The organism is Staphylococcus gallinarum, assembly GCF_000875895.1.
Classification (GTDB): Bacteria; Bacillota; Bacilli; order Staphylococcales; family Staphylococcaceae; genus Staphylococcus; species Staphylococcus gallinarum.
In genome coordinates, this window is record NZ_JXCF01000007.1 from 516,956 (window position 1) to 632,298 (window position 115,343).

The following is a 115,343-nucleotide window of genomic DNA, read 5'->3' on the forward strand; positions in this document are numbered from 1 at the left end:
GAGTCCATCTCTTACGTCTGGCAAAGCACGCTCTTGAATGATGTATTTACTATATCTACCAAATCGATCTCCAATAACATCTTCAAGTGATAAATCTTGGATTATTTCACTCAATTTACTTCCTCCTCATTAGGATTTTCCTGTTCTAAAATTTGAATTTCATTATTATCTAATATACTTTGATCTTCTTGAAGTCCAAATTCAACATGCTTTTCAATCCATTCACGACGTGGCGCAACTTTATCACCCATCAACGTTGTCACACGTTTAGATGAACGTAATTCATCGTCCACTTGCACTCTGATCAAAGTTCTTGTTTCAGGATTCATTGTTGTTTCCCAAAGTTGATCGGCATTCATTTCACCAAGACCTTTGTATCGTTGTAACATAAATCCTTTACCAAGTTTCTTTTGTAGCTTTTCTAATTCTTCATCCGTCCATGCATATTCAACTTTCTTCGAAGCGCCTTTACCTTTTTCCAATTTATATAATGGAGGTAATGCAATAAATACTCTCCCCGCTTCAACTAACGGTTTCATATATTTAAAGAAGAAAGTAAGTAATAATACCTGAATATGCGCACCATCTGTATCGGCATCAGTCATAATAATAACGCGATTGTAATTGCTATCCTCAATCTTAAATTCATTTCCTACACCTGCGCCTATGGTATGAATGATCGTATTAATCTCTTCATTTTTGAAAATATCTTCCAGTCTAGCTTTTTCTGTATTTATCACTTTACCTCTTAATGGTAAGATAGCTTGGTATTTTCGATCTCTACCTAATTTTGCAGATCCACCAGCAGAATCACCCTCAACTAAATACAGTTCTTTTTTCTCAGTATTTTTACTTTGGGCCGGCGTTAGTTTCCCAGATAACAACGTGTCTTTACGTTTATTTTTCTTTCCTGAACGTGCATCTTCTCTTGCTTTACGTGCAGCTTCACGAGCTTGTTGTGCCTTAACAGCCTTCTTAACTAACGCTTTAGAAAGTTGCCCTTTTTCCTCAAGGTAGTATGGTAGTTTTTCTGCCACAACTGAATCAACGGCACTTCTAGCTTCATTTGTACCTAATTTAGACTTTGTTTGTCCTTCGAATTGGAGCAGTTCTTCAGGTATTCGAATTGAAATAATTGCTGTTAAACCTTCTCGAATGTCATTACCATCTAAATTCTTATCCTTTGCTTTCAATTCATTAATTCGACGTGCATATTCATTAAACACACGTGTCATTGCAGTCTTGAAACCAACTTCATGTGTACCTCCGTCTTTAGTACGCACATTATTAACAAAGCTCAATATACTCTCTGAATATTGATCGTTGTATTGAAACGCAACTTCAACTTCAATATTATTTGCTGTACCACTAAATAATGCCACGTCATGTAATATTTCTTTTCCCTCATTAACGTATGCAACAAATTCTTTAATACCTTCTTCATAGTGATAAACATCTTCACGTTCTTTACCAGCGCGTAAATCTTTAAGTTGTATTTTTAAATTCTTAAGTAAAAATGCTGATTCCTGTAAACGTTCACTTAATGTTTCGTAATTAAATGACGTTGATGTTTTAAATATCTCTCCGTCGGGTTTAAAGGTTACTTTCGTACCTGTTTTTTTAGTCTTGCCCTTTTTCACTAATCCTGATGCGGGTATACCACCATTTTTAAAACTTTGTTGATAGATCATACCATCTCGATGAATTTCAACCTCTAACCATTCACTCAATGCATTTACTACTGACGCACCTACACCATGTAAACCACCAGAAGTTTTGTATCCACCTTGTCCAAATTTACCACCTGCATGAAGTACAGTGAAGATAACTTCAACAGTTGGTTTACCTGATGCGTGAATTCCTGTTGGCATACCTCGTCCATTATCCTCAATTGTAATACTCTCATCTTTGTTTATTGTAACTGCGATTTCATTTCCAAAACCGTTTAATACTTCATCGACGGAATTATCGACAACTTCATACACCAAATGATGTAAACCACGTTTATCGGTAGAACCAATATACATCCCAGGTCTTTTTCTAACGGCCTCTAATCCCTCAAGAACCTGTATGGAATCATCCGAGTAATTATTTTGTTTATTCATTGCCAATCGTTTCGCCCTCCTACAAACGTACGTTCGTTATTAAAACTATACAATAGTTATTTTTATATAAATCTAGATAAAATGCAAGCACCAAATGAATATTTAAATGTTTATTCATTTCTTTTTAATTTTTATTCGTCTAAAGGTCCTCTTATGTGATAAAATGTTTTTAATGTCATTAAAGGATGTGTAATTGAATATGATGATAATAATCATGTTAATACTAAGTTACCTTATTGGTGCTTTTCCAAGTGGCTATGTAATAGGGAAATTATTTTTCAAAAAAGATATTAGACAATTTGGTAGTGGTAACACTGGCGCGACAAATAGCTTTAGAGTATTAGGAAAGCCAGCTGGATTTTTAGTTACTTTCTTAGATATTTTCAAAGGATTTATTGTCGTTTTCTTTCCTTTATGGTTACCTGTACACGCAGATGGTGCAATTAGCACATTCTTCACAAACGGTCTAATTGTTGGAGCATTTGCAATTCTAGGCCATGTTTATCCGGTATACTTAGGATTTAAAGGTGGCAAAGCAGTAGCTACAAGTGCTGGTGTGATACTTGGTATCAATCCTGTCTTATTATTAATATTAGCAGCAATTTTCTTTGGAATCTTGTATTTAACAAAGTATGTATCGCTATCAAGTATCATTGCATCAATTTGTTGTGTCATTGGCGCGCTAGTCATTAGAGACTACATCTTGTTTGTGGTTAGTATCGGCGTTGGAGTATTACTTATAATCAGACACCGTTCAAATATTGTTAGAATATTTAAAGGCGAAGAACCTAAGATTAAATGGATGTAACTATTACAAAAACCACGTTACAATTAAAAAGGGAATAAATTTTTATCAGAGCTGAAGGTATAATTATCTTCAGTTTTTTTATTATATTAACCCTTATGTCTTAACATCTTTTTCTACATTATTCTATTATACTATTTATATAGGTCATTAGCATGATTTTTAGTAAAATTAGCTAAAACAAAGCGTTTATTAGAAAATTAATCGAAAAATTATGTTATACTGCTTTTAACATTATCCAAATTGGGTAATGAATATAATACTAATTTAAAAATTAGTAACTAATTGTCATAAGTGAACCACTTGTGAACCGAAAGGAGACTTTAATTATGGGTATAGAACTTTCAGACAATGCTGTATCTTGGTTTAAAGAAGAACTAGATTTACCAGAAGATGATAAAGTCTTACAATTCTTCGTTCGTTATGGTGGAGAATTCCAGTTGAAACAAGGATTTAGTCCTGCATTTAGTGTTGATCGTAAAAATGACTTAGAGATTGGATATGAAAATAATTACCAAGGTTTAAATGTCGTAATTGCAGAAAAAGACTTATGGTATTTCCAAGATGACAATTTATTCATCGATGTGAATGATGGCATTGATGAAATCTCATATTCTAAACAATAAGTAATGATGATATTTGAGTTGAATTCTAAATCATGTTGATGTTAAGTTGAGTTCAACAATATTTATAATCTACTTTCATTGAGTTCAAACGTCATTGCAACACTCATTCAAGTATACATTTTAATGCAAATTATTTTGCAATTTATATAAAAGATGGTCGCTCATATTATGATGAACGGCCATCTTTTAAATTATTATATTATGTTGGTCATGTTCGCTGTTTAATTCAAATCAAATCTCAAGTGATTCTCCCGCTTTATTTCGGCCTTCTATACTTTGATATGTATTATGCCAATCTGGGAATGCTTTATCTAAACGGACTGGTTTAAAATCTGACTTTGTAATACACGTCAATACAGTTGATCCCGTCGTTGCTAATTCCCCTGCTTCATTATATATTTCATACCGATACTTTGAACGCAATCTTGTATATTTTTCAACCCAGGTTTTGATTTTCACCTTTTCAGGATAAGTAATTGACTTAATATACTTGATTTCAATATCTGTAACAGGAGAGATTACACCTGAATCTTCCATTTCTTTATAACTAAACCCTAACTTACTAATATAATCCGTACGCGCAACTTCAAACCATGTCGGATAATTCCCATGATAAATCACACCCATTTGATCCGTTTCTTGGTAGCGTGATTCTATTTCAGTTATACTATAAATCATTTCTCGATATCCTCTTTTCAATTGTTCATATATGACAATGGTAACATAAACAAGCTGTACTAGCATATTGCTAATACAGCTTGATACAAATCATTTTCACTCACTAATTATTCATTATTGAGCTAATTTATTTCTCAATACTAATTGTAAGATACCACCGTTACGGTAATAATCTAATTCTACATTTGAATCGAAACGAGCAATTGCTTCGAATTCAATTACTTTGCCATTTTCTTTCTTAGCTTGAACTTTAACTAAGTCATGTGGTTTTACATCTTCGTTAACATCAACTGAAATAATTTCAGTACCATCAATACCTAAACTATCTGCAGATTCGCCTTCTTGGAATTGTAAAGGTAATACACCCATCATTACTAAGTTAGAACGGTGAATTCTTTCATAACTTTGTGCAATTACTGTTTTAACACCTAATAAATTAGTACCTTTTGCTGCCCAGTCACGTGAAGAACCCATACCGTAGTCATTACCTGCTAATACAACTAATCCAGTACCATCTTCACGGTATTTCATTGCTGCATCAAAGATAGACATTTGTTCACCAGTTGGCCAATATGTTGTATATCCACCTTCTGTACCTGGTGCTAATTGGTTTTTAATTCGAATGTTTGCAAAAGTACCACGTACCATTACTTCATGGTTACCACGACGAGAACCATAAGAGTTAAATTCACGAATTGGTACATTATGCTCTAATAAATATTTACCTGCCGGCGTATCTTTACCGATAGCACCTGCTGGAGAAATATGGTCAGTTGTTACTGAATCACCAAATTTACCCATTACACGTAATTGATTTAATGGTTCAATTTTACCTGGCTCTTTTGATAAGTTTTGGAAGAATGATGGATTTTGAATATATGTTGATTCAGGATCAAAGTCATATAATGGTTTATCAGTAACATCAATTTCATTCCACATTTCGTTATTGTTATAAACCGTTTCATATTCTTCTTTAAATAAAGCTGGAGTAACAACACTATCTACAGTGTCAGCAACCTCTTTAATTGTTGGCCAGATATCATTAAGATATACATCTTCTCCATCTTTACCTTTACCAAGTGGTTCATTTTGTAAATCAATATCTACTGTACCAGCTAACGCATAGGCAACAACTAATTGTGGAGATGCTAAATAGTTAGCTTTTACTAATGGATGGATACGTCCTTCAAAGTTACGGTTACCAGAAAGTACTGAAGTAACAAGTAAATCTTCGTCAGCAATTGCTTTTTCAATTTCTTCAAGCAATGGACCAGAGTTACCGATACATGTTGTACAACCATAACCTACTAAATTGAAACCTAATTCATCTAAGTATGTTTGTAAACCAGCATCTCTTAAATAACCTGTTACAACCTTAGAACCTGGCGCCAATGAAGTTTTTACATATTCAGGTACTTTTAAGCCTTTTTCGATTGCTTTCTTGGCAACGAGACCTGCACCTAACATAACGTAAGGGTTTGATGTATTCGTACACGATGTGATTGCAGCAATCGCAATGTCACCTGTTTTCATTTCTGAAGTCGAACCATCTTTAAAGTTAATAGTTGCTTTCTTATCAAATTCACTTTCATCGAATCCATGACCTTGGTTACCAGCTGGAGCAGTAACTGATTTTTCGAATTCTTTCTTCATGTCGCTTAAGAAAATTAAATCTTGTGGACGTTTAGGACCTGATAATGAAGCTTCAACAGTTGATAAATCTAATTCAACTACATCTGTATATTCAGGTTCATCTTTATCTACAGTAAAGAACATACTATTTTCTTCTAAATATTTTTTAACTAAATCGATTTGATCGTCTGCACGACCTGTTAATCTTAAATATTTTAATGCTTCCTCATCAACTGGGAAGAAACCACAAGTCGCACCATACTCAGGTGCCATATTTGCAATTGTTGCACGGTCAGCTAAAGGTAAATGTTGTACCCCTGGTCCGAAGAATTCAACAAATTTACCAACTACACCTTTTTTACGTAATTCTTGAGTAACACGTAATGCTAAGTCAGTTGCAGTTGAACCTTGTGGTAATGCATTTGAAAGTCTAACCCCAACTACTTCTGGAATTGGGAAATATGATGGTTGACCAAGCATACCTGCTTCGGCTTCAATACCACCTACACCCCATCCTAATACGCCTAGACCGTTAATCATTGTCGTATGTGAGTCAGTACCCACTAATGTGTCTGGGAATGTAACTGTTTCGCCATCAACTTCACGAGCATGTACAACATTTGCCAAGTACTCTAAGTTAACTTGGTGTACGATACCTGTTGCTGGTGGTACGGCGCTATAGTTATTAAACGCTTTCGTAGCCCAATTTAAGAATTGGTAACGTTCATAGTTACGTTCAAATTCTAATTTCATATTTCGTTCTAATGCATCTGGGTTGGCATAACTATCTACTTGTACTGAGTGGTCGATAACTAAATCAACTGGTACTTCTGGATTAATTTTGTTTAAATCTCCACCTACGTCATTCATCGCTTTACGTAATGAAGCCAAGTCAACAACAGCAGGAACACCTGTGAAGTCTTGTAAGATAACACGAGATGGCTTAAATGGAACTTCACCATCAGCACCTTCTGTAAATTCAGATAATGCTTTAATGTGTTCATCTGTAATAACAAATCCGTCTTCTTGTCTCAATACTGATTCTAATAATACTCTAATTGAATATGGCAATTTCGATACTTTAGTAAAACCTTGTTCTTCTAAAGTGTTCAAATCATAATACGTGTACGTTTTACCATTAAGGTCAAACGTCTTTTTAGCTTGTTGCTTAATATTTGAAGCCATATAAATCCCCCCTGAAAGTTTTTATTAATATATGCCGTTACTTAAATTGTATAATTATATGTAATTTAAAACAACTGGATAAAGTTAGAAAACCTCATAATTTAGTTTTGAATTTTCAATCAGTATGTATAAGTTATGCTTATGTTAAAACGTTGGTGTAATAAGTTATTTTTATCAATTGAGAATCATTATCATTTTTCTTCAGAAGCTTTGTCCTTGTTTAATTTTATTAGTATGTATATTAAAAATTAAAATCCCCCATTTAAAAGGTTATAAATGCGTAACAATTAATGCCCGCTATTTATAACCTTTTAAAATGAGGGAAAATTAAATTAATATAAATTATTGTTCAGATTTTTCTTGTTCTCTAATAGAGCTACGACGATGTATAATATCGTCTTCAAAATCATCTTGTTGATGTTGAACATATTCTTGAAGACGGTGTTTATTAGGTGTCAACGTCAATCCTAAGAATTTACGTTCTTTATTTGCATCCTTATAGAATGAAATCATCATCATAATTACTACAAAGGAGAATGGCAAGGCACTTATAATAGCAGCACTTTGAATTGCGTTTAATGCTTTAGCACCGTCGCCACCACCAGCGAATAGTAGTACAAATGCAATAAGTGATTGTGCAATTCCCCAAGTCACTTTTACAACATTAGAAGGCTCTAACGAACCATAAGTTGTTTGCATACCTAGTACAAATGTTGCTGAATCGGCTGATGTGATAAAGAATGATGCTATTAATACTAATGCAATAATAGATAATACCATTCCCAATGGAATATGATTAAACACACCAAACAATTGTGTTTCAGCAGTCATCTTGAATAATTCAGGGTGTTTCTTACCAGTTTCAATACCTAATACCCCAAACACACTGAACCAAACAAAACTTACTAATGCTGGCACTAATAATACACCAGCAATAAATTCTCTTATTGAACGTCCTTTTGATACACGTGCTATGAATATACCTACGAATGGGCTCCAGCTTAACCACCAACCCCAATAGTAAAGTGTCCAGCTAGACATCCATTCACGTTTTTGTGGATTTTGTGCAGCTGTATCAAATGTATTTAATAAGAATGAATTCAATAAGCTACCTGTTGAACTTGTCATCATATTCAAAATAAGTACAGTTGGTCCTATAATTAATACAGCAATCATTAAGATTGCACCTAACGAAATATTTAAATTACTTAAATATTGAATACCTTTACTTAGTCCTGACCAAGCACTCATTATAAATAAAATTGTTACAACAACAATAATAATCGCTTGAACCCAAACATTATTTGGAATTCCAAATAAGTAGTTAAGTCCACCATTGATTTGTAGTGCACCCATTCCTAAAGATACGGCAACACCGACAACCGTTGCAAATACGGCTAATACATCAATGATTGTCCCAATTGGACCTTCTACTTTGTTCCCTAATAAAGGACGCAATGTTCTTGAAATAAGTCCTGCCTCACCTTTTCTAAACTGAGCATATGCTAAGGCTAAGGCAACTACACCATAAATAGCCCATGCATGGAATCCCCAGTGGAAGAATGTAGAACGCAATGCTTCAGTGTAAGCTGCTGTTGTTTTTGGATCTGCATTTGGTGGTGATGCAAAGTCTGCCATAGGTTCAGCAGCACCATAGAATACAAGACCAATTCCCATCCCAGCACTGAATAACATCGCAAACCAAGATACAGTGTTGAATTCTGGTTTATCATTTGGCTTTCCTAATTTCAATTTCCCGATTGGGCTGAAAATTAAGAAGATACAAAAGAAGACGATAAACGTTGTAAGAATTAAGTAGTACCAACCAAGTTTTTCAGTTATCCATAGTTTAATATTGTTCGTAATTGTATCAAACTGTTCTGGTAAAATCGCACCAATAAGTACAACAATTGCGACAATTATAGCACTATAGATAAAAACCGGAGAAATCTTCCTACCATTTGCATGTTTTTCAGAAGAATTCATAAATAATTACTCCCTTTCTAGTCATATTTAATTGCAAAAACTAATGTAGAATTTTAAACAACATAATAAATCCACATTAGTTTCATCATTTATTAGAATAACAAACACATGTATTATTATCAAATTCAACTAAAAAAAGTATGTTCTATTTTAAATTTATCTTGTATAATAATTTTTATGTTTTAAAAAATAAGTGAGGTTAATAAAATGTTAAAAGAATTTAAAGAGTTTGCTTTAAAAGGAAATGTACTAGATTTAGCAGTTGCCGTAGTTATGGGGGCAGCATTCAATAAAATCGTTACCGCTTTAGTTACATACATTATTATGCCATTAATTGGTTTGATCTTTGGTACAGTTGATTTTGCTAAAAGTTGGTCATTCATGGGTATTAAATACGGTATGTTCGTTCAATCTATCATCGACTTCATTATTATTGCTTTTGCTTTATTCATTTTCGTGAAAATTGCAAACACATTGATGAGAAAAGAAGAAGAGGAAGAAATCGAAGAAAACACAGTATTGCTTACTGAAATCCGTGATTTATTACGTGAAAAAAATTAATTTATATTTTGCTACTACATAGACTTCTTATAAATGTGAAACTTATGTACAAGTCTAGAGCAATGTTTCTAGCAAACACCCCAGTAAATGCTAAGGCGCATTTACTGGGGTGTTTTATTTATAAAATAAGCAAACCATTGGTGAGCATTACAAAAGGTTCGCCACGTTTCAATATTAATTTAATTTTATGATAATTATTATTGTTGTTTAAATTTTGTAATACTTTGATAATTGTCTGATTGCACTTCTAATATGAGTGGAATACGTTGCTTCAATTCACTAACATGCGAAATAATTCCAACCATACGCCCCGTTGATTTCAAACTCATTAAAGTATCAAGTGCTGTTTCTAATGTTTCTTGATCCAAAGTACCAAAACCTTCATCTACAAACATTGATTCTAACGTAATACCACCGGATTCTTCTTGAACAACTTCACTTAATCCAAGCGCTAGTGCTAATGATGCCTGGAATGTTTCTCCACCAGATAATGAAGTTATGTGTCTAGTTTGATTTGAATACGTATCAAACACTTCAATTTCTAAACCACTATAACCTTTCGATACTTGTTGCCTTCTGGATAGTCGATAACGTTGGCCTGTCATTAGTGATAGACGCTGATTTGCTTGCGCTAAAATTCTTTCCAAATAATGAATGAGTACATAATTCTCTAAAGTTAATTTCAAATTATTTTGCCCAGATAATATTTCAGATAGTTGGAATATTTCTTGTTGCTCTTTTAATTCTTCTTCTAATTGGTTTATAATCTTTTCAATTTCATTGATTTTCTGTGCATTAAATTCCATTTTATATTCATGTTTACTCAATTCACTTGCAACCAAATCAAACTTTTGCTGCTCATTTTCATATTGTTCACGAAGACGATCTATATCTTGCAATTCTTTATCACGAGTCAAAGAGCTAAACTCTGCAATTGCTAATTCTAAAGTTTGTTTAGCTTTATTATATTGTTCAATTTCAACCTCTAATTGTTCTTTTTCAGGTATTTTGGATATCTTTTCTTGCACTTCATTGAACGTTGAAAAACCTAACTTTGCCATTTCTTCATTGATTTTGTTATCTAATGTATTAATCTCATCATTTAATTCATTCACACTTTGTTGCATGTAGGATTTATTATTAGTTTCTAATGTTAAATTCGTCTTGTCTTGTTGGATACTTGATTCTAAATCTTTAACACGCACATCATGTGCATTTACACTATCTAAATTTTCTTTATAGATTGTTACAAAATCTTCCACATTATTATATTGTGTCGTTACTTCGAAATCATTAATTGCAATTTCATGTGTTTCAACTTGATGTTTAATGGATTTTTGCTCTAATTCTAAATGATGCAAACGTTCTTGTGCTTTTGATAGTTGCTCTTGAAGTTGTTCAATTTGTTTATTTTCTTCTACTAATGCAACTTTATCTTGTTGTTTTACAAACAATTCTTGCTCTAAAGATTTATAATCCGTATCCTCTAATACAGCTTTATCATATTTGCTCAATTGCTCCTCTATGGCATTTAAATCACTTTCTAACTTTATTCGTAATTCAATTTGTTGTGATTTTTCTTGCTCAATATCAGCTAACCTCTGATGTCTGTTTGTTAATTCATCAAAATCAATATGTTGCTCTAGACTGTCTACCTCTTTACCACAAACCGGACACGTATCACCAGATTGAACGGCAGCTTGAATAGTCGCAATAAGCTCTTGTTTATTATTTAAATCTAAATTCGTTTTGTCGATTTGTTGTAATGCTTGTTCCAGTTCTTTAATTTCACTTTGTTTTTCCATCAATTGTTGCGCATAACTTTCTTTTTTAGCAACTAATCTATCGTATTCTAATTTATGCATTTCATTATTCTTTAATTCCTTTATTTTCATATTAAGTTCAAATATTGATGTAGATATAGTATCTACCTTTGCATAATTCGGTTTACGATGATTCAATTGTTCAATTAAAGTTGCAACTTCTTCTTGTTTAAGTTGATGTTGTTCAATTTTGCGTTCCAGTGCCACTGTCGTTTCCGTTAACTGAGTATATGCTTGTTGGTATTTGTCTTTCTTTTCATAAAACAAACTACATTTTTCTAAAAATTTTCTTTTACTATCTATTTCAGGTTGACCTTTCTTATAATTAGATAAATCGTCTTGTTGTTTATCTAAACGGTCTTGTATTTTAGCAATCAACATTGATTTATCATCGATATTTTTAAATAATTGTTCTTTTTTACTATGTTGTTTTTCTTGTGATTCAATTAAATTAACTAGTGGCTTTACTTCATTTAAATCATTTAATAATTGTGTTTTTTCCGAAATATCTTGTTGCCTCTGCTTAAGATTTTCTAATTCTTGTTGTTTTTGATCTAACATAGCTAGATCTTTTTCTAATTTTAAATTTAACTCTAAATTGTCCTTAATTGTACGAACTGCTGATTCCTGCTTAGCTTTATTCTCTATAAGTCCTTGTTGTATTGACTGGCCTTTTTCAGTAAATTCAGGAAGCGCTTCAAGTACTCTATTTGTTTGTCTTGAGCTAATTAATTTATATTGATTCAATAGATCGTCTTCAAATGCATTAATATCTTGCCAATTATTTTCCAAACTATTATATCGTTTCTCAATTAAAGTTCGAACTTCTGAGACCTCATCTATCAATCTTTTTTGAATTTGTTCAAAGCGTTCACTGTTAAAAAGTGTCCTTAAAATTGATTGCTTTTCTTTACTTCTAGAAAGTAAGAATCGCTTAAATTCACCTTGAGGTAAAATAAATAACTGTCTAAACTGTTCAGCATTCACACCTAACAATTCTTTAATAAAATTATTCCCTTGGATAATCTTACTTTCTCTCAATGAATATACATCATCTTCTAACTGATAGACAGCTAATTGACCAAGGGTTTTATTTTTATTACCTTCTTTGACAAATGCGCCTTGTCTCACTATTTTAAACTTTGCTTCCTTCAATTTAAATTCAAATTCTACAGACATGGGTGACTTACCATCTGCAAAGTGACTTCTTAAATCGCCTTCTTGTCTATCATTTGTTGATGCCTCACCAAATAAAGCATATACCATAGCATCAAAGATCATTGTCTTACCGGAACCAGTCTTTCCACTAATTAAAAACAATTGATTGTTACGAACATTATCAAAATCAATGGTTTCTTGCAAAAAAGGACCGAAATTATTTAATTTTAATGTCAATGGTCTCATTTTGTCGAACCCCCTTCAAGCATGTCATTTAATACTGCTTCAAGTTTAGTATTTTGTGTTTCAGTTAATCCTTCATCAGTTATATATTCATAAAATCGAGAGATGATTTCCTCATCATTTAACTTTTGTATCTCTTCATTTCTTTCATAAAGCGGCGTATTGAAGTCAAACGTTTCATTCGTTAATGCTAAAGTGTTAGGGTAAACCTGTTTTAAATGCATCATCGGATCATTTACATGAGACATGTGCTTTAATTTAAAATGTAAATAATTATCTTTATTATTAACATTTAACCTTTCTTGTATAGCATCTTCATAATCACCACTTACTACTTCTAACTTTCTTAATGGCTGCATTTTTATAAATTGTTCCTTTACAATTGCACCGTCAATAATTTCAAGACACTTATAACCTTTAGGTTGATTCACCTCTGAAAATGAATATTGTAATAATGAACCGCTATAACTTATATAATCCGATTCAATACTAAAAGGATGATGTAAATGTCCTAACAACACTCTATCAAATTGCTTAAAGCTATCAGCCTCAACAGATTCAACCGTTCCAATAGTTAAAGGACGTTCTGACTCAGAACGTAAACCACCTTGAACTGTTAAATGACCAATTAAAATATTTAGTTTCTCTTTATTTAGTGATTGATTTATGTAGGATAATGATTTTGCTAAGCATTGTTGATGAGTTTCCAGACTATCTTCATCAAAGAATTGCTGCACTTCGTTAACTGTTGCAAATGGCAAAGTATAAAAATCAACATTAGCTATAGTAATTGGTTTATTGATATCATCTAAACTTGTTCGTATAAATAAATTTGATTTTTCAAACCAAGTTGACCCATAATGCAAACGTTCTTTACTATCATGATTACCACTTATCATAATAACTGCGATCCCCATATCCAAATTAAGTCGTCTAATCGTATGTTCCAATAGCAATATCGCTTCTTTATTCGGATAGCTTGTATCATATAAATCGCCCGCTATAACGATGACATCAGGTTGCTGCTGCTCCATTTCATCGATAAATTGCTCTAATATATATGCTTGATCCTCTAATAATGATTTGCCATTGATTATTCTGCCAAGATGCCAGTCAGCAGTATGTATAATCTTCATATTTACACCCCTTATAAGAACGTTTGTTCGTATATATCATAATATATTTTGAAAGCTATCGCAAGTCTATAAAAAAACCGTTTATCCACGAGATAAACGGCATACGAACTATTGAATTAGTGTTTGTTTAACTTTCCTATATTTATATAACATCGCTAAGCGCCATGGAACTATCATACAAAAAGCTAATAAGAAAAACATACCTGCAATTTCACCTGGATCAATCTTATTACTAATAAATATCTTAATTAATGTACGAACCAATAACAATGATATAAGTATAATTGGGAAAGCCTTAGAACGTTTCATATATATTTCACTACCATGTGTTTCAAATCTAGAAGTCCACATCAATATCGTAGAAAATACTACGCCCAACACAATACATTCAATAATTTCTAATCCTGTCAGTCTAAAATAGGGCACTACATACATTAATGCTCCTGTAGCCATAAAAAATGGCGGTAATATAATTTTCTTTTCATTTACTGGAAATTGTTGAGCTTTCATTCTGATTATAATCACAGCAATTCCCATCAAAAATGCAAATAAAATAGAAAAGATTAAATATAACACGTTGACACCTTCTTTAAGTTTATACAAGATGATTTATTACTTGGTCAGTATATCATTAAATTTTGATTTTATCAGTTGTTTTATCTCAATTCAAAATTCTGTCATATTCCAAATAGTTTAAAATACCCATTAATTTTCTATATAAATAACTTAAGACTCATTTTCAGCACGAAAAAAACAAACCAAATGCATTTTATAAGCACTTGGTTTGCAATAAGTGTAAGTCCATTCAGACTTAAATCGCTTTTATCTACAATGCTTGTTTATTGTCACAAGCAGAGTATGCGTTATTCAATGTAAATCTTAAATAATTCATATCATGAATTTGCATAGCATTGTGATATTTCTTGAATGCTTGCTCATCAGGAAAGTTAATGTGCACATTGGCAAGACGGTCTAATACTTCCTTATCTTCCATTTCATAGGCATCTTTCACTTATTACTACCTCCCTTATGTTTAAACATTATAGCAAAAAGATTTTCTGAATCAAAATATTTTCTGAATATTTAAAAAACATTTCCAAATTGGCATACAATAATTTCAAACTATTCCTATAGATTATTGTTTGAAGATGATAAATGCATTAAAAACGTTTCAAATGATAAACGTGATAACATTTCAGATTTTCCATAAAACAATTTGTTTATAACATATTAAAATGATTGTGCTTATTGTTGTTACATTTATACTTTCTGTCATAAGTACATAATATATAGCTTTTATTAAGTATTCATTTATAAGTCAATTAATGATAAATGTGAACTATGTACAACCTATCTATACATTTAGGACATGAAGATATACTGACAACAGCGAACATCTACGGACATTTATACCTAAACAGTGAAATTGAAGTTTCTGCATTATTAGATAACGAATAAAGAGAAAATTATTCAGAATAAAAATAAAACCTGCCACAACCCTGCCACGGACAAAAAAAGGGCTGATAACTACTTTGAGTAAGTAGCTGTCAGCCCTTTAATGACGCGCTATTTCTTTTTCTTCATAGCGTCTTCTTGATTTTTATTCATCATTGTCATCATTTGATTTATTTTCTTTTGAGATGGTTTTTGACCCATTTGCATCATCATCATACGTAGCATTTCTTCATTAATTGGTGGGTTCTTTTTAAGATAATCCATCATATATTTTCTTGCAAGGAAAAATCCACCCACTAAACCAAGTATAAGTGCTAACACGATTAATAAAATTGCTAACCAAGTTACCATTGTTTCACCCACTTTCCTATCCTAATGCATTTTACTAAAATTAGTACTCTATTTCAAGAGAACCTGAATTTTATAATTGCCCTAACCTAAAGTATTATATCAATTACAGAATCAATTTGTAAACATGGGATAAGCATCTCTAATAACTAAAAAGTGGTATGGGACAATAGCTCCCATACCACTTAGTGTTAACTGTCAAATTTAGTAATTATTAAAGTGATTGAACTTGGTTAAGAACATTTTCTTTAGTGAAGCCATATTTTTCAACTACTAAATCTCCAGGGGCACTTGCACCAAAGCCATCAATACCAATGACTTTACCTTCAGTACCTACATATTTATGCCAACCAAGAGAAGAGCCCATTTCAATTGCAACACGTTTAGTGATTGCTGCTGGTAATACTGACTCTTTATATTCAGCTGATTGTTGATCAAATGCATTCCAGTTTGGCATAGAAACAACACGTACACCTTTACCTTGTGCTTCTAAATCTTTAGCAGCTTCGATAGCTAAGTTTACTTCTGAACCAGTTGCTAATAATAAATATTCTGCGTCTTTGTCAGACTCAAATACTACATAACCACCTTTACGTACACCTTCTTCAACTGTTTCTTTAGGAAGGTCCATAGCAGTAAGGTTTTGACGAGTCAATACTAATGAAGTTGGTGTGCCTTCTGATTCTAATGCTACTTCCCAAGCAACACGTGTTTCATTACCATCAGCTGGACGAATCACGTTCATGTTAGGAATCGCACGTAAACCTGCTAATTGTTCAATTGGTTCATGTGTTGGACCATCTTCACCTACAGCAATTGAATCATGTGTAAAGATGAATGTTGAATTTAAGCCCATGATTGATGATAATCTTAATGCTGGTTTCAAGTAGTCACTAAATACGAAGAACGTTGCACCGTATGGATGTAATCCACCATGCGCTGCCATACCATTAACTGCAGCACCCATTGCAAATTCACGTACACCGAACCAAATATTTTTACCTTCTGGTGTTTCTTTGTTAAAGTCACTTGCATCTTTAACATTAGATTTGTTTGAACCAGCTAAATCGGCTGAACCACCAAAGAATGAAGGTACTGATTTACTAATTGCTTGAATAACTTCACCAGAATCAGCACGTGACGCACCACTGTGTCCAGCTTCAAATTCAGGTAACGCTTCTTTGTAGTCCACTGGTAACTTACCACTAATAGCTAATTTGAATTCTTCAGCTAATTCTGGATATTTAGAAGTATAGTCTTCAACTAGTTTTTCCCAAGCTTCTTCTTTTTCGTTTGCACGTTTTAACATACTTTGTTGGAATATTTCATAAACTTCTTGAGGTACGTTGAAACGTTGTTCTGGGTCTAAGCCATATTGTTCGAAAGTTAATTTTCTTTCATCTTCACCTAAAGGTGCACCGTGCACACCATGTGTTGCTTGTTTATTAGGTGAACCATAACCAATAATTGTTTTTATTTCAATAATAGTAGGAACATCTTGTGCTTTAGCTTCTTCGATAGCTTTATCAATTGCATCGATGTCATTGCCTTCTTTAACTAAGATATGTTTCCAACCATATGCTTCAAATCTACCTTTAACATCTTCAGAGAAAGCCTTGTTTAAATCTCCATCTAATGAGATATCATTTGAATCATATAATACTATTAATTTATCTAATTGATTGTGACCTGCTAATGAAGCAGCTTCATGTGAAATACCTTCCATTAAATCTCCATCTGAAGCAAGTACATAAGTATAATGATCAACAACTTTAGCATCTTCTTTATTAAACTTACCTGCTAGATGTTTCTCAGCCATTGCAAAACCTACTGACATTGCAAACCCTTGTCCAAGTGGGCCAGTTGTTACTTCTACACCATCAGTATGTCTATATTCTGGATGACCTGGTGTTTTTGAACCCCATTGTCTAAATTGTTTTAATTCTTCCAATTCTAAACTACCAGAAACATGTAATAAACTATAAAGTAAAGCTGAGCCATGACCGGCTGATAATACAAATCGATCTCTGTCAAAGAAATCTTTTGATTGGGGATTAAAGTTTAAATGACGAGTCCAAAGCGTATATGCCATTGGTGCTGCGCCCATTGGTAAACCTGGGTGACCTGAGTTTGCTTGTTCAACTGCGTCGATACTCAAAGCTCTAATTGTATCTATCGCTAATTGATCTTTTTGATTATTCATCTTAAAATGACTTCCTTTCTTCTAGCTAGTTTAATTCTTATTATACATGATTTAACAGAAAATTAACAAAAAATTGAATTGCTATTTGTCTTGATTATTTTTTGAATCTAAAATATTTTTTACTTTTTCTGGAGTAACGTCATTACCTTCAGGGTCAATTACTCGTGTGCTTTCTAATTGTTGTTTAAATTTCTCTCTAAATGAGTCTAAGTATGCTTTTCTTAGCTTGGATTGTTCTTTAGCTTCGGCTTGAGTTAAGCCTTCTGTCTTTTTCTTCTTTGCAAGCTCATTAATTCTATCCAAGTCTACGCCATCAATGTTTCCCATAATAAACCTCCGTTATCATTAATATAAAAGAATATAACAAAAAAATAAGCGAAACTAAATAGTTTCGCTTATTTTATCCCATTTATTCTATTAACTTGTTCATCCCAAATAAATTGATTAGTTTACGGCAGCTATAAGTGGTGTAACTTGATGTTCGCTTTGTTCGCTGTCTCGATGATCACTTTGTGCTTTTTCTTTATCTTGATTAATATTTTCAGTAACATTATGATCAGTCATTTCGTACGTTTGTTCTGTCCCATCACTATGATGTGCCGTTAATATAAATATAGTACATAATAACATTGTAGCAACTAATACCATTAGATACGTCTTAACTTGCGATTTATATAATTTAATCATAATTTCCACTCCTAGAACATTCGTTTGTATTAACAATTTATCAGAACATCTGTTCTTAGTCAATAGCAAAACGAACAAACGTTTGTAAAAATTGTTAGCCCATGCTATAATGTAACTAAATTAAAGCTAGGGAGTGCCTAAATTATGAGAGAATTAACGAAACGACAAAATGAAATTTTTGAATATATCAAGCAAACTGTTCAATCAAAAGGCTATCCTCCAAGTGTTAGAGAGATTGGTGAAGCTGTAGGCCTTGCTTCTAGTTCTACAGTGCATGGACACCTATCACGACTTGAAGAAAAGGGCTATATTAAGCGAGACCCAACGAAGCCAAGAGCAATTGAAATAGTAAGTGAATCTATTGGCGAACCTGTGAACATGGAAGAAACAATTCATGTTCCCGTTATAGGTAAAGTTACAGCAGGTATTCCAATAACTGCTGTAGAAAATGTCGAAGAATATTTTCCACTTCCAGAGCATTTTACTTCTACTCATAATAGTGATATCTTCATTTTAAATGTCGTTGGAGATAGTATGATTGAAGCAGGTATATTAGATGGAGACAAAGTAATTGTTCGTAGCCAAACTATTGCAGAAAACGGTGATATTATCGTTGCTATGACCGAAGAAAATGAAGCAACTGTCAAACGTTTCTATAAAGAAAAAGCGCGTTATCGTTTACAACCTGAGAACAGTTCTATGGATCCAATATATTTAGAACAAGTTTCTGTGTTAGGTAAAGTGGTCGGTCTTTTCCGTGAAATGTAGATAGATATAACTTTTATTGGTTACAGTTATATATCAATAAAAATAAGAGGTTAAGCATAATGCTTAACCTCTTATTTTTCGTCTTTTTTCTCTAAGACTTCTTTAATTTTTTCTAGTATATCATCTGTTTTATCTGTTTTTTTTGTTGTCATAACTAACTCATCCTCTACAAGTTAAAGGATACCCTTTAAACAAGAAAATCAAACATTACCCTGTATAATTTTCTGTCCAATATGGTTGTCTATTATTATTAAATTCAACACCTACGCCAAGTGTATTGAAGTCTCGTTTCAGAATATTTTTCCGATGACCGAGTGAATTCATTAGTCCTTGATGCGCATTTATACTGCTCGTTTGGCCATATGCTAAGTTTTCTCCTGCTGCACTAAAATCATGTCCATCTGCTTCTAATCGATCAAATGGTGAATTACCTTCCAAGTCAGTATGATCAAAATAATTCTTATTAGCCATATCTTCACTATGCTTTCTCGCTGTATCAGAAATGCTTTCAGAATATTTTAGTGTCGGCAGTTCATGTTGTACTCTTTCAGCATTTACCAAATCAAAATTTTGTAGTTCAAAGCTGTGTGCTAATTCATCTGACGGCGCTCCATATTGTTGCTGCAATCGTGATTCCATTCTCTCACTCACTTGCAATATGGCAGTTAAATTATTATCACTATGTTTATCATAAAAAGCTGTTGTATATATTTGATCATCATGGAAAGTATCATACTCGTCATCTTTAATTTCATAATTTGTATGACCTTTTCTAATTTCAGTTATCGGCGTTCCTAATCTATCACGAACAGTAGATTTTGGTGTTCCATATTTTATTTTGCTTTTTGATGAGATTACGTTTTGATTGCTATACAATCCGTTTACTTTATTATCAATATAACTTACCATTACAAACGATCTATAGTCATCAGAATAGTAAGTGTACCATTTTGTACCATATTCATTAGTGGTTATACGTTTGGGTTTCCCTAACTTTTCAGTAACAGTAGACTTATCCATATTCATTTGAATATTATTTACTGCAAAAGCTTGTTTGCTAGGTACTTTTAATGGCTTATTTGATGTCGTTGTTCCTGAAGTCCAACTGGCTACTTTAGACTTAAATTGTTGTTCAAATCCAACGACCGGCTTAAATTCTTTAACAGGTATCACTAATACAATTAATAATATAACAACGATATATCCTATTAATTTTCTAATTTTTTACACCTACTATAGTTTAGTCGCGATCTCCATTGAAAATTGAATTACGTACGATTACATAATCTACTTTTCTTAATGAATTAATATCTTTACCACCTGCATAAGAGATTGAACTTTGTAAGTCTTGTTGCATTTCTATAAGTGTATCGAGTAATGCACCTTTATGTTCAACAAACATTTTCTTACCTTCAACGTTTTTATGTTCACCTTTTTGGAATTCAGATGCACTACCAAAATATTCTTTATACAACTTGCCATCTAACTCAACCGTTTCACCTGGTGATTCTTCATGTGCAGCAAATAATGAACCTATCATTACCATTGAAGCACCAAATCTCATTGATTTTGCAATATCTCCATGAGTTCTAATACCACCATCTGCTATGATTGGTTTTCTAGCTGCTTTACTGCATTGATTTAAAGCTGCAAGTTGCCATCCGCCAGTACCAAATCCAGTTTTGATTTTAGTTATACATACTCTACCTGGACCAATACCAACTTTAGTAGCATCTGCTCCTGCATTCTCTAATTCACGAACACCTTCTGGCGTACCAACGTTACCAGCAATTACAAATGACTGAGGAATATGTGCTTTAATATGTTTTATCATTTTAATCACTGATTCTGAGTGACCGTGTGCAATATCGATTGTAATATATTCAGGAATAATTTCTTCGCTAGCTAATTGCTTTACAAAATCAAATTCGCCGGCTTTTACACCAACAGAAATTGATGCAAATAGTTGCTGTTCATGCATTCTTTTAATAAATGGAATACGTGCAGCTTCATCAAAACGATGCATAATATAGAAATAATCATTTTTAGCAAACCATTCTGCTAATGATTCATTCATGACTGTTTGCATATTTGCAGGTACAACAGGTAATTTAAAACTTCTTGGACCAAATTCAATCGTTGTGTCACATTCTGAACGACTTTCTACAATACATTTATTTGGTATAAGTTGGATATCTTCATAATCGAATATTTTCATAATAAAACAAACCCCTAACATTTTTTATATAACACTTGTATATTGGTAAGATTTTTATAACTATTCCATTCTATTACAACGTAAAATCTATTACATTTTACTTAATTCCCGAACAATAACTATTTATTCATCTTTACCATTAGATAATATACAATGTTTTATACTAAATGTAAATGGACTATAGTCGGAGTTTGAAAATTACCAACTTGATTTCTTCACACCAGGTATTTGACCTTTATATGCATGCTCTCTAAATGCAATACGAGACATCTCAAATTTTCTATAAACGCCTCTTGGTCGACCTGTCACTTTACAACGTCTTGTTAAACGCGTCGGTGAACTATCTCTGGGTAATTTACGCAATGCTTCATAGTCACCTTTCGCTTTCAACTCTTTTCTTAACTCAAAATATTTATTTACAAGTTCTTCTCGCTTTTGCTCTTTTACTATTTTAGATTTTTTTGCCATTTTATCTCTACCTTTCTCTTTAAATCGTAATCATTACGTTTTATATCGTAACATATTCTTTTATTTACGCAAATCATTTATTTTATTTTTGTTGAAAAAATTATCTTTAAAGTTAGAGATATGACATCATATCGTATATCTTCTATAATTAATGTAGTCCTTTATAACAACATTAAATTTGAAATCGTCATAAATGTATGCTAGAATTTTAAAACGTAACAATTCCTATTAAGAAAGAGGTGTTTATTTTGCGCGTAAATATTACTTTAGCTTGTACAGAATGTGGAGATCGTAACTATATCACCACTAAAAACAAACGTACGAATCCAGAGCGTATTGAACTTAAAAAATACAGCCCAAGATTAAATAAATATACTGTACACCGCGAAACTAAATAACATTCTGTTGTTAAAATTACTTTTTTAAATACGACAAATTAAAAAAGAAGTCACACATGTTAAACATGCGTGACTTCTTTTTAGTTTATATAGTAACAAACTAGTCTGCCACTTCTAAATCAACATCATTAATATCAATACCTAACGCATTCGCTACACCTTTACCATACTCTGTATCAGCTTTGTAGCAATGACGGATGTGACGGTGTTGAACTTCTAATGTTGTACCCTGCATCTCATTGGCAGTATTTTCAAAAATGCGTTGTTGTTGCTCTTTTGATTGTAATCTAAACAATCTACCTGGTTGTTCGAAGTAATTATCATCATCTTCGCGATAATTATATTCATAAGCTTCACCTTCGACTTCTAGGCCAGGTTTTTTAAATTCAGGTTGATCCTCAAAACTTCCATCACTATTAGGATAATAGTGTGTTCCTCCACCTTGGTTATTATCTAAGATACGCATTTGACCATCTCGGCTGAATGGGCAAATATTTTCAACTCCAACACCTTTTGGTTGGTTTACTGGTATTTGCCAGTGATTGACGCCAAGTCTATAACGTTGAGCATCACCATAAGAGAATATACGACCTTGTAACATTTTATCTGGAGAAAAATCTATACCAGGAACAATATTTGTCGGTGCAAATGCTGCTTGTTCTACATCTTGGAAGTAATTATCTGGGTTACGATTTAACTCAAACTCACCAACTTCTATAAGTGGATAATCACCTTTATACCATACTTTTGTTAAATCAAAAGGATTGTCTTTATGATTTTTCGCTTGTTCTTCAGTCATTACTTGAATATACATTTTCCATTTTGGGAAGTTTTTGTTTTCAATTGCTTCAAACAAGTCACGTTGAGATGATTCTCTATCATCAGCAATGATTTTCGCCGCTTCATCTGGTTGTAAGTTTTCAATACCTTGTTGCGTTCTATGGTGGAATTTAACCCACACACGTTCTCCTTTATCATTATACATTGAATACGTATGTGAACCGAAACCATGCATATGTCTATAGCCGTTTGGAATACCACGGTCAGTCATTAAAATTGTTACTTGATGTAACGCTTCAGGTAATGATGTCCAGAAATCCCAGTTATTTTGCGCACTACGCATATTTGTTCTTGGATCTCTTTTTACAGCATGATTTAAGCTCGCAAATAATTTAGGATCTCTAAAGAAGAATACCGGAGTATTGTTACCTACTAAGTCCCAGTTACCTTCATCTGTGTAAAATTTTAACGCAAATCCTCGAATATCTCTTTCAGCATCCGCTGCGCCACGTTCCCCTGCAACAGTTGAAAAACGCGCGAACATCTCTGTTTGCTTGCCTACTTCTGAAAAAATACTAGCAGATGTATATTGCGTAATATCATTTGTTACTGTAAAAGTACCAAACGCACCAGAACCTTTAGCATGCATTCGTCGTTCCGGAATTACTTCTCTGTCAAAATGAGCCATTTGTTCTAAAAAATACCAATCTTGCATCAACAATGGTCCTCGAGGTCCAGCAGTCATACTATTTTCTCTATCTGAAACCGGTGCACCAAAAAGACTAGTTAAATTTCTTTTATTGCTCATAATGTTTCCCCCTCACAAATAGTAAATAATAATTATTATTATCTAGCACTAATTTTAAAGTATACACATACGAAAAGCAATTATGTTACTTCTTATAATATGAAATATTTCTGAATATTTAAAATTTTATTGCTCCAACTCTCAAAAAATGCATTGATTGTAGTCATTAAAAGCATTAAAATGTAAGGTATATAAATTTTTATAGATTATAGGAGATTTTAATATGGGACAAAACAATATGAAACGTGGTCTCAACTCTCGACATATTTCAATGATTGCAATAGGTGGTGCGATTGGCACTGGACTCTTTGTCGCTACAGGTAATGTTGTATCACAAGCTGGTCCAGGCGGCGCGATTCTAGCTTATTTAATCATTGGTATCATGCTATATTTCTTAATGTCTTCAATCGGAGAACTAGCTACATTTTATCCTGTATCAGGATCATTTAGTTCTTACGCTACACGATTTGTAGACAGTTCCCTCGGCTTTACAATGGGATGGTTATATTGGGTGATGTGGGTATTAGTAACGAGTGTTGACATCATTATTGCATCAAGCGTATTAGATTATTGGGAAGTATTTCACTTTTTCAGCCCTGTTACTTGGAGTATTTTGTTTCTTTGTTTACTATTTGTACTGAATATTTTTACAGTAAAAGCATTTGGTGAAACAGAATTTTGGTTATCTTTAATTAAAGTACTTACAATTATCATCTTTATAGTAATAGGTGTACTAACAATATTTGGCATTTTAGGTGGTAAATATTATGGGTTTGAACATTATACAACAGGTGAAGCGCCATTTGTCGGTGGCATTTCAGGTTTCTTAGCCGTGTTACTCATCGCTGGTTTTTCAGTTGGTGGTACTGAGATGGTAGCTGTAACTGCAGGTGAATCATCGAATCCGCATAAGTCAATGCCAAAAGCTATTAGACAAGTATTCTGGAGAATATTGCTATTTTACGTTTTATCTATTGCTGTTATTGCCGCAATTATTCCTTACAGTGATCCTCTACTATTAAACAAACATGAATCTGTGACTCAAAGTCCATTCACAATAGTATTTGATCGTGTAGGTATTGCTTTTGCTGCATCTGTGATCAATGCAGTTATCCTAACATCGTTACTGTCTGCTGCAAATTCTGGAATATATACAACAAGTCGTATGTTATTTTCAATGGCAGAAGATAAACAAGCACCGAAGTTTTTTGCAAAATTAAACAAAACGACGAAACTACCTATTATTTCTATTTGTACAACATTTGTAATCGTGTTAGTAGTAATTGTATTAGCGCAATTTAAATCAGATATTGTCTTCTCACTGCTCAATATTATCGGTTCATTAGTTATCGTAATATGGGCATCAAGTATTGTCGCTCAAATCAGATTACGTTCTGCAATAAAAAAACAAAACAAACGTGCAGAAGATGTATTACCATATAAAGCAGCGTTATATCCATTAGGACCAATCATTGTAATAATTGCATTGCTATTCCTATTTTTCGGAAATTCCTTTGGCGCTTTAATGGCAGGCGATTATGGCTCTGTTATACGAAACATTGCACCAATCATTATTCTAGCAATTGTTTATTTATCACATAAAGTAATTAGAAAAACAAAAATAGTGAAACTAGAAGACGTTGAATTAAATACAACTAAAGAACATTAATTGTATTTGTCAATTCAACAAATAACTGTAAAATGTAATAGCGATGAAGCCATCTATTAGTATAGGCAGCTTCATCGCTATTTTTAGTATTCTTAATATTTATTTACTAATACAAAATTCAATGCAATTTTATTAAAGAAAAACCATAATATATTACTTTCAAACTATTTTAGAAAAAACAAAATGCGTTTTCGTATGACCGAAATATTGTAGTTTATCTATAAAAGCTTCTACATCTTTCATTGTCTTAAAATGTGCCTTAAATAAAAAGCAACTTTCCCCTGATATTCTGTAACAGAATTCAACATTTGATTGATCAGAAATATACTTCTTAAAATCACTATATAAATTATTCTTAATAATAATATCTATAAAAACATCGATTTCGAATCCAAGTAAAGTATAGTTAATGTCGATAGTATATTTATTAATGATACCTAAGTCTTTCAATTTAATAATTCGTTCTCGTACTGAAGGTGTTGATAAATTAACATCATTACTTATTTTATTCAACGAAGTTTTACTATCATTTTTCAAAATTTGTATTATTTTTACATTTGTTAAGTCCATAGTGAAATCTCCTTAATTTTTATGGATATTATTAATATATACAATAAATAAGTCATACAATCAATAAATATAATAATATAAAATAAGCCTATCAAATCAAGGGGGCTTAAAATGACTATTATAAAAGAATCTAATTTTGGTGATACACCTTTTCAAAAGCTACTAGGACATAATTTATCACTATTGAATCAATGGAATAACCTTAGTAATACTTTGTCAGGTAGTGAACAGCTATCACAAAATTTAAAAGAAGAATTAAGAAAGATGTTAGCACAAAATCATGGTTGCAACTATTGCAAATCAAAAGGAAAACCCAATCTCCAGTTTTCTGATCAAAAATCACTTATATGCATTGGATTTACAGATGTTTATATAAAATCAGGAACCAATATACCAAAACAAGTAATCAAAGTATTACAAAGTACATTAACAGACAAAGAAATTAGTGAACTAATTGCATTTATTACTTTTACAACTTGCCAACAACATTTTGGTGCTATCATGCAGTTAGAAGCATAATAGCTTTCACCACTCCCAAAACTATACTTGATTTTTATATCAGAGTAACTGTTGAAAAATCACTACTACATTTATATTTTTTAGTCGACTAACTATAAATTCAATGTTAAATCTTTAAATTATCAATGCTTACCACATAAGAGTTGAATATTTTCAGTGCTTAAAAAGTATAGTATAATATAATTAACAATATTGGTTATATTGAGGTGAAAACTATGATTGGGCAAACAAATTTATTTGATGATATTTTAGAAACTGAAGAGCGTTTCGTTATTGTTGTGCAATCACTTGAAGAAAAGAATAATCAATTGCTTAAACGAACTTTAAGAGAGTATGGTAGCTTAGAACATTCACAAATGGAAAGTCTTTTTGAACATCTTAAAGATGTCTTTTTAGAAGAATCGTTTGAGGATAATCAATCTGCATTCTCTATCACAGTATATACAAATTTAGATTATGCTGCGGATAATGTGTATGCACATGTTAAAAGGCATAGAGGCAAACACGAGTGGACACATACAGCAAAATAATTCTTTCACTTCAGAAATTATCTATCAGAGTTAACTTACTCTGATAGTTTTTTATATTTGCATTTGCTGCTATCTTAGTATCATCAATAAATATTGAGTTATCAGCTGTGTTCAGAAATTAATAAAAAGTGACTTGATCAATCCATTTGTAGAGTAAACTGAGGCATGTTTTAATTTTTATAGATAAGCTGCTATATTAATTTAATTTAGTGGAATTTATTAAATTATAAGTAAGTGTCTTATTTTTTGTAGTAATAACATATATATGAACTTCGAATTGTTTGCGAGACGCCTAAGGGTGTAGGATGAGTGTCGAGACCAAGGCTCGACCCATCCCCCTAGGAAAGCGAGCAATATTGATATAAATTACAAGCCCATCAAAGACCAAAAATCTTTGATGGGCTTAGTGCTAGGTATTTATGTCATAGACACTTTTGTATTATATATATCAATCTAATCAAGAATCAAGCAATGCTTTTAAAGCGTGAGGAATACCATCCTCGCCATTACTTAAAGTAATTTCGTCAGCAACTGCTTTAACTGCTTCATTAGCATTACCCATTGCTACTGCATGCCCGACGACGTTAAGCATTGATATATCATTTGAGCTATCACCAAATGCAATAACTTCAGACAAGTCAATATTGAGCTTTTCACAAAATGCAGCTAATGCATTTCCTTTGGAAACATCTCTAGCCATAAATTCTAAAAAGTACGGCTTACTCGTTGTTACGTCTACTTCCTCATTAAAATGACCAGCTAATTCAATGTTTAAACTTGTAATATTCGGAACATAATCTACACCCATTACTTTAGGTACATCAGCTTGAATATATGCTTTGATATCATCGACCCGTTTCATCGGCAAACCTGTCAATTCAGACTCTATATTCATATATTCGTGGTCACCTTCATATATAATAAATCCTTCATGATATGTTAAAACAAACAATTTGTGTTCTCTACAGAAATCAACAATTGCATCAAAATCTGCCTTAGTTACACTCTTACTCACTTCAACATGTTCATCTTTAACAGCAATTGTCTTACCACCATTATAGCTTATTACATAACTATCATATTGATCTAACTTGAGTTGCTTTGCAACAGGTAGCATCCCTTCTGTAGGACGTCCTGAAGCCAAGACAACATGATATCCTTGCTGCTGAATGTCAATTAAATAACGTTCAGTTTCTGGACTAACCTCATTATCTGGATTCATTAAAGTGTCATCCATGTCCATAACAATCATCTTATATTTACTCATGTTTGTATCTCCTTTCAACACCTTAACATTATACTACAATAATTTAACGGCGTTGGTACAGAATTTTCGACACAACTCCACTTTCATTAATTGTCACTAACTCCGATCGACAATCCATAAATGTTCCTTTAAGTTCTCTAACGAGTTCACCACTCCGTTCTGGGGCAACTAATGTTAATACGGTTGGACCTGCACCACTGATTACAGTCGCATAGGCGTTATGTTGTTTCGCAATCGCTTTAATTTCTTTAAACTCAGGTATTAAATGTTGTCTGAATGGTTCATGAAAACCATCTTGTTCCATCATTTTTCCTGCCAACTCATAGTTATGTTGTATCAATGCACTAATCATTGTGTTACTAATCGCACTATTTTGAACTGCCTTTTTATGTGAAAATGTTTCCGGTAATGTATTTCTTGAATCATCTGTACGTAGTTCATAAGATGGAATCGTAATAATGATATCCACACGTGGTGGATCAATATATGATACATCTGTCACCTTTGTCTCAGGATTAAAGTAACCTAATACCAAGCCTCCGTAGATTGTTGGTGCCACATTATCAGGATGACCTTCGATTTCAGTAGCTAATTGTAGTAATTCATATTTTGATAATTCAATATCACCAAAATAATTAGCAATATATAATGCGCCAACTAATGCTGATGCAGAACTCCCTAAACCTCTTGCTAAAGGGATTTCACTTCGCATTTCTATATCTAAACCAGGTAATTTAACATCATATTTGCGTGCAACTCTTTGAGCAATTTGATAAATATAATGTCTATTGTCTGTTGGCAAATCTTCTACATTTGGTCCGACGTGATTAAACGTCCACACATCGCTGTCGTTCTTCTTTACATCTAAATATAAAAATTTATTTAATGCCATACCTATAGAATCAAAACCGACACCTAAATTAGCTGTAGATGCCGGTATTTTCAAATGCAACATGTCACTCATGTTAGAGCGCTCCTTTGATATAATCTAAGATGCTTTCTCTATCGTTAGGCAACGGTTTGATTGGATTATCCAATAATGAAATTGCAGTGTCTGGATCTTTCAGACCATTACCAGTTAATACAGCAACCACCTTTTTACCTTGTGGTAACTTGCCAGCACGGTGTAATTTTATCAAACCTGCTATAGAGGCATTACTTGCCGGTTCACTAAAGACACCTTCTTTACTTGCCATCAATTGATATGCTTCTAAAATTTCTTCGTCTGTTACGCTATCAATTAGACCATCTGATTCACTTAAAGCATTATTAGCTTTGTCCCAGCTTGCTGGGTTACCAATTCTAATAGCCGTAGCTACTGTATCTGGATTCTTAACCACTTTGTTCTGTACAATTGGTGATGCACCTTCAGCTTGGAATCCAAACATATGAGGTAATTGTGTTTGATTTTTATCGTGATACTCTTTGAACCCTTTCCAATATGCTGTAATATTACCTGCATTACCAACAGGAATGGACAAGATATCAGGAGCTTCTCCTCCTAATTGTTGAATGACTTCAAAGGCGCTTGTTTTTTGACCTTCGATTCTATATGGATTTACAGAGTTTACTAAGGCAATTTCACCGTTTTCCGCTACTTCCTTAACAATCTCTAATGCTTCATCAAAGTTACCTTCGATAGAAACAATTTCAGCACCATACATCACGGCTTGAGATAATTTACCAAGCGCAATTTTACCTTCAGGTATTACGACAATTGCCTTCAACCCTGCACGAGCAGCATATGCTGCAGCAGATGCAGAAGTATTACCTGTCGACGCACAGATAACAATTTTCTTACCTTCTTCTTTAGCTTTGGCCATCGCCATTACCATACCTCTGTCTTTAAAAGAGCCCGTTGGATTAGCTCCTTCGTATTTTACATGTAATTCAATGCCTAACATTTCAGATAAATTTTCACAATAAATTAAAGGTGTATGTCCTTCATTTAAAGTTAATTGTGGTGTATTTTCATTTACAGGTAAAAACGCTTCAAATTCCTTCACTAAACCTTGCCATTTTTCCATTTCTATTAAACCCCTTCTACTGGATAAATTTTATTTACAACATATCCTGCCTCTGTAATTGCCGATTCAGGAGACTCATCTAAGCCTACTACAATCAAACCAACCGTTCTGGCATCTCTTTCAGTAACGGCTAATGATTTATGGAAAGGTAACTCCGCTTTAATTAAAGCTTCAACCTTACTCGGTTCCTCACCATCTGTCTGAATGACAACATAATAACTTTCTTTTTCTTTAAATGATACTGTATCATCGCTATCCATTAATTCTTTCGTTTGTTCCGTCTTCAATTCAAAATGTGGTGGTAATGTATGCAGATTGGACTCAAAATGCAAGGTAACGTTAAGCAAGTCACTCACAACTGCACTTCCAGTTGCTAAACTACCAGCTCCCTTACCATAAAACATCGTCTCTCCAACAGCATCACCAATAACATAAATTGCGTTGAATTCATCTTCAACTGCAGATAATTGGTGTGCAGTACTAATAAGTGTTGGTGCTACTGAAGCATTAACTTTACCTTGCTCATAAGTACCTTTACCAATTAATTTAATCTTATAACCTAGTGCTTCTGCTGCCTTAATATCAGCAAGTTCAACATCGCTAATACCGTGTCTATCAACATCTGATAAATTAATCACTTGGTTAAAAGTTAAATAAGAAGTAATGACTACCTTTCTTGCGGCATCTACACCTTCCACGTCATCTGTAGGATCTGCTTCGGCAAACCCTAATCTTTGCGCTTCATCCAACGCATCTTCAAACGATGTATTCTCACGCGTCATCTTACTTAAAATAAAGTTAGATGTTCCATTTAAAATACCCATAAATTTAGTTATATTATTTGCATTCAAACCATTATTAATCGCATTAACGATTGGAATACCGCCTGCAACACTTGCTTCATATTTTAATGCTACGTCATTTTCTTGTGCTAAATCTTCTAACACATTTAAATGCACAGCTAATAAGTCTTTATTGGCAGTAATAACATGCTTTTTCTGACTTAATGCACGTTTTAACCAATCTACTGTCGGTTCAACGCCACCCATAACCTCAACGATAATGTCTATAGAGTCATCATTTAAAATTTCATCTACATCTTCTGTTAGATGATAATTCGATACGTTAATGGGTCTCGATCTAGATTTATCACGAACTAAGATATGTCTAATGTTGATATCTTTGTCCATTGTTTCTTTAATTTGTTCTCTATTTTCTTCAATTATTTTCACTACACCTGAACCTACAGTACCTAAACCGAGCAGGGCTACATTTAATTCCTTCATCATTTCATTCCTCCGATTGTTCATTCAAAAAATACAATTGTACAGTTGAAAAATACTAGAATATGGTATAGTATAAATTCATTCATTATTTTTGTAAAGGTTGAAAATAAAAACCGTATATCTATACTATCACTCTCGTGATAAAAACTAAACAAAATTTTCTGATTTTTTAGAAAGGTTGTAGCTCATTATGAAAGTAGCGAAATTTGGAGGAAGTTCTGTTTCAAATGCAGAACAAATAAAGAAAGTATTAAATATAGTAAACTCTGACTCAGACAGAAAGATTATCGTCGTTTCAGCACCCGGAAAAAGACATGCAGACGATGTAAAAACAACGGATTTACTAATTCGACTTTACGAAAAGGTTATTGCCGGATTAGATTATCAAGCAAAGAAAGAAGAAATTATTCAGCGTTATGCTGATATTATTTTAGAACTTGAAATGACAGATTCACTGTTATCAACAATTGATGAAACTTTAGAAACATATATTGCCACATTAAAGGAAAAACCTGCTCGTTTATTAGATGCGTTACTTTCATGTGGTGAGAACTTTAATGCCCAACTCATAGCTGAATATAACAATAGCCAAGGTATACCAACACGTTATGTATCACCTGGTGAAGCGGGTATTACTGTCACAGATTTACCTCAGAATGCTCAAATTTTAGATCAATCTTATGAAGCACTCTATAGCCTTAGAGAATACGATGAAAAATTAATTGTTCCAGGTTTCTTTGGTATTTCTCGTCAAGGTTATGTTGTGACCTTCCCACGTGGTGGATCTGATATCACTGGTGCAATCGTTGCTCGTGGTGTTCGTGCTGACTTATATGAAAACTTCACAGATGTTTCAGGTATTTTTAGAGCTAATCCAACAATAGTAAAAAATCCAGAAGTGATTGATGAGATTACTTACCGTGAAATGCGTGAATTATCTTATGCAGGATTTGGTGTGTTCCACGATGAAGCATTACAACCATTACACAAAGACCGCATACCAGTGGTAATTAAAAACACAAATCGTCCAGATGATACAGGTACTTATATTCGTCATGACCGAGAAATCAATTCTTCAAATATAGTCAGTGGCATTAGTTGTGACAAAGACTTTACAGTGTTGAATATTAAGAAATATTTAATGAACAGACAAATCGGTTTTACTCGAAAAATATTAGGCGTACTTGAAGATTATGGAATTTCATTTGACCACATGCCTTCTGGAATTGATAGTATTAGTATTATTATGCGCTCAAAAGAGATACAAAACAGAGAAGAACAAGTATTAAATGATATTAGAGAAAAATGTGATGTCGATGAATTAAACGTCGAACACAATCTTGCAATTCTTATGATTGTTGGCGAAGGCATGCACCGTATTGTAGGTACTGCCAATACAATTACACATGCACTTGCTGAAGCAAATATAAACTTAAAAATGATGAACCAAGGTGCTTCTGAAATTTCAATTATGTTTGGAATCGATGTTGCTGATGCTGAAAAAGCAGTTAAGTCAACATATGAGTATTGCTATAATGGCGAATATCTAAAGGTATAAAAAACAAACCCACAAATCACTTTGTTCAACTGTTACGTTGACCTACTTGTGATTTGTGGGTTTTACATTGCTGATTTCTCTGAAATTAGAGCTTGGTTGATACGTTCATCACCAACTACTAATCTCAACATTACAAATTGATAATAGCTTAAAGAATCTATCACACTTTTATAGTTAGGAATTTGTTGGTAATCTATTGGATCCAATAATTCATACATTAAGACAATTTCCGGTTTAATGTAATCGACATCCCATTTAATCGAATGGAAGTAGATATTTTTTTCAGGTAGCCTAATATTATGATTCCATCTAAACATCCATTCGTCATTTTCAACATCATATACAATCACAGTCATAATTAAATCATCTGCTTTATAAATGTTGGCATGCGTTACCTCTGCAAATTCTATTTCAGTATAATTCGTTGTCGATGTATGGTCATCATATAACTTAACAGTATAAGTTTCTGGGATATGCTTTAACACTTCTGCCAAATACTTTCTTTCAACACTGATATCTACCTTACAGCATAGGTTGAATTCATCTCTCATAAAAAGCTGCTTTGCAACTTCTCCGTTATATTTAATTAAATTGCCAACTTTACTATTTATTTGGCTTACCAATGCTTTTACGTGTTTGTCCAAACAGGCACCTCCTCTTGAAGTAAGCGTTTCCATTGAAATACATTATATAATTTGTCTAGTTATTTTTCAATGCATTCTACTTCAAATATAATAAACTCATATATTTTTTTAAAATTGACCAATTTTTATATAGCGATGCCCAGGCGTATGATCTAAAAATTGTGGTCTATTAATAACAAAACTATACTCACTATTTTGCTTAAGTACACGTTGTAATTCAGCAATTTCTGTTATATCTTGATATAAATCTTCTTCATAAATATAAGGAACACGTAGAAAGTAATAATTAATTTTATATTTTGAATAAGAATCAATAACATCTGTTCCTGTAATGATATGAAAAGCACTATTAACAGTACCATTCGGTAATATAATATTAAAATCCGTATATTTAGATACATATTTGATAATATCAGTTGAATAAGTAATAACTGATATTTTTTTATTAGAAAAATATAATTGGTCTATTATTTTAAATGATACGGGATGATTATCAAACGCAATTATATCGTTATGATTTATACGTTCAACTAGTTCGTTTAGATAGCTTTTCAATGCACTCAAAAAATAATCCCCCAAAATTAATAATTTCACACATACTTTATTATATCTATTTATACAACTTTGTGTAAACTAAACGCTTATTAAAATTCAGTACTATTTATCCAGAAATGCGTTGAACCTCTCATTAAATATATTTTTGTACTATATGTTACATTCCCTTTTAATTATTGCATATTTTAGCAACTGCTAAAAAACATTATTCTACTACTTAAACATCGAACTAGGTCTACCAAAAATAATATATGCTACTAAAACTATAAACTATATGTTTCTATTCATTGCATAAACCAAACGCTGCTATGCGAAACTACTTAAATCCAATTACAAATCATATAAAATCATGTAATAATAGTTAAAATACTATAAAAAGTCATTCATTTTATAAATTCTCCATTAAATTATCGTTTAATTTAAGTTAAATCCATGAATACCATTGATAAACAACTGTTAATACGAATATAATCTATATATAGCTACAGTTTAACAGGTCGAATTTGTACAACAGTGTATAAAAGAGTAAAATAAACTGTAATTTCAAATATTAATAAAGATTAGGATGATAATCATGCTACTAACATTCATTTTACTTGTAATTGTTATTTTGCTCATTATTGTGATGATTATAAATCAAAAAAATATGCAACAAAAATTAGAAACTGAAAAGTATTCTAAAGAACAATTAGTAACTAAAATTAGTTCTGTTACTCGTGAAAATACTCAGTTAAAAAATCAAATGTTGCACTTTGATGGTAATAATGATTCGAACCATCACGGCTTAAGAAAGGCAAAACAAAACTTGAAAGATATTCTTGAACAATACAAAACAGCCGGTACTATCAAAGCCTATGATATTATCGCCACTGGTAATCTTGCCGTTAAACACCCTTTATTCGAATATGCGAGAGCATTTGATTATATCGTGATCACTGACAAAGGCGTGTTCAACATTAATGTGAAAAACTGGAAACAAAAAACGTTTTATCACTTTGATATTGATTCTGAAACAGAGATTTCAACTAATAATGAATCCTCAGTACATCAAACTGTGGGACGCTATATTGCACAACAATATCATAGTCAATTTAACACGACACGTACAGGTTCATACACTTTTATAGAACGTGTAAAAAATAATTCTGTAATTTACGACTTTTATAGTTATGATCCTTTTGAACAAACTGCAAAGAATACAAAGGAATTAGAAGCTAGAATTGCAGAGAGATTAAATCATCATATTAAAAACATTGGTTTAGTTTACTTTACAGATGGAAGTGTAAATATTATAGATGGACCTAATGTAAGAGAAGATTATACTGAAACAGTTTCATCTAAATCTTCATTAAAAGACGTCATCGGTGATACACTTAGCAATGCAAGCGAGTCCATTACTAAAGAGCAATATGACAAATTAGTCGAACGTTTTCATTAATTAATATAAAAACGAGTTATAATCACAACAGTTTAAAGTTGTTGTTTTATAACTCGTTTTTTTGTGTTTCATTTAAAATAATTAATACATATTTCAGTACACCTTGTCTATTCAAAGGAAATTTATGATGACGTTTCAAAATGATGCTATGTTTTTTCCACTAAGTAGATAATCTAACTCCAAATATTTAATTTATCTTGTTTAGCTTGATGTTCAGCTTGCTTAAAAACATTTCTATATTTGCCATTAGGCGAAAAATATTTTTCACGAGCCAAGCCTTTTTTCACTAATTCTTCATTAAACATTGTCTTTTTATCTAACCAAACATAGGCTAATTTTCGTCCGTATTGGTCTTCTGGCTCTTTATCATATTCTAAATAGACATCCTTGTTCGTTAAGTGCTTCTTTGAATAATCCGAAGCTTCTTTACCATATGGTTGGACCGGTGTATTTGGTTTAACTGTTTCCGGTGTATCTATTCCAATTAGTCGAATTTTAATATTCTGTTCTTGCTCATTACTACCTACCAATGTATCTCCATCTACTACTCGATCGACATGTACTTTTTCAGTTTTACTTGGACCAGAAGTTGTGTCTGAACCACTATTTTGAAATGGACCACTGTGATTAATAAATTGGAAAAATAAAACACCGATAACAATGACTATCGCAATAATACCGGTTAATGCTTTTGTTGATTTCATAGTTGCACCCACTTCTTAAACTTTGTCCAAATCATCATATATAATTTATTCAATAGCGTCAAGAATCATTTTTATTATCTAAGGTGACTTTTAGAAATTCACCCCACTTGAAAGGAAATATTTCACAATTATATTAACAAAGTTATTTATTTAATTTAACTCAATGTCTATAACATGCTATAATACCCATGTTAGGAGTGAACGTATTTGAGTATGTTTAAAGAAAATATGATTTCTACAATCGCCATCATTGTAGCGATAATCATCGGACTTGTCTTACAATTTCAATTTGACTTACCTCCACTTGTTGCGGCTGTATTAGCAATTTTTATGGGCATTTTTGTAGGGTTTATTATCGTAATTATTCAAGGCATTGTGAATAAACGCAATAAAAAGTAAATACACAACTATAAAACATAACACGAGTCTAGGACGTAAATTCTAGAAATAAAGCATTCAGATGATTTAATTCATCTGAGTGCTTCTTTTTTAATTTAAAATAATATATTGCTCACTTCCCTAGCGAGCTAGTTCGATCTCGGTCTCTTCACGCATCATACTCCCTCATGTGTCTCGTAAAAATACGTCGCATCCATATGGCCATTTGTAAATTATTTAATACATCTTAAGAAGTGAATTTAACATGGGCGATTATGTATATAATCATTAACATGACACAAGCAAACATAAACTAGGGTAATCTTCAGTGATTATGACCACAAACGCTATATCTAGATATATTGATGATCTCATTGAGACAATCCTTGAAGATGAATTCGATTCATATTCACTGTATGATAGCTTTATTCATTCATTGCTTTATAATATTTAAAAATTCTCCCCAAATAATACCTAAACTGCACCCAAATCGTTCAATAAAATAAAAGTGGGTGCAAAAAAAGCAACCCTAATATTCATAAAGAATAACAGGATTGCTTATATACCTAGTGTTATACCCCTTTGTCTAGCACCTAGTATTGTTTAATATATTGTTCTCTTTCCCATTCAGATACTTGTGTTCTGTAGTAATCCCACTCGATAGATTTAGAATTAATAAATTGGTTATAAATGTGATTACCTAAAGCATCTTTAATTGGTTGATTTTCTTTCATTGCTTTAATTGCAGTGTATAATGTTGATGGTAAATCTTGAATACCTACTGCTTCACGTTCCTCACGATTCATTTCGTAGATATTTTGGTTAACTGGTTCTGGTACTTCTAATTTGTTTTCAATACCATCTAAACCAGCTTTTAAGATTGCAGCTAAAGCTAAGTATGGGTTCGCAGCTGGGTCAACTGAGCGTACTTCAACACGTGTAGATAAACCACGAGAAGATGGTACACGGATTAATGGTGAACGGTTTTTACCACTCCATGCAATGTAACATGGTGCTTCATAACCTGGCACTAAACGCTTATAAGAGTTAACTAATGGGTTACATACGCCAGTGAAACCACGTGCATTTTTAAGGATACCTGCAACAAAGTGGAATGCATCTTTTGTCATTTGCATATCACCATTAGGATCGTAGAATGCATTTTCTTTACCTTTAAATAAAGATACGTTAAAGTGCATACCGCTACCGTTTACACCAAATAATGGTTTTGGCATGAATGTTGCATGTAAGTTATGTTGGCGAGCAATTGTTTTTACAACAAGTTTAAATGTTTGGATATTATCACATGCTGTAATTGCATCAGCATATTTAAAGTCAATTTCATGTTGTCCTGGAGCAACTTCATGGTGACTTGCTTCGATATCAAAGCCCATGTCTTCTAATTCTAATACGATATCACGACGACAGTTCTCACCTAAATCAGTAGGTGCAAGGTCGAAGTATCCACCATCATCATTTAATTCTAATGTTGGTTCACCTTTTTCATCTAATTTGAATAAGAAGAATTCTGGTTCTGGCCCTAAATTAATATCTGTAAAGCCTAATTCTTCCATGTCTTTTAATACACGTTTCAAGTTAGCACGTGGGTCACCTTCGAATGGTGTACCGTCTGTTTTATATACATCACAAATTAGTCGAGCTACTTTACCTTGACCTGCAGTCCATGGGAAGATTACCCAAGTGTCTAAGTCAGGATATAAATACATATCTGATTCTTCGATACGTACGAAACCTTCGATTGAAGATCCGTCAAACATCATCTCGTTATCTAATACTTTTTCTAATTGACTAACAGGTACTTCAACGTTTTTGATTACACCTAAAATATCTGTGAATTGTAAACGTAAGTATCTTACATTTTCTTCCTTGGCAAACTTATGAATGTCTTCTTTAGTAAATGAACGTTTTGGCATTGTTAATGTCCTCCAGTAAAATTATTTGATAAAACGTGATAAATCCCCACGGTTTATCGGAATTGCTTCTCGTTGTGGTTTCTGTGTAGCATCAACTATCATTTGTTTTCTAGTTTCTTGTTCTTCATCAGAAAGGTGTGCTTGATCATCATGAATAATTTGTTTGATCCCTTTAATATTGAAGCCTTTTTCTATAAGACTTTTAATTTCAAGCAATCGTTCCAAATCATTCAATGAAAATAATCGCTTATTTCCTTCCGTACGTTGCGGTTTAATCAGTTCATGTGTTTCATAATAACGAATTTGTCTTGCGGTTAACTCGCTCAACTTCGTAACAACACTCATAGAGAAGACAGGCATATTACGTCGTAAAGTATCATTTGACTTCAATCCAATCACCTCTATTTTTGAACTTGTTATTAATTTAGCACAATTATCAGACAAATACAAAGATATGTCAGGTTTTCTTACATGATGTGCTAAACCCCGAAATGAATGGGTTTATGTACATCCATTAATCTATTGTTAATCATTTTTCCGAATATTCTTTAAAATTATTTTGGATTTTTTAAATACAACACTAAAAAAAACGCTAAATGATTTCTTTCAATGAATCATTTAACGTCTTGTATGATTAATATAATTTAAATTAATTGATTAGCTTTTAATGATTGTGCAGCTCGTGTAACTGCTAATTTAACATGTTCATATGTTAATCCACCTTGAACATAGGCTTCGTATGGCGGTCTGATTGGTCCGTCTGCAGATAATTCAATAGAAGATCCTTGTATAAAGGTCCCCGCAGCCATAATTACATCATCTTCATAGCCAGGCATATAAGCAGGTTCAGGACTAAAGTGTGCATTGATTGGAGATGCGTGTTGGATGCTTTGGCAAAACTGTATCATTTGTTCTTTTGTATCAAATTCGACAGTTTGAATTAAATCTGTTCTAGGTTCGTGAAAGGCAGGTTTTGTACGCATATTTAACTTTTCTAGTAATAAACTAGTAAACAATGCGCCTTTTAAACTTTGACTCACTACATGAGGTGCTAAAAAGAAACCTTGATACATTTCTTGTAATGAATACAGCGAAGCGCCTGCCTCTTTACCTATACCTGGAGCAGTTAAACGATAGCCACAACGCTCAATTAAATCCTTTCGACCAGCAATATAACCACCGATTTTAGCAAGTCCACCACCTGGATTTTTAATTAAAGAACCCGCTATTAAATCTGCACCACATTCAATTGGTTCCTTTAATTCTACAAACTCACCATAGCAGTTATCTACAAATATAATAATATCAGGATGCGCGGATTTAATGGCTGAAATTGCACGTTCTATTGTAGCTAGATTAATGGATGGTCTTTGATCATATCCCTTAGAACGTTGGATAGCAACAACTTTAGTGTTCGGCTTAATTGCATGTAATACATGATCAATATCAATTTCATTTCCCTTTAAATCAACTTTGTTATAACTTACTCCATGCTCTTGTAAGCTTTCGATGCCATTGCCATTGATGCCAATGACTTCTAATAAAGTGTCATATGGATTACCGGTAATATATAATAACTCATCTCCATATTTCAATGTACTTTGTAAGGCCAAAGTAATGGCATGGGTACCGGAAATGATTTGAGGTCTTACCAAAGCGTCTTCGGCTTTAAAAGCATGTGCATAAATTTCTTCTAAATGATCTCTACCTATATCATCATATCCATAGCCAGTTGTGCCTTGCAAGTCACTTTCAGATGCTTTGACCGCATGAAAGGCATCTAAGACTTTCTCTTGGTTTAAATATGCTGTTTTTTCTATTTCTGTAAAATACGGCTTTAACGTAGATTCCACTTCATCTATCAATTGTGTCATATCGTTCATTTATAATTACTTCCTTTATTCTTTTTTATAACCTTTAATCTCATATTTAGCAGTGTCTTCATTAAAGTTCAATTCAGTTACCAGTGTGTGTTGTTTCAGAAAGTACAAACGATGGGCATCTGTACTAGCAACATGTTCCTCATAATAACTAAGTATCTGCTTAATTTGATCAAATAATAATTGTTTAACAGCGTCAATATCATTGGAATATTGAGTTGATACATAAACGGAGGGTAAATTGGTTGTCGGTGCGATATCATGATTTAGATCTCTTTTATTAAATATAATAGCTTGTGGAATATGAGCCATATCTAAATCATCTACAATTTGATTCACAGTATCCATTTGACCACGATATTCTGGATGACTACTATCTACAACATGTAATAATAAATCGGCATCTTTCGCTTCTTCTAAAGTTGATTTAAATGCTGCAATCAGTGTAGTTGGTAGCTTTTGAATAAAGCCCACTGTATCTGAAATAATTAAATTAAAACCGTTATTAATCTTTATTTGTCGTGTCTTAGGATCTAGTGTAGCGAATAATAAGTCTTTCTCATAAGTAGATTCATGTGCTAATTTATTAAACCACGAAGACTTTCCAGCATTGGTATATCCAACTAAAGCAACTTGAAATACTGCGTTCTGTTCACGTTTATTTCTATAGCGTTCCCGATGTTCAACTACAGTATTTAATTGATGTTTGATTTCATTCATACGTGTTCTAATATGACGTCTGTCCATTTCTAATTTTGTTTCACCAGGACCTCTTGTCCCAATTCCACCGCCCAATCTAGACAAACTACGGCCATGCCCTTGTAATCTAGGCATTAAATAATCCAACTGAGCTAATTCTACCTGTAGCTTACCTTCCTTGCTACGGGCTCTTAATGCAAATATCTCTAAAATCAATTGCGTTCGATCAATAATTTTCACATTAAGTTGACCATTTAATGATTTCGATTGCGCAGTAGTTAATTCATCATTTGTTACAACCACATCTATATCATGGAATTCTACATAATCTTTAATTTCTTCTAGTTTACCTTTACCAACATAGTATTTATGATCGAAATGTTGTTTATTTTGAGTAAATTGCGCTTGAACATCGAGTTGACATGTCTCAGATAAAGATGCTAATTCCTCCATCGTTGACGTAAAATTAAATTCATCATCTGTTTGAGCATGTACACCAACTAACACGGCAGTTTCTAATTGTTCTTCTGTCTTGTGTAACGATTGCTGTGTCATTACATGCACCTCTTTTCAAAGTTTTCTTTGCTATTCTATCATAGTGTGTATATAAAGACTATAGAGACAAATTGTGTTAAATTAAAACTAAGAGGTGAATAAATATGACGATTTACGATATAGAAGTACAAAAACCAAACGGCGAATCATATAAATTAGCAGATTATAAAGGCAAAGTAATGTTAATTGTAAACACTGCCAGTGAATGTGGATTTACGCCTCAATTTGAAGGTCTTGAAGCGTTGTATCAGAAGTACAACGATCAACCATTTGAAGTTCTTGGCTTTCCATGCAATCAATTTGGCGGACAAGAACCAGGCACAGGTGAAGAAGCAACACAATTTTGCAAAATCAACTATGGTGTTTCTTTCCCAATGCATGAAAAATTAGATGTTAAAGGTGAAAATCAACACCCATTATTTAAATATTTAACATCTGAACAGAATGGTTTTTTTAATGAAAAAATCAAATGGAATTTCACTAAGTTTTTAGTGGATAAAGAAGGTAATGTGGTTAAGCGATTTTCACCACAAAAGAAGCCAGACCAAATTGAGTCTGATATCGAAGCTTTATTATAAATTAAATAATCATTTGAGCAACACATCTCAAGCTAAGCATCGACAATTGCTATTTCATATAAAGCATAGTCGATGTTTTTTTATGTTTTAGAGAAATGTGTTTTATCAATGCTGTAGCAGTCAATGTGCAATAGATCCGTTACTTAGTTCAATTTAATTATATAATCACTGTTCGTTTATCGATATTTATTCCAACATTGGTATTTCACGTAAGCGCAACACATTGGCATACATATACAGCGACAAAAAACTGCCGACAAGTTATTACTTTACCGACAGTTTAAAAGCTTATTCATTATGTATTGGATTTAATCCCTACATCATCTATTGATAGATAACATCGGTCCAATCGGTTAAATCATTAAAAACTACTCTTCTGAATCATCAATTGTGAATGTACTAATTGCATGTTTGTATATCATATGTTCTTTACCTTGAGATAATAAACATACAAGATATTTATCAAAATCAACAATCGTACCTTTCATTTGGAATCCATTTACTAAAAAAACAATAACTTTTGTTTCTTCAGCTTTAAATTGCCCTAGGAATTTGTCTTGGATGTTTTCTGTTGTATTCATGTTATGTACTCCTTTTATTTATTTGGGCTGAAACCTTTCGTAACATTGATGAAAGTGTGAGTGCTTCTTTGTCTAACCAGATGACATCTAGTTTATTTTTAAACCATGTCATTTGCCGCTTAGCATAATTTCTTGAGTGTTGCTTTAATTTTTCCGTAGCTAATTCTATCGTCATTTCATTATGTATGACTGGTACAATCTCTTTATAACCAATCGCTTGCATGCTTTGACATGATTCGTATCCCTGTTCGACAAGATACTTCACCTCATCTATTAACCCGCGTTCCAACATTATATCAACTCGGTTATTAATTCTATTATATAATGTTTGACGCGACATTTCTATCCCTAGTAATAATGTATCATAATTTTCTGTATATTGCGCATTTTTCTTACGTGAACTTAAAAGTTTTTTTGTTTTTTGGTAATATTCAATCGCTCTAACTACTCTTTTTCTATTATTTGGATGTATAGCTATAGCAGATTCAGGATCAAATTCAGCTAAGTAGTCATGTAGTGCTTCATTTGACAGTGGCTCTATACTTGCCATTTTTTCTTGTACACACTTGTTATCTGTTTCTGAAATTGTTTCTTCATCTTCAAATGCATAGTTATGAATCAATGATTGAATATATAATCCCGTTCCCCCTGCGATAATTGGAGTCTTGCCACGTTCTGTAATTTCTGTAATTAATTTTTCAGCTCTGCTTTTAAACTCATATGCTGAAAATGCTTCATCTGGATTTAATATGTCTATCATATGATGTGGGATGCCTTCCATTTCATCGCTTGATATTTTAGCAGTCCCGATATCCATATGTCTGTACACTTGCATTGAATCACCGCTAATAATTTCACCATTAAATTGCTTTGCCAATTCAATACTAAATTCAGTCTTACCAACTGCTGTTGGACCGACTAAAACGATGATAAATGGTTTAGTATTTACCACTAATATTCACTCTCTCTTTTTATTTTACTTTGTATTGTCATACTTTTTCAAAATCTGCTTTTCAATCCATTCATACATATGTTGCCATGTTTGTGTATAACCTTCTTCAAATAAAATTTCATTTCTCTTGAATTTATACAATTGGACTGTCACATGATTTAATCCGCCCTTTTTATAATATTTTCCTAACTGACGAATGCCTTCTCCGCAATTACCTAATGCATCCTCTTTGCCTGAGATTAATAACACTGGTAAATTTTGATTCATTTGCTTAATATTTTTTATTTTACTCGTGCGTCTTGCTTGTCGCATTGTATCATAAATTATTTGATTTGATACTAAATAGCCTGCATTAGGATCGTTATTATATGCTTCAACTTCTGAATCTGTACTTGAAATCCAATCAAATTCTGTTTGTTGCGCATCGATTTTCTTATTGAATGTACGATTCATTAAATTGTTTAACCACTTCAATTTACGTCGTTTACCACAAATAATCGTGATTAATTTTAATAATGAGGATAATAATAAACCCATCCCCTTATTATGCTGCAATGTTCCCGTTAGGATGAGCCCTTGTAATGATAAAGGGTATTTTTCGGAAAATACACGAGCCACAATCGATCCCATTGAATGACCAATAACAATATAAGGTATATTATTATAATTTGTACAAACAGTCTGAGCAATTTCATAAGCATCTTCTGCAAGCTGTTCAATTGAATCAAAATGTCCACGCTCATTATCTGCAATATTTATACCATGACCTCTATGGTTATGTCTGAGCACATCATAACCTTGTTGATTTAAAGAAGCGACTAAGCGGTCATATCTATCCATATAATCTGCCATACCATGAAACAAATGTATTACACCTATTGTTTGTTGCTTAGCTTTATCTAATTTCACATCAATCATTTTCCCGTCAGAAACTGTGATTTTAAATTCTTTTAAATTCATAATCTGCCTCCAAACCATGAAAGTTTTAAAATAGTCTTTACTAAATAATATACCCTCTTACGAAACCACTATCAAATAGCAAACAACATTATTATCATATTATATTTTGAGCATATCTACTTATAAGCTTTATTTAATTTACATAATTTTTTTATAATCAACTCATATCTACAGCTATACAATTTATTATTTTCACTGTAGTTTAGAACAACACCAGCCTTTACTTTCGCAAATGATGATTTATAAATGAAAAACCATTAACGCATTTATCATAAATAACACAAGAGACCTACCAGAATTTCTATAATTCTGATAGGTCTCTCTTTAACTCAGTTATAAAACAATAGTGCTTTTATAAGAATGATAATACTTTATTATTCTTTTTCAGCTGGTTGTTCATTACCTGTTTGTGCTTCTTCTAAAGCAACATTCAATTCTTTAGTATAAAGTTGTTGTTGAACAGTAGAATAACCTAATAATCCAGCCATTACACTTATCACTTGGTCTTTATAATTAATAACGTCATCAATTTTGAAGTAAAGTTTACCAGTACGACGTACAAAGAAGTCAGTTGGACGATAAACCATTTCATTTTGAATTGAGTAGATTAACTCAGTATAAATATCTAATGGTAAACCTGATTCTTGGTATTGTGCTGTTTGTGCAATTTTAAATAATTCTTCAGCATTTGAACCGTATTTTGAAGCAAAGTGACGTGCAGTTGCTTCATCAATTTGGTAAGCTTTTGCTTCTTCTACCTTTTGATTAATAAAGTTTTCGAAGTTTTGACTACCACCAACATCTCCACCTGAGATTGTTAAGTTTTTAGTTGCACAAGGTTTGAATTTCAAACCATATTCTGATTTCAAGCGTTTTGATAATAAGTCTACAATTTCAAGTGCCATGTGACGGTAACCAGTTAATTTACCACCAGCAATTGTTAATAGACCAGATTTACCTTCCCAAACTTCATCTTTTCTTGAAATTTCAGAAGGGTCTTTGCCTTCTTCTAAAATTAATGGACGAATACCTGCCCATGATGATTCAATATCTTCATCTTTAACATCTACATCTGGGAACATGTAGTTAATCGCATCGATTAAGTAATCTCTATCTTCTTGTGTTGCAAGTGGTGTTGTTTTGTCATTGTTGTAGAAAGTATCTGTAGTTCCTACATATGCTTTACCTTCACGTGGAATAGCAAAAATCATACGACCGTCTTTTTCAGTGTCGAAATACACTGCTTGACCTAATGGGAATTTAGATTGATCAATAACAATGTGTACACCTTTAGTTAAACGTAATTGTTTGTTATTTCTAGCGTAATCACCACTACGTACTTCATCAACCCATGGACCACTCGCATTAATCACTTTTTTAGCTTTAATTGGGTAAGTTTCACCAGTGATTTGATCCTCAACATGAATTCCATTTACTTTTTCATTTGAGTCATAAGTGAAGTGTACAGATTTTGTATGATTAATAACTGTAGCACCTTTTTCAACGGCACGTTTCATAACTTCAATTGTTAAACGCGCATCATCTGTTCTATATTCAACATATGTACCGCCACCTTTAAGACCATCTTTTTTAACAAGTGGTTCTTTTTCAAGTGTTTGTTTAGAATTTAACATTTTTTTACGTTCTGATTTTTTTACGCCTGCTAAAGTATCATACATTGTTAAACCGATTGAAGTTGTGAACTTACCGAATGTGCCACCTTTGTGCATTGGTAATAACATACGTTCTGGAGTTGTAACGTGTGGACCATTTTCATAAACGATAGCACGTTCACGACCAGTTTCAGCAACAACGCCTACTTGTAATTGTTTTAAATAACGTAAACCACCATGTACTAATTTAGTTGAACGTGAGCTTGTACCTTGTGCAAAGTCTTGCATTTCAACAAGAGCTACTTTCATACCTCTTTCACTTGCGTCTAATGCTATACCTGCTCCTGTGATTCCGCCACCAATGATGACTACATCATAAGAGTCATTTTTTAAATCTTTTGTAATCTGTTCTCTTTTCAATGTTGATAAACTCATAAACCTAGCGCCTCCTATAGATAATAAAAAAAGAGAGACCTATCCCATACATATATAAATTGTACGAACAGAATCTCTCATTTCTCATCTTGATATTATTAACTTACCCACATTGTAGCATAAATAACTACAATACGTCTAATTTTTTATTCTTCATCTAATTTAAATACTTGAGTAGCTTCTACTGCTTTTTTCCAACCTTTGTAAAGTTTTTCTCTTTCTTTTTCTTCCATGTCTGGTTTGAATTCTTTTTCAAGTTTCCAACGATTTGCAATTTCGTCTTTACTATCCCAGAAACCTACAGCAAGTCCAGCTAGATAAGCAGCACCAAGTGCAGTTGTTTCATTAATTTCAGGACGTTCAACACCTACATTAAGTAAGTCAGATTGGAATTGCATGATGAAGTTATTTTTAACTGCGCCACCATCAACACGTAAATTGTTAACTTCTATATCTGAATCTTTTTCCATAGCTTCTAAAACATCACGTGTTTGATAGCAAAGAGATTCTAAAGTCGCACGAATAAAATGTTCTTTTTCAGTACCGCGTGTTAAACCAAAGATTGCACCACGTGCATCTGCATCCCAGTATGGTGTACCTAGACCAACGAATGCTGGTACTACATAGACACCTTCTGATGACTCTACACGTTCAGCATAGTTTTCTGATTGAGGTGCAGAATTTATCATTCTCAAACCATCTCTCAACCATTGAATTGCTGAACCAGAAACAAAGATTGATCCTTCTAAAGCATAATTCACCTTGCCATCTAAGCCATAAGCAATCGTTGTTAACAAACCACTTTCAGAAGCTACAGCTTCTTCACCTGTGTTCATTAACATGAAACCACCAGTTCCGTAAGTATTTTTTACATCACCACGGTTAAAGCAAGCTTGACCGAATAGTGCTGCTTGTTGGTCACCTGCAATACCAGCGATTGGAACTTCTTGACCGAAGAAGTGGTAATCAATTGTATTGGCATAAACATCACTTGAAGCTTTAACATCAGGTAACATTGATTCAGGAATTTCAAGAATTTCTAGCAATTCTTTATCCCATTCTAAATCATGAATATTATAAATTAATGTTCTGCTCGCATTTGTGTAATCTGTGATATGTGCTTTTCCACCAGATAATTTCCATACTAACCAAGAATCGATTGTACCGAATAATAAATCACCATTCTCTGCTTTATCTCTAGCACCTTCAACGTTATCTAAAATCCATTTCACTTTAGTTCCTGCAAAGTAAGGATCTAATAATAATCCAGTTTTCTCTCTGAATTTGCTTTCTAAACCTTGTTCTTTTAATTCTTGACAAATACCTTGCGTTTGACGTGATTGCCAAACGATAGCGTGGTACACAGGGCGACCAGTATTTTTATCCCAAACAACTGTCGTTTCACGTTGGTTGGTAATACCAATACCAGCAATTTGATCTGCGCCAACATTTTGTTCGTTTAATACCTCTGCCATTACAGCTAATACAGATGTCCAAATCTCGTTAGCATCGTGTTCAACCCAACCAGACTTAGGAAAATGTTGTTTGAATTCTCTTTGTGCAACACCTTTAATTTCTCCATCTTTATTGAATAGAATTGCGCGTGAACTTGTAGTTCCTTGGTCAATTGATAAAATATATTTTTCCATAATGTAACGCTCCCTTGTTAATCTTTATTGTTGTCTGAATATATGCTAAATATGTTTATGACTTCATCTCAAAGTTACACATTATTACCCAATACCCACAACGGTTTAGCTCAAACTTTTAAAAATTTGCAACATAAGACCTGTCTATATCAATAAATATAAACAGGACAAATTTAAAACTTTTAATAAATAGATTCAATGCCTTTTGCATCTTTACCTTTATTTAATACTAGTCCAAGAACAATTGTAACAATTAATAAGACAATTGCAACAACAGACATCGCATCAAAAGCACCTTTATAGAATAATCTATAAATAACAGCACCCATCATACCACCAGTAATAGGACCAAGAACTGGTACAATTGCATATCCCCAATTTGATTTTCCTTTACCGGCAATTGGTAAAATTGCGTGCGCAATACGTGGACCTAGGTCACGAGCAGGGTTGATCGCATAACCTGTAGGACCACCTAAACTTAAACCGATAGCAATGATTAAGCCACCAACGATTAAAGGATTTAAACCGTCAGCTATTTTGTTCATACCAATATATAATAATGCTAAAGTTAAGATTGCTGTTCCGATAATTTCACTGATAAAGTTTGCTAAATAGTTCTTAATTGCAGGAGCAGTAGAAAATACGCCTAATTTAGCTCCTTTATCCTCTGTAACTTTCCAATGTGCTAAATAAGTTAACCAAACTAAAACGCCACCAAAAATACCACCTAGAATTTGACAAATGATATAACCTGGTACCATAGACCAACTTAATGCGCCATCCATGGCAAATGCAAGTGTTACTGCTGGATTTAAGTGTGCACCAGAAATATTTCCAACTGCATAAGCACCCATCGTTACCGCAAGCCCCCAACCTGCAGCAATGACGATCCAATCAGCACCATTACCATTACTTCGCTTTAAGTTAACGTTTGCACAAACGCCACCCCCAAACAAGATTAGTATTGCTGTTCCCAAAAATTCAGCAAAATATACATTCATTGAGATTCCTCCTAAAAAAGACAAAGAGACTTCTACAATAGTTTCCAGTTGTGAACCACCGGTCTAAGTACTGTAGAAATCTCCCATCTCTGTTCTAATTATTAACTTAACTTTATATTACACTTATTTTGTAAGCGTTGTCAACTAAATTTTGTAACTAATTTGACACAATTAGTTACGGGATACAGTAGACTCCAATAATTTAAATATTTTGTTTTTGCAATCGATTTCACCATACAATCCATAAGGTAGTATCATTTTCGGTTCATTATGGCCAAATGATAAATTGTATAAAATTGGAATATCTTGATTATTACTTTGTTTGATTCGTTTAATAAATGCATTTTTATAACATTCATAATTGCGATTGAGATATGGTTTACCTATTATAATTCCTTCAATGGCTGCAAGCACCTCATCGGTAAGTATTACGTTTATTGCTTTAGTTATCATTTCAAGTGACGGCACTATTTCAGATGTTTCAAGAAATAAAATTGTACCCCTTAGTCGTTCTACAATTGGGTAAATATCGTCATTAACCACTTTTAATAAAGTTTCTAAATTACCACCAAATAATTTACCTCTTGCTGTGCCTTTACCGTTTAACACTTCATAATTATGATTCGGCATTATCCCCCTTCTCATTTTGCCCTTAGCACTTCCCCAATCACCACTGTTCGTTCTAATGTATTTTGCTGGATAAATATTGTGTGAATCATGCGTTTCAAACCAACAGTGTTTGATATGTTGAATTGTATATTCATCCATCGTTCCATTTTCGGCAAAGTCTGTTAGAAGTGCTGGACCGTAATAACTCACTATACCCATTTTATAGAATAATAAATGCAGTGAAGTTGTATCAGAATAACCACTAAATATTTTAGGATATTTTTTAATATTTTGACTATTAATAAATGGAATTATCGTATGTGCATCATCCCCACCAATACAATTAATAATACCTTTGATTTCAGGATCAACCAATGCCTCATTTAAATCTGCAGCTCGGGCTTCAGGATGTTCTTTTAAATATCGACTACCTTTCAGTGCATTAGGCATCACTTTAACTTGCAAGCCAAATATTTGTTTTAAGTTATTTATACCCTGTAAGGTTCTCAAAATATATTGATGATCACCCGCTATACCTGATGACAATGAGACAATTGCAACCGTATCACCTGATTTAAGTCGTGATGGTTTAATCATATAATCACCTCCACTTTTAATTTAATTACTAATTTAAAAACGGTTATAGCGATAATAATTGCATAATTACAATATTATTGCTATAACCGTCAACTTAATTCTTATATAATTTTTTTAATATATCTATAACTACCATAAATCTCTATCACTCGTAGTAATATATTTAGCACCGTGCTCCACTGCAACATTAACCTCATCTACATCGTTAATTAATCCACCCGCAATGACTTGTGTATTCGTTTCTTCGTTAATAATTTGAATTGCTTTGGTGGCAACTCCAGGTAATACCTCAACATAATCAGGTTCAACACGCTTAATCAAATCAATACTTCTCGATAATGCTTGACTATCTAGTATAAACACTCTAAATACAGTTGTAGTATTTAATGCTTTGGCCTTATTAATTACCTTTGTCTTGGTAGATACAATACCTTTCGGATGATAATGCTGGATTAAATATTCACATGCAAATTCATCATGACTCATACCTTTTATTAAATCAATGTGGATATAAGTTTCAATTTTATTCTTTTTCAATAGATCCATAATACTCTTCAAATGACCAATATGTGTATCTAACAATACACATTCTTTATAATCTGTTTTTGTCAGCTTTTCTAAGTCTTTCATCGAACGAATTGCTGGTAAAATATGTGGTTTCAAGCCACTAACCTCCTACATAATCCTTTTGAATAATCGTTCTATTTCATAGTTTGAAAAATTAATAATAATCGGGCGTCCATGAGGACAAGTAAATGGATCTTCCGTTTCTCTAAGTTGGTTAACTAAATCTGCCATTTCATTATTTTTTAAGTAATGATTTGCTTTGATTGATTTTTTACAACTCATCATGATGGCTGCTTCTTCACGTATTTTTTTCACTGAAACTGTTTTATGCTCTAATACATATTCAATCATATCTTTTATAATTTCTTCTGCTTCTTCTGGTGGGAACCAAACAGGATAACTATCAACAATATAATCATGGCCTCCGAAAGGTTCAAGGTGGACGCCTACTTTCTCTAGTTCATCTTTATGTTGATCAATAATCATTAGTTCATCTTTTGAAAAATGGAAAGTTAATGGAATCAGTAAGTTTTGAACTTCATTTGTCACTTCTCCAATTTTATCTCTAAAGTATTCGTATTTAATACGTTCTTGTGCAGCATGTTGATCTATCATAAACATACCATTTTCATTTTGAGCAATAATATATGTCCCATGTACCTGACCAACAATTTCCATGTATGGAACACGACGACTTGGTGTCTCACTAACACTCCCTTTTATATCCTGTTGTTCTTCAGCAGTTGTAGTACTTTCTCTATATGTTTGCTGTTCTGTGTCTGAATAATCAACAGCTTTCTCCTCATCTGTATTATCCATTGCATTGAGCACATCTCTTTGACTTCGAATATAATCTGAATCTACGATATCTTCAGCATGATTATAACTGTCATACTGAGCATAACCTGATTGATACTGTTGCTGTCCAATCATTGAATCATTATTGTGCGTAGAATATAAATCATCTTTTGTTATTGCTTGCTCACCATGTTCAATATTTGCTGTACTCTGTTGATCTACAATTGATTCGTCTGGGTGTGATTGGGTGTATTTTTCATTGCCACTGACATTCGTAGTAGACTGTGGATCGTTTGTAAGATGGCGCTGTTGTCTTTGTTCAAAATCCATTTTTTGTTGTTCAAACTGACTTAATACCTTATTTTTTTTAGTGAATTTCGTCATATCGTTTTTCGGTATTAAAATGCGATCCTTAAATGCCTCTTGTATCTTTTCAACAATGAGTGCATACAATTGATCCTCTTTAGATAATCTTACCTCTAATTTTGTCGGATGCACGTTAACATCAACTAAAATAGGATCCATTTCAATGTTAATGTAACAGATAGGATAACGGCCAATTGTTAAAAGCGTGTGATATCCTTCTACAATTGCTTTATTTAATAAAAAATTCTTTATATACCTTCCGTTTATAAAAATGGAAATATAGTGTTTATTACTTCTAGAATGTTCTGGTTTAGCTACAAATCCTTCAATATGATAATCACTCGTATCCCCGGTAATTTGAACCAAATCTTTGGCAACTTTCATACCATATATTTCAGCCATGACTTCATTTGTTCTTCCAGAACCATTGGTTTTAATAATCGTCTTGCCGTCTGATACTAATGAAATTCTAATATCAGGGTGACTCATTGCCATTCTATTAACAATATCAGTAATTTTACCTAGCTCTGTATATAAACTTTTAATATATTTTAAACGTGCCGGCGTATTATAGAAAAGTGATTCAACTAAAATATCAGTACCTCGTTTTGCTTTTGCAGGTTTCTGTTCTAAGATGGCTCCATTTTCAACATAAATTTCCTGACCTTCTGCATTATCAGTACATGATTTTAATGTTACTTTCGCAACAGAGGATATACTCGCTAATGCCTCACCTCTAAATCCTAATGTACGTATATGGAATAAATCTTCATCGTCGTCTAATTTACTCGTAGCATGACGATGAAATACTAAATCGAAATCATCTGCCTCAATACCAGTACCATTGTCTACTACTCGAATTGAAGCGACTCCAGATTGCTCAACTTCAATATTGATTTCAGTCGCTTGGGCATCGATTGCATTTTCAAGTAATTCCTTTACAACAGAACCTGGTCGTTCTACCACTTCTCCGGCTGCAATTTTATTTGCTAACGATGTCTGTAATTCCTTAATTTTACCCATTTGACTTCACCTCTACTTTAACTGTTTTTGTAATTCACTTAGTTTAACTAAAGCGTCAATAGGCGTCATATTTGATAAGTTTAGTGCTTTTATCTCTTGTTCAATCTCACTTTGTTCAACTGGTGCATCAAATAGTTCAAATGCCGCCTGTTCAAATTGTTGTGTGGCATCAGCTTTATTATCTCTCGCTATGTCATCCTCTGGGTGTTGATTCGACACATTTGTTTCGAAAATAGCGTGAGATTGATCTGATGACACAGTTTCTTCCATTAAATCTTGATTTGTCGCATCATCTGCGCTATGTGAAGATTCATCTAACACTTCCACCTTATTCACTACAACTTGGTTATCGTGCAGTTGGTCACTTTTTTCAAATGCATCTAAAATAACTTGCGCCCTAGAAATTACTGCATCTGGTAGATTAGCCAATTTAGCAACTTGAATACCATAACTATCGTCTACAGCACCTTCTTTTACTTTATGTAAGAAGATTAACTCACCTTTATATTCATTGGCAGCTACATGCACATTTTTCAAACAAGGTAAAGTTTGATCAAGCGCAGTTAATTCATGATAATGCGTCGAGAATAATGTTTTTGCGTGTGAGGTATTTGCCACATATTCAATCATTGCTTGTGCTAATGCTAAACCATCATAAGTTGATGTTCCACGACCAATTTCATCAAAAATAATTAAACTATCTGCTGTTGCATGAGCTAAAGCTTTTTGTGCTTCTAACATTTCTACCATAAAGGTACTTTTCCCAGAAACCAAATCATCTGCTGCACCAATTCGAGTAAATATTTGGTCGAAAATAGGTAGTACAGCTTGATCACAAGGTACATAAGCACCCATTTGTGCCATTATACTTATAATTGCTACTTGTCGCATATAGGTCGATTTACCGGACATATTTGGCCCAGTAATTAAATATATATACGCCGCTTCATTTAATTCACAATCATTTGGTACATAATCATTATAATCCATAACACGTTCCACAACTGGATGACGTGAATTTGTTAATTCAAGCGTCTTATCTTTACTAAAGTGCGGTCGAGTATAGTTATATTTTTGGGCAATTTCTGCAAAGCTTTGGAGACAATCAATTTCTGAAATGATTTTAGCTTGACGTTGTAATCTTTCAGTATAACGTTTCACTTGTTCTCTTAATTGCACAAATAATTGATACTCTAATTCAATTGCTTTATCTTCTGCCCCTAGAATAATATCTTCTTTTTCTTTCAATTCGTCAGTAATAAAACGCTCTGCATTAGATAATGTTTGTTTGCGTTGATAGCCGAAAGCATTAGGATCAAAACCTTGTAAATTGGCACGTGTAATTTCTATGAAATAACCAAAAACTTTATTGAAACTTATTTTTAGTGATTTAATTCCAGTACGTTGTCTTTCTTTAGTTTGTAATTCAGCTAACCATGTTTTTCCATTTTTTGACGCTGATTGATAACTATCTAAATCTTGATTAAAACCTGCTTTAAATAACCCACCATCTTTGATAGAAATAGGTGGTTCTTCTACAAGACTATCTTCGAGTAATGCCAGTAATTCATCTAGTGGTTCTAAAGCTTGGAATTGTGTGGCTAAGTTATCATTTAAACCAGTTATTAATGTTTTGATATTAGGTATTTCAGAAATAGAATGTTTGAGTTGAATTAAATCACGTGCATTGACATTACCATAGCTCACGCGGCCTACTAATCGTTCTATATCATAGACTTGATTCAAATAATTTCTGAGTGTATCACGTTCGATAAAATGATTGATAAATTGTTCAACGATATTCAATCTATTTTCAATGTTTTGTTGATGAATTAAAGGTCTATCTATCCATTGCTTTAATCTTCGTGCTCCCATTGGCGTCTTTGTTTCATCCATTAACCATAGTAACGTTCCTTTTTTGGATTTCAATCTAATGCTTTCTGTTAACTCAAGGTTTCTTTTAGCATAAAAATCCATTTTCATAAAATCTACGGCTTCATACTTAATGACTGTCTCAATATGGGATAAATCTCTTTTTTGTGTATGGTGAATATAGTCTAGCAATAACTGTGTAGCATTAAACAAATGTCGTTCTGTCATTTCATTAACAGCATACTGTGCATCAGAAATTGCTTCTCTTAATGTAATTGTTTCCGTCGTCAAGCTGATTTGGCGACGTAATTCTGGATCCAGTTTTTGATTTACAACAATCTCATTAGGATTAATAGTCGTAATTTCATTGATTAATGTTGCTTCGTCTTCAAAGTGTGTAACTTTTAGTTCCCCAGTTGAAACATCACAATAGCTTAATGCATAGATGCCTTCTAATTTAATAAAGCTCAAAATATAATTATTTTGCTTTTCATCTACCCCGCCTTGATCCATAACCGTACCGGGCGTCACGATGCGTACTACATCACGATGAACCATGCCCTTTGTCTGCTTAGGATCTTCCATTTGTTCACAAATAGCGACTTTATAACCATTATTTATTAAAGTTTCGATATAACCATCAGCAGAATGATATGGTACACCACACATTGGAATCGGATTCTCTTTTTTAGCATCGCGTTTAGTTAATGTTATTTCTAATACTCTAGACGCTTCTTTTGCGTCTTCAAAGAACATTTCATAGAAATCGCCTAATCTAAAAAATAATAAACAATCTTGATATTCAGATTTTATTTTTAAATATTGTTGCATCATTGGCGTTTGGTTCGTCATATTGTTACTTCACTATCCTTCTACAAATTCTTTTGTTTGTTCATTTTATCGTTATACGCATAAAACACTTCACATTGTTCAACTATAGAACTAAATATGAATGTCAGTACAATTGCGTTTACTCACTTGTGGACAATAGCTATATATGATTTTTAGCTATATTCCTAACGTACTTTATTTATCCTTTTAACTCTTAAATTTTAACATAACTTTTATTACTACGCTCATTTAATAAAAAATGGTTGCATCCACATAATTATAAAATTTTAAATTATGGCTTTCCAGCTATGAAATATAAAAAAGATTGAGATAAAATAACTTTTATGCCCACTTCAAGCGTCCAAAAATACAGATACTTAAAGTGAAAAACACAGTTATTTTAAATCTCAATCTTAGTTAATCTTTATTGAAAAATTTCTTTAATATCCCTTTTTTCTTTAAAATCATTAAAATGATATAACTGATAATTGCACCAATTATACTAGATACTAAAAACATAAGCATCAATGGTTTAACTGCAAAATCAGCAAATCCTAAAATAGCTGCTAGTGGAATACACATTACACTACCAATGATTCCAGTACCAATTACTTCACCCACCGCAGCCATAAAGATATGTTTACGATAATGATAAAAGGCACTAGCAAGCAATACACCAACCATACTTCCAGGAAAGGCAAAGAAACTACCTGTACCAAAAATAATGCGAATTACTGATGAAATAAAGGCTTGTGCTAAACCAAACCATGGTCCTACTAATACTGCACATAACACGTTTACTAAATGTTGTATTGGCGCTGCCTTTACTGGTCCCAAAGGAATGACAATAATACTACTTAATACGACATTGAGCGCAATTAATATAGCAGTTAACGTCAATTTTTGTGTCTTCATTCATCGCTCCCCTTTCCTGAAAAATACAATTACGTATTGTTATTATCTTCATTATGTTCATTTAGTCGATCTGACATTGTACTGATTAACATTTGTAGTAAATCATTCGCCTCTGCTTGAGACTCTTTAAATTCTTCAACAATTGGTAAAATGTTAATATTTTGTTCAATTTCTTGAATCTTTCCTTCAGATTGTTTCAATGCTTCCGTCTTTCCATAATTTTGTAAATTGACAGATTGTTTTTGATTCTTTTTTAAATCTTTCATTTTCTGTTCAATTTGTTTATTATTATGAATTTGTTGTTCTACACGATGATATTCCTTTACGATATCTAAGTCTTTAATATGCTCACTTATTCTATCAGCTTCAGCTAAAATTTCATCTTTATTATACATTAAGGTGTCACCACAGCTTTTCCACTTTCACGAATAAATGTACCATTCAATGAATACTGCTTCGCTTCATCGATTTGAACTTCAACTATTTTACCTATCATGTCCTTTGGCGCTTTAAAGTTAACTAATTTATTCTTAGCAGTATAACCTGCTAATACAGTATCATCCTTTTTACTTGCACCTTCGCACAATACCTCTACTGTTTGGCCTTCATATGGTTTCATTGCCGCTTCAGAATACTGTGATACTTTCTGATTTAAACGTTGTAGTCTATCTTTCTTTACATCCATCGGTACATTATCTTGCATTTTAGCAGCTGGTGTACCATCCCTTTGTGAATAAATATAAGTATACGCGTGCTCAAATTCAACTTCATCATATAAGGTTAATGTTTCTTCAAATTGAGCTTCTGTTTCGTTTGGATAACCCACAATAATATCTGTAGTTAATGCTACATTTGGTATCTGTGTTTTAATTCTATCGACTAAATCTAAATAACTTTCACGTGTGTATTTACGTCCCATTATTTTCAACACTGCATTATTTCCTGATTGCACTGGTAAATGAATATGTGGCACGATGTTACCACCATTTGCAATAACTTCAATCATACGATCTGTAAAATCCCACGGATGACTCGTAGTAAATCTTACTCGTGGAATATCAATACGTGAAATATCCTCTAGTAAATCCCCTAATCCATATTCTAAGCCATCAATGTCCTTACCATATGAGTTTACATTCTGACCTAGTAGCGTGATTTCTTGATAACCTTCTCGTGCAAGACCACGTACTTCTTCGATAATATCTTCGGGTCTTCTACTACGCTCTTTACCTCGCGTAAATGGCACGATACAATATGTACAAAATTTATCACAGCCATACATGATATTAACCCATGCCTTAATATTACCTTCACGTACTTTCGGTAGATTTTCAATGACATCGCCTTCTTTAGACCATACTTCTACTACCATTGCTTTCGATAAATATGCTTCCTCTAATATTTCAGGTAAGCGATGAATATTATGTGTACCAAAAATCATATCTACATTTTGATATGACTTCAATATTTTATTCACTACTGATTCTTCTTGTGACATACAGCCACAAACACCAATTACCGTTTCAGGCTTTTCCTTTTTCAAATGCTTTAAGTTTCCAATTTCGCTAAACACTCTGTTTTCAGCATTTTCACGAATGGCACAAGTATTTATTAAAATCACATCTGCTTTATTAATATCTTCGATTGGTTTATAACCCAATGCCTCTAAAATACCCGCCATAACCTCTGTATCATGTGCATTCATTTGGCAACCATATGTTTTAATCAAGAATGTCTTTCCTTGACCCATATTGCGATATTTTTCATCTATTTGAAAGTCTCTATTATAATTAATTTCTTCTTTCCCACGTTTACGTGCCTCTTTTAAACTTGGCGGCTGATATACATGCTCGAAATACTTACTATAGTCTTTAGCTTTTTTATCACGTTCAGCTAAAATATCTATCGAAGTACTTTTTCTTTGTTCTTCATTCACTTTACAAAATCCTCTCTATATCATATAAACTAAGAACAAAATTAAAATTAACCAACAATGCTACTCATTGCATTACCGTTCTAAGTTCAATATATAATCATCTCTTCATTATATTAAATTTAGCACTAAAGTGCAAAATGACGTTTAAGATAATAAACCGATCCAACAACATTAAGTTGAACCGGCAAAGCACTATAATTCATCATATTTACCAGTTAAAGTTTCAATCGTTATACCTTCTGGAACATGATAAAATTTAACCTGACAAATGGTGCTAGGTACTTCTAATTCGACCATACGTTCATTTAACTTTTGTATTAAAATGAGGCACTCATTCATCTCGCCTTGTACTGTTGTTTCTAAAGGTCCTACACGATATGCTAACCCAGAATCATCAATCACTTTAATCGCTTCATCAACATATGGAATCACGTCTTCACCGTTTGGTGTCTTTGGAATAATTTGAACGCTCATTAATGTATCATGCATATCTATCACTAGCCCTTCATTCGGAATATCAATTCATTTCATTTTAACAAATTATTCATCAAATAAATAGTAATCGTTAGCTTTTTCAACTGACATATTCACAGTATACATTTGAATGATGGTACTTAACTTACTTTACAACGTGTCAACGCGTTATGTATTGCCTCCGAGAATTGATACATCAAATCATCCCAATTATTTTTATCTTCACGAGCTGATAAAGTGAATTTACGATTTTTAAACAGGCTTTTTCTCAATGCAACTGTCAATTCAAGTTGCACGCCTGCCTCCCGCTTACAACAGTTAACAAAGTTATCTCTATGGAATCCAGATATATGACTTGGTGCATCTTTCACTATAATATTAATGTCTGCTAATTCATTTTTGATGGACGCAATTAATTCTAGGTCACGTCCACCAATATAAACTTCTGACTTATCGCCCATGCAACCATGTATTGAAACTGCAAATTGACTATCCTCAATCATTTGATGTAATTTTGGTTCGTCAAAGTGACGCGAAGTTACATGTAATTCATGGTTTTTGTTTTTTCTAACACCTTTAAATGTGTAATATTTATAATCACCTAAATCACTTAGGCAATCAGCCAATTCTGAAGTACCACGTTCGATTGCCCCTCCATGCACTGCAGTTATAATAACTGGTTTTGTTGCCTCTCTTGTTACGATATCCCAATCATCACCTTGCTTAGTTTTGGTTAATAATTCTCCCATACTCCTATATTTATCTACCATCATATACTCCTTATTTTAATTTCCATATTTATTAAAAAAAGCTGATATAACACAGTATCTTTGACACTTGAATTATATCAGCTATAAAAATATTTAAAAGTCCTTCGATTACACAAATTGTTTCGTTAATTCATTAAATTGAGTTTCATCCAAATGAATATCTTGTTTTGCTAATGCTTCATTAGACATTTCATCAATTTGAGACTCAAATGATGGCGTATCTGTGTCTTGATAGACAATACCCTTAACTAGTGAATTGTATTCTAGCACCTTTTGTGTTGCCATCGTTTTATCTGTAAAATCATATCCATCTATGTCTGCGATATCAGTTAAGTTTTCCTTAAACCAATCATATGTGTTCACTTTATTATAAGTTACGCATGGTGAGAAAACATTCACAAATGAAAAGCCATCATGATTTATTGCATCTTCAATCATTTTCGTCAGAGCTTTAATATCACTAGAGAAACCTTGGGCAACAAATGTAGCTCCAGATGACAAAGCAAGTTCTAATGGTGCTACATTTTGTTCTATATTCCCTTTTGGTGTTGATTTCGTGACAAAGCCTTGCGCTGAAGATGGCGATGTTTGGCCTTTAGTCAGACCATAAATTTGATTATCCATTACAATATATGTCATATTCATATTTCTACGTAAGGCATGTATTGTGTGTCCCATACCGATGGCGTAACCGTCTCCATCACCACCTGAAGCGATAACTGTTAAATCTTTATTAGCCATTTTAACACCTTGTGCAAGCGGTAAGGCTCTACCATGAATTCCATGCACACCATAGGAATTAATGTAGCCTGATAAGCGTCCAGAACAACCTATACCAGTGATAATAGCTACTTCTTCAGGCTCCAAGCCTACATTAGCTGCTGCCTTTTGAATAGCAGCTTGAACAGAGAAATCTCCACATCCCGGACACCAATTGGGTTTAACATTATTTCTGAAATCTTTAAATGTTGCCACTTACACCAACTCCTTTAACTCTTCGGCAATTTCTAATCCTTTTTGTTCTATTTCTTTAGGTAAAAATGGCGTGCCATCATATTTAGTCTGATTAATTAATTTATCACCTAAATTTACATTCATTTTTATAATATTTGCTAGTTGGCCTTGGTAATTATGTTCAACTACTACAACTTTCGACACTTTATCTATTTCTTGCTGTAGTGTTTCTTTAGGGAATGGATGTAATTGTCTAATTTGAACATGATTCACTTTTACACCTTGTTCTTCTAGTCTATCCTTACCTTCTTGAATGGCACCTTTAGTTGAGATAAATCCAATATATAATATATCTGCAGTATCATGAACAACATCCGCTTCAACGGGCTCATTAATTAATAAATGTTCAACTTTGCGCATACGCTTATCCATTTGTTGATTACGATTATCTGCTGCTTCACTTGGCTTACCTTCTTCATTGTGTTCAACACCAGTCACATGATGTATACCACCTTTAACTCCTGGTAACGGTCTTGGTGATACACCTGATTCCGTAAGTGCATAACGCTTGAAATAAGATTTGTCATCTTCTTCTCTTTCAATATCAGACTGGACAATTGCGCCACGTTTAATCTCAATGCGATTATAGTCCAATTGATCGACAGTTTGTTTACCTAAAGATAATTGTAAATCACTTAATACAATAACTGGACATTGGTACATCTCGGCTAAATTAAAGGCCTCCATAGTTAGGTAAAATGCATCTTCAGCATCTGTAGGTGCTACAACAATCTTAGGTATATCGCCATGTGTACCATAAATCATCTGCATTAAGTCTGATTGCTCTTGCTTCGTTGGCAAACCAGTTGAAGGTCCTCCACGTTGTGTATTAATCACAACAAATGGCGTTTCTGTCATTCCAGAAAGACCAATTGCTTCCATCATCAACGACAGTCCAGGTCCAGCACTTGCCGTAAATGCACGTACTCCCGCATAGTTTGAACCGATAGCCATATTTGCTGCTGCAATCTCATCCTCTGTTTGTACTACAGTTCCGCCTACTTTTGGTAAATTCTCAATCATATACTCCATAATTTCAGAAGCAGGTGTGATTGGATATGCAGCCATAAATCTAGATCCAGCTGATAATGCGCCTAAACCTATTGCATCATTACCAATCATATATAAATGAGGATTATGGTTTGTAGGTTCTAATACAAAGTCTCCAGTGATATGTTCAAGTTGTTCGCTCATCAATCGATAGCCTTCTTTTAAGGCTTCAATATTCATTTCAACTACTTTTTCACCTTTTTTCGTAAACATGTTCGTGATTAAACTCTCGAAATCACTTAATTCTAAATCCATAACTGCACACGTTGCACCTATCGCAACCATATTTTTCATTAGAGCCGTACCTAATTCCTTTGCAGTTGCAGTTAATGGTAAATCTATCATCTCAGCTTTGCAATCTTCAGGCTTTTGTGGTTTCGCCTTACTATCAGCGATAATGACACTATCAGATCTCATCTCATGGTGATTTAATTCAATCGTTTCTTGATCAAATGCAACTAATATATCTAAATCGTCACTAATTGCATGTACAGGTGTTGTTGATACTCTTATTTTATTATTTGTGTGGCCGCCTTTAATTCTACTTGAAAAATGACGATAGCCATATAAGTAGTATCCTTTACGGTTCATAGCAGTAGCGAAGATTTCCCCAGTCGATTCTATACCTTCACCTTGTTGACCGCCCACTTTCCATGATACTTGTGATTTCATATCATCTTGCCTCCTAGTGGTATTAATAATTCATCTTTCATCATATCAAAATGAACCACCCTTTTACTATGTAAAGAGTGGAACATTTTAAAAATCATACTAATGGACGATAGCTTAAAAAGGGTGATCATCATTAATTAATACGCGTTCAATATGTGTCGTTTTACCTTCTTTATTTAAGTCGATAATAACACCAGACAACACACTTCTACCTTCATCAGGTACAACATGTCGTTGTGGCAGACTCGTTAAAAATCGATTAATCACTTCAGCACGATTAATTCCTAAAATGCCATCATAATACCCTGTCATTCCAACATCGGTAATGTATCCTGTACCTCCAGGCAAAATTCTCTCGTCAGAAGTCTGTATATGTGTATGTGTACCAACAACTGCACTTGCTCTGTTATCTAAATACCAGCCCATAGCATTTTTCTCAGATGTTGTTTCTGCATGAAAATCTACAAAGATATAATCTGTTTCTTGTTTCGCTTGTGCAATTAATTCATCTGCTTTGGTAAACGGATCATCAATATCTTGCATAAATGCACGACCTTGTAAGTTAATTATTGCTAATTTCAACTCATTTATTTGAATGAATCGCATACCGACACCGGGTGCTGCATCCGGGAAGTTAGCTGGGCGTACCATGCGCTTAGCATCATCTATAAAATCATAAATTTGTCTTTGACCATAGGTGTGATTACCCATTGTCATGAAATCTACGCCTTCTCTTAATAGTTCTTTATAAATTTTCTCGGTTAAACCTTTTCCGTGTGCAGCATTTTCTGCATTCACTATTGTAACCGTTGGGCGATGTGTTTGCTTTAACTTCGGTAAATATGTTTTAATAGCATCTCTTCCTACCTTACCAACAATATCCCCAATAAAAAGTATTCTCATTAACAGTTCATCCTCTCTTACTGATAGTTTAATGTAATTTTTTTATTATGAAAAGTGAATGTGAAAAATATATTCAATTTTCTAAGTTTTAAAGTGATATGACGTGGTAAATAATGTACTGTAACATTAATTTAACTAGATATAGGAGTTGTAATTTATAAATGTCAATAAATATTGATCCACAAAAATTTGCTGACTTAGTAGTTACAGCAAATCCATCAAAAAGTGACAATCCAGAAGATATCGCTAAAGACAGTTTAGAACTCTATGTAAATGCCTATCGATTAGCCGAAAGACATTCTAACATTTCAACAAACTGTTACGACACAGCTGAAGTTTTAAAAGAAATTAAAGCAGCAGATTTAGAATTAACTTAGTACTTATTAATTGCTAATTGAAGATAATTTATTTATATCCAAGCTATACTTCAACAATAAAAGCTATCCTCAAATATTTGAGGATAGCTTTTATTGTTTTCATAACTACTAACATTATAAAAAGTTAAAGCCTATCCAAAATCATGGATAGGCTTTAACTAAGTTCTAGAATTCATTAAATATCTAGAACGTTATTTTGCATATTCAATTGCTCTAGTCTCTCGAACAACTGTCACTTTTATATGACCAGGATATTGAAGTTCATCTTCAATTTGGTTTTTAATATCTCTTGCTAAGCGGTGTGATTTTAAGTCGTCGATAGTATCTGGTGATACAATAACTCGAATCTCTCTACCAGCTTGGATAGCAAATGCTTTTTCAACACCATCATAACTTTCTGATAATGTTTCAAGTCTTTCTAATCTTCTTATATAATTTTCTAATGTCTCTTTACGAGCTCCAGGTCTAGCGGCAGATAATGCATCCGCTGCTGCAACCAAAATAGAAATTATTGAAGTAGGTTCAACATCACCATGGTGGGAATGAATTGCATTAATAACTGTTTCACTTTCAGCATATTTCTTAGCTAATTCAACTCCTATTTCAACATGGCTACCTTCAGCTTCATGGTCAATCGCTTTACCAACGTCATGAAGTAGACCAGCACGTTTAGCTAATGTAACATCTTCACCCAATTCTGCTGCTAGCATACCTGCTAAATGAGCAACTTCAACTGAATGTTTTAGTACATTTTGTCCATAGCTTGTACGATACTGTAAACGACCTAAGATTTTTACTAAATCTGGATGCATATTATGTACATTTATTTCAAATGTAGCTTGTTCCCCAGCATCTCTAATAATATCGTCTACTTCTTTTCGAGCTTTATCTACCATATCTTCAATTCTTCCAGGATGGATACGTCCATCTGAAACAAGATTTACTAATGCTGTTCTAGCAATTTCACGTCTAATTGGGTCAAAACCAGAAAGTATAACTGCCTCTGGCGTGTCATCTATAATTAAGTCAATACCAGTTAACGTTTCTAACGTTCTGATATTCCTTCCTTCACGACCAATGATTCGACCTTTCATTTCATCATTCGGTAAATTAACAACTGATACTGTTGACTCGGAAGTATGTTCCGCAGCTAAACGTTGAACAGTTGTTGCTAATAATTCTTTAGCATTTTTATCGACTGCTTCTTTTGCTTCTTTCTCTTTTTCCTTAACAAGTATTGCAATATCTTGTGACAATTCATCTTCTACTCTTTGAAGTTGTTCTTGTGCTGCTTCTTCTTGAGAGAGACCAGAGATGCGTTCTAATTCTTGTTCATGCTTATTTATTAACGTTTGAACACTACTCTCTTTTGCATCTACTTGTTGTTGTCTTTCTTCAAGTTTAGATTCTTTTTGCTCTAAAATCTCATCTTTTTTGTCTAATAGATCAGATTTTCGCTCTAAGTTTTCTTCTTTTTGAAGAAGTCGGGCTTCTTGCCTTTGAAGATCACCACGTCTTTCACGAAGTTCATTTTCACTTTGTTCTTTTAAGATTTGATTTTCTTCTTTAGCTTCAAGGAGCTTTTCCTTCTTGATATTATCTGCTTCTTTTTTACCTTGTTCGACAATATCTTCGGCAGTTTGTCTTGCTTGTAATTGCTTTTGATGCAATAAATTACGGGCTATAATATACCCTACAACAACTCCGAGAATAATACCTAGCAAAACGAGTAGGAGGCCTAATAAATTCACACAAACACCCCCTTTTTTCTAGGATTTTGCTCTGTATATCAAATTCAATATGATTATATGAAGTTATATAAGAATCATACAATGTAATTGTACGGTTTAAAGACAAGAAGTGTCAAGGTTTCCACCTACATAAATTCAATATTAGAGACCTCTCTTTTACACTTTATTTACTATAGGTGTTGATAACACACGATTCGCCTTATTTTATGGAAAATCAGAATAAAATTTTTCACATAAATTTAAATTATTATTTTACTACTTTCAGTATAATTAGTACCGTATTCAAACGTTAGACACTCAATTTGAAAGCTTTTTATAAAAATATCCCGAGATTAGATATCTGCTAATCTCGGGATATGACACGTGCTTTAAAAATATTTGCATGTATGCACTAAGTTCAACTTATTCATCTTCAAATAGTGAAGTTGGTTGTTCTTCTTCACTCTCTTCGACATCACCATCAAATATACCTAAAGTTTCACGTAACTTTTGATTGATTTCATTCTTAACTGCTGGATTTTCCATAAGGTAAGTCTTAACATTTTCTTTACCTTGCCCCATGCGTTCTCCATTATATGAATACCAAGCACCTGATTTATCAACGATTTCGTTCTCAACGCCTAAGTCGATTAATTCACCTTCTTTAGAAATACCTTTACCATACATAATATCAACTTCTGCAATTCTGAAAGGTGGTGCTACTTTGTTCTTAACAACTTTAATCTTAGTTCTATTACCAACAATTTCTTGACCTTGTTTCAATTGTTCTGCACGTCTAACTTCTAAACGAACTGAACTATAGAATTTCAGTGCTCTTCCACCAGGTGTAGTTTCAGGGTTACCAAACATAACGCCGACCTTTTCACGAATCTGGTTGATGAAAATTGCCGTCGTATTTGATTTAGAAATGGCACCTGACAATTTACGTAACGCTTGTGACATAAGTCGTGCTTGTAAACCGACATGCGTGTCACCCATTTCTCCTTCTATCTCTGCTTTAGGTGTTAAAGCGGCTACCGAATCGACAACTACAATATCTACTGCACCACTACGAACGAATGCTTCTGCAATTTCTAGCCCTTGTTCACCATGGTCCGGTTGTGATAAGTATAAATTTTGGATATCTACTCCTAATGCTTCAGCATACACTGGATCTAGCGCATGTTCTGCATCGATAAATGCAGCTACACCACCATTTTTTTGTACTTCAGCAATAGCATGCAATGCTACAGTAGTCTTACCAGAACTTTCTGGTCCATATATTTCTACAATTCTACCTTTAGGGTAACCACCTACTCCTAAAGCATTATCTAATGTGACTGAGCCACTTGAAACACTTGAAACTTTACGTGCTTTATTGTCACCAAGTTTCATTACTGCGCCTTTACCAAATGACTTCTCCATATTTTTAATTACTGTATCTAAAGCTTTTTGACGATCGTTATCCAATGCTGGACCTCCTAAATGAGTTTTGTCTCTGAAAATTATCTTACCCATACTATACATGTATTTTTATTTTAGTGCAAGCATTTTGCGAATATTTGTTCGCTAAAAATACTGTTCGTTTTGTCTAATATAGAACACACGTACTGTTCAAAAACAAAGATAAATATTGATTTATTGGGATTTTAAACGATTTAACAATCTAATTAATACATAATTTTGTGTTCGGTGTTTAAGTAAATTGCGTTGTTGTATCATTTTAAAATGTTGTACAGACAATTTGCCTTCCTTAAGAACGCCTAAATACACCGTATCTTTATTATATAGTAATGATATTGCAACTTCAGATTTATATAAATCCTTTACAATATTCGTTGAAATTGATAATTGTCTCTTTATATCCAAGTCATTACTTATAAATTGGTTATTATGTGGCAACATGCCTAATAAGCGATCTTCTTGGTCAAAATCTTTTAAACGAGAATATAAATCTCCATCAGTAACACCATCATATATCGCAAATGTACGTTCGATATTTTGCATCAATGCTTGTTCTAACTTAATATCGTCAGAACCATAATAGAAATCACCAATTCTCTTTAGAATCTCTGTTTTAATTGGATCAATCAAAGCTTTACAGTTTTCAACTGTTTCACCATTTGCAGTTAGTCTGATATTCACTTCATGAGTACCTGCTAAAGGTGCTATTGTAGGATTTGTTTGATTATCGATTAAATCTAATAATTCTGTTTCAACTTTAGATTCACCGATACCAGCGAAACGCAGTAATTCTGAGAAGATAATTTGTTCGCCATCTAATAAATATGGCAATAGTTCATTTTTAGCCATAGGTTGCATTTCTTTTGGTGGCCCAGGGAGTAGAATCACTTTCTTATCCTTATGTCTAACTAACATACCTGGCGCCATGCCAAATTTATTTTCTAACACTTCTGCCCCTTCTATTACAAGTGCTTGTTGACGATTATTAGGCGTCATTTCAACGTTTTGCTTGATAAAATACTGTTCAATATCTTCTAAAGCAGCACTATCTGTTACTAATTCACGACCAAGCACCTCCGCTACTGTATGCTTTGTCAAATCATCCTTTGTAGGACCTAAACCACCAGTTAGAATCACTGCATCATTGTTGTCTAGTGCTGTATTGAATACACGTTTTAAACGTTCTGGGTTATCACCAATAACTGCATGTTCCACCACACTGTGACCAATCCCATTTAATAATTGTGATAGATATTGACCATTGGTATTAGCAATTTGTCCTAATAATAATTCAGAACCCACTGCGATTATTGATATATTCAAGAAAACTCCTCCTTCATACAAGCTACACTATATTTAACATAGTTAAATTATAAAACGAAGTACAAGCAAAAACGAAATATTTCGTTTTTAATTGATAAAAAAGTATGGTTAGTCTTTTCAAATCAAAAAAAGTCAGATGATTTATCTGACTTTAGTAACTTTTAAATGCTTTCGACAGCATTTTGACATTATTTAGCTTTAAACACATCTCTACCTTTATAGAAATATTCAATTCCAGATAAGATTGTAAAGAATACACCGATATATAATAATGTTTGACCTAGTGAAAAACCAATCCAATTTGCAAGTGGATCGCCTAATAATATCCAAACAATTGCTACCATTGTAACGGCCGTTTTGATTTTTCCTAATTGTCCAGCAGCACTGACAAATCCTTGCTCAATTTGCAATAATCTTAAACCTGTGACTGCAAATTCACGTGCAATGATGATAATTGCTACAACCGAGTTTGTTAAATCAATTTGTACCAATGCTATTAATGCGCTCGACACTAGTAATTTATCTGCTAATGGGTCTAGAAATTTACCCATATTGGTAACTAACTCCCACTTTCTAGCAAGATAACCATCTACAAAGTCACTCAACGATGCAATGATAAAAATAACACCACTAATCAATAATTCAATTCTAATATCATTTCCACCGATAAAAGAAACTTTACCAAAACCAAAATCTGCTAATGCAAATACCATAAACACTGGAATTAGTATAACTCTAAAAACGGTTATCCAATTCGGTATATTCATATAAAATGCCTCATTTCTATTTATAACTTAAATTCATCTACAAGAATAATACTGCTAATACCCACAGTATAGCTGTAACAATAACTATAAAACTAACGACTACAGCAAGTTGTAGTGGTTCTTTATCTTTACTTCTATATGTTGGTTTATGCTCACCTGAAAAAGCCGCAATGACTTGATCCAAATCATAATCCGCATTGGGAATTTCTTCTTTGTGTGCTTCAATAAGTTGATCCGAATCGATATTCACTGCCTTAGCATACTTTATAATAAAGCCTTCAGCATAGTTTTGATTTTTCAGTGAAGCAAAATCATTATTTTCAATCAATGTCAGTGTTTTTCTTTTAATTTGTGTACGAGACTCTAATTCATTTAATGTCATACCTAAACGCTCTCGGCGACCTTTTAAAGTTTGACCTATTGAATTCAAAGTTGTAAAGCCTCCTTTAATAAAATGTAATTAATTTGATTATTCAAAAAAGCCAAAACCACCACCAAAACCATCATCGCTAAAGTCTAAATTGTTTTTACTTTTAACTGTTTGTTTTTTCATTTCTTCATAATGGATTTCTTGATTTTTATTTTCTCTTAATTCAATAATATAATCAAAATCTTTCATTTCGTAATCACTTGTTTCAACAAATAAATCTGGATGCTCAACTACCTTAATAGCCGGCAAACTCATTACTTCCTTCACAAGATCCTGGTGCTTTTGACTTGATTCACGTGCTGTAACTGCACCGTCAATAATATAGACATGGTCTGAGTCATATTCACCTTTAATCAACGAACTTCTCACAGTTTGCTTGATTAAAGTAGAACTGATAAACAACCATCTTTTATGTGCACAGACACTTGCTGCAACGATAGATTCTGTCTTTCCTACCCTTGGCATACCCCTTATACCAATTAATTTATGACCATCTTCTTTAAATAATTCAGCCATAAAATCGACAAGTAACCCTAAGTCTTCACGTTCAAAACGAAATGTCTTCTTGTCATCGGCATCTTGCTCTATGTATCTACCATGACGGACAGCTAAACGATCACGCAGTTCTGGCTTTCTCAATTTAGTAATCGAAATATCATCAATTTCCATTACAATGTTTTCAAAGCGATTTACCTTTTCTAAACTATCAGTCTTGATAAGTAAACCACGTCTACTTTCTTCAATACCGTTTATAGTGACAATACTAATCCCCATCATACCAAGTAAACTTGAAATATCACCTAATAATCCAGCACGGTTCATTGTTATCTCATATTCTAAATACCATTCTTTTCTAGTAGCGACTGCCATGAAATAAACACCCCTTCGTTTCAAAACAACAGTTATTATTTATAATAGCTTTGATAAAAATAAACGTCTAGTAGAAACAATAAATTAAAATTTATTATAAATATAGAGCTATTCATTTGTTACTTTATCATTTATTGTAATCACATTATAGCACTGAATGTACATGAGTTGGATTGTTTTTTCAACAGTATTTAAATTTATAAATACCAAGCTCCATTGACTTTTTGAACAGTACCCGTGATGCTCTTGGCATAAGGATGACAAAGATAACTACATGTATGCGCAATTTCTTGAGGGTCAATCAAACGCTGTTGTGGCAATGATTCAACCATTTCTGTTAATGTATCATCATCAAATACTTGTGTCATGCGCCCACTGACAAAGCCAGGTGCAATCGCATTAACTGTAACAGTGCTTAAGGCCAATTCTTGACTCAGCGCTTTAACAAAACCGATTTGTCCAGCTTTCATTGCGGAATACACCGATTCTAAACTCGCACCAGTTTCACCCCAAATGGATGAGACTACAACAATGCGACCGTTTATACTTTGTCTCAATTGATCAATAAAGTATCGACAAATACGCATGAGTTGACGAAGATGTAACGTATAACTTTCATCAATCATCGCATCTGTCATATCTTGTAACATACCGTATAAAGCTTGCCCACTGGTGTATATCAAACAGTCTAAATTTTGAACAAAATAAAAATATTTATCTAAATTGTCTACTTTACTTAAATCACATTGTACAAATTGTACTGCTTGTCCTTGATAGTGCTCTTGTAATGATGATAAATCAGCTTGATTGTAGTGAACAATAACTTCATAGCCATCAGACAATAGGCGTTCGGTAATCGCTGTACCAATTGACCCAGAGCCACCAATCACTAATGCTTTCATGTATTATTTCATCTCCAGTCGACTGTCGACCATCTGTTCTAGATTCAGACAAGTCTCCGCTGTTTCATTCACACTTTCCAAAGTAATACTTTCTACTATGTCTAATAAATCAAATAGACTGACACCTTCAAAGTGAAGTTTTGTATATTGATTTGCTATATACTCTGGAGAATTTAATCCTGAAATAAATTCTCCTATAAATTGTTTCTTCAATAATTCAAATGCATCATTATCCTCAATATTACCTAACTTATGCTCTAATTCGGTAAGTAATAATGCTTTTAATTCATCTGGTTTTTGTGTTGCACTTGTCACGATAGAGAAACTGTATGTAGGTTCAAGTACAAATTGATATCCAAATGTCTCGTCAATTAAATCTTGATTGAGTAACGTTTGATAAAAATCTGTCTCTTCACCGAATACCATCTCGAAAAAGAGTGTCATTTCAAGGTCACGACGTACGTATGTCTCTGATGGTTCATTCTGTGGAACCTTATTTTTAAATCCAAGCATTAGTCGTGGTGATTGTAATTTCATTGTCTCAGTTACAACCGATTCACTTACTTTCTCTTGTTCAATCAGAGGATCTCTCACTATTTCAGGTTGATACTCTTTATCTCTCATATCCTCATGTTCAGCTACGACACGATAAATATGCTCAGGATCTACATCTCCAACAACGAATAGCACCATATTTGACGGATGATAAAATGTTTCATAGCAAAGATATAAATCATCTTTAGTAATTTGATAAATACTTTCAACACTACCTGCAATATCGACACGAATTGGATGTGTTTGATACATTGCTTTTAGCGTGTTAAACATTACTTTATATCCTGGCTGTTCTTGATACATTTTAATTTCTTCAGCAATAATACCTTTTTCCTTATCAACAGTTTCCTTTGTAAAGTAAGGTGTCTCTACCATAGTCAATAATCGTTTAATATTGCGATCCACGTTATCAGTCGCACTAAACAAGTAACTTGTACGGTCGAAACTCGTAAAGGCATTAACTTGTGCATTATCTTCTGCAAATGCAGTAAACAAATCTTCTTCTTCATTTTCAAATAATTTATGTTCTAAAAAGTGCGCCACACCGTCTGGTACTGTTACATATGTATCACTGCCATGAGGCTTAAACTTATTATCTAACGATCCAAATTGAGTAGTATATGTGACAAAGGTCTTTTGGAATCCTGCTTTTGGAATAATAAATACCTTCAAACCATTTTCTAATTCTGCTTCAAAGACCCGCTCATCTATTTGATCATAGTATGTTTCCTTCACGATTCACTACCTCCTTTCGTCAATATATATATCGTATCGAGCACTGTTGCTTGTGCAACCTTGATGACATCTTCTCTTGTAACATGCTCTATTCCTTCAATATACATATCTTCGGTTAAATCCTCATTTAATAAAATATTATTATTTAAAATCTCAATAATACTCTTTGCTCTATCTTGTGACTCTTGTCTTTGTGAAACGATAACCTTTTTGGCTAATGCCAATTTACTATCATCAAATTGACCTGCTTGGATTTTATTAAATTCTTCAATAATGGTATCTTTTGCAACTTCATATTTATCACTCGAAACACCACTTAATACAAACATATATCCATTTTTACCATCAATTTGAGAATGAATCGAATACGCTAAACTTTGTTTTTCACGGACTTCATTGAAAAGTACTGAAGAAGGGTCGCCTCCAAACATAATGTTAAATACAACCACTGCAAAATAATCTGCTTCTCCATATACTGTTGGCAGTTTAAAGCCCATATTTAACTTAGCTTGGTCTACGTCATCTTCTTCAAGGATTGTCTGAGGCAACTCATGATTCGTTAACATTGGTGTCACAGTAGTAAGTTCAAATGGTACTGTTTGAATATTAAAATATGTGTCTATTTGAGATTTTACTGTTGTTTCATCCACATTACCGACTACATAAACGGCACAAAAGTCGTCAGATAACATAGATTGATATGTATGGTATAAGGTTTCCGGTGTTATGTTGTTAATATATGAAACTTGACCAGTTGCAAGATGTCTGTATGGGTGATCTCCAAACATATGCTTTAATAAATTTAAAAATGATATCTGTGATTTATTATCGACCATAGCTTCTAATTTCTTGGCTAATAATGTTTTTTCTTGTGCTACAAAGTTCTCATTGAACTGATTGTCATTTACGAGAGGATTCCAAACAATTTCCTTTAGTAGTTGTAATCCCTTTTCAAAAAGAGGTGTTTGATCCTTTAAGTAACGTTCATTTACGAGTTCTAAAGATATGGTAATTACATGTTTATCTTTAAATTTTGTAACGAAACTATTAACATATGCACCATATAAATTAGACAAATGACGATTAAAGTCTTTATCCGTCGGCCATTTTTTAGTTGCTCTCACTAATAATTTACTTAGTACTGACCTTGCTGTCATGGTTTCATTATCTAGTGGTGCCATAAACTTTAACGTAATGGTGGTTGTCTTAAATTTAGACGTTGGCATTACTTTGATATGTAAATCATTTTGTTGTGTGTTTTTATTCAAATTGTCATGCCTCACTTTCATAATTTTGTTATTATAATCTATTTCTAACCGTTTTGAATTTAACTAAACTACTTTTGAAATAATTAAAAGAATAAAATATTGGTTTTTCATCTTGATCATAGTGCACGAGCTTTAATAACATTAAACCTTCATGTGGTGATGCATCTAATACATCCGAAATATGCGGTTCATAACTTATCGACTCTATTTCTGTTTCAGCATATGCTATCTTTGTCGATGAATTGAGTTCGATGGCTTCTAATAATGACTCATTACTATTTTGATATTGAGCACAAGTTAGTAGTCGTGTCGGCACCTTGTCTAAACAGTAAACAACTGGTTGTTTATCTGCCGTTCGAATACGTTCGATGATTGTGACATAATCCTTTTCAGGTAAATTTAAAGTTGTCGCATCTAACGAAGTTGAAGGCTTTTCATCAAAACTAATGAATTCTGTTCCAGGTTCATAACCCTTTGCTCGAATCATTTTACTGATACTAACTAACTCACCTAATGGATAAAGGAATGGGTGCTGTGATTTAACACTCGCACCTTCCTCTAAATTATTTGATAACACTTGTTCAGTAATGAGTTCATCAATAGCATCATAAACATCGTCTGTTTTCACATTTAGCTTTCTTGCTATAGCAAGGTGACTTGGTAACTGCTCACCATATTGAAAATCACCTGATTTAATTTGCTGTATTAACCATTCTTTGACTTTATAAACTGAAGTAAGTTCCATATTTACACCTCATCACTATCTAAATCCACAAGAATTTGTCTAGGTTTACTACCTTTTTGTGGTCCGATTACTTGATTACGCTCTAAATCATCCATCAATCTAGAAGCTCTGTTATATCCGATTCTAAACTGTCTCTGTAGTAACGATGTACTTGCCTTTTGTTGTTCTAAAACGAATAAATATGCTTCATCGTAAAGTGCATCCTCACTCTTCATATCAGCTTTATCCACTGGCGCATCAGGTTCCATTTCTTTAACATAATTCGCCTTTTGTTGTTCTACAACATAGTTAACGACTTCTTGTACTTCTTGATCACTTAAGAAAGCACCTTGTACACGTGTTCTCGTTGACCCACCATTGGCTACATATAACATATCCCCTTTTCCGAGAAGTTTGTCAGCACCGCCACTATCAATAATCGTTCTTGAATCGGTTTGTGAGCTCACTGCAAATGCAATTCGAGTTGGTATATTATTCTTGATCAACCCTGTGATGACATCAACCGAAGGACGTTGAGTCGCAATAATTAGATGTATACCAGCAGCACGGGCCATCTGTGTGATACGTTGAATTGCATTTTCCACTTCTTTACCTGCTACCATCATTAAATCCGCTAATTCATCTACTATAACGACAATATATGGCAACTCTGACTGCTTTTCATCTAATTCTTTATTCTGTTTACGAATCATTTCATTATAGCCTTCAATATTTCTTGTTGAACTGTGCTGGAATAAATCGTAACGACGTTCCATTTCAGCCACAACCTTTTCTAATGCTTGAGATGCCTTATGAGGATTAGTAACTACTGGAATTAATAGATGTGGTATGCCATTATATACATTTAATTCTACCATTTTTGGATCAATTAACATAAGTTTTACTTCGTGGGGTTTCGCGTTAAGTAAGATACTTGTAATAATGCCATTGATACATACTGATTTACCACTACCTGTCGAACCTGCAACTAATAAATGTGGCATTTTATTTAATTCAACTGTTATCGGACTTCCAGAAATATCTCTTCCTAATCCAACTTCCAATTTGTTTTTGGCAGGGAATTTTTCATCTAATACTTCTTTTAGAGATACAAGTGAAATCTTATCATTAGGAACCTCAATACCCACAGCAGAACGTCCAGGTATAGGGGCTTCAATACGTACATCCTTTGCTGCTAATGCAAGGGCAATATCATTATGCAAATTAACGATTTTACTTACCTTTACACCTTGAGCTGGCTGAATTTCGTATTGTGTTACTGCTGGCCCAATCTTGATTTGAGTGACTCTAGCATCAACTCCAAAGTTTTTCAATGTTGTTTCTAGTAATTGACCTTTTTTCTGTACTTCCGCTTTTGAAGTTGATTGTTGCTTTGCAGGATGATTCAACAATGTTAATGGTGGTATTTTATATGCTTCATTTTCTACTTCTCCTGCTTCAGAAATCGAACCGCTATTGTCCGAAGTATTATCATGGTCACTTTCATGATCCGAATGAACATCTTCATGTGATTGATTTTCTGAGTTCTGTACTCCTGATTGATCACTTTGATTATTATCTTGATCAAATACACGTTTTGAGCGTTTCTTCGTTCTGCTCAATGTACTTGTTTCATCACTTTCACTATGACCATAGATTGGAATATCTGCTTGATTCGATGCTGACTCTGAATCTTGTACTTCAGGGAAGTTACTTACGTCTTTCATTGGTTCTTCTAATTCCAACTGTTTTTCTTGCTCAGCTTTTCTTTCTGCTTTCACTCTAGCTTTTGCGTCTTTTTTAATTTTATTTTGTTTTCTTTTTTCATGCATATTGGCAGATGCGTCTTTACTTTTACTTTTCAATTGTTCAAACATCATTTTAGAAACATCTCTGTGCTTTTGCTTTAACAATAAAATAATACTTGAAGCAATAAGTAATAATGTAATGATTATCACGCCGACTATTGAAATTAATGGGTTAAATAATGCTAATAAATAATGACCAATTAACCCTCCCCCAAAATTAGGGAAATGTGTATGTTCATATGATTTATATACAAACGATAATACTGGCTCTCGTTGCGCCTTAGTGTGATTTGTAAAATAAAAAATGATGTGCATTAAGAATAGCAAGGCGAATTGTAACACTACAGCGCCTACTGTTCTTCTAGTTTTAGGTAATGCTTTATAATATGTCATATACACCGTAGCAATTAATACTAATATATAAGTAAGAAATCGACTAGTTCCAAATAAATAATTAAAGAAACTGTCTATCATCGTTCCTACAATACCTAATTGAAAGGCTCCTAATCCTACTAATATAAAGATTGCAATAGCTAAAATATATCTTAACGGACTATCTGTCTGTTTCTTTTTCTGGCGACTTTTATTATTTCTAGTATTTGTTGATTTTTTCTTAGTTGTCGTTCTCTTTTTCGTTTGTGCCAAATTTCACACCTTCTTTTCAACTCTAATTTCGTCTATTTATGTAAGTTTGAATATGATATGTATTACTTTAAAACTCATACATATCTAACAGTACCTTTTCTCCATTCTATAACTCAAAACATTAACTTATTACATCAATATGATAACACAAAAGAGGCAAAGACTTATTCCGCTTCTGCTAGCTTTAAAGGTTGCGTCTTATTAATCATGGATTCATATTAAATCACAACTAATGACAGCAATCGACTTTTAAAATGTTAACCTAAGCGTTTGTCTTAACCTCTTTGTTTTGTTCAATTCTATTAAATTTCAGAAATAACTGGAATAATCATTGGACGACGTTTTGTATTTTCGAATAACAGTTTACTAATTTGGTCTCTCATGTTTTGTTTGATATCAGACCATTCTATTCTTTTCTCTTGTAAACCTAATTCTACAATCTCTCTTACTTTTTCTTCAGCTTCATTCAATAGCGCTTCGCTTTCTCGCACATAAACAAAGCCTCGAGATTGGATTTCAGGACCAGCTGCAATTCGTCTATTCTTAGGATCAAGTGTTACTACAGCGATAAAGATACCATCTTCAGCTAAGAGATGACGGTCACGTAACACGATATTACCTACATCACCGACACCAATTCCGTCAATCAATACATTACCAGAATTGACTTTTTCATTTAGAATCATTTCTTCACCATTGAAGTTAACAACATCGCCTTTTTCAACTAAGAAAATCTTTTCAGGTTGAACGCCTGCCTCATTAGCTAATTTAGCATGTGCAATTTGCATTTTAAACTCGCCATTAACTGGTAAGAAATACTCTGGTTTCATAATGTTAATCATCATTTTTAATTCTTCCATACATCCATGACTTGATGCATGTATCTTTTTATTATTTGGAATAATTTCTGCACCAGCTCGCACTAATTCATTAAGTGTATTTCCTACAATGACTTCCATATTTGCAGATGCCGTAATTGCCAAGAACACTGAATCTCCTGGTTCAATATTCATTATTTTATGCTTCTTCAATGCCATTTGATTTAATGCTTCCACAGGTTCACCTTGCATACCAGTAGCAATTATAATCACTTCGTTTTTAGGGTAGTTTTCAACTTCATTAATAGGTATTAATAAGTCTTTAGGTATATCGAAATAACCCATTTTACGTGCAATATTAAATGAACTTTCTAGAGAACGTCCCAAGAAAGAAACCTTTCTATTTAATTTGCTTGCAATGTTCAACACTTGTTGAATTCTAATAAAGTTTGATGCATAACACGAAACAATTAAACGTCCTTTAACTTTAGTAAATGCATCATACATATGAGATTCAATTACATTTTCAGGCGTATTATAACCTGGCTTCTCAGCTTCAGTAGAATCACTAATCAATGCAAATACACCTGATTCTCCAATTTCCGTCATTTTCTTTAAGTCTGGTGCATAATGTCCGTGTAAACTTTGGTCGAATTTAAATTCACCCGTATAAACAATTGCACCGTATGATGTATGAATACAAACGCCTAAACTATCTGGGATACTGTGTGTCGTGTTGAAAAACGTTATGTTTACACCTTTGAAACGCATGATAGATTCATTGTTTACAGTGTAATATCTAACTTTCTTGTTGACATTTCTTGCCTTCATATTCTCTTTGACTAAGCCGATCGTTAACTTCGAACCGTATACAGGTGCATCAACTTGTTCAAGCACATATGTAACTGCACCAATCGCATGCTCATGTCCATGTGTTAAGAAGATCCCTTTCAACTTGTCTTTATTTTCAATTACGTATTGAATGTCAGGAATTACTATATCTACGCCCAGCATTTCATCCTCTGGGAACATCAATCCTGCATCTAACATAAACATCTCATCGTCTACTTCAACGATATACATATTTTTCGCTATTTCTCCGACTCCGCCAAGAGGAATAATACGAATGTTATTATTATTTTTCTTTATTAAACTCAAAATGTTACCTCCTATTTGAATATCCCCGACCATATATAAACTCATAATTTATTATAAGTTAAAACAAGCTTGATGTACACTATTAAAGTAAGGTTTACATGCTTTAACACTAACTAGAATATATCAACTGATATCATTTTGAGTAACGTGTACCTACAGATTTTATGACATAGTACAATTTAATTAGACATGTTGTGATGTCATTCTTTCGCTAAAAAAAAAAAGAAACCAGCTTTATTGATTAGAAACATAATCAAACGGATTTCCCGTCAACTATATTCCTAATCACAACTAGTTTCAAAATCATGCTAATATTTAAGCTTAAGATTCTTCTGATAACAATGCTTTATGTGAAGCATTGACACGACCTTGCTTATCAATTTCTGTTACTTTAATTTTAAATGTGTCTCCAACTTTCAAGACATCTTCCACTTTATCGATACGTTCATTCGCAATTTGAGAAATATGAACTAATGCATCTTTACCAGGGAACAATTCTACAAACGCACCATATTTTTCAATACGCTTAACTTTGCCGTCATAGACTTGGCCAACTTCAGCTTCACGTGTAATATCTTCAATAATACTACGTGCTTTGTCGATTGCTTCCTTATCTACAGCACCGATGACGATTGAGCCATCTTGTTCAATATCAAGTTTTACTCCTGTTGCATCGATGATTTCATTGATCTTCTTACCACCAGGACCGATGACATCTCTGATTTTTTCTGGCTTAATTTGCATTGTAACCACTTTAGGTGCATACATGCTTAACTCATTGCGTGGTGTGTCAATAGTTTGTAGCATATGATCCAAGATTGCTAAGCGACCTTCTTTTGCTTGTGCCAATGCTTCTTGAATAATTTCTTTAGTTAAACCATCAATTTTAATGTCCATTTGAATAGCCGTAATACCTTCAGCAGTTCCTGCAACTTTAAAGTCCATATCGCCTAAAGCATCTTCCATACCTTGGATATCTGTCAAAATAGTATAACTATCTTCACGAGTTACAAGTCCCATAGCAATACCAGCTACCGGCGCTTTGATTGGTACACCAGCATCCATTAATGCAAGCGTTGACCCACAAATTGAAGCTTGTGAAGAAGAACCATTTGATTCTAACACTTCACTTACCACACGTACTGTATATGGGAAATCTTGTGTATCAGGTATAATGTGACTTAATGCACGTTCACCTAATGCGCCGTGACCAATTTCACGACGTCCTGGAGAACGAACAGGACCTGTTTCACCAACTGAATAGTTAGGGAAGTTATAGTGGTGCATAAAGCGTTTTTGTTCTTCTTCTCCTAAACCATCAAGTATTTGATATTCACTTAATGAACCTAATGTAACGACAGATAACGCTTGAGTTTGACCTCTTGTAAATAGACCTGAACCGTGCGTTCTTGGCAATAAACCAACCTCTGAATCAAGCGGTCTAATTTCATCCGTTTTACGACCATCTGGACGAATTTTTTCGTCAGCAATCAAACGTCTTACTTCTTCTTTTACAAGATCATTCAAAATACTGTATACTTCTTTAATTAATGTTTCATTCTCTGGATCTGCTTCATCGATAAATTCACTTGCAACTTTTTCTTTCAATGCATCTAAATTGATGTCACGTTGCTGCTTATCAAAAGTTAACACAGTATCCTTCAATCCGTTAGCCTCAGTTAATTGTTTTACTTGTTCGATGAGTGATTCATCTTTTTCAACAGGTACAAATGCTTTCTTTTCAGGTTGAATATGATTAACGATTTCTTGTTGGAAATCAACTAGACGTTGGATCTCCTTGTGACCAAAGAAGATTGCTTCTAACATTTCTTCTTCAGTTATTTCGCTCGCGCCCGCTTCAACCATGTTTACTGCATCTTTATGACCAGCAACTTCTAAATCTAATCTAGAGATTTCCTTTTGTTCAACTGTTGGATTAATAATGTATTCTCCATCAATATAGCCTACGTTGACACCTGCGATAGGTCCTTGGAAAGGAATGTCAGATACACTTAATGCCATTGATGAACCTATCATTGCAGCCATTTCAGGTGAACAATCTGGATCCGCACTTAATACAGTATTCATAATTTGCACATCATATTTATAACCTTTCGGAAATAATGGACGTATCGGTCTATCGATCAAACGTGCTGTTAGTGTAGCTTCATCACTTGGACGACCCTCACGTTTCTTAAATCCACCTGGTATTTTACCTGCTGCATACATTTTTTCTTCATAATTTACCATAAGTGGGAAGAAGTCACCATCACGTGGTTCCTTTGATGCTACTGCTGTAGAAAGTACTACAGTATCGCCATAACGAACAAGCACTGCGCCATTCGCTTGTTTGGCAAGTTGTCCTGTTTCAATCGTTAAAGAACGATTAGCCCACTCAGTCTTGAAAACTTTTTTCTCTTGAGACATTACGAATCTCCTCTCATATTTCTAATAAGTCTATCATATCATTTCTACTATAAATTTAATATTAGTATCTTATTTTAGATTATCATTATATTAATTATAAAAAAGGGAAAGGACCTTTAAGGTTCTTTCCCTATCAATAAACGTCAAAAGATTAACGACGGATACCTAATGATTTAATTAATTCACGGTAACGTTGAATATCTTTGTTACGTAAATAGTTAAGTAAGTGTCTACGACGACCTACCATTTTTAATAAACCACGACGTGAATGGTGGTCTTTTTTGTGTGTACGTAAGTGATCGTTTAATGCACTAATTTCCGCAGTTAATACAGCGATTTGAACTTCTGGTGAACCAGTGTCAGCTTCGTGTGTGCGGTATTCTTTAATTAATTCATTTTTTCTTTCTTGTGAAATTGCCATTGTCAATTTCCTCCTTTTATTGTTATACGCCTCAATCCGAGCTAATCGTCGGAGTTTCGAACTAGCCAAGATAAAGGTGCTTTAATGTGCTCTACACATTAGACTTAAATATTATATGATATATCGTCTCCAAAATCAACCGCTAATAAGTATTTCGCTTTTTCTTTATCTTTGTTCATCTGTTCCACAAGAGGATCGATACCATCAAATTTGATCTCAGGGCGTAAAAAATGATGCCAAAATACAGTTACTCTTTCTCCGTATATACCATCGTTGAAATCAAAGATGTTAACTTCAATAACCACTTGTGCTACAGATGGATCATGAAATGTAGGTTTAACGCCTACATTGGCTACACCACGATATACTTTATGATCCGACCCAATTTCCATGCTTACTGCATAGACACCATTTTTAGGCAAGACGTAATCATCACTCGGTTGAACATTAGCAGTTGGGAACCCAATTGTTCTACCACGCTTTTCACCTTGTACGACTGTCCCTTTAATTCGAAAACGATAGCCTAATTCTTCATTTGCTTTTTGTAAATCACCGGATTTTAAAGCCTTGCGAATTGCTGTTGTGGAAATTTTCTCAGATTCAATTTCTTGTTTACTCACAGTGGTTGTATTAAATTCTGACATTTCATCTAAAATTAACATATTCCCTTTTCCAAATTTACCAAAAGTAAAATCAAATCCGGCAACAACTTCTTTAACATGATTTTTGATAATATAATCTTCTATAAAGGATTCGGCAGTAACATCTGCGAATTTTGATGAAAAATTAATTACGATACAGTAATCAATACCAAATGTTTCAAGAATTTCAACTTTATCTTGAATTGGTGTTAAATAATCTGTACGTTTTAACTCTGGATTAAGTACAACTGATGGATGAGGGTCAAATGTCATTACAGCCTTTTTCAAATTTTTCTCTTCAGCTATTTGTGATAATGTATCGAAGACCTTTGCATGTCCCTTATGCATGCCATCAAAAAAGCCAAAAGCCATTGCAACATCTTCTTGTATATATTGTTTTTCTTGAATTGGATGTGCTACTTCAATCACTTTCATGTCTATTCTCCTTTAGTTAAAGACCTTTTTAGGTTTTATTTCATCTTGCTTTTCAGGATGTGGTTCATAAATTGCTAATACCTTTTTATCAGTCGCATTAATCATTGCAACCTGATTCGCTATTTCTACATCAAACAGTCGCTTATTAAATTTTTGACCATTCAAAATCTTCTGTTGCATAGTAGCTTCAGTAATAACAATTTGCTGTAAACCTTTTAACCCATATTCTATAGGAAATAATTTATCTTGTAACGTCTCTTGCTCAACTAATTGAGCAATTTCATGCAATTTATAACTATCTTTTAATGCAAAGCCACCACTATCAACTCTAGTCAATTGAGACATATGTGCTGGTATATTGACTTCCTTTCCAATATCAGTCGCAAGCGTTCTAATATATGTACCTTTCCCACAAGTCACAAAGATATCAAATTGACATCCACCTTGGTCAAAGGTCAAATCCGAAGTACGCTGTATATCCTTAATATTCACTGTACGTTCTGGTCTTTCAACTTCAATATTTTTACGGGCATATTCGTATAACTTCTTACCATTAACTTTGACAGAAGAATACATAGGTGGGATTTGCTTAATTTCACCATGAAATCGCTGTAATACGTCATCTATTATACTTGTATTAATATCAGAAGTTGTAACCTCAGCAACCGCTAATGTTTCACCTGTTTGATCTTCTGTTGTTGTACTTTTACCAAGATACACTGTTGCTTGATATGATTTTCCCATATCCATAATATAGTCACTGACCTTTGTCGCATTGCCGATACATACTGGTAATACCCCAGCTACTTCCGGGTCTAATGTTCCAGTATGACCTACTTTTTTTGTTTTTAATATTTTCCTTAATTTAAATACGACATCGTGACTTGTTAAACCACGCTCTTTATAAACAGGTAAAATACCGTTATACATTTATTTCGCCACCTTCAATATTACATAATACAATCATCATATATTCTAACATGTAACAGCTTTTTGTAGAGCATAAAAAAACTGAAACAAAATTACATTTCAATTTTGCTTCAGTAGTATTTACTATTTATCTTTTTTATGCAAGTCTTGAATCATTCTCTCTATTTTATTACCATAATCAATCGACTCATCGTATTCAAAGTTTAACTCTGGAACAATTCGTAATCGCATTCGTGATCCTAATTCAGATTTTATAAAGCCTTTAGCTTTTTCTAGTCCTTTGAATGTATCGTCGATTTCACGTTTGCTACCAAGCACCGTAAGATATACAGTTGCAATAGATAAATCATTTGTTAATTGCACATCAGTTATAGTTAAAAACCCAATTCTTGGATCTTTGACTTTGTTGTTAGCAATATCCATTATCTCTTGTTTCATTTGCTCTCCAACACGTTCTGCTCTCATATTCATATTCATTTCACCTCACAACGGTTTGTTTATTTTGTAATTGGCGTCATCCTTACTTAGCGATTATATGATAGTTTATTTCATAACGTCAAACAAATATTATCACTTTATAAATTCAGATTGACAAATAACAGATATCAATTTAAGTTGCGCGGAATTATAAAGTGCGAAATTATTTTAACAGTTAGGCATGATTTTTATTCCTAACTGTTAATTTTTGAAACGAATATGAAATAAAATGTTATTTGTTACATTTTATATTGCCTGAACGTTTAGTTTTTATGCCTAAGTGTTTATTTTATATCACTTTTTGTTACAGAGTAGCTTGCCTTTTACATAATAAATTTATAATAAAAAAGTGTTACGCATTATATATAACAAATGGTATAATGTAAAACTAATGAACATTTTAAATGCTTATTACAAAAATTATTAGGAGCGTGCAATTTGGAAAAACCTGAACGTTTATTATATATCTACACACGTTTTTTAAATGGCAAAACATTAAATAAAGAAGCGCTAGCAGAGGCATTAAATGTTAATTTACGTACCATCCAACGAGATATCAGTGATTTAAATCACTTTATATATGAAGATGCTGAATGGCAAGGTTTAGGTGGTACGATTATTTATGATAAAAACATCGAACAACACCGTTTAAAAATTGATAAATATAAATTTGAAAGTAATCGATTATTAAATCTAGTGTTTAGAATGAAAACATTGACACCTATCATTCATGAAGATACCTATAACCTAATTAGAGGATTAAATGCCAACATTAATATGGCTGAAAAAATGCTTTCTAATAAATTATTAAATCAATTTAAACTCAACAAAGTAAAAGTTGAGTCTCAACTCATTTTCAAAATTCAAATTGCTATTGAAAACTATGAATTTATTTCTTTATCAATCAATAATCAACAGCAAATAAAGGTCATACCCATTTATACACGCTATTATGATAGACATCATTGGTTTACTTATTATTATCACGGAGAAATCACCTGTGTGAATTTAGCTAATGTTAGAGACGTTACTCCTTTAAATGATCAATTCCATTTAGATATTATTAATAAAATAGAACCTGTCAAACTGCACTTTAGTACTTCTATTTGGAATGAGATACATAAACAATTTATAGTGGCACATACACAAAATGTTGAAAATGGCGTCATTGCTAACATTATAATTTCACAACAAGAATGTTTACAACTTGCTTATAAATATGCCAGTGAAATAACTATTTTAAAACCTCAAATTTATGTTGATGCCTTCAAAACTAAATTAAAACAGCTATTCAATAAATACCATTAATTTTCAAGCAATCTGTCCTAATTAACATTCTGACCACTTTTTTATTTTTTTAACAAAAATGAAACCCCTAAGCGTTAGCATTTTCATCCAACATTAGGGGTATATACTTAAAGTTATTGTTGTTGTAGTGTGCGTTGTAAATTGCGAATACGTTTATTAAAATCTGACGCCCCACCTTCACGTGCTTCTTTTTGTTGTCTATTCCATCTATAGTATTCAGGCTTGGTGAGTTCTTCTTTTTTACGTAAGCGCAATTTATGCTCTTTATAGCTTAATAGATTACCTGTCGTTATTCTTCTATTTTGTTTAGATGCCAAAACAAATAAGTTTTCCTTGATATAAGTACAAAGTTTTTCATCAGTAAAGTTTTTGAAAATAGAAATAAATAATTCTTCTTCACTGCAAATATATATTCTCTCTTTACTATCCTCTATCATTTTCAACAGCAAATTAAAATTTTCCCTTTGAGACGGTAATATATGGTTTAATGTTAAAAAATCACGTGGTATACCTGCACTATGGCCAGCTTGATAAGGAAAGAAATTCAATACCATGACTCTGTTCGGGTCAATATTAAATTGCTTCAACATAGACGAATTACTGTATAGAAATTTTACAAACCATCTATGCTTATCAATATAAGGTAGGAATAGTTTTTCATTATTGAACGTTAACTTACCTTGGATATCTAAGACAATACGCTTTCTATATTCTATAGCCGTATCATCAGAAAGATTAGTATTATAACTATTAAAATCTTTTTCAGGATGCTTTTTTAATATAACGATATCTGCTTTCTCAGGATTGCCGAAAAATGGTCTGGCCATCGCCGGATTAATTAAATTTTCATTCGAAATTACTTTTCTTCTATCTTTATTAATTGAAATTATACCATTTGCAAAGTCTATCATCTTTTTGAACCTTGGTATTTCAGCAAAATCTTCACCGAAATGCTGCTTTAAATATAATAAATCTTGTGGATGTATGAAGGCTGTTCGATCATTATTTTCGATAATTTGATTTAACGTATGGTCATCATACACGGCATCATATTGTTCTAAATATTGTTGCCAAAATTCATTGATTTCATTTAAATATCTGCTCATATGGTATAACCTCCTCTTAATAGTATTATAAATAAGTAACTGGACAGTAAGTGTCCGTCTTATAAAAAAAAGTAAATTTTCTATATATAAATTAACTAATCTTTGCCTATTAATACGAAAACGATTAATATTTTATCATATCTTTATTTTTCAATCATCTCTAACTATAATTTTCCTAATCAATATAGTTTATAAATATTCATTATATATACTTACTTTGCTATAAAAATGGTCTGGTTTATTATTAATATTATTTAGAAAACTTCATATGCATCTCCAGTAACAATGCCGAAATATGATGTGCTAAAAATAATGTGACTTGTATTTTGATTAATTAATATAGGAAGTATAAATGAGTAATATTAATAAAGTGATTCAATATTGTTAAAGATAGAAACTTTTGAAGAATAATACAGATAATAAAATAAATTTAAGAATGATTAAAGAAATTTAAAATGCAGATTCTTTGAAGGTTAACTTATTTGAGATAGAAAAATCGTCTTCCGTAAAACTAATGATTAAATCATTTATTTTTATTCATAGTAATTTTATAAGTGTATTATACCTTTTGTGATATCCATGAAAGGTATAGCTCATATTATTAATTAATAGTTATTACATGAATTCCGAAATAAAAACCGTTAATAAATAAATGATTTTATAATTTTTACTAAATAAATTTTATAATAAATATAATTATATCATCTAGTTATATCTTTAGTACAGTAAAGTGAGTTTTGCAGCTAGAAAAAGATCATTTGACAATGGTAATGGTATCGCCCTTTTATTGCTTAATTTATTGAACTCGTATTGTTGGCGAGACTCCTGAGGGAACAGGACATGCTGAAGACTACAGGCTGAAGCTGGCCCCTAGGAACGCGAGCCAACAATACGATTATAAAACAAAAAAAGTAGTAATCCATTTCTCTTAAATGGATTACTACTTATCTATTTAATCATATATTTTTATAAATCTAAAAATCACTCAATTATCTTTTAATTTCAACCATTTCAAAGGCCTCGATAATATCGCCTTCTTTAAGGTCATTATACTTTTCAATTGTAATACCACATTCGTAACCTTGTGCAACTTCTTTTGCGTCATCTTTAAAACGTTTCAATGTATCCAATTCACCTTCAAATTGTACGATACCGTCTCTAATCACGCGCACACCAGCATTACGAGTTATTTTACCATCTATAACATAACTACCTGCGATAGTACCAACTTTAGACACTTTAAATGTTTGTCTAACTTCTGCTTGTCCGATAACTTGTTCTTCGTATTCAGGATCAAGCATACCTTTCATAGCTGATTCAATTTCTTCGATAACGTTATAAATAACACGGTGTAAACGCATATCTACACCTTCAGCTTCTGCTGCACGTTTTGCACCAGTATCAGGTCTCACATTAAAACCAATGATAATACCATTTGATGCATTAGCTAATGTTACATCTGATTCATTGATTGCACCAACTGCAGTGTGAATTATACGTACATTTACACCTTCAACATCAATCTTCATTAATGACGCTGCCAATGCTTCAACAGAACCTTGAACATCACCTTTAATAATCACATTTAAGTCTTTCATTTCACCTTGTTTCATTTGTTCAAACAAGTTATCTAATGAAACGCTTTTACTCTCTTGACGTTGTTGTAACACATTAGATTCGTGGCGTGCTTCGCCTATTCTACGTGCTTGTTTTTCATCTTTAAATACAACGAATCTATCCCCAGCTTGAGGAACATCGTTGATACCAGTAATTTCAACAGGTGTAGATGGACCAGCAGTCTTAATGCGTTGACCTAAGTCATTAACCATTGCACGAATTCTACCATACGTATTACCTACAACGACTGGATCACCAACGTTTAGTGTACCGTTTTGTACTAATAATGACGCAGCTGGACCTCTAGATTTATCTAATTCAGCTTCAATAACTGTACCCACAGCACGTTGACTAGGATTTGCTTTTAATTCTTGTACTTCAGAAGTCAAGACAATCATTTCTAATAAATCATCGATACCTTCTCCACTTAAAGCAGAAAGTGGTACAAAGATTGTATCGCCACCCCAGTCTTCTGGAATTAAACCATATTCAGTTAATTCTTGCATAACGCGGTCTGGGTTTGAAGTTGGTTTGTCAATCTTATTCACAGCTACGATTGTTGGTACATCTGCTTCTTTAGCATGATTAATGGCTTCGATTGTTTGTGGCATAACACCATCATCTGCTGCAACAACTAAGATAGTAATATCTGTAACTTGTGCTCCACGCGCACGCATAGTTGTAAATGCTGCGTGACCAGGTGTGTCTAAGAATGTAATCTTCTTACCATCATTGACGATTTGATAAGCACCGATATGTTGTGTAATTCCACCTGCTTCACCAGCAGTTACTTTTGTATTTCTTATAGAATCTAATAATGTTGTTTTACCGTGGTCTACGTGACCCATAATAGTGACAACAGCTGGTCTTTCGACTGCTTGTTCATCTTCAGATGGATCATCGAAGTATACAGATAAATCCTCTTCATCTATCACAACTTCTTTTTCAATTTCAACGCCATAATCATCAACGATTAATTCTAATGTTTCATCGTCTAATGATTGGTTGATATTTGCCATGATTCCCAATAAGAATAACTTTTTAATGATACCTGATGAATCAACATTTAATTTGTCTGCTAATTCACCAACTGTAATTCCATCTTGATAAGTAATTTTTGAAGGAGTTTCTTTAGGTTCTTCTTGTTTTGGTTGTTTCTTGTTATTTTTGTTGTTACCTTTATTATTCTTGTTGTTGCCTTTATTATTTTTCTTGTTGTTATTTTTAGGTGCTGGTTTTTGATTTGATTTTGGTTGTGATTTCTTTGAATCAGTTGATTGGCTTGCTTTGAATTTTTTATCTAATTCTTTAATTTGATCAGCTTCCAAAGCTTGCATATGATTTGAAACCTCAACGTTCATTTTCTTTAATTCATCTATAATGTCTTTACTTTTTATATTTAACTCTTTTGCATATTCGTAAATTCTTTGTTTACTCATATAGTCACTCCTTACTATATTCATCTATCATTGACAATAATTTCTTAGCAAAACCTTGATCGGTAATTCCTATGTTGACTCTTTCTGATTTTCCTAATGCTTGTCCTAGTTCAACTCGTGAAGCAAAAATGCGCATAGGCACACGATTGCTGTCGCATTTATTCTTAATCACCTTTGTAGTGTTTTCAGAAGCATCTGATGCGACAATCACGAATTTTAATTTGTTCTTTTTCAAGTCATTTAAAATAACTGATTCACCTGTTTTAACTTTTCCAGCACGCATTGCTAAACCTAAAAAATTTATTATTTGGTCTTTGTTCATTTAGGAATCTCTTCGCGATATATAAGTCGTATAATTTCTTTATAAACTGGATCTAAAGTTTCTGCATCGGCTTTGAAATATTTTTCTAGGATACCTTTTTCTTGTGCTTGTTCAACTGATTTAACATCTTTAGATACATATGCACCGCGACCCTGTTTCTTGCCAGTTGCATCAGCAAATATTTCGCCTTCTTTGTTAATTACTACACGAATCATGTCATTTTTAGGAAACATCTCATTCGAAAGTATACATTTACGCATTGGAATTTTTTTCTTTTTCATAAAGCGATCACTCCAATTAATTATTCAGCGTCTTTATCTGTTTCTGAATTTTCTGGTGCTTCAATTATTTCAGAAATTGATTCTTCCAATTCAATGTCTTCTGTATCCTCAACTGGTTGTGCTTTTGTTTCAGCTACTGGATAAACACCTGCTTCTCTAGCATCTGATTCTGATTTAATATCGATCTTCCAACCTGTTAATTTTGCAGCTAATCTAGCATTTTGACCACGTTTACCAATTGCTAATGATAATTGGTAATCAGGTACAACAACAACAGTTGATTGATTTTCTTCATCAACGATAACTTGTAATACTTGTGAAGGACTTAAAGCATTTTTCACGAATACTTTCGGGTCTTCATCCCATTGAACGATGTCTATTTTTTCTCCACCAAGTTCTTCTACAACCGCTTCAACACGAGCACCCTTTGAACCCACACATGCGCCAACTGCATCGATGTCTGGATTATCAGAATGCACACTAATTTTAGAACGGTCGCCTGCTTCACGTGCAACTGATTTGACAATAACTGTGCCATCGAAGATTTCTGGTACTTCTTGTTCAAACAAACGTTTTAACAAACCTGGATGACTTCGTGATACATAAATTTGTGGCCCTTTCGTTGTTTGTTCCACTTTATTAACATAAACACGAATTCTTTCATTTGGAATATAACTTTCATTAGGGCTTCTTTCAGCTTCAGATAACACAGCTTCTGTACGTCCTAAATTTACATAAACATAACGATGATCTACTCTATCGATAAGTCCAGTAACAATATCGTCTTCTTTGTCGATAAATTCATCGTATAAAATTTCGCGTTCAGCATCACGTAAACGTTGCATTACTGCTTGTTTCGCAGCTTGTGCGCCCACACGGCCAAAGTCACTTGGTGTAACATCCTCTTCATAAATATCACCGACTTCGTAAGCTGGGTTCTTAACCAATGCAGTACTTAAATCGATTTCGTCTCTATCATCAAAGACTTCTTCTACTACATCTTTACGTGCAATCACTTTAAATGTGCCTTGGTCCATATTTAATTCAACACGAACGCTTCTCGCACTATCATAATTTTTCTTATAAGCAGTAATTAAAGCTGCTTCAATTGCGTCGATTAATACTTCTCTAGGGATTTTTTTTTCTTTTTCTAAATATTCAGTAGCTAATAATAGTTCATTACTTGACACGATTTATCCTCCTAATCACGTTAAATCATTACAGCATGACGTGCTTTAGCGATTTTACTTCTTGGAATTTTAACTTGTTTCTTTTTAGATTTTTCCTTTACTTCCATAACAATAGTTTCATCATCAACTGATTGTAAAATACCTAGCCATTCCTTTTCGCCTTCAATAGGTGCATATAAAGAAACAAATACCGGTTTAGAAATAGCGTTTTGATAATCTTTTTCTTTTTTGATTGGTCTTTCAGCACCAGGTGATGCCACATCAAGATAATACATTTCTTGAATAGGATCTTCTTGGTCCATTACTTCACTAATCTTTTCAGATGCTAATGCACAGTCATTCAAGTCCACGCCACCATCTTTATCGATTGAAACTCTTAAGAAATGGTCTTTTCCTTCTTTAGTAAACTCAACTTCAACTAATTCAAAATTTAAGTCGTCAAGCACTGGTTGAATAATTGCTTCAACTTGCTCAGTTATTTTACTCATGCTGACCTCCTTTTTTGGCAAATAGAAAAGAGCGGGTATTATGCCCACTCTTTCTGCCTGAGTCTAATTTTTTAAGCACTATTATTATATCATATGTTATTCATGTAGACAAATAACTACATAATCACAATCCCGTGATGACAATATGACATGGCATTTGTGTTAAATTTAGACGCTTTATTTACTTTTACATAATTATTCAATTCTTTTACTTTTGAAAAAGTGGACACAACATTATGTTAAGTGATTCCTGCTTACATATCAAATATAGATAATTGCGCTTTATCGGGTAAATTTGGTAAAGAACCCAATTCATCTAGGTAATCAATAACTTTTTGTGATAATCCGGCCTTTTTGTTTAAATCTTCTTTAGATAAAAATGGTCCTTCATCTCTAGCTTCCACAATTCTTTGAGCAACGTTTTCACCTAAGCCTGGAACCGAAATGAATGGTGGAATTAATGTGTCACCTTCAATAATAAATTCAAATGCTTTACTTTTCTCTAAACTGATTGGTTGCATTCTATAGCCTCTTTGTGCCATTTCATTCATTATTTCTAATACAGTTAAGGTATCTTTTTCCTTTTTAGCTAAATCCATATAACGTGAATACATATCTTTAACAGTGTTACGGATGCTAACTTTATCTTTAATCATTGTTATTAAATCAAAGTCTGACGCTCTCACTGTAAAGTAACTTGCATAATAATACAATGGGTGATGTACTTTAAAGTATGCTATACGAACAGCCATCAAAACATATGCAGCAGCATGTGCTTTCGGGAACATGTATTTAATCTTTCTACATGAATCTAAATACCAATCTGGCACTTCATTATCCACCATAGCTTCAACCATATCATCTGTTAGACCCTTACCTTTTCGGACAAATTCCATAGTCTTGAAGGCAAGCGACGGCTCTAAGCCGTTATACATTAGATAAACCATAATATCGTCACGACAACAGATAACACTAGATAAATCACATGTGCCTGAGCGTATTAAGTCTTGTGCATTACCTAACCATACATCCGTACCATGGGACAGACCTGAAATTCTTACTAATTCTGAAAAACTAGTCGGCTTCGTGTCCTCAAGCATTTGTCGAACAAATCCAGTACCAAATTCTGGCACCCCGAATGTTCCCGTCTTACACAGAATATCATCAGCAGTTACACCTAAAGGATCTGGTGAGCTAAATATTCCCATCGTTTCTTTATCATCAACTGGAATCGTCTTAGGATCAATACCAGATAAATCTTGAAGCATTCTTATCATTGTAGGATCATCGTGTCCAAGGATATCAAGTTTCAATACATTATCATGAATAGAATGGAAATCAAAGTGCGTCGTCATCCATGATGATGATTGATCATCTGCTGGGAATTGAACCGGTGTAAAGTCATAAATATCCATATAATCTGGTACAACAATAATACCACCTGGATGTTGCCCAGTTGTCCTTTTAACACCTGTACAACCTTTAACTAATCGGTCTACTTCGGCGCCTCGTTTGTGAATTCCTTGGTCGTTTAAATAACCTTTTACAAATCCGAAGGCAGTTTTTTCAGCAACAGTACCAATTGTACCTGCACGGAATACTTTATCTTCACCAAATAATACTTTGGTATAATTGTGTGCTTCTGGTTGATATTCACCACTAAAGTTCAAGTCAATATCAGGTACTTTATCACCTTTAAATCCTAAGAACGTTTCGAAAGGTATGTCTTGTCCCTCTTTAATTAAATCACAATCACAGTGTGGACATTTTTTATCCGGTAAATCAAACCCTGAACCTACAGAACCATCATCAAAGAATTCACTTTCCTTACATTGAGGGCAAATATAGTGTGGCGGCAATGGATTTACTTCTGTAATTTCGGTCATTGTCGCAACAAAACTAGATCCAACCGAACCACGTGAACCAACTAAATAACCGTCATCTAATGATTTTTTTACCAAGCGTTGCGAAATCAAATAAATTACTGCGAAACCATTACCGATAATACTTGCCAATTCTTTTTCGAGCCTATCAATAACAATTTGTGGTAGGTCTTCACCGTAAAGTTTTTTAGCATTAGAATAACTTAGTTCACGTATTTCTTCATTGGCTCCATCCATACGTGGTGTATATAATTCATCTTTAATCGGAACTACACGTTCGATACGATCAGCTAATTCATTCGTATTTTTCACAACAATCTCATATGCTGTCTCTTCACCTAGGAAATGTAGTTCATCGAGCATTTCATCTGTTGTTCTAAAATGTGCTTCAGGTAACGTAGATCGATTTAGTGGATTCCCAGGCTGTGATGCAATCAATATTTTTCGAGCAATACTATCATGTTCAAATAGATAATGCGCATTGCCTGTAGCGATGACTGGAATTTGGTTTGTTTGACCTGCTTGTAATAAACGTTGATAAATTTCGTGTAGCGTTTCGTTGTCTCTAACCAATTCTCTATCAATTAAATCTTGGTACAATGCTGGTGGTTGTACTTCAATAAAATCATAATATTTCGCAATTCTCTCTACTTGAGATTGATCCTTTTGCATTACCGCAGTAAATACTTCACCTTCGTCACAAGCAGAACCAACAAGTATTCCTTCACGATATTCGTCTAGCAAAGAACGTGGAATTCTTGGCGTTCTATAGTAATAATGGACCAATGATTCACTAACGATTTTAAAGAGATTTTTCAAACCTTGTTGGTTTTGTACAATAAGTGTTACATGGTTTGGTCGCGCTCTTTTATATGCATCTTCATTGGAGAGTGACTGATTAATATCTTTATGGTTATTAACACCTAATTCCTCTAATTGCTTTAACATTTTAATGAAGATATATGCCGTTGCTTCTGTATCATAAATGGCTCTATGGTGTTGTGTCAGTTCAACGCCATACTTTTTAGCCAAGAAATTCAAGCCATGTTTACCATATTCTGTATTAATCGTACGTGATAACTCTAAGGTATCAATTACACCATTAGTTGATTCACCTAAACCAACATGTTCATATCCTGTATCAATGAAGCCCATATCAAATGAAGCGTTATGAGCTACAAATATTGCATCTCCAACCCATGCTTTAAATTCTGTGAGTACTTCTTCAATTTCAGGTGCATCTATTAACATATCATCCGTAATATGCGTTAGATTGATAATTGTTTCTGATAATCTTTCATGTGGATTACTGAAACGTTCAAATTTATCAATAATTTCGCCATCTTTGACTTTAACTGCAGCAAGTTCAATGATTTTATCATATTGGTTTGATAGCCCTGTTGTTTCCACGTCAAATACAACATATGTAGCAGATTTCAAGTCACAATCAAATGGTTTATAAGCAATAGGAACACCGTCGTCAACGAGCATGCCTTCCATACCATAAATCATTTTAATGCCGTTTTTTTCTGCGGCATTATGAGCGTCTGGAAATGCTTGAACAACATTATGATCTGTTACAGCAATTGCTTTATGTCCCCATTTTGCAGCTTGCTCTACATATGCAGAGATATTAGGAATACCATCCATTTGGCTCATTGATGTATGTAAATGGAATTCAACTCTTTTATCCTCAGCTTTATCTTGCTTTGGATTCTTTTTAATTTCTTCAATATCCGACATCATCATCACTAGATCACGTACGAATGTATCCTCTTCAATTCTTCCTTGTGCACGAACCCATTTTCCGACACTCAATGCTTTAAAATGATCTAAATCATCTTTATTTTTACGTGTAAACATTTTTAGTACTAATGAATCTGTGTAGTCAGTTACCTTTAGTTCTACGATATGACGACCACTCTTCAATTCTTTTAAGTTAATATCAAAGATAACACCTTCAACAGCTACTTTGAATTCTTCTTCGACTATTGATTCTATAGAACGAACATTTTCAATTTGAATTGGTTTACCAATTTGACATTTCGTTACATTACTTTCATTGTTGTCTTGTTGTTTTGCCTTTTCAGCTTTCATTTTTTCTAATTTTTCTGTTGCTTCACGCGCACTTTGCTCATCTTCTTGTTGAATATGTGCCTCGAGTGAAGCCAAATCATCTTCAGTACCAACACTATCTGTTTCAAAGATAATACCGCTGATATCAAAACCACATTGCTGATACGCTTTAATCAAACTACCGTTACATGCCTTATCAAAATGGTTACGCTCAACATCATTTTGACACATGACCTTCAAGACATCACCAGACATAATCAATTTCTTTTGCTTCAATTGTCCTTTAACTTTTGGTGATAACTTAGTTTGATCAATACAATAACTAAAATATTTAATCGCATACTCATCTTGATTTGCTTTATTTTGAATAGTAAAGTTACAACTTACTTTAGCTATAGATTTAAATTCTTCTTGAATGGCATTAATAAATAATAAATAGTTTTCTATAGATAAAAAGTACGGGAATGTAATTTGAAATATCCAAGAACGATCTGCCGTCGATACATCAACTCGATTTAATTCACTTTGCTCAAGAAATTCTGAATCTAACTGATTCGCAATCTTAATTTGATCAGCTAAGACTTTGAATTTTTCCTGATTTGTCATTGCCATGACGATTACCACCTTACTTTGTATTACACTGTTTTTATTTTTCTCTCAATGACGGTGTATGTATTTTTTATCATTCTCTATATTATAACGCATTTACCTATATTTCTAATATATAAATGCATCACTTTTAAAAATTCCCACAATTCATAAAAGTGGCGCAATGCATAGTATGAAACATAGTAATTCATAGAAAAGAGAGTGGAATCGAAATCTCTGGGTATATCAGATTTCTTAGTCCACTCCCTATTATGCATTTCTTGTGTTGAGCTAATCATAAATTAGCGTCTCAATTCAGATCTGTACGCTCATTTCTATGCCTTATAACAATTTGATTTATTATATGTTTTAAAATCTAATGCTATTTAATCGTGCATATTATTTCTAATTTCTCTATCATATAAACGGTTAAATTGACTTATTAAAATGCCAAATAATTTAATTAAAGTTTCGTATATAAATCATTCACATAATTAATTAAATCATTCACATGTATCTCTTCGCTTTCACCATTGTCTCTACGTTTAACTTCAACAATACCTTCGGCAGCATTTTTACCGACAACGACTCTAATTGGTAATCCAATTAAATCTGCGTCGTTAAATTTAACACCTGCGCGTTCTTTACGATCATCATACAACACGTCGAAATGTTCAGCTAATTGTGTATATAAATCATCACCTAATTCACGCTGATCATCTTTCTTTGGATTAATCGTAATCAAATGTAAATCAAATGGAGTAACTGATTTTGGCCAAATAATACCATTTTCGTCGTTATTTTGTTCAACGATAGCACTTAACGTTCTTGATACACCAATACCATAACAACCCATTAATAATGGTTTTGCTTTACCTTGATTATCTAAAAACGTAGCATTCATTGACTCTGAATACTTGGTACCTAATTTAAAGACTTGTCCTACCTCAATACCTTCTGCGAATTTAGCAGCACCAGATCCGTCCGCTAATGCTTCACCTTCTAATATAAATCTGAAATCTCCAAAAGCAGTAACATTAAAGTCACGATCTAAATTTGCATTCAATAGGTGGTAACCATCTTCGTTTGCACCAACAACAATATTATTTAAATCTTGGATATAGTTATCTGCGTAAACTTTAATTTCTTTATCAGTAACTGGTCCTAATGAACCTGGTTTTGCCCCCAATAAATTAACAATTTCAGCTTCTGTAGCTAATTCAATATTGTCTGTCTCAAAATAAGCCTTTAATTTAATATCATTAATTTCATGGTGACCACGTACCAAGACCATGATAAATTCACCATCAACTTTAAATACCATAGATTTAGTAATTTCATCTAATGGTTTCTCAAGAAAGTCTGCCAACTCTTTTGCTGTATGAATGTTTGGCGTTTCAATTTTTGATAACGGTTGAATTTCATCATGTTTTTCATTTGGTACATAAACAACTTCAGCTTTTTCAATATTTGCGGCATAGTCACTTTGTTCACTATAGACAATCGTATCTTCACCGATTTCACTTAATGCCATAAATTCATGTGTATGACTACCACCAATTGCACCAGAGTCAGCCACTACTGGACGTGCATTGATACCAACACGTTTAAATATACGACCATAAGCATCATACATATCATTATATGATTCATCTAAAGATGCTTCATCTGCATGGAATGAATATGCATCTTTCATGATAAATTCACGTCCACGTAATAATCCAAAGCGTGGGCGCTTTTCGTCTCTAAATTTCGATTGAATTTGGAATAACGTCAATGGTAATTGCTTATAAGATTTCAATTCATCTCTAACAATTGATGTAACAACTTCTTCGTGTGTTGGACCTAATGCAAATCCTCGTCCATTACGATCTTGTAAACGCATAAGTTCAGGACCGTATGCATCCCAGCGTCCAGACTCTTCCCAAAGTTCTGCTTGTTGTAATGCAGGCATTAAGATTTCCACTGCATCGATACGTTCCATTTCTTCTCGAACAATACTTTCTATATTATTTAATACTCTTGCTGCTAGTGGTAAATAGCTATAAATACCACTTGTACTTTGTTTAATTAACCCCGCTTTTAATAATAAACGATGGCTTAGTGCTTCAGCACCAGAAGGAACTTCTTTCATCGTTGGTATAAATACTTTTGATTGTCTCATTACTTTGTTTGCTCCTCTCTAATCTACATTATAAGAAATAGCGTTGGATATCATTCCAAGTCACTAAGACCATAATTATCAATACAAATACCGCACCAATTGCAATAATTGTTGTTTCTGCCTTTTTATTAACTGGCTTTCTAAAAATTGCTTCGTAAATTACAAATAAAATTCGGCCACCATCAAGTGCAGGAATAGGTAGTAAATTCATTAAACCTAAGTTAACACTCAATAATGCAGTCCACGAAATTAAATTTATAATACCAGTTTTTACAACTGAATCCACATTGTGATATATACCCACAGGACCATTTAACATATCAAATGAAAATTGACCCGTGAAAATACTGGCAATCATACTTAAAATTGCAGTAAAGATTAATTTACCTGCAAATATTGTTCTTTCAATACCAGAGACAATTGGTTTAAATAGCGAATGTTCGGTTCCAGGTTGATAGCCAAGTATATATTTTGTCTCAGACTGTGTTTTCGTCATTTTTTGTTCTACTTTTTTAGGCTTAACTTCAACCGATTTCTCTTTCCCATCGCGTTCTACCGTAACCTTTGTTTTCTGATCTTTCACATTGGCCATCGCTTTATCTATATCATCTTTATTTTTGATATCATAGTTGGCTATTTTAGTGATTTTATCACCAGATTGTAACCCTGCTTGTTGGGCAGGTGTATGATCAAAAACTTTATCTATACTATTTGTAGGCGTACCTTGATAATAAGCCAGTCCGATAAAAATAACTAAAGTAAGTAAAAAATTAAATAATGGACCTGCAAATAAAGTTAAAAACTTTTGGTAAGGCTTTTTATATGTGAATTGACGATCTTTAGGTGCAATTTGAATCAAGCTACCATTTTCCACAAAGAAAGCTTTTTTAGCGATTTGATAATGGTGACGTTCTTGATCATGAGCTGTGACACCTTCAATGTATAAGCCTTCACTAAAATCACATTGCTTTACTTCAATTGCTTCGATTTGTTGGAATTTATGTTGATCGTCTAATATGATATGCGTTATTTCGTTATTATCATTCACTTTGATTTTAACATGCATTCCAGGTTGTACAGGTGATTCTTCTAAACCATCACCCGCCATTCGAACATAACCACCAACTGGCAATAGTCGAATTGTATATAACGTTTCATTCTTTCTGAAACTAAATATTTTGGGACCCATACCAATAGCAAATTCGGGGCACATAATTCCTGCTCTTTTGGCAAAGAACATATGTCCATATTCATGAACGGAAACCAGTACACCAAATACGATGATAAAAGATATTATTGTTACTAGAAAACTCAATTCAATACACCTCATATTTTTCGATATAAATTAATTATTGTGACGTTGTTACCATCTTTAAACATTTAATTACATATTATTGTTTCTTAAGCATTACTCAAGATTATAAAAGTATAACACAACTCTACTTTACGTTACACATAACTATACCAATTCGATATGATCTAATTTTTAACATAGATTTTCTAACCTTGTGAAAAGGAGTTAAGAAACAATTTCACCTAATTACTTAGAAATTAGGATCCATTATTCATTAACTCCTGTAAAAGATATATCTATTTTACGTGTAAATCTATAATTTAAACTTACATTTGAATAAGGAAAATATTTAATAATGGTAATACAAACATAAAGCTATCAAATCTATCGAGAATACCACCGTGACCAGGTAAAATTCGGCCGGAATCTTTCACACCAAAGTGACGTTTAAATCCAGATTCAACTAAATCACCTAACTGACCAAACATACTTAGTATCACTGTAAGAATTAATAATAACCATGTCGCAATATCAAAGTCCACAAACATAATCATAATTAATGGAACAATTAAACTACAAATCAAACCACCAATAAAACCTTCGATTGTCTTATTAGGACTAATTACAGGCCACAGCTTATGTTTACCCATTAGGCGACCAAAGATATATGCTCCTGTATCAGTTAACCATACCACTAAAAAGGCAAATAATATGTAATGTATACCTTCTGATCGTGTTTCATATAAGTACATAAATCCAATACCAACATATGCAATTGACATTAAACAGAAGGCTGCGTCCATAAAACTAAATCTATTTTTCGACAATACTGTATAACTTAATAGAATGAAACTCATTGCAATTAATGATTTAAGTTGTAAATCATTAACCCATGTACCAGCATCTTGTGGCAACATAATAATAAGCACACCTAATGCACTTATTATACCTGGAATTGATAAGAACTTAATCATATTCATATTTAGCAATTCTTTTAAACCGATAAAAGCAAGTAAATATGAAAATAAAATTAAACTAAATCCACCTTTTAATAAAATTGGAAGGAAAATGATCAGCGCAATAATTGCTGTTAAAGTTCTAACTTTCATACTTTTCTCCTAACTATCTATAACCCCGCCAAATCGACGTTGGCGTGATTGATAAATTTTAATACAATTTATTAACTCTTCTTTGTCGAAGTCGGGCCACAATTTTTCATTGAAAATAAATTCACTATATGATGCTTGCCAAATTAGGAAATTACTAATTCTTTGCTCTCCTGAAGTTCTAATTAGCAATTCCGGATCTGGATAACGATGTGTCATTAGGTGTTTTTCTATCATTGCTTCATTAATCGAATCACTTGTAAGTCCCTCATTAGATAATTCATCGAATATTGTTTTCATACTCTGCACAATTTCTGCACGACCGCCATAGTTCAATGCAAAGATTAAACGTAAGCCGGTGTTGTCTTTCGTTTCTTCAATCGCTTTATTGATAGCTTTTAATGTTGAATCTGGCAAGTGTTCCATAAAACCAATTGTTTCAACTTTTACATTTTTTTCAATCAATTCTGGTAAAAATGTTTTCAAGAAATTAACAGGTAAATTCATGATATAGTTAACTTCACTTTTAGGTCTAGACCAATTTTCTGTAGAAAACGCATATAACGTTAAGTATTTAATACCTAAATCACTAGCTTCTCTAGTAATTTCTTTAACTGTTTGCATACCTTGATAATGACCCTTGATGCGAGGTAACTTTCTTTTTTTTGCCCATCGACCATTTCCGTCCATTATGATTGCAACATGTTCTGGTATATTATGTAAGTCTATTTCAGAATTTAATTGCTGTGATTGTTTCTTTTTCTGTTTATTTAACTTTTTAAACATGGTATTTCCTCCGAGCTTGCGTCTCTCTGTTTATTATAATAGGTTCACGATACATTTATCTACCATTTTATCATAATAGATAAGCACGTTGAATAAACAAATAAAAAAACTGTACCAAAGTCCTATTTGATACAGTTCAGATAAAATTATGCATTGCTATAATAATTATGATGACATGCTTACGCAATATGCTCATAACTTAGAATAAATGCATTCTTACCATGTTTATACTGACATTATATCTTTTTCTTTTTCGTCTAATAGTTCATCTACTTGTTTAATAGAATCGTCAGTTAACTTTTGAACATCCTCTGTTTGAGATCTTAAATCATCCTCAGTGATGTCGCCATCTTTTTGTTGTTTTTTAAGTTCGTCATTAGAATCACGGCGAACATTTCTAATTGCAACTTTAGCATTTTCACCGATTTTTTTAACGTCTTTAACTAATTCTTTACGACGCTCCTCAGTTAATGCTGGTACACTAATACGAATTACTTCACCATCACTTGAAGGATTAACACCAAGATTTGCAGCATTAATTGCTTTTTCAATATCAGCAACAGAAGACTTGTCATATGGAGAAATCACTAATAAACGTGCTTCTGGCACATTGATGCTTGCTAATTGTTGAACTGGTGTAGGTGCACCATAATAATCAACTGTTACTCCGTTTAATAAATTAGAATTGGCTCTACCTGCACTGATATTAGCTAATTCTCTTGATAGATTATCAATAGATTTTTTCATTTTTGACTTTGTGTCTTGAAGAATGTCACTCATTGTCATACACTCCTAATTATTTTGTAATTAAAGTTCCTATTTTTTCGCCCATTACAGCACGTTTAATATTACCTTCTTCTGTAATTGAAAATACATTTAATGGAATATTATTATCCATACAGAATGATGATGCTGTTGAGTCCATTACTTGTAAACCTTCTTGTAACATTTGAATATGAGTAAGGTGTTCATATTTGACCGCGCTTGAATCTACTTTAGGATCTGCAGAATAAACGCCATCAACGTTATTTTTACCCATCAAGATAACATCAGCTTCAACTTCCGCTGCACGTAAAGCTGCAGTTGTGTCAGTAGAAAAGTATGGATTACCTATTCCAGCTGCGAAAATTACAACACGTTTTTTCTCTAAATGTCTGATTGCACGGCGTCGAATGTATGGTTCTGCTACTTGTTTCATTTCAATTGAAGTTAAAACGCGCGTATCACATTCTAGTTGCTCTAAACTGTCTTGTAATGCTAATGCATTCATTACAGTAGCTAACATACCCATATAATCCGCTGTACCACGATCCATACCGAGGTCACTACCTGTCTTACCTCTCCAAATATTGCCGCCACCAACGATGACTGCAATTTCGCAATCCATCTTAGCAACTTCTGCCACTTGTTCAGCAACACTTTTTATAATGATTGGATTAATTCCAAAACCATCCTCACCTGCTAGTGCTTCGCCACTTAATTTTAAAACAACACGTTTGTATTTAGAAGTTTGAGCCATTGTCTTATCCTCTCTATTGTAAAAATATGTAATTGATACAAGTAAAGAAGACACAATAGGTCTTCCAATACAAAAGTAAATCTTTCATATGGAGCACAAAAGGTGTCTTCTTTCTTGTTCAAGCTATGAAAAATTATTTCATTTGTCCTTTAACTTCGTCAGCAAAGTTTTCTTCGCGTTTTTCCATTCCTTCGCCTACTTCATAACGTACGAAGTCAACAAGTTTTCCACCTTTAGATTTTAAGAAAGCTTCAACTGTTTGATCAGGATCTTTTACAAAGTTTTGGTCAACTGCACAAATTTCTTGTAAATATTTACGTAAACGACCTTCTACCATTTTTTCAACGATATTTTCTGGTTTACCTTCATTTAATGCTTGTTGTTTTAATACTTCTCTTTCGTGAGCAATTTCATCTTCACTTACTTGTTCAGATGAAACATATTTAGGATTGATTGCCGCAATGTGCATTGCTACATCTTTTGCTGCTTCAGCATCAGTAGAACCTTCTACTACTGTTAATACACCGATACGTCCACCCATGTGTAAGTATGAACCGAATGAATCGTTGTCAGTTTTTGTTCTCACAGCAAAACGACGAATGCTTAATTTCTCACCGATTGTAGAAATTGCTTCTTTCATACGTTGGTCTACTGTTTCACCACTTGGTAAAGTAGTTTCTAATAATGCTTCAACTGAATCAGCTTTAGATTCTAATACTTGGATAGCAATTTCTTTAACTAAGTTTTGGAAACCTTCGTTACGTGCAACGAAGTCAGTTTCTGAGTTGATTTCAACAATTGCTGCTTCGTTTCCTTTCTCCTCAACATGTACTAGACCTTCTGCTGCAATACGATCAGATTTTTTAGCTGCTTTTGCAATACCTTTTTCACGTAGGTAGTCAACTGCTTTATCAATATCTCCATCAGTTTCTGTTAACGCTTTTTTACAGTCCATCATACCAGCGCCAGTTTTTTCACGTAATTCTTTTACAAGTTTAGCTGAAATTGCCATTTCATATTCCTCCATTATTAATGAATTTTAATAAATTTATCTTAAAAAAAGGTGATAAGCCTATTTATCTTATCACCCATTTTACATTATTCTTAGTTTGATTCAACAGAAGTGTCTTCTTCAGTTGTTTCTGCTTCAGTAGCTTCTTTAGATTCTTCTAAATCAATGTTTTGTTCAGCTGCTACTTCTTCATTTGATACACCTTGTTGACCTTCTAAGATTGCATCTGCCATTTTACCAGTTAATAACTTAACGGCACGGATAGCATCATCGTTAGCAGGGATAACGTAATCAATTTCATCAGGATCACAGTTAGTATCCACGATACCTACGATTGGGATGTTTAATTTACGTGCTTCAGCAATTGCGTTGCGCTCTTTACGAGGATCAACAACGAATAATGCTTGAGGCATTGATTTCATATCACGAATTCCGCCTAAGAATTTAATTAAACGGTCATATTCTTTTTTAAGTTCTACAACTTCTTTTTTAGGTAATACTTCGAATAGGCCATCTTCTTCCATTTTTTCAATTTCAGAGATACGTTTAATACGTTTAGAGATTGTTTTATAGTTAGTTAAGATTCCACCCAACCATCTTTGGTTAACGTAGAATTGACCAGAACGCTCAGCTTCAGCTTTAACTGATTCTTGAGCTTGTTTCTTCGTACCAACGAATAAAACTTTACCGCCATCTTCAGAAATTTGTTTGATGAAGTTATAAGCTTCTTCTACTTTTTTCACTGTTTTTTGTAAGTCGATAATGTAAATACCGTTTCTCTCAGTGAAGATATATCTTTTCATTTTTGGGTTCCAACGGCGTGTTTGGTGACCGAAGTGAACACCTGCTTCTAGCAATTGTTTCATTGAAATTACTGCCATGATTAAATTCCTCCTATTGGTTTTCTACCTCCATAAAAAGCTCATACAAACACGATAATGAATTATCGCACCGTTTATACTTTCACTTCTTATGTGTGTATTGGCTTTATAGCCGTGAATAAATATATCACATTTGTATTTATAAAGCAACTATTTCATTAGTTGAATTATGACATAAAAAAAGAACGTGTTATAACAATGAACGAAATTTATAACACGCGTTCAACCTAGTCAATTCTCACGTTCTTTTTTTATATACAACATTAAATTCTTTTTATTTAAAACGATCTAATTCGTCTAAGAACTTATCTTTTTTAACTTTAATGAAAGTACCTTTCATACCGAGTGAACGTGACTCTATAACGCCCGCACTTTCTAATTTACGTAATGCATTAACAATAACTGATCTTGTAATGCCAACACGATCTGCAACTTTAGAAGCAATAAGTAGGCCTTCTTTTCCGCCTAACTCTTCAAAAATATGCTCGATTGCTTCACTTTCAGAATATGATAATGAGTTGATAGCCATGCTAATTGCAGCTTTATCTCGAGCTTCTTTTTCAACTTCATTATGCTTTTCTCTTAAAATTTCCATACCGATTACTGTTGCAGCATATTCACCTAATACTAGGTCATTTTCAGAGAAATCATCTTGAACTCTACCTAATACTAAAGTACCTAAACGTTCCCCACCACCTAGAATTGGGAAGATTGTCGTACGACTATCAGTAAATAGATCTTTATTTTCAGGTGGGAATACTGTGAGTACATTTTCAATGTCAATATTAGATTGTGTTTCCTTTACGTCCATTAATTGGTCTGTATACTCACTTGGGATATGACGATTTTCAAGCATTTGAATAATACGTTCATTTTTTAATAATTCGTTTAAGCTTGATCCTAAAATTTTCCCTTTTCTTGAAACGATAAATACATTTGTTACCGTTACACTACTAATCGTTTGCGCCATATCTTTGAAATCAACGGCAATTCCTTTATGCTTTTGCAAAAGTGTGTTTAATTCTCTAGTTTTCGATAATAAGCTCATATTCTTACTCCTTTGTAATTTATATTATAAAATAAATGCACTTAAATCTTTATTTGTTGAGATTGTTTTCAATTTATCATCGACATATTGTGGTGTAATATCAACCACAGCATTCGGCATATTTGGTGCTTCAAACGATAAATCTTCAAGCATTTTCTCTAAAATCGTGTGTAGTCGACGTGCACCGATATTATCCGTATCTTGATTGACTTGGAATGCAATTTCAGCTAAACGCTGAATCGCTTCGTCAGTAAAGTTCACCGTCACATCTTCTGTTTGTAACAATGCTTCATATTGTTTGATAAGTGATAATTTAGGCTCTGTTAATATGCTAACAAAATCTTCTACTGAAAGACTTTCTAATTCAACACGAATTGGAAAACGACCTTGCAACTCAGGAATTAAATCACTTGGCTTAGCAACATGGAATGCACCAGCACCAATAAACAGCATATGTTCCGTACTTACAGTACCATATTTCGTTTGAATCATGCTACCTTCAAGAATTGGTAAGATATCTCTTTGAACGCCTTGTCTTGACACATCTTGACCAGAATTTTGATTATTTGTGGCAACTTTGTCTATTTCATCAATAAAGATAATGCCCATTTGTTCTGCTAGTTCAATTGCTTCTTGGTTTGCTGATTCTTGATCGATCAATTCATCTGCAAATTCATCTGCTAATATTTTTCTCGCAGTTTTTACTGGCACTTCTCGCTCTACCTTTTTCTTAGGCAATAATTGGTTCATCATATCTTGCATTTGTTGATTTTGGTTTGTACCTAACATACCCATAGCTCCTGGGTCTTGCTCAACTTTAATGCGAACTTTTTCCTCTTCTAGTTGCCCATTTAATAATTGTTGTTTGATTTCAGAGCGTTTAGTTTTAATTTCTTCAGTTGGGGCTTCTTCCTCTTCGTCACTATTCTGTCCGAAGTTAGGCATTGCCCCTCCAAATAATGATTCCAACGGGTTGTTATTTTGGTTCGCTTTTTTCTTCATACTAGGTACTAACAACTTAACCAGTTTTTCGTTTGCTTTCTCTCTAGCTTCATCTTCAACAAGTAATTTTTTTTGTTCCTTTACTAAACGTACTGCTACATCAACTAAATCTCTAACCATGCTTTCAACATCACGACCAACGTAGCCTACTTCTGTAAATTTAGTAGCTTCCACTTTGATGAAAGGCGCACCTACAATTTTTGCCATTCTTCTAGCAATTTCTGTCTTCCCAACACCTGTTGGACCAATCATTAAAATATTTTTAGGTGCAATCTCTTGCTTTTCTTCTTCAGAGAGCAAGCTTCTGCGATATCTATTTCTAAGCGCAACTGCGACTTTACGTTTTGCATCTTCTTGTCCGACAATATATTCATTCAGACTTGAAACGATATCTTTTGGTGTTAGTTTAATACCATTCGTGTCCATATCTGTATAACCTCCATTTATGCATAATAATTAAAAAACAATAATTAAATGCCTTATCGCTATACAAGCAATTGCTTATACTTTATCCGATTTCAAATATTTTATACATTTTTATTACTATATTTAAACTATTCTGTCATTCTAATTTATAATTCCTCGACGATAATATGATCATTGGTAAACACACAAATGTCAGAAGCAACTTTCAGACTTTCATATGCCATTTCCTTTGCAGATAAATGTGTTGCATGGCGTTTCAGTGCTCTTCCTGCGCTCAATGCATAATTACCACCTGAACCAATTGCAATTAAGTCATCATCTGGTGCAATGACTTCCCCTGTTCCACTTACAACTAGTAATGATTCTTGATCCATAACGATAAGCATCGCTTCAAGTTGACGTAATTGTTTATCGCCTCTCCATTCTTGAGCTAGCTCTACAGCAGCTCTTTCCAAATTACCTCCAAATTGTTGAAGCTTTGTTTCAAATTTTTCAAATAAAGTGAAGGCATCCGCAACGCTTCCTGCAAAACCAGCTAACACTTTATCGTTGTATAAACGTCGCACTTTTCTAGCAGTATTTTTCATAATTACTTGTTCCCCAAGTGTTACCTGACCATCACCTGCCATCGCAGAATGACCATTATGTTTCACAGCATATATAGTTGTTGCATGTATAGATGTACTCATAATTTAATTCTCCTTTTTTGCACGTGGATGTGCATTTAAATAAACTTTTCTCAACTGATCATTTGTCACATGTGTATAGCGACCTGTAGTCGAAAGATTTACATGCCCTAACAGTGATTGAACTGTTCTTAAATCGGCGCCTTGATTTAACATATGCGTTGCAAATGTATGCCGCAATTTATGAGGGTGAATTTCTGTCACGCCTGCCGTTCGTTTGACAACATCATTCAACACATAACGAACGCCACGCTCTGTTATAGGCGCACCGCTCATATTTACTAACAAATAATTGTGATTTGCATTTACCTTAGGTTTATAGCTTTCTAAATATCGTTCAATACTTTGTTTACAAAATTCGCCAAAAGGAATAAATCTTTCCTTACTGCCTTTCCCTAACACCTTAACTCCGGGTAAATTCATATCTAAGTCAGACATTTGAATATTAACTAATTCCGACACCCTTATGCCAGTTGCATATAACAGTTCTAAGATTACACGATCTCGCAATCCTTTTTTGGCATCCCTTTCAACTGTATCAAATAGCGCATCCATTTCCGCTTCATAGAAAAAATGTGGTAAGTATTGTTCCTTTTTTGGATGTACGAGCTGTACGAACGGATTAGTTACTTGATCATCTTGAGTCATCCAATATTCGTAAAAACTTCTCAGCGTAGAAATTTTACGGGAAACTGTCGTTCTTTTCAAGCCTTTTGAATATAAAAAACTCAAATAATTTCTTGCATCCTTATATTCAAAGGTTGCTAAATTTAAATATTCTTGAGATAAAAATGCATTAAACTGTTCTAAGTCATCGTGATATGACTTTAAAGTATGTTCTGAAAATTGTCTCTCAACTTTCAACATATACAGGTATGCTGTTTGGATTTCTTCCAATAAAAACCCCTCCATCAATAAGTATTCTAGCATATTGTGGAAGGGGACTGCGAAAAATAACTATTAAGTTGTGGTAAATTTTCTAAATTTTCGGAAACAAACGTTGTAAATTTATTATTATAAGGTTTGTTTGTAATTATCTAAGAATGATAATGCTCTATTAGCTAACTTTTCGTAACGTTCTTTTTTATCTTTAATTCTATTTTCAAGAGATGGCAATAAACCAAAGTTAGCATTCATAGGTTGGAAATTCTTTTCATTTTTAGCATGAGAAATATAATATGCCATACTACCAATCATAGTTTCTCTTGGGAAAATAACTTCGCCTTTACCTTGTAATTTATGAGCTAAGTTAATACCTGCTACAAGTCCACTTGCAGCACTTTCAACATAACCTTCAACACCTGTCATTTGCCCTGCAAAATAAAGTGATTCTCTTCCTTTTAATTCATAAGTCTCTGTTAAAACGTCAGGTGAATTAATAAAGGTATTTCTATGCATAACACCGTATCTTACGATATCTACATTTTCTAAACCAGGCATAAGACGTATCACGTCTTTTTGGGCACCCCATTTTAAATGCGTTTGAAAACCTACAATATTATATAGCGTACCAGCTGCATCATCTTGACGTAATTGTACTACAGCAAATGGACGTTTCCCTGTCTTTGGATCTTCTAGTCCAACTGGTTTCATTGGTCCGAATAATAACGTTTTTCTACCTCGTTCTGCCATCACTTCAAATGGCATACAACCTTCAAAATATTTTTCCTTTTCAAATTCATTAACTGGAGCAACTTCAGCTGCCAATACCGCTTCATAAAATCTATCAAATTCTTCTTCTGTCATTGGACAATTAAGGTATGCCGCCTCTCCTTTATCATAACGTGATTTTAAATAGACTTTATTCATATCGATACTATCTTTTTCGATTATCGGTGCTGCTGCATCATAGAAATAAAGTTGATCTTTACCAGTAACATCTACAATTTCTTGTGCTAGATTACTCGTAGTTAGTGGTCCAGTAGCAATAATTGTGTAGCCATCAGGTATACCATCAACCTCTTCATTCAATACAGTCACATTAGGATGATTTTTTAAAGTTTCTGTAACATAACCTGCAAAGTCATGTCTATCAACCGCTAATGCACCACCTGCAGGTACTCGCGCTTTATCGGCAGCACTGATGATTAACGAATCTAATCTTCTCATCTCTTCCTTTAAAACGCCCACAGCATTTGTTAAGGCATTACCTCGCAGTGAATTGGAACAAACTAATTCTGCAAATTTATCCGTGTGATGTGCAGGTGTTTGTTTAACCGGTCTCATCTCTATTAAATTCACTTTAATACCTCTTTGTGCGAGTTGGTATGCTGCCTCTGATCCTGCTAACCCTGCTCCAACTACATTTACCGTTTGAGTCATGATAAATCCTCCAATACATTAAAATAGCAACTACGACACGTATATCATATATTATAAAAACTGATTACCACTTTTTAAAATATGTGCCGTAAGTTGCTGTTATTATAATTTTTATTTTGCGCTAATAAGGCGCTATTATGAACATACTAATTTAATTACTTTTACTTTTGTTCTTCTTCTTTGTAATCACAGTTTGAGCAGACAACCTGACTCTTTCTACCTTGTTTCTTCTCAACAAGATAGTGTTCACATTTTGGACATGCACGTCCAACTGGTTTATCCCAACTTATGAAGTCACATTCTGGATATTTAGAACAACCATAAAACAGTCTGTTTTTCTTAGACTTTCTTTCCACGACGTCCCCTTCATTACATTTTGGGCATTTCACGCCGATTGACTTAATGATTGCTTTGGTATTACGACAATCTGGGAAATTTGAACACGCCATAAATTTACCATAACGTCCCATTTTAATTACCATTGGTGAACCGCATACTTCACAATCTTCACCAGCAGGCTCATCTTTAATTTCTATTTTTTCCATTTCTTCTTCTGCACGTTCAACATCTTGTTTAAAGCTATTGTAAAAATCAGATATAACCTTTTTCCATGCAATGTCACCTTCTGCTACTTTATCAAGTAAAGTTTCCATGTTTACAGTGAAATCGACATCAATAATTTCAGGGAAATAATCTTTGACTTGTTCATGCACAATTTCACCTAATTCAGTTGGTACAAATCGCTTACTTTCATTTTTGACGTAATTTCTTTTTTGAATTGTGTCAATTGTTGGTGCATATGTGGATGGTCTACCTATTTTTAATTCTTCTAATGTTTTAACAAGACGTGCTTCAGTATAACGTGGTGGTGGTTGGGTAAAATGTTGAGAAGGTTCAATATTTGTTGCTGTTACTTTCTCACCTTCATCAATATTCGGCAATTTATTTTCTTTACCATTCTCTTCGTCATCTTTAGCTTCGACATATAATGTCATAAAACCTTTGAACTTAATCGTCTGTCCATTAGCTCTGAACTTAATATTATTTTGTGTTAAATCCAAAGCTACTGTATCTAAAATGGCAGGTGCCATTTGACTAGCTACAAACCTTTCCCATATCAATTTATATAATCTGTGTTGATCACGCGTTAAATAATCTTTCATATCTGCTGGCGTTCTCAAAGTGCTCGAAGGTCTGATTGCCTCATGGGCATCTTGGTCGCCTTGACCTTTAGCTTTTCTATTAGATGTGTAATCATTTCCATATTTTTCTTGAATGTAACCTTTTGCTTCAGCTTTGGCTTGGTCTGAAATTCTTGTGGAGTCTGTTCTCATATATGTGATTAAACCAACAGTACCCTGTCTCTTCAGATCGATACCTTCATATAGTTGTTGTGCTAACATCATTGTTTTACGAGCTTTAAAGTTTAATTTACGCGCGGCTTCTTGTTGTAGCGTCGATGTTGTAAATGGATTTGCTGGATATCTCGTTTTTTCCTTTTTCGTGACTTTAGTAACCTCAAATTGATCACCATCTAATTCCTTAGTAATCACTTCTACGTCATCTTTGTTAGTCAATTTATAAGGTTTATTTTTATAATGTAAGAATTTCGCATTGAATTTAGATTTCTTATATCTGAACTCACCTTCAATTTTCCAGTATTCTTCTGGTTTGAAGTTTCGAATTTCATTTTCACGATCAATAACAAGTCTTAATGCAACTGATTGTACACGACCAGCTGACAAACCTTTTTTCACCTTTTTCCATAATACCGGCGAAATATTATATCCTACTAATCTATCTAATACACGTCTAGCTTGTTGTGCATCAACTAAATCCATTTCTATGCCTCTTGGATGTTTAAAACTATCTTTCACAGCATCTTTTGTTATTTCATTAAATACTACTCTATTTTCTTTTGAATCTTCTAAATTTAAAATGTTCGCTAAATGCCAAGCAATTGCTTCACCCTCACGGTCAGGGTCACTCGCTAAAAAGACTTTCTTTGCTTTTTTAGCATGCTTTTTTAATTCCTTTACAACAGGACCTTTGCCGCGTATCGTTATATATTTTGGTTCATAATCATTATCATAATCTACACCCATTTGGCTTCGTGGCAAGTCTCTAACATGCCCCATTGATGCGATTACTTTGTATTTTTTACCTAAATATTTTTCAATGGTTTTAGCTTTTGCAGGCGATTCAACTATGACTAAATTTTCTGCCAAAGTAGTTACCCCCTTGCATTTCTTAATTACAAAGATAAATGATAAACGGTGTATTTTGTTTTTGTCAATGTTTTTAATTATAGAGTTACAATTTTAAAACCTTGACCTGTTCAAATTACATCATCTATACACTCTTTTTGTGATTGAATTATTTACTCAGGTTAAACTGTACTACACTTTTACTGTTTTGAGAAATTTAAATATAATCTTCTATAATATCCATTGCATTAATCACAATTTTTGCGCCTTCCTGTGCACTTAATAAATTCCCTTTAACCATTGGATCAAATATACTTCCAGGTAATATATAGACATTTCTATTTTGCTCTAATGCAAATTGTGTTGTAATTAATGTGCCACTACGCTCCATAGACTCTGTAATCAAGACACCTTTAGATATACCGCTAATAATTCTGTTACGTTGAGGAAAGTAATATTTTTTTGGTGGATCATCAGGTAAATATTCGCTTATGACAATGCCATTTTGTTCTATGTATTGACGGACTTGTGCAGTTTCCTTTGGATAATGATGATTATGACCAAACCCTAAAACAGCAATAGTTGGCATTTGCCAATACATCGCACATTGATGCGCATAACAATCAGCACCCTTTGCTAATCCAGAAACAATACAAAAACGATGAGCTTGTAATGACTGAAATAACATATCTAGTGCTTGATAGGAGTATTGAGTTGCATGTCTTGAACCAATTACGGCTAATGTATGTGGAAGAGATAGTAAGTCCGTACGTCCTCTGTAGAATAATATTAATGGAGGTTGATAAATTTCGCGAAGTATAGAAGGATAGTGACATTGGTCAATACTAACAAAATGCGTTTGACTATTGTTCAAAGTTGTTAGTATTTGTGTAATTGTTTCAGTCTGAAATTTCTGCGAGATAGTCGCTGAATGAGTGATCTTTGACATAGATAAGAATCGGGATAGTAATTGATGTTGATCATTGAACGGAGCAGTTAGAAAATGAGGAAATAATTTACATAAATTGTAGATTTGTATTGTCGATAAACCTGCAAACCTTAGCTTTAAGTATAGATAACTACGTTTCATAGTTCCCTCCTTATACTTAAAATTATATACCAAGAATGTACAAATTCAATTTACAGTTTTATGTCTTATAAGTTGAAAATTTAATCTGATTTTAAAAAGTAATTTTAAATCATTTGTAAATCGACTAATCATTTACAAACAACAATT

General features: G+C 33.2%; 99 protein-coding genes and 2 pseudogenes (1 of these 101 cut by a window edge). 14 read left to right on the forward strand and 87 right to left on the reverse strand.

The annotated features are described in order from the left end of the window. Positions 1 to 114, reverse strand: the 5' portion of a protein-coding gene (gene parC / locus SH09_RS06255) for a DNA topoisomerase IV subunit A (RefSeq protein ID WP_042738766.1). It extends 2,289 nt beyond the left edge of the window; the window shows 114 of its 2,403 coding nt (coding positions 1-114); it begins with the start codon at positions 112 to 114; its stop codon lies beyond the left edge, outside the window. After that, positions 111 to 2,105: a DNA topoisomerase IV subunit B gene (gene parE / locus SH09_RS06260; RefSeq protein ID WP_107512369.1), complete on the reverse strand. Its 1,995-nt coding sequence runs from the start codon at positions 2,103 to 2,105 to the stop codon at positions 111 to 113. The genes parC and parE overlap by 4 nt, the downstream gene beginning before the upstream one ends. Positions 2,106 to 2,304: 199 nt before the next feature. Here parE and plsY point away from each other — a divergent pair, with 199 nt between their 5' ends. Both plsY and SH09_RS06270 read left to right on the forward strand, forming a co-directional pair. Continuing rightward, positions 2,305 to 2,913 (forward strand): glycerol-3-phosphate 1-O-acyltransferase PlsY, encoded by a 609-nt coding sequence (gene plsY, locus SH09_RS06265; RefSeq protein WP_042738768.1) that lies wholly within the window; start codon positions 2,305 to 2,307, stop codon positions 2,911 to 2,913. A gap of 326 nt (positions 2,914 to 3,239) precedes the next feature. Next, positions 3,240 to 3,536: a HesB/YadR/YfhF family protein gene (locus tag SH09_RS06270; RefSeq protein ID WP_042738769.1), complete on the forward strand. Its 297-nt coding sequence runs from the start codon at positions 3,240 to 3,242 to the stop codon at positions 3,534 to 3,536. A 231-nt stretch (positions 3,537 to 3,767) separates the two neighbouring features. Here the strand turns inward: SH09_RS06270 and menI are convergent, their stop codons facing one another. From menI to SH09_RS06285, 3 genes are all read right to left on the reverse strand, one after another. Next, a complete protein-coding gene (gene menI, locus SH09_RS06275) occupies positions 3,768 to 4,214 on the reverse strand; it encodes a 1,4-dihydroxy-2-naphthoyl-CoA hydrolase MenI (protein WP_042738770.1) in 447 nt (148 codons plus the stop codon). 114 nt (positions 4,215 to 4,328) lie between these two features. After that, complete coding sequence (gene acnA / locus SH09_RS06280) at positions 4,329 to 7,031, reverse strand: aconitate hydratase AcnA (protein WP_042738771.1); 2,703 nt, start codon at positions 7,029 to 7,031, stop codon at positions 4,329 to 4,331. Positions 7,032 to 7,373: 342 nt separating this feature from the next. Continuing rightward, positions 7,374 to 9,017 carry a glycine betaine uptake BCCT transporter gene (locus SH09_RS06285; protein ID WP_042738772.1) on the reverse strand — a complete coding sequence of 548 codons (1,644 nt, stop codon included), beginning with the start codon at positions 9,015 to 9,017 and terminating at the stop codon, positions 7,374 to 7,376. Positions 9,018 to 9,224: 207 nt separating this feature from the next. On the opposite strand from SH09_RS06285, the gene mscL reads away from it, so the two are divergent. Next, entirely contained in the window at positions 9,225 to 9,578 is a 354-nt protein-coding gene (gene mscL / locus SH09_RS06290) for a large conductance mechanosensitive channel protein MscL (RefSeq protein ID WP_042738773.1), read from the forward strand. Between the two features lie 197 nt (positions 9,579 to 9,775). Here mscL and sbcC read toward each other — a convergent pair whose 3' ends face one another. The 8 genes from sbcC to sosA form a co-directional block, all read right to left on the reverse strand. Then, complete coding sequence (gene sbcC / locus SH09_RS06295) at positions 9,776 to 12,805, reverse strand: exonuclease subunit SbcC (RefSeq protein WP_042738774.1); 3,030 nt, start codon at positions 12,803 to 12,805, stop codon at positions 9,776 to 9,778. After that, positions 12,802 to 13,938, reverse strand: a complete 1,137-nt coding sequence (sbcD, locus tag SH09_RS06300) for an exonuclease subunit SbcD (RefSeq protein WP_042738775.1) — start codon at positions 13,936 to 13,938, stop codon at positions 12,802 to 12,804. The genes sbcC and sbcD overlap by 4 nt, the downstream gene beginning before the upstream one ends. 108 nt (positions 13,939 to 14,046) lie before the next feature. Next, the gene (locus SH09_RS06305; RefSeq protein ID WP_042738776.1) at positions 14,047 to 14,514 is read right to left on the reverse strand and encodes a CcdC family protein; all 468 of its coding nucleotides are present in this window, start codon (positions 14,512 to 14,514) and stop codon (positions 14,047 to 14,049) included. 250 nt (positions 14,515 to 14,764) lie between these two features. Then, positions 14,765 to 14,950: a hypothetical protein gene (locus SH09_RS06310; RefSeq protein ID WP_042738777.1), complete on the reverse strand. Its 186-nt coding sequence runs from the start codon at positions 14,948 to 14,950 to the stop codon at positions 14,765 to 14,767. 554 nt (positions 14,951 to 15,504) lie between these two features. After that, on the reverse strand, positions 15,505 to 15,744 hold the full coding sequence (locus SH09_RS06315) for a YneF family protein (protein WP_042738778.1): 240 nt from the start codon (positions 15,742 to 15,744) through the stop codon (positions 15,505 to 15,507). A 211-nt stretch (positions 15,745 to 15,955) separates the two neighbouring features. Further along, a complete protein-coding gene (tkt, locus tag SH09_RS06320) occupies positions 15,956 to 17,944 on the reverse strand; it encodes a transketolase (RefSeq protein WP_042738779.1) in 1,989 nt (662 codons plus the stop codon). An 81-nt stretch (positions 17,945 to 18,025) separates the two neighbouring features. Next, positions 18,026 to 18,271, reverse strand: a complete 246-nt coding sequence (locus tag SH09_RS06325; RefSeq protein WP_042738780.1) for a DUF896 domain-containing protein — start codon at positions 18,269 to 18,271, stop codon at positions 18,026 to 18,028. 117 nt (positions 18,272 to 18,388) lie between these two features. Beyond that, positions 18,389 to 18,631, reverse strand: coding sequence for a DNA damage-induced cell division inhibitor SosA (sosA, locus tag SH09_RS06330; RefSeq protein WP_042738781.1), 243 nt, complete (start codon positions 18,629 to 18,631; stop codon positions 18,389 to 18,391). Between the two features lie 144 nt (positions 18,632 to 18,775). Between sosA and lexA the strand changes: the two genes are divergently transcribed. Then, positions 18,776 to 19,399 carry a transcriptional repressor LexA gene (gene lexA, locus SH09_RS06335; RefSeq protein WP_042738782.1) on the forward strand — a complete coding sequence of 208 codons (624 nt, stop codon included), beginning with the start codon at positions 18,776 to 18,778 and terminating at the stop codon, positions 19,397 to 19,399. A gap of 207 nt (positions 19,400 to 19,606) precedes the next feature. On the opposite strand, the gene SH09_RS06340 is transcribed toward lexA, so the two are convergent. The 3 genes from SH09_RS06340 to rpsN form a co-directional block, all read right to left on the reverse strand. Beyond that, positions 19,607 to 20,572, reverse strand: coding sequence for a CAP domain-containing protein (locus SH09_RS06340; RefSeq protein WP_371664070.1), 966 nt, complete (start codon positions 20,570 to 20,572; stop codon positions 19,607 to 19,609). A gap of 67 nt (positions 20,573 to 20,639) precedes the next feature. Next, positions 20,640 to 21,617 (reverse strand): GMP reductase, encoded by a 978-nt coding sequence (gene guaC / locus SH09_RS06345; protein WP_042738784.1) that lies wholly within the window; start codon positions 21,615 to 21,617, stop codon positions 20,640 to 20,642. A 198-nt stretch (positions 21,618 to 21,815) separates the two neighbouring features. Further along, entirely contained in the window at positions 21,816 to 22,085 is a 270-nt protein-coding gene (gene rpsN / locus SH09_RS06350) for a 30S ribosomal protein S14 (protein WP_042738785.1), read from the reverse strand. 248 nt (positions 22,086 to 22,333) lie between these two features. Here rpsN and rpmG point away from each other — a divergent pair, with 248 nt between their 5' ends. Further along, positions 22,334 to 22,483, forward strand: coding sequence for a 50S ribosomal protein L33 (rpmG, locus tag SH09_RS06355; protein ID WP_042738786.1), 150 nt, complete (start codon positions 22,334 to 22,336; stop codon positions 22,481 to 22,483). 100 nt (positions 22,484 to 22,583) lie between these two features. Here the strand turns inward: rpmG and SH09_RS06360 are convergent, their stop codons facing one another. Further along, positions 22,584 to 24,071: a catalase gene (locus tag SH09_RS06360; RefSeq protein ID WP_042738787.1), complete on the reverse strand. Its 1,488-nt coding sequence runs from the start codon at positions 24,069 to 24,071 to the stop codon at positions 22,584 to 22,586. A gap of 223 nt (positions 24,072 to 24,294) precedes the next feature. On the opposite strand from SH09_RS06360, the gene SH09_RS06365 reads away from it, so the two are divergent. Then, entirely contained in the window at positions 24,295 to 25,740 is a 1,446-nt protein-coding gene (locus tag SH09_RS06365) for an amino acid permease (protein ID WP_042738788.1), read from the forward strand. A 159-nt stretch (positions 25,741 to 25,899) separates the two neighbouring features. Here the strand turns inward: SH09_RS06365 and SH09_RS06370 are convergent, their stop codons facing one another. After that, positions 25,900 to 26,310, reverse strand: coding sequence for an Lrp/AsnC family transcriptional regulator (locus SH09_RS06370; protein ID WP_042738789.1), 411 nt, complete (start codon positions 26,308 to 26,310; stop codon positions 25,900 to 25,902). Between the two features lie 111 nt (positions 26,311 to 26,421). Here SH09_RS06370 and SH09_RS06375 point away from each other — a divergent pair, with 111 nt between their 5' ends. After that, complete coding sequence (locus SH09_RS06375) at positions 26,422 to 26,829, forward strand: alkylhydroperoxidase (RefSeq protein ID WP_042738790.1); 408 nt, start codon at positions 26,422 to 26,424, stop codon at positions 26,827 to 26,829. Positions 26,830 to 27,044: 215 nt separating this feature from the next. Next, positions 27,045 to 27,359: a hypothetical protein gene (locus SH09_RS06380; protein WP_042738791.1), complete on the forward strand. Its 315-nt coding sequence runs from the start codon at positions 27,045 to 27,047 to the stop codon at positions 27,357 to 27,359. A 457-nt stretch (positions 27,360 to 27,816) separates the two neighbouring features. Here the strand turns inward: SH09_RS06380 and SH09_RS06385 are convergent, their stop codons facing one another. The 4 genes from SH09_RS06385 to SH09_RS06400 are packed head-to-tail and all read right to left on the reverse strand — an operon-like array spanning position 27,817 to position 31,939. Further along, on the reverse strand, positions 27,817 to 28,626 hold the full coding sequence (locus SH09_RS06385) for a Cof-type HAD-IIB family hydrolase (protein ID WP_042738792.1): 810 nt from the start codon (positions 28,624 to 28,626) through the stop codon (positions 27,817 to 27,819). A gap of 43 nt (positions 28,627 to 28,669) precedes the next feature. Continuing rightward, the gene (gene thrB, locus SH09_RS06390) at positions 28,670 to 29,590 is read right to left on the reverse strand and encodes a homoserine kinase (protein WP_042738793.1); all 921 of its coding nucleotides are present in this window, start codon (positions 29,588 to 29,590) and stop codon (positions 28,670 to 28,672) included. A gap of 1 nt (position 29,591) precedes the next feature. Further along, positions 29,592 to 30,653: a threonine synthase gene (gene thrC / locus SH09_RS06395; RefSeq protein WP_042738794.1), complete on the reverse strand. Its 1,062-nt coding sequence runs from the start codon at positions 30,651 to 30,653 to the stop codon at positions 29,592 to 29,594. Positions 30,654 to 30,658: 5 nt separating this feature from the next. Further along, positions 30,659 to 31,939 (reverse strand): homoserine dehydrogenase, encoded by a 1,281-nt coding sequence (locus tag SH09_RS06400; RefSeq protein ID WP_042739031.1) that lies wholly within the window; start codon positions 31,937 to 31,939, stop codon positions 30,659 to 30,661. 190 nt (positions 31,940 to 32,129) lie between these two features. Between SH09_RS06400 and SH09_RS06405 the strand changes: the two genes are divergently transcribed. After that, positions 32,130 to 33,497, forward strand: coding sequence for an aspartate kinase (locus tag SH09_RS06405; protein ID WP_042738795.1), 1,368 nt, complete (start codon positions 32,130 to 32,132; stop codon positions 33,495 to 33,497). Positions 33,498 to 33,559: 62 nt separating this feature from the next. Here SH09_RS06405 and SH09_RS06410 read toward each other — a convergent pair whose 3' ends face one another. Then, entirely contained in the window at positions 33,560 to 34,174 is a 615-nt protein-coding gene (locus SH09_RS06410; protein ID WP_042738796.1) for a hypothetical protein, read from the reverse strand. Between the two features lie 75 nt (positions 34,175 to 34,249). Next, positions 34,250 to 34,705 carry a sugar phosphate isomerase family gene (locus tag SH09_RS06415; RefSeq protein ID WP_042738797.1) on the reverse strand — a complete coding sequence of 152 codons (456 nt, stop codon included), beginning with the start codon at positions 34,703 to 34,705 and terminating at the stop codon, positions 34,250 to 34,252. Between the two features lie 565 nt (positions 34,706 to 35,270). Between SH09_RS06415 and SH09_RS06420 the strand changes: the two genes are divergently transcribed. Next, on the forward strand, positions 35,271 to 36,134 hold the full coding sequence (locus SH09_RS06420; protein ID WP_042738798.1) for a hypothetical protein: 864 nt from the start codon (positions 35,271 to 35,273) through the stop codon (positions 36,132 to 36,134). A 173-nt stretch (positions 36,135 to 36,307) separates the two neighbouring features. Here SH09_RS06420 and nucI read toward each other — a convergent pair whose 3' ends face one another. Next, on the reverse strand, positions 36,308 to 36,838 hold the full coding sequence (nucI, locus tag SH09_RS06425) for a thermonuclease NucI (protein WP_042738799.1): 531 nt from the start codon (positions 36,836 to 36,838) through the stop codon (positions 36,308 to 36,310). A 207-nt stretch (positions 36,839 to 37,045) separates the two neighbouring features. Between nucI and SH09_RS06430 the strand changes: the two genes are divergently transcribed. After that, positions 37,046 to 37,237 carry a hypothetical protein gene (locus SH09_RS06430; RefSeq protein WP_042738800.1) on the forward strand — a complete coding sequence of 64 codons (192 nt, stop codon included), beginning with the start codon at positions 37,046 to 37,048 and terminating at the stop codon, positions 37,235 to 37,237. Between the two features lie 572 nt (positions 37,238 to 37,809). Here SH09_RS06430 and glnA read toward each other — a convergent pair. The 4 genes from glnA to hflX all read right to left on the reverse strand — a co-directional run bounded on the left by glnA (position 37,810) and on the right by hflX (position 42,284). Then, positions 37,810 to 39,150, reverse strand: coding sequence for a type I glutamate--ammonia ligase (gene glnA / locus SH09_RS06435; protein WP_042738801.1), 1,341 nt, complete (start codon positions 39,148 to 39,150; stop codon positions 37,810 to 37,812). A gap of 21 nt (positions 39,151 to 39,171) precedes the next feature. Continuing rightward, positions 39,172 to 39,540, reverse strand: coding sequence for a MerR family transcriptional regulator (locus SH09_RS06440; protein WP_162846345.1), 369 nt, complete (start codon positions 39,538 to 39,540; stop codon positions 39,172 to 39,174). Positions 39,541 to 39,794: 254 nt separating this feature from the next. Beyond that, complete coding sequence (locus SH09_RS06445) at positions 39,795 to 41,033, reverse strand: methionine gamma-lyase family protein (protein ID WP_042738802.1); 1,239 nt, start codon at positions 41,031 to 41,033, stop codon at positions 39,795 to 39,797. A gap of 15 nt (positions 41,034 to 41,048) precedes the next feature. After that, positions 41,049 to 42,284, reverse strand: coding sequence for a GTPase HflX (gene hflX, locus SH09_RS06450; protein ID WP_042738803.1), 1,236 nt, complete (start codon positions 42,282 to 42,284; stop codon positions 41,049 to 41,051). A 104-nt stretch (positions 42,285 to 42,388) separates the two neighbouring features. Between hflX and SH09_RS06455 the strand changes: the two genes are divergently transcribed. Beyond that, positions 42,389 to 42,862, forward strand: coding sequence for a glutathione peroxidase (locus tag SH09_RS06455; RefSeq protein ID WP_042738804.1), 474 nt, complete (start codon positions 42,389 to 42,391; stop codon positions 42,860 to 42,862). Positions 42,863 to 43,230: 368 nt separating this feature from the next. Here the strand turns inward: SH09_RS06455 and hfq are convergent, their stop codons facing one another. The 18 genes from hfq to SH09_RS06545 form a co-directional block, all read right to left on the reverse strand. Further along, positions 43,231 to 43,443: an RNA chaperone Hfq gene (gene hfq, locus SH09_RS06460; RefSeq protein ID WP_042738805.1), complete on the reverse strand. Its 213-nt coding sequence runs from the start codon at positions 43,441 to 43,443 to the stop codon at positions 43,231 to 43,233. A gap of 1 nt (position 43,444) precedes the next feature. Further along, positions 43,445 to 44,395 carry a tRNA (adenosine(37)-N6)-dimethylallyltransferase MiaA gene (gene miaA, locus SH09_RS06465; RefSeq protein ID WP_042738806.1) on the reverse strand — a complete coding sequence of 317 codons (951 nt, stop codon included), beginning with the start codon at positions 44,393 to 44,395 and terminating at the stop codon, positions 43,445 to 43,447. A gap of 24 nt (positions 44,396 to 44,419) precedes the next feature. Then, complete coding sequence (locus tag SH09_RS06470; protein WP_042738807.1) at positions 44,420 to 45,355, reverse strand: alpha/beta fold hydrolase; 936 nt, start codon at positions 45,353 to 45,355, stop codon at positions 44,420 to 44,422. A gap of 374 nt (positions 45,356 to 45,729) precedes the next feature. After that, positions 45,730 to 47,403, reverse strand: a complete 1,674-nt coding sequence (locus SH09_RS06475) for a glycerol-3-phosphate dehydrogenase/oxidase (RefSeq protein ID WP_042738808.1) — start codon at positions 47,401 to 47,403, stop codon at positions 45,730 to 45,732. A 146-nt stretch (positions 47,404 to 47,549) separates the two neighbouring features. Further along, positions 47,550 to 49,052 carry a glycerol kinase GlpK gene (gene glpK / locus SH09_RS06480; RefSeq protein ID WP_042738809.1) on the reverse strand — a complete coding sequence of 501 codons (1,503 nt, stop codon included), beginning with the start codon at positions 49,050 to 49,052 and terminating at the stop codon, positions 47,550 to 47,552. 182 nt (positions 49,053 to 49,234) lie between these two features. After that, positions 49,235 to 50,053 carry an MIP/aquaporin family protein gene (locus SH09_RS06485; protein ID WP_042738810.1) on the reverse strand — a complete coding sequence of 273 codons (819 nt, stop codon included), beginning with the start codon at positions 50,051 to 50,053 and terminating at the stop codon, positions 49,235 to 49,237. 171 nt (positions 50,054 to 50,224) lie between these two features. Further along, positions 50,225 to 51,259 carry a S66 family peptidase gene (locus SH09_RS06490; RefSeq protein WP_042738811.1) on the reverse strand — a complete coding sequence of 345 codons (1,035 nt, stop codon included), beginning with the start codon at positions 51,257 to 51,259 and terminating at the stop codon, positions 50,225 to 50,227. A 129-nt stretch (positions 51,260 to 51,388) separates the two neighbouring features. Further along, positions 51,389 to 51,922: a glycerol-3-phosphate responsive antiterminator gene (locus SH09_RS06495; RefSeq protein ID WP_042738812.1), complete on the reverse strand. Its 534-nt coding sequence runs from the start codon at positions 51,920 to 51,922 to the stop codon at positions 51,389 to 51,391. 12 nt (positions 51,923 to 51,934) lie between these two features. Continuing rightward, on the reverse strand, positions 51,935 to 54,013 hold the full coding sequence (gene mutL, locus SH09_RS06500) for a DNA mismatch repair endonuclease MutL (protein ID WP_042738813.1): 2,079 nt from the start codon (positions 54,011 to 54,013) through the stop codon (positions 51,935 to 51,937). 12 nt (positions 54,014 to 54,025) lie between these two features. Beyond that, positions 54,026 to 56,737: a DNA mismatch repair protein MutS gene (gene mutS / locus SH09_RS06505; RefSeq protein WP_042738814.1), complete on the reverse strand. Its 2,712-nt coding sequence runs from the start codon at positions 56,735 to 56,737 to the stop codon at positions 54,026 to 54,028. A gap of 396 nt (positions 56,738 to 57,133) precedes the next feature. Beyond that, positions 57,134 to 57,631 (reverse strand): energy coupling factor transporter S component ThiW, encoded by a 498-nt coding sequence (thiW, locus tag SH09_RS06510; protein WP_042738815.1) that lies wholly within the window; start codon positions 57,629 to 57,631, stop codon positions 57,134 to 57,136. A gap of 29 nt (positions 57,632 to 57,660) precedes the next feature. Then, positions 57,661 to 58,026: a YlbF/YmcA family competence regulator gene (locus SH09_RS06515; protein ID WP_042738816.1), complete on the reverse strand. Its 366-nt coding sequence runs from the start codon at positions 58,024 to 58,026 to the stop codon at positions 57,661 to 57,663. Then, complete coding sequence (gene miaB / locus SH09_RS06520; protein WP_042738817.1) at positions 58,026 to 59,567, reverse strand: tRNA (N6-isopentenyl adenosine(37)-C2)-methylthiotransferase MiaB; 1,542 nt, start codon at positions 59,565 to 59,567, stop codon at positions 58,026 to 58,028. The genes SH09_RS06515 and miaB overlap by 1 nt, the downstream gene beginning before the upstream one ends. 192 nt (positions 59,568 to 59,759) lie before the next feature. Further along, complete coding sequence (locus tag SH09_RS06525) at positions 59,760 to 60,056, reverse strand: thiamine-binding protein (protein ID WP_042738818.1); 297 nt, start codon at positions 60,054 to 60,056, stop codon at positions 59,760 to 59,762. Positions 60,057 to 60,181: 125 nt separating this feature from the next. Next, positions 60,182 to 60,811 (reverse strand): poly-gamma-glutamate hydrolase family protein, encoded by a 630-nt coding sequence (locus SH09_RS06530; RefSeq protein WP_042738819.1) that lies wholly within the window; start codon positions 60,809 to 60,811, stop codon positions 60,182 to 60,184. 108 nt (positions 60,812 to 60,919) lie between these two features. After that, on the reverse strand, positions 60,920 to 61,786 hold the full coding sequence (locus tag SH09_RS06535) for a 2-oxoacid:ferredoxin oxidoreductase subunit beta (protein WP_042738820.1): 867 nt from the start codon (positions 61,784 to 61,786) through the stop codon (positions 60,920 to 60,922). Then, positions 61,787 to 63,547, reverse strand: a complete 1,761-nt coding sequence (locus tag SH09_RS06540) for a 2-oxoacid:acceptor oxidoreductase subunit alpha (RefSeq protein WP_042738821.1) — start codon at positions 63,545 to 63,547, stop codon at positions 61,787 to 61,789. It lies immediately after the preceding gene. Between the two features lie 114 nt (positions 63,548 to 63,661). Further along, positions 63,662 to 64,450, reverse strand: a complete 789-nt coding sequence (locus SH09_RS06545) for a TIGR00282 family metallophosphoesterase (protein WP_042738822.1) — start codon at positions 64,448 to 64,450, stop codon at positions 63,662 to 63,664. Between the two features lie 161 nt (positions 64,451 to 64,611). Between SH09_RS06545 and SH09_RS06550 the strand changes: the two genes are divergently transcribed. Continuing rightward, positions 64,612 to 64,827: a hypothetical protein gene (locus SH09_RS06550; RefSeq protein WP_042738823.1), complete on the forward strand. Its 216-nt coding sequence runs from the start codon at positions 64,612 to 64,614 to the stop codon at positions 64,825 to 64,827. 191 nt (positions 64,828 to 65,018) lie between these two features. Here the strand turns inward: SH09_RS06550 and rny are convergent, their stop codons facing one another. From rny to rbfA, 18 genes and pseudogenes are all read right to left on the reverse strand, one after another. Beyond that, positions 65,019 to 66,578: a ribonuclease Y gene (rny, locus tag SH09_RS06555; RefSeq protein ID WP_042738824.1), complete on the reverse strand. Its 1,560-nt coding sequence runs from the start codon at positions 66,576 to 66,578 to the stop codon at positions 65,019 to 65,021. A 402-nt stretch (positions 66,579 to 66,980) separates the two neighbouring features. Further along, complete coding sequence (gene recA / locus SH09_RS06560) at positions 66,981 to 68,027, reverse strand: recombinase RecA (RefSeq protein WP_042738825.1); 1,047 nt, start codon at positions 68,025 to 68,027, stop codon at positions 66,981 to 66,983. 168 nt (positions 68,028 to 68,195) lie between these two features. Further along, complete coding sequence (locus SH09_RS06565; RefSeq protein ID WP_042738826.1) at positions 68,196 to 69,344, reverse strand: CinA family nicotinamide mononucleotide deamidase-related protein; 1,149 nt, start codon at positions 69,342 to 69,344, stop codon at positions 68,196 to 68,198. 188 nt (positions 69,345 to 69,532) lie between these two features. Beyond that, positions 69,533 to 70,111: a CDP-diacylglycerol--glycerol-3-phosphate 3-phosphatidyltransferase gene (gene pgsA, locus SH09_RS06570; RefSeq protein ID WP_042738827.1), complete on the reverse strand. Its 579-nt coding sequence runs from the start codon at positions 70,109 to 70,111 to the stop codon at positions 69,533 to 69,535. A 37-nt stretch (positions 70,112 to 70,148) separates the two neighbouring features. Further along, positions 70,149 to 70,541, reverse strand: coding sequence for a helix-turn-helix domain-containing protein (locus SH09_RS06575; RefSeq protein ID WP_042738828.1), 393 nt, complete (start codon positions 70,539 to 70,541; stop codon positions 70,149 to 70,151). A 39-nt stretch (positions 70,542 to 70,580) separates the two neighbouring features. Beyond that, entirely contained in the window at positions 70,581 to 71,411 is an 831-nt protein-coding gene (locus SH09_RS06580; RefSeq protein WP_042738829.1) for a DUF3388 domain-containing protein, read from the reverse strand. A 197-nt stretch (positions 71,412 to 71,608) separates the two neighbouring features. Then, the gene (gene ymfI / locus SH09_RS06585; RefSeq protein ID WP_042738830.1) at positions 71,609 to 72,313 is read right to left on the reverse strand and encodes an elongation factor P 5-aminopentanone reductase; all 705 of its coding nucleotides are present in this window, start codon (positions 72,311 to 72,313) and stop codon (positions 71,609 to 71,611) included. A gap of 3 nt (positions 72,314 to 72,316) precedes the next feature. Beyond that, on the reverse strand, positions 72,317 to 73,603 hold the full coding sequence (gene yfmH, locus SH09_RS06590) for an EF-P 5-aminopentanol modification-associated protein YfmH (protein ID WP_042738831.1): 1,287 nt from the start codon (positions 73,601 to 73,603) through the stop codon (positions 72,317 to 72,319). After that, a complete protein-coding gene (yfmF, locus tag SH09_RS06595; RefSeq protein WP_042738832.1) occupies positions 73,600 to 74,892 on the reverse strand; it encodes an EF-P 5-aminopentanol modification-associated protein YfmF in 1,293 nt (430 codons plus the stop codon). Before yfmF ends, yfmH begins: the two co-directional genes overlap by 4 nt. A gap of 10 nt (positions 74,893 to 74,902) precedes the next feature. Further along, positions 74,903 to 75,616, reverse strand: coding sequence for a GntR family transcriptional regulator (locus tag SH09_RS06600; protein ID WP_042738833.1), 714 nt, complete (start codon positions 75,614 to 75,616; stop codon positions 74,903 to 74,905). A 2-nt stretch (positions 75,617 to 75,618) separates the two neighbouring features. Next, positions 75,619 to 77,073, reverse strand: a pseudogene (locus SH09_RS17430) (DNA translocase FtsK); the annotation flags it as partial. A 105-nt stretch (positions 77,074 to 77,178) separates the two neighbouring features. Continuing rightward, positions 77,179 to 78,048, reverse strand: a pseudogene (locus tag SH09_RS17435) (DNA translocase FtsK 4TM domain-containing protein); the annotation flags it as partial. A 302-nt stretch (positions 78,049 to 78,350) separates the two neighbouring features. After that, positions 78,351 to 80,024 (reverse strand): ribonuclease J2, encoded by a 1,674-nt coding sequence (rnjB, locus tag SH09_RS06610; RefSeq protein WP_042738835.1) that lies wholly within the window; start codon positions 80,022 to 80,024, stop codon positions 78,351 to 78,353. 321 nt (positions 80,025 to 80,345) lie between these two features. Continuing rightward, the gene (gene pnp, locus SH09_RS06615) at positions 80,346 to 82,451 is read right to left on the reverse strand and encodes a polyribonucleotide nucleotidyltransferase (RefSeq protein ID WP_042738836.1); all 2,106 of its coding nucleotides are present in this window, start codon (positions 82,449 to 82,451) and stop codon (positions 80,346 to 80,348) included. Positions 82,452 to 82,602: 151 nt separating this feature from the next. Then, on the reverse strand, positions 82,603 to 82,872 hold the full coding sequence (gene rpsO, locus SH09_RS06620) for a 30S ribosomal protein S15 (RefSeq protein WP_042738837.1): 270 nt from the start codon (positions 82,870 to 82,872) through the stop codon (positions 82,603 to 82,605). Between the two features lie 104 nt (positions 82,873 to 82,976). After that, positions 82,977 to 83,948: a bifunctional riboflavin kinase/FAD synthetase gene (locus SH09_RS06625; RefSeq protein WP_042738838.1), complete on the reverse strand. Its 972-nt coding sequence runs from the start codon at positions 83,946 to 83,948 to the stop codon at positions 82,977 to 82,979. Positions 83,949 to 83,960: 12 nt separating this feature from the next. Continuing rightward, complete coding sequence (truB, locus tag SH09_RS06630; protein ID WP_042738839.1) at positions 83,961 to 84,878, reverse strand: tRNA pseudouridine(55) synthase TruB; 918 nt, start codon at positions 84,876 to 84,878, stop codon at positions 83,961 to 83,963. A 123-nt stretch (positions 84,879 to 85,001) separates the two neighbouring features. Continuing rightward, positions 85,002 to 85,349: a 30S ribosome-binding factor RbfA gene (gene rbfA / locus SH09_RS06635; protein ID WP_042738840.1), complete on the reverse strand. Its 348-nt coding sequence runs from the start codon at positions 85,347 to 85,349 to the stop codon at positions 85,002 to 85,004. Between the two features lie 444 nt (positions 85,350 to 85,793). Between rbfA and SH09_RS06640 the strand changes: the two genes are divergently transcribed. After that, on the forward strand, positions 85,794 to 86,663 hold the full coding sequence (locus SH09_RS06640; RefSeq protein ID WP_042738841.1) for an HTH domain-containing protein: 870 nt from the start codon (positions 85,794 to 85,796) through the stop codon (positions 86,661 to 86,663). Positions 86,664 to 86,776: 113 nt separating this feature from the next. Here the strand turns inward: SH09_RS06640 and SH09_RS06645 are convergent, their stop codons facing one another. The 22 genes from SH09_RS06645 to dprA form a co-directional block, all read right to left on the reverse strand. Beyond that, on the reverse strand, positions 86,777 to 87,769 hold the full coding sequence (locus SH09_RS06645; RefSeq protein ID WP_042738842.1) for a hypothetical protein: 993 nt from the start codon (positions 87,767 to 87,769) through the stop codon (positions 86,777 to 86,779). Positions 87,770 to 88,758: 989 nt separating this feature from the next. Then, positions 88,759 to 90,825: a translation initiation factor IF-2 gene (infB, locus tag SH09_RS06650; protein WP_042738843.1), complete on the reverse strand. Its 2,067-nt coding sequence runs from the start codon at positions 90,823 to 90,825 to the stop codon at positions 88,759 to 88,761. 4 nt (positions 90,826 to 90,829) lie between these two features. Continuing rightward, entirely contained in the window at positions 90,830 to 91,147 is a 318-nt protein-coding gene (locus SH09_RS06655; protein WP_042738844.1) for a L7Ae/L30e/S12e/Gadd45 family ribosomal protein, read from the reverse strand. Then, positions 91,144 to 91,428, reverse strand: a complete 285-nt coding sequence (gene rnpM / locus SH09_RS06660) for an RNase P modulator RnpM (protein ID WP_042738845.1) — start codon at positions 91,426 to 91,428, stop codon at positions 91,144 to 91,146. Before rnpM ends, SH09_RS06655 begins: the two co-directional genes overlap by 4 nt. 20 nt (positions 91,429 to 91,448) lie before the next feature. Then, on the reverse strand, positions 91,449 to 92,618 hold the full coding sequence (gene nusA / locus SH09_RS06665; RefSeq protein WP_042738846.1) for a transcription termination factor NusA: 1,170 nt from the start codon (positions 92,616 to 92,618) through the stop codon (positions 91,449 to 91,451). Positions 92,619 to 92,638: 20 nt separating this feature from the next. Continuing rightward, positions 92,639 to 93,106: a ribosome maturation factor RimP gene (rimP, locus tag SH09_RS06670; protein WP_042738847.1), complete on the reverse strand. Its 468-nt coding sequence runs from the start codon at positions 93,104 to 93,106 to the stop codon at positions 92,639 to 92,641. A gap of 254 nt (positions 93,107 to 93,360) precedes the next feature. Continuing rightward, positions 93,361 to 97,677: a PolC-type DNA polymerase III gene (locus tag SH09_RS06675; protein WP_042738848.1), complete on the reverse strand. Its 4,317-nt coding sequence runs from the start codon at positions 97,675 to 97,677 to the stop codon at positions 93,361 to 93,363. A gap of 439 nt (positions 97,678 to 98,116) precedes the next feature. Beyond that, positions 98,117 to 99,817 (reverse strand): proline--tRNA ligase, encoded by a 1,701-nt coding sequence (locus tag SH09_RS06680; RefSeq protein WP_042738849.1) that lies wholly within the window; start codon positions 99,815 to 99,817, stop codon positions 98,117 to 98,119. A 28-nt stretch (positions 99,818 to 99,845) separates the two neighbouring features. Continuing rightward, entirely contained in the window at positions 99,846 to 101,132 is a 1,287-nt protein-coding gene (gene rseP, locus SH09_RS06685) for an RIP metalloprotease RseP (protein WP_042738850.1), read from the reverse strand. Positions 101,133 to 101,437: 305 nt separating this feature from the next. Next, positions 101,438 to 102,220, reverse strand: coding sequence for a phosphatidate cytidylyltransferase (locus SH09_RS06690; protein WP_042738851.1), 783 nt, complete (start codon positions 102,218 to 102,220; stop codon positions 101,438 to 101,440). Positions 102,221 to 102,229: 9 nt separating this feature from the next. Then, positions 102,230 to 103,003, reverse strand: coding sequence for an isoprenyl transferase (locus tag SH09_RS06695; protein WP_042738852.1), 774 nt, complete (start codon positions 103,001 to 103,003; stop codon positions 102,230 to 102,232). Between the two features lie 225 nt (positions 103,004 to 103,228). Then, positions 103,229 to 103,783 carry a ribosome recycling factor gene (gene frr / locus SH09_RS06700; protein ID WP_042738853.1) on the reverse strand — a complete coding sequence of 185 codons (555 nt, stop codon included), beginning with the start codon at positions 103,781 to 103,783 and terminating at the stop codon, positions 103,229 to 103,231. Positions 103,784 to 103,799: 16 nt separating this feature from the next. Next, complete coding sequence (gene pyrH / locus SH09_RS06705; RefSeq protein ID WP_042738854.1) at positions 103,800 to 104,522, reverse strand: UMP kinase; 723 nt, start codon at positions 104,520 to 104,522, stop codon at positions 103,800 to 103,802. Positions 104,523 to 104,655: 133 nt separating this feature from the next. Continuing rightward, positions 104,656 to 105,534: a translation elongation factor Ts gene (tsf, locus tag SH09_RS06710; protein WP_042738855.1), complete on the reverse strand. Its 879-nt coding sequence runs from the start codon at positions 105,532 to 105,534 to the stop codon at positions 104,656 to 104,658. 92 nt (positions 105,535 to 105,626) lie between these two features. Beyond that, positions 105,627 to 106,415 (reverse strand): 30S ribosomal protein S2, encoded by a 789-nt coding sequence (gene rpsB, locus SH09_RS06715; RefSeq protein ID WP_042738856.1) that lies wholly within the window; start codon positions 106,413 to 106,415, stop codon positions 105,627 to 105,629. Positions 106,416 to 106,689: 274 nt separating this feature from the next. After that, positions 106,690 to 107,463 carry a GTP-sensing pleiotropic transcriptional regulator CodY gene (gene codY, locus SH09_RS06720; protein WP_042738857.1) on the reverse strand — a complete coding sequence of 258 codons (774 nt, stop codon included), beginning with the start codon at positions 107,461 to 107,463 and terminating at the stop codon, positions 106,690 to 106,692. A 24-nt stretch (positions 107,464 to 107,487) separates the two neighbouring features. After that, entirely contained in the window at positions 107,488 to 108,891 is a 1,404-nt protein-coding gene (gene hslU / locus SH09_RS06725) for an ATP-dependent protease ATPase subunit HslU (RefSeq protein ID WP_042738858.1), read from the reverse strand. Between the two features lie 146 nt (positions 108,892 to 109,037). Next, positions 109,038 to 109,580, reverse strand: coding sequence for an ATP-dependent protease subunit HslV (gene hslV, locus SH09_RS06730; RefSeq protein WP_042738859.1), 543 nt, complete (start codon positions 109,578 to 109,580; stop codon positions 109,038 to 109,040). Between the two features lie 3 nt (positions 109,581 to 109,583). After that, entirely contained in the window at positions 109,584 to 110,474 is an 891-nt protein-coding gene (xerC, locus tag SH09_RS06735) for a tyrosine recombinase XerC (RefSeq protein WP_042738860.1), read from the reverse strand. A gap of 117 nt (positions 110,475 to 110,591) precedes the next feature. After that, positions 110,592 to 111,899 carry an FADH(2)-oxidizing methylenetetrahydrofolate--tRNA-(uracil(54)-C(5))-methyltransferase TrmFO gene (gene trmFO / locus SH09_RS06740; protein WP_042738861.1) on the reverse strand — a complete coding sequence of 436 codons (1,308 nt, stop codon included), beginning with the start codon at positions 111,897 to 111,899 and terminating at the stop codon, positions 110,592 to 110,594. Between the two features lie 161 nt (positions 111,900 to 112,060). Then, the gene (gene topA / locus SH09_RS06745; protein WP_042738862.1) at positions 112,061 to 114,127 is read right to left on the reverse strand and encodes a type I DNA topoisomerase; all 2,067 of its coding nucleotides are present in this window, start codon (positions 114,125 to 114,127) and stop codon (positions 112,061 to 112,063) included. Positions 114,128 to 114,323: 196 nt separating this feature from the next. Continuing rightward, positions 114,324 to 115,196, reverse strand: a complete 873-nt coding sequence (gene dprA / locus SH09_RS06750) for a DNA-processing protein DprA (RefSeq protein WP_042738863.1) — start codon at positions 115,194 to 115,196, stop codon at positions 114,324 to 114,326. Positions 115,197 to 115,343: the final 147 nt, after the last annotated feature.

Bases quoted from the DNA above. Each gene is read 5' to 3' on its own strand.
- parE (WP_107512369.1), bottom strand. From the start codon at position 2,105: ATGAATAAACAAAATAATTACTCGGATGATTCCATACAGGTTCTTGAG.
- plsY (WP_042738768.1), top strand. From the start codon at position 2,305: ATGATGATAATAATCATGTTAATACTAAGTTACCTTATTGGTGCTTTT.
- SH09_RS06270 (WP_042738769.1), top strand. From the start codon at position 3,240: ATGGGTATAGAACTTTCAGACAATGCTGTATCTTGGTTTAAAGAAGAA.
- menI (WP_042738770.1), bottom strand. From the start codon at position 4,214: ATGATTTATAGTATAACTGAAATAGAATCACGCTACCAAGAAACGGAT.
- acnA (WP_042738771.1), bottom strand. From the start codon at position 7,031: ATGGCTTCAAATATTAAGCAACAAGCTAAAAAGACGTTTGACCTTAAT.
- SH09_RS06285 (WP_042738772.1), bottom strand. From the start codon at position 9,017: ATGAATTCTTCTGAAAAACATGCAAATGGTAGGAAGATTTCTCCGGTT.
- mscL (WP_042738773.1), top strand. From the start codon at position 9,225: ATGTTAAAAGAATTTAAAGAGTTTGCTTTAAAAGGAAATGTACTAGAT.
- sbcC (WP_042738774.1), bottom strand. From the start codon at position 12,805: ATGAGACCATTGACATTAAAATTAAATAATTTCGGTCCTTTTTTGCAA.
- sbcD (WP_042738775.1), bottom strand. From the start codon at position 13,938: ATGAAGATTATACATACTGCTGACTGGCATCTTGGCAGAATAATCAAT.
- SH09_RS06315 (WP_042738778.1), bottom strand. From the start codon at position 15,744: ATGGTAACTTGGTTAGCAATTTTATTAATCGTGTTAGCACTTATACTT.
- tkt (WP_042738779.1), bottom strand. From the start codon at position 17,944: ATGAATAATCAAAAAGATCAATTAGCGATAGATACAATTAGAGCTTTG.
- SH09_RS06325 (WP_042738780.1), bottom strand. From the start codon at position 18,271: ATGGGAAACATTGATGGCGTAGACTTGGATAGAATTAATGAGCTTGCA.
- sosA (WP_042738781.1), bottom strand. From the start codon at position 18,631: ATGATTAAATTATATAAATCGCAAGTTAAGACGTATCTAATGGTATTA.
- lexA (WP_042738782.1), top strand. From the start codon at position 18,776: ATGAGAGAATTAACGAAACGACAAAATGAAATTTTTGAATATATCAAG.
- guaC (WP_042738784.1), bottom strand. From the start codon at position 21,617: ATGAAAATATTCGATTATGAAGATATCCAACTTATACCAAATAAATGT.
- rpsN (WP_042738785.1), bottom strand. From the start codon at position 22,085: ATGGCAAAAAAATCTAAAATAGTAAAAGAGCAAAAGCGAGAAGAACTT.
- SH09_RS06360 (WP_042738787.1), bottom strand. From the start codon at position 24,071: ATGAGCAATAAAAGAAATTTAACTAGTCTTTTTGGTGCACCGGTTTCA.
- SH09_RS06365 (WP_042738788.1), top strand. From the start codon at position 24,295: ATGGGACAAAACAATATGAAACGTGGTCTCAACTCTCGACATATTTCA.
- SH09_RS06370 (WP_042738789.1), bottom strand. From the start codon at position 26,310: ATGGACTTAACAAATGTAAAAATAATACAAATTTTGAAAAATGATAGT.
- SH09_RS06375 (WP_042738790.1), top strand. From the start codon at position 26,422: ATGACTATTATAAAAGAATCTAATTTTGGTGATACACCTTTTCAAAAG.
- SH09_RS06380 (WP_042738791.1), top strand. From the start codon at position 27,045: ATGATTGGGCAAACAAATTTATTTGATGATATTTTAGAAACTGAAGAG.
- SH09_RS06385 (WP_042738792.1), bottom strand. From the start codon at position 28,626: ATGAGTAAATATAAGATGATTGTTATGGACATGGATGACACTTTAATG.
- thrB (WP_042738793.1), bottom strand. From the start codon at position 29,590: ATGAGTGACATGTTGCATTTGAAAATACCGGCATCTACAGCTAATTTA.
- thrC (WP_042738794.1), bottom strand. From the start codon at position 30,653: ATGGAAAAATGGCAAGGTTTAGTGAAGGAATTTGAAGCGTTTTTACCT.
- SH09_RS06400 (WP_042739031.1), bottom strand. From the start codon at position 31,939: ATGAAGGAATTAAATGTAGCCCTGCTCGGTTTAGGTACTGTAGGTTCA.
- SH09_RS06405 (WP_042738795.1), top strand. From the start codon at position 32,130: ATGAAAGTAGCGAAATTTGGAGGAAGTTCTGTTTCAAATGCAGAACAA.
- SH09_RS06410 (WP_042738796.1), bottom strand. From the start codon at position 34,174: ATGGAAACGCTTACTTCAAGAGGAGGTGCCTGTTTGGACAAACACGTA.
- SH09_RS06420 (WP_042738798.1), top strand. From the start codon at position 35,271: ATGCTACTAACATTCATTTTACTTGTAATTGTTATTTTGCTCATTATT.
- nucI (WP_042738799.1), bottom strand. From the start codon at position 36,838: ATGAAATCAACAAAAGCATTAACCGGTATTATTGCGATAGTCATTGTT.
- glnA (WP_042738801.1), bottom strand. From the start codon at position 39,150: ATGCCAAAACGTTCATTTACTAAAGAAGACATTCATAAGTTTGCCAAG.
- SH09_RS06445 (WP_042738802.1), bottom strand. From the start codon at position 41,033: ATGAACGATATGACACAATTGATAGATGAAGTGGAATCTACGTTAAAG.
- hflX (WP_042738803.1), bottom strand. From the start codon at position 42,284: ATGACACAGCAATCGTTACACAAGACAGAAGAACAATTAGAAACTGCC.
- SH09_RS06455 (WP_042738804.1), top strand. From the start codon at position 42,389: ATGACGATTTACGATATAGAAGTACAAAAACCAAACGGCGAATCATAT.
- hfq (WP_042738805.1), bottom strand. From the start codon at position 43,443: ATGAATACAACAGAAAACATCCAAGACAAATTCCTAGGGCAATTTAAA.
- SH09_RS06470 (WP_042738807.1), bottom strand. From the start codon at position 45,355: ATGAATTTAAAAGAATTTAAAATCACAGTTTCTGACGGGAAAATGATT.
- SH09_RS06475 (WP_042738808.1), bottom strand. From the start codon at position 47,403: ATGAGTTTATCAACATTGAAAAGAGAACAGATTACAAAAGATTTAAAA.
- glpK (WP_042738809.1), bottom strand. From the start codon at position 49,052: ATGGAAAAATATATTTTATCAATTGACCAAGGAACTACAAGTTCACGC.
- SH09_RS06485 (WP_042738810.1), bottom strand. From the start codon at position 50,053: ATGAATGTATATTTTGCTGAATTTTTGGGAACAGCAATACTAATCTTG.
- SH09_RS06490 (WP_042738811.1), bottom strand. From the start codon at position 51,259: ATGATTAAACCATCACGACTTAAATCAGGTGATACGGTTGCAATTGTC.
- mutL (WP_042738813.1), bottom strand. From the start codon at position 54,013: ATGGGTAAAATTAAGGAATTACAGACATCGTTAGCAAATAAAATTGCA.
- mutS (WP_042738814.1), bottom strand. From the start codon at position 56,737: ATGACGAACCAAACGCCAATGATGCAACAATATTTAAAAATAAAATCT.
- thiW (WP_042738815.1), bottom strand. From the start codon at position 57,631: ATGAAGACACAAAAATTGACGTTAACTGCTATATTAATTGCGCTCAAT.
- SH09_RS06515 (WP_042738816.1), bottom strand. From the start codon at position 58,026: ATGTATAATAAAGATGAAATTTTAGCTGAAGCTGATAGAATAAGTGAG.
- SH09_RS06525 (WP_042738818.1), bottom strand. From the start codon at position 60,056: ATGCATGATACATTAATGAGCGTTCAAATTATTCCAAAGACACCAAAC.
- SH09_RS06530 (WP_042738819.1), bottom strand. From the start codon at position 60,811: ATGGTAGATAAATATAGGAGTATGGGAGAATTATTAACCAAAACTAAG.
- SH09_RS06540 (WP_042738821.1), bottom strand. From the start codon at position 63,547: ATGAAATCACAAGTATCATGGAAAGTGGGCGGTCAACAAGGTGAAGGT.
- SH09_RS06545 (WP_042738822.1), bottom strand. From the start codon at position 64,450: ATGAGAATACTTTTTATTGGGGATATTGTTGGTAAGGTAGGAAGAGAT.
- SH09_RS06550 (WP_042738823.1), top strand. From the start codon at position 64,612: ATGTCAATAAATATTGATCCACAAAAATTTGCTGACTTAGTAGTTACA.
- pgsA (WP_042738827.1), bottom strand. From the start codon at position 70,111: ATGAATATACCGAATTGGATAACCGTTTTTAGAGTTATACTAATTCCA.
- SH09_RS06580 (WP_042738829.1), bottom strand. From the start codon at position 71,411: ATGGCAGTCGCTACTAGAAAAGAATGGTATTTAGAATATGAGATAACA.
- ymfI (WP_042738830.1), bottom strand. From the start codon at position 72,313: ATGAAAGCATTAGTGATTGGTGGCTCTGGGTCAATTGGTACAGCGATT.
- yfmF (WP_042738832.1), bottom strand. From the start codon at position 74,892: ATGAAAGTGAGGCATGACAATTTGAATAAAAACACACAACAAAATGAT.
- SH09_RS06600 (WP_042738833.1), bottom strand. From the start codon at position 75,616: ATGGAACTTACTTCAGTTTATAAAGTCAAAGAATGGTTAATACAGCAA.
- pnp (WP_042738836.1), bottom strand. From the start codon at position 82,451: ATGTCTCAAGAGAAAAAAGTTTTCAAGACTGAGTGGGCTAATCGTTCT.
- rpsO (WP_042738837.1), bottom strand. From the start codon at position 82,872: ATGGCAATTTCACAAGAAAGAAAAAATGAATTAATTAAAGAATACCGC.
- SH09_RS06625 (WP_042738838.1), bottom strand. From the start codon at position 83,948: ATGAAAGTGATTGAAGTAGCACATCCAATTCAAGAAAAACAATATATA.
- truB (WP_042738839.1), bottom strand. From the start codon at position 84,878: ATGTATAACGGTATTTTACCTGTTTATAAAGAGCGTGGTTTAACAAGT.
- rbfA (WP_042738840.1), bottom strand. From the start codon at position 85,349: ATGAATATGAGAGCAGAACGTGTTGGAGAGCAAATGAAACAAGAGATA.
- SH09_RS06645 (WP_042738842.1), bottom strand. From the start codon at position 87,769: ATGAGCAGATATTTAAATGAAATCAATGAATTTTGGCAACAATATTTA.
- infB (WP_042738843.1), bottom strand. From the start codon at position 90,825: ATGAGTAAACAAAGAATTTACGAATATGCAAAAGAGTTAAATATAAAA.
- SH09_RS06655 (WP_042738844.1), bottom strand. From the start codon at position 91,147: ATGAACAAAGACCAAATAATAAATTTTTTAGGTTTAGCAATGCGTGCT.
- rnpM (WP_042738845.1), bottom strand. From the start codon at position 91,428: ATGAAAAAGAAAAAAATTCCAATGCGTAAATGTATACTTTCGAATGAG.
- rimP (WP_042738847.1), bottom strand. From the start codon at position 93,106: ATGAGTAAAATAACTGAGCAAGTTGAAGCAATTATTCAACCAGTGCTT.
- SH09_RS06675 (WP_042738848.1), bottom strand. From the start codon at position 97,677: ATGGCAATGACAAATCAGGAAAAATTCAAAGTCTTAGCTGATCAAATT.
- SH09_RS06680 (WP_042738849.1), bottom strand. From the start codon at position 99,817: ATGAGACAATCAAAAGTATTTATACCAACGATGAAAGAAGTTCCTTCT.
- SH09_RS06690 (WP_042738851.1), bottom strand. From the start codon at position 102,220: ATGAAAGTTAGAACTTTAACAGCAATTATTGCGCTGATCATTTTCCTT.
- SH09_RS06695 (WP_042738852.1), bottom strand. From the start codon at position 103,003: ATGTTTAAAAAGTTAAATAAACAGAAAAAGAAACAATCACAGCAATTA.
- frr (WP_042738853.1), bottom strand. From the start codon at position 103,783: ATGAGTGACATTCTTCAAGACACAAAGTCAAAAATGAAAAAATCTATT.
- pyrH (WP_042738854.1), bottom strand. From the start codon at position 104,522: ATGGCTCAAACTTCTAAATACAAACGTGTTGTTTTAAAATTAAGTGGC.
- tsf (WP_042738855.1), bottom strand. From the start codon at position 105,534: ATGGCAATTTCAGCTAAACTTGTAAAAGAATTACGTGAAAAAACTGGC.
- rpsB (WP_042738856.1), bottom strand. From the start codon at position 106,415: ATGGCAGTAATTTCAATGAAACAATTGCTAGAAGCAGGTGTTCACTTC.
- codY (WP_042738857.1), bottom strand. From the start codon at position 107,463: ATGAGCTTATTATCGAAAACTAGAGAATTAAACACACTTTTGCAAAAG.
- hslU (WP_042738858.1), bottom strand. From the start codon at position 108,891: ATGGACACGAATGGTATTAAACTAACACCAAAAGATATCGTTTCAAGT.
- hslV (WP_042738859.1), bottom strand. From the start codon at position 109,580: ATGAGTACATCTATACATGCAACAACTATATATGCTGTGAAACATAAT.
- trmFO (WP_042738861.1), bottom strand. From the start codon at position 111,899: ATGACTCAAACGGTAAATGTAGTTGGAGCAGGGTTAGCAGGATCAGAG.
- dprA (WP_042738863.1), bottom strand. From the start codon at position 115,196: ATGAAACGTAGTTATCTATACTTAAAGCTAAGGTTTGCAGGTTTATCG.